The organism is Vibrio sp. D404a (assembly GCF_030248535.1).
Lineage (GTDB): Bacteria > Pseudomonadota > Gammaproteobacteria > Enterobacterales > Vibrionaceae > Vibrio.
In genome coordinates this window covers 1-115,343 of sequence record NZ_JAHGAJ010000028.1, presented here as the reverse complement: position 1 = coordinate 115,343, position 115,343 = coordinate 1, and the positions used below count along the sequence as shown (strand labels likewise).

100 protein-coding genes, 2 tRNA genes and 5 pseudogenes (1 of these 107 running past the window's edge) are annotated in these 115,343 nt (G+C 44.3%); 50 read left to right on the top strand and 57 right to left on the bottom strand.

Annotation, left to right across the window (positions count from 1 at the left end):
- The coding region annotated (locus tag KI655_RS17605; protein WP_285407551.1) for a cadherin-like domain-containing protein crosses the window boundary (this coding region is incomplete at its 3' end): on the bottom strand, window positions 1-2,580 show 2,580 of its 3,033 nt. The annotated region extends 453 nt beyond the left edge of the window.
- 186 nt (window positions 2,581-2,766) lie between these two features.
- On the opposite strand from KI655_RS17605, the gene KI655_RS17600 reads away from it, so the two are divergent.
- From KI655_RS17600 to KI655_RS17570, 7 genes are all read left to right on the top strand, one after another.
- A complete protein-coding gene (locus KI655_RS17600) occupies window positions 2,767-3,129 on the top strand; it encodes a hypothetical protein (protein WP_285407550.1) in 363 nt (120 codons plus the stop codon).
- Between the two features lie 3 nt (window positions 3,130-3,132).
- Window positions 3,133-4,482 carry an HlyD family type I secretion periplasmic adaptor subunit gene (locus KI655_RS17595; protein WP_285407548.1) on the top strand — a complete coding sequence of 450 codons (1,350 nt, stop codon included), beginning with the start codon at window positions 3,133-3,135 and terminating at the stop codon, window positions 4,480-4,482.
- A 3-nt stretch (window positions 4,483-4,485) separates the two neighbouring features.
- Window positions 4,486-6,717 carry a response regulator gene (locus KI655_RS17590; RefSeq protein ID WP_285407547.1) on the top strand — a complete coding sequence of 744 codons (2,232 nt, stop codon included), beginning with the start codon at window positions 4,486-4,488 and terminating at the stop codon, window positions 6,715-6,717.
- Window positions 6,692-8,116: a TolC family protein gene (locus KI655_RS17585; protein WP_285407546.1), complete on the top strand. Its 1,425-nt coding sequence runs from the start codon at window positions 6,692-6,694 to the stop codon at window positions 8,114-8,116. Before KI655_RS17590 ends, KI655_RS17585 begins: the two co-directional genes overlap by 26 nt.
- The gene (locus KI655_RS17580; RefSeq protein WP_285407544.1) at window positions 8,106-9,692 is read left to right on the top strand and encodes an ABC transporter transmembrane domain-containing protein; all 1,587 of its coding nucleotides are present in this window, start codon (window positions 8,106-8,108) and stop codon (window positions 9,690-9,692) included. Before KI655_RS17585 ends, KI655_RS17580 begins: the two co-directional genes overlap by 11 nt.
- Window positions 9,689-11,827, top strand: a complete 2,139-nt coding sequence (locus KI655_RS17575; RefSeq protein WP_285407542.1) for an ATP-binding cassette domain-containing protein — start codon at window positions 9,689-9,691, stop codon at window positions 11,825-11,827. Before KI655_RS17580 ends, KI655_RS17575 begins: the two co-directional genes overlap by 4 nt.
- Before the next feature lie 108 nt (window positions 11,828-11,935).
- A complete protein-coding gene (locus KI655_RS17570; protein ID WP_285407541.1) occupies window positions 11,936-12,304 on the top strand; it encodes a hypothetical protein in 369 nt (122 codons plus the stop codon).
- 133 nt (window positions 12,305-12,437) lie between these two features.
- Here KI655_RS17570 and KI655_RS17565 read toward each other — a convergent pair whose 3' ends face one another.
- Window positions 12,438-14,630 (bottom strand): immunoglobulin-like domain-containing protein, encoded by a 2,193-nt coding sequence (locus tag KI655_RS17565; protein WP_285407539.1) that lies wholly within the window; start codon window positions 14,628-14,630, stop codon window positions 12,438-12,440.
- 569 nt (window positions 14,631-15,199) lie between these two features.
- On the opposite strand from KI655_RS17565, the gene KI655_RS17560 reads away from it, so the two are divergent.
- On the top strand, window positions 15,200-16,762 hold the full coding sequence (locus KI655_RS17560; RefSeq protein WP_285407538.1) for an EAL domain-containing protein: 1,563 nt from the start codon (window positions 15,200-15,202) through the stop codon (window positions 16,760-16,762).
- Window positions 16,763-16,854: 92 nt separating this feature from the next.
- Here KI655_RS17560 and KI655_RS17555 read toward each other — a convergent pair.
- The 3 genes from KI655_RS17555 to KI655_RS17545 all read right to left on the bottom strand — a co-directional run bounded on the left by KI655_RS17555 (window position 16,855) and on the right by KI655_RS17545 (window position 17,906).
- A tRNA-Val gene (locus KI655_RS17555) sits at window positions 16,855-16,931 on the bottom strand.
- Between the two features lie 75 nt (window positions 16,932-17,006).
- Window positions 17,007-17,083, bottom strand: a tRNA-Val gene (locus KI655_RS17550).
- Window positions 17,084-17,243: 160 nt separating this feature from the next.
- Window positions 17,244-17,906: a DUF2726 domain-containing protein gene (locus tag KI655_RS17545; RefSeq protein WP_285407537.1), complete on the bottom strand. Its 663-nt coding sequence runs from the start codon at window positions 17,904-17,906 to the stop codon at window positions 17,244-17,246.
- A 251-nt stretch (window positions 17,907-18,157) separates the two neighbouring features.
- Here KI655_RS17545 and KI655_RS17540 point away from each other — a divergent pair, with 251 nt between their 5' ends.
- The 4 genes from KI655_RS17540 (at window position 18,158) to KI655_RS17525 (ending at window position 21,765) form a co-directional block, all read left to right on the top strand.
- Entirely contained in the window at window positions 18,158-18,343 is a 186-nt protein-coding gene (locus KI655_RS17540) for a hypothetical protein (RefSeq protein ID WP_285407536.1), read from the top strand.
- A gap of 270 nt (window positions 18,344-18,613) precedes the next feature.
- Entirely contained in the window at window positions 18,614-19,813 is a 1,200-nt protein-coding gene (locus KI655_RS17535) for a GGDEF domain-containing protein (RefSeq protein ID WP_285407534.1), read from the top strand.
- 171 nt (window positions 19,814-19,984) lie between these two features.
- Window positions 19,985-20,449: a TetR/AcrR family transcriptional regulator gene (locus KI655_RS17530; protein WP_285352404.1), complete on the top strand. Its 465-nt coding sequence runs from the start codon at window positions 19,985-19,987 to the stop codon at window positions 20,447-20,449.
- Window positions 20,450-20,658: 209 nt separating this feature from the next.
- Window positions 20,659-21,765 carry a M20/M25/M40 family metallo-hydrolase gene (locus tag KI655_RS17525; RefSeq protein WP_285407532.1) on the top strand — a complete coding sequence of 369 codons (1,107 nt, stop codon included), beginning with the start codon at window positions 20,659-20,661 and terminating at the stop codon, window positions 21,763-21,765.
- Between the two features lie 70 nt (window positions 21,766-21,835).
- On the opposite strand, the gene KI655_RS17520 is transcribed toward KI655_RS17525, so the two are convergent.
- The 3 genes from KI655_RS17520 to KI655_RS17510 form a co-directional block, all read right to left on the bottom strand.
- Entirely contained in the window at window positions 21,836-22,087 is a 252-nt protein-coding gene (locus KI655_RS17520; RefSeq protein WP_285407531.1) for a hypothetical protein, read from the bottom strand.
- A gap of 665 nt (window positions 22,088-22,752) precedes the next feature.
- On the bottom strand, window positions 22,753-23,175 hold the full coding sequence (locus KI655_RS17515) for a DUF3859 domain-containing protein (protein ID WP_285407530.1): 423 nt from the start codon (window positions 23,173-23,175) through the stop codon (window positions 22,753-22,755).
- An 81-nt stretch (window positions 23,176-23,256) separates the two neighbouring features.
- Window positions 23,257-23,628 (bottom strand): ATP-binding protein, encoded by a 372-nt coding sequence (locus KI655_RS17510; RefSeq protein ID WP_285407529.1) that lies wholly within the window; start codon window positions 23,626-23,628, stop codon window positions 23,257-23,259.
- 285 nt (window positions 23,629-23,913) lie between these two features.
- Between KI655_RS17510 and metA the strand changes: the two genes are divergently transcribed.
- Both metA and pilW read left to right on the top strand, forming a co-directional pair.
- A complete protein-coding gene (metA, locus tag KI655_RS17505) occupies window positions 23,914-24,855 on the top strand; it encodes a homoserine O-succinyltransferase (RefSeq protein WP_285407528.1) in 942 nt (313 codons plus the stop codon).
- A 175-nt stretch (window positions 24,856-25,030) separates the two neighbouring features.
- A complete protein-coding gene (gene pilW / locus KI655_RS17500; protein ID WP_285407526.1) occupies window positions 25,031-25,765 on the top strand; it encodes a type IV pilus biogenesis/stability protein PilW in 735 nt (244 codons plus the stop codon).
- A 95-nt stretch (window positions 25,766-25,860) separates the two neighbouring features.
- Here the strand turns inward: pilW and rlmF are convergent, their stop codons facing one another.
- Window positions 25,861-27,105: a 23S rRNA (adenine(1618)-N(6))-methyltransferase RlmF gene (gene rlmF / locus KI655_RS17495; protein ID WP_285407525.1), complete on the bottom strand. Its 1,245-nt coding sequence runs from the start codon at window positions 27,103-27,105 to the stop codon at window positions 25,861-25,863.
- A gap of 4 nt (window positions 27,106-27,109) precedes the next feature.
- Entirely contained in the window at window positions 27,110-27,607 is a 498-nt protein-coding gene (locus KI655_RS17490; RefSeq protein WP_285407523.1) for a M48 family metallopeptidase, read from the bottom strand.
- A gap of 137 nt (window positions 27,608-27,744) precedes the next feature.
- On the opposite strand from KI655_RS17490, the pseudogene KI655_RS24190 reads away from it, so the two are divergent.
- A pseudogene (locus tag KI655_RS24190) lies at window positions 27,745-28,107 on the top strand (glutaredoxin domain-containing protein).
- Window positions 28,108-28,149: 42 nt separating this feature from the next.
- Here the strand turns inward: KI655_RS24190 and KI655_RS17475 are convergent.
- Window positions 28,150-29,454, bottom strand: a complete 1,305-nt coding sequence (locus tag KI655_RS17475; protein ID WP_285407520.1) for a hypothetical protein — start codon at window positions 29,452-29,454, stop codon at window positions 28,150-28,152.
- A gap of 646 nt (window positions 29,455-30,100) precedes the next feature.
- Window positions 30,101-30,973: a LysR family transcriptional regulator gene (locus KI655_RS17470; RefSeq protein WP_285407518.1), complete on the bottom strand. Its 873-nt coding sequence runs from the start codon at window positions 30,971-30,973 to the stop codon at window positions 30,101-30,103.
- A gap of 108 nt (window positions 30,974-31,081) precedes the next feature.
- On the opposite strand from KI655_RS17470, the gene KI655_RS17465 reads away from it, so the two are divergent.
- Window positions 31,082-32,287 carry an MFS transporter gene (locus KI655_RS17465; RefSeq protein ID WP_285407516.1) on the top strand — a complete coding sequence of 402 codons (1,206 nt, stop codon included), beginning with the start codon at window positions 31,082-31,084 and terminating at the stop codon, window positions 32,285-32,287.
- Window positions 32,288-32,414: 127 nt separating this feature from the next.
- Window positions 32,415-32,987, top strand: a complete 573-nt coding sequence (locus KI655_RS17460) for a DUF1415 domain-containing protein (protein WP_285407514.1) — start codon at window positions 32,415-32,417, stop codon at window positions 32,985-32,987.
- Here KI655_RS17460 and KI655_RS17455 read toward each other — a convergent pair.
- A complete protein-coding gene (locus tag KI655_RS17455; RefSeq protein ID WP_285407512.1) occupies window positions 32,980-34,059 on the bottom strand; it encodes a diguanylate cyclase domain-containing protein in 1,080 nt (359 codons plus the stop codon). The genes KI655_RS17460 and KI655_RS17455 overlap by 8 nt on opposite strands.
- A 209-nt stretch (window positions 34,060-34,268) precedes the next feature.
- Here KI655_RS17455 and KI655_RS17450 point away from each other — a divergent pair, with 209 nt between their 5' ends.
- Complete coding sequence (locus tag KI655_RS17450; RefSeq protein ID WP_285407510.1) at window positions 34,269-34,844, top strand: nucleoside triphosphate pyrophosphohydrolase family protein; 576 nt, start codon at window positions 34,269-34,271, stop codon at window positions 34,842-34,844.
- A gap of 139 nt (window positions 34,845-34,983) precedes the next feature.
- Here the strand turns inward: KI655_RS17450 and KI655_RS17445 are convergent, their stop codons facing one another.
- The 10 genes from KI655_RS17445 to KI655_RS17400 all read right to left on the bottom strand — a co-directional run bounded on the left by KI655_RS17445 (window position 34,984) and on the right by KI655_RS17400 (window position 44,523).
- On the bottom strand, window positions 34,984-35,478 hold the full coding sequence (locus KI655_RS17445) for a GNAT family N-acetyltransferase (RefSeq protein ID WP_285407509.1): 495 nt from the start codon (window positions 35,476-35,478) through the stop codon (window positions 34,984-34,986).
- Between the two features lie 203 nt (window positions 35,479-35,681).
- Entirely contained in the window at window positions 35,682-36,455 is a 774-nt protein-coding gene (btuD, locus tag KI655_RS17440; RefSeq protein WP_285407508.1) for a vitamin B12 ABC transporter ATP-binding protein BtuD, read from the bottom strand.
- Complete coding sequence (btuC, locus tag KI655_RS17435; protein ID WP_285407507.1) at window positions 36,442-37,437, bottom strand: vitamin B12 ABC transporter permease BtuC; 996 nt, start codon at window positions 37,435-37,437, stop codon at window positions 36,442-36,444. The genes btuD and btuC overlap by 14 nt, the downstream gene beginning before the upstream one ends.
- Before the next feature lie 118 nt (window positions 37,438-37,555).
- Window positions 37,556-38,584 carry a succinylglutamate desuccinylase gene (locus KI655_RS17430; protein ID WP_285407505.1) on the bottom strand — a complete coding sequence of 343 codons (1,029 nt, stop codon included), beginning with the start codon at window positions 38,582-38,584 and terminating at the stop codon, window positions 37,556-37,558.
- Window positions 38,585-38,824: 240 nt separating this feature from the next.
- Window positions 38,825-40,621: a M3 family oligoendopeptidase gene (locus KI655_RS17425; protein ID WP_285407503.1), complete on the bottom strand. Its 1,797-nt coding sequence runs from the start codon at window positions 40,619-40,621 to the stop codon at window positions 38,825-38,827.
- A gap of 64 nt (window positions 40,622-40,685) precedes the next feature.
- The gene (locus KI655_RS17420) at window positions 40,686-41,324 is read right to left on the bottom strand and encodes a histidine phosphatase family protein (RefSeq protein WP_285407502.1); all 639 of its coding nucleotides are present in this window, start codon (window positions 41,322-41,324) and stop codon (window positions 40,686-40,688) included.
- Window positions 41,325-41,340: 16 nt separating this feature from the next.
- Complete coding sequence (gene cobU / locus KI655_RS17415; RefSeq protein WP_285407500.1) at window positions 41,341-41,892, bottom strand: bifunctional adenosylcobinamide kinase/adenosylcobinamide-phosphate guanylyltransferase; 552 nt, start codon at window positions 41,890-41,892, stop codon at window positions 41,341-41,343.
- A 7-nt stretch (window positions 41,893-41,899) separates the two neighbouring features.
- Window positions 41,900-42,709 (bottom strand): adenosylcobinamide-GDP ribazoletransferase, encoded by an 810-nt coding sequence (locus KI655_RS17410; RefSeq protein ID WP_285407498.1) that lies wholly within the window; start codon window positions 42,707-42,709, stop codon window positions 41,900-41,902.
- Window positions 42,709-43,755 carry a nicotinate-nucleotide--dimethylbenzimidazole phosphoribosyltransferase gene (cobT, locus tag KI655_RS17405; protein ID WP_285407497.1) on the bottom strand — a complete coding sequence of 349 codons (1,047 nt, stop codon included), beginning with the start codon at window positions 43,753-43,755 and terminating at the stop codon, window positions 42,709-42,711. Before cobT ends, KI655_RS17410 begins: the two co-directional genes overlap by 1 nt.
- 156 nt (window positions 43,756-43,911) lie before the next feature.
- A complete protein-coding gene (locus KI655_RS17400; RefSeq protein ID WP_285407495.1) occupies window positions 43,912-44,523 on the bottom strand; it encodes a flavin reductase family protein in 612 nt (203 codons plus the stop codon).
- Window positions 44,524-45,158: 635 nt separating this feature from the next.
- Here KI655_RS17400 and KI655_RS17395 point away from each other — a divergent pair.
- Entirely contained in the window at window positions 45,159-45,854 is a 696-nt protein-coding gene (locus KI655_RS17395) for an NAD(P)H-binding protein (protein ID WP_285407494.1), read from the top strand.
- Between the two features lie 185 nt (window positions 45,855-46,039).
- On the top strand, window positions 46,040-47,413 hold the full coding sequence (locus KI655_RS17390; RefSeq protein WP_285407493.1) for an L-cystine transporter: 1,374 nt from the start codon (window positions 46,040-46,042) through the stop codon (window positions 47,411-47,413).
- A 105-nt stretch (window positions 47,414-47,518) separates the two neighbouring features.
- On the opposite strand, the gene KI655_RS17385 is transcribed toward KI655_RS17390, so the two are convergent.
- Together KI655_RS17385 and KI655_RS17380 are read right to left on the bottom strand one after the other, a co-directional pair.
- Window positions 47,519-47,914, bottom strand: coding sequence for a heme-binding protein (locus KI655_RS17385; RefSeq protein WP_285407491.1), 396 nt, complete (start codon window positions 47,912-47,914; stop codon window positions 47,519-47,521).
- Between the two features lie 9 nt (window positions 47,915-47,923).
- A complete protein-coding gene (locus tag KI655_RS17380; RefSeq protein ID WP_285407490.1) occupies window positions 47,924-48,898 on the bottom strand; it encodes an aldo/keto reductase family oxidoreductase in 975 nt (324 codons plus the stop codon).
- Window positions 48,899-49,018: 120 nt separating this feature from the next.
- Here KI655_RS17380 and KI655_RS17375 point away from each other — a divergent pair, with 120 nt between their 5' ends.
- Both KI655_RS17375 and KI655_RS17370 read left to right on the top strand, forming a co-directional pair.
- On the top strand, window positions 49,019-49,909 hold the full coding sequence (locus KI655_RS17375) for a LysR family transcriptional regulator (RefSeq protein ID WP_285407489.1): 891 nt from the start codon (window positions 49,019-49,021) through the stop codon (window positions 49,907-49,909).
- 261 nt (window positions 49,910-50,170) lie between these two features.
- Window positions 50,171-50,359 (top strand): hypothetical protein, encoded by a 189-nt coding sequence (locus KI655_RS17370; protein ID WP_285407487.1) that lies wholly within the window; start codon window positions 50,171-50,173, stop codon window positions 50,357-50,359.
- Between the two features lie 217 nt (window positions 50,360-50,576).
- Here the strand turns inward: KI655_RS17370 and KI655_RS17365 are convergent, their stop codons facing one another.
- The 3 genes from KI655_RS17365 to KI655_RS17355 form a co-directional block, all read right to left on the bottom strand.
- A complete protein-coding gene (locus KI655_RS17365; RefSeq protein ID WP_285407486.1) occupies window positions 50,577-52,181 on the bottom strand; it encodes a BCCT family transporter in 1,605 nt (534 codons plus the stop codon).
- Window positions 52,182-52,617: 436 nt separating this feature from the next.
- On the bottom strand, window positions 52,618-53,139 hold the full coding sequence (locus KI655_RS17360) for a DUF2058 domain-containing protein (protein ID WP_285407485.1): 522 nt from the start codon (window positions 53,137-53,139) through the stop codon (window positions 52,618-52,620).
- Window positions 53,140-53,251: 112 nt separating this feature from the next.
- Window positions 53,252-54,331, bottom strand: coding sequence for an AraC family transcriptional regulator (locus KI655_RS17355; RefSeq protein WP_285407483.1), 1,080 nt, complete (start codon window positions 54,329-54,331; stop codon window positions 53,252-53,254).
- Window positions 54,332-54,491: 160 nt separating this feature from the next.
- Here KI655_RS17355 and KI655_RS17350 point away from each other — a divergent pair, with 160 nt between their 5' ends.
- The 7 genes from KI655_RS17350 (at window position 54,492) to purT (ending at window position 61,776) form a co-directional block, all read left to right on the top strand.
- The gene (locus KI655_RS17350) at window positions 54,492-55,529 is read left to right on the top strand and encodes a DUF2804 domain-containing protein (RefSeq protein ID WP_285407482.1); all 1,038 of its coding nucleotides are present in this window, start codon (window positions 54,492-54,494) and stop codon (window positions 55,527-55,529) included.
- A gap of 86 nt (window positions 55,530-55,615) precedes the next feature.
- The gene (locus KI655_RS17345; protein ID WP_285407481.1) at window positions 55,616-56,464 is read left to right on the top strand and encodes a sterol desaturase family protein; all 849 of its coding nucleotides are present in this window, start codon (window positions 55,616-55,618) and stop codon (window positions 56,462-56,464) included.
- Between the two features lie 198 nt (window positions 56,465-56,662).
- A complete protein-coding gene (sbcB, locus tag KI655_RS17340; protein WP_285407480.1) occupies window positions 56,663-58,087 on the top strand; it encodes an exodeoxyribonuclease I in 1,425 nt (474 codons plus the stop codon).
- Window positions 58,088-58,133: 46 nt separating this feature from the next.
- Entirely contained in the window at window positions 58,134-58,505 is a 372-nt protein-coding gene (locus KI655_RS17335) for a CidA/LrgA family protein (protein WP_285407478.1), read from the top strand.
- A gap of 1 nt (window position 58,506) precedes the next feature.
- Window positions 58,507-59,184, top strand: a complete 678-nt coding sequence (locus KI655_RS17330) for a CidB/LrgB family autolysis modulator (RefSeq protein ID WP_285407477.1) — start codon at window positions 58,507-58,509, stop codon at window positions 59,182-59,184.
- Window positions 59,185-59,544: 360 nt separating this feature from the next.
- Complete coding sequence (gene cdd / locus KI655_RS17325) at window positions 59,545-60,432, top strand: cytidine deaminase (protein ID WP_285407476.1); 888 nt, start codon at window positions 59,545-59,547, stop codon at window positions 60,430-60,432.
- 168 nt (window positions 60,433-60,600) lie between these two features.
- Window positions 60,601-61,776, top strand: a complete 1,176-nt coding sequence (gene purT, locus KI655_RS17320) for a formate-dependent phosphoribosylglycinamide formyltransferase (protein ID WP_285407475.1) — start codon at window positions 60,601-60,603, stop codon at window positions 61,774-61,776.
- A 139-nt stretch (window positions 61,777-61,915) separates the two neighbouring features.
- Here the strand turns inward: purT and KI655_RS17315 are convergent, their stop codons facing one another.
- On the bottom strand, window positions 61,916-62,569 hold the full coding sequence (locus KI655_RS17315) for a thiopurine S-methyltransferase (RefSeq protein WP_285407474.1): 654 nt from the start codon (window positions 62,567-62,569) through the stop codon (window positions 61,916-61,918).
- A gap of 281 nt (window positions 62,570-62,850) precedes the next feature.
- Here KI655_RS17315 and KI655_RS17310 point away from each other — a divergent pair, with 281 nt between their 5' ends.
- Together KI655_RS17310 and KI655_RS17305 are read left to right on the top strand one after the other, a co-directional pair.
- Window positions 62,851-63,624: a RelA/SpoT domain-containing protein gene (locus KI655_RS17310; RefSeq protein ID WP_285407472.1), complete on the top strand. Its 774-nt coding sequence runs from the start codon at window positions 62,851-62,853 to the stop codon at window positions 63,622-63,624.
- Between the two features lie 183 nt (window positions 63,625-63,807).
- Window positions 63,808-64,797, top strand: a complete 990-nt coding sequence (locus KI655_RS17305; RefSeq protein WP_285407470.1) for an ABC transporter substrate-binding protein — start codon at window positions 63,808-63,810, stop codon at window positions 64,795-64,797.
- Between the two features lie 150 nt (window positions 64,798-64,947).
- Here the strand turns inward: KI655_RS17305 and ihfA are convergent, their stop codons facing one another.
- Complete coding sequence (ihfA, locus tag KI655_RS17300; RefSeq protein WP_004734853.1) at window positions 64,948-65,244, bottom strand: integration host factor subunit alpha; 297 nt, start codon at window positions 65,242-65,244, stop codon at window positions 64,948-64,950.
- 409 nt (window positions 65,245-65,653) lie between these two features.
- Window positions 65,654-67,795 (bottom strand): diguanylate cyclase domain-containing protein, encoded by a 2,142-nt coding sequence (locus KI655_RS17295; RefSeq protein WP_285407430.1) that lies wholly within the window; start codon window positions 67,793-67,795, stop codon window positions 65,654-65,656.
- A gap of 355 nt (window positions 67,796-68,150) precedes the next feature.
- Here KI655_RS17295 and KI655_RS17290 point away from each other — a divergent pair, with 355 nt between their 5' ends.
- Window positions 68,151-68,351 (top strand): hypothetical protein, encoded by a 201-nt coding sequence (locus tag KI655_RS17290; RefSeq protein ID WP_285407429.1) that lies wholly within the window; start codon window positions 68,151-68,153, stop codon window positions 68,349-68,351.
- 98 nt (window positions 68,352-68,449) lie between these two features.
- On the opposite strand, the gene KI655_RS17285 is transcribed toward KI655_RS17290, so the two are convergent.
- Together KI655_RS17285 and KI655_RS17280 are read right to left on the bottom strand one after the other, a co-directional pair.
- On the bottom strand, window positions 68,450-69,862 hold the full coding sequence (locus tag KI655_RS17285) for a HAMP domain-containing sensor histidine kinase (protein ID WP_285407427.1): 1,413 nt from the start codon (window positions 69,860-69,862) through the stop codon (window positions 68,450-68,452).
- Window positions 69,846-70,520 carry a response regulator transcription factor gene (locus KI655_RS17280; RefSeq protein ID WP_285407425.1) on the bottom strand — a complete coding sequence of 225 codons (675 nt, stop codon included), beginning with the start codon at window positions 70,518-70,520 and terminating at the stop codon, window positions 69,846-69,848. The genes KI655_RS17285 and KI655_RS17280 overlap by 17 nt, the downstream gene beginning before the upstream one ends.
- A gap of 209 nt (window positions 70,521-70,729) precedes the next feature.
- On the opposite strand from KI655_RS17280, the gene KI655_RS17275 reads away from it, so the two are divergent.
- On the top strand, window positions 70,730-71,227 hold the full coding sequence (locus KI655_RS17275) for a heme-binding protein (RefSeq protein WP_285407424.1): 498 nt from the start codon (window positions 70,730-70,732) through the stop codon (window positions 71,225-71,227).
- 86 nt (window positions 71,228-71,313) lie between these two features.
- On the opposite strand, the gene KI655_RS17270 is transcribed toward KI655_RS17275, so the two are convergent.
- From KI655_RS17270 to KI655_RS17250, 5 genes are all read right to left on the bottom strand, one after another.
- Window positions 71,314-72,156, bottom strand: coding sequence for a metal ABC transporter permease (locus KI655_RS17270; RefSeq protein ID WP_285407423.1), 843 nt, complete (start codon window positions 72,154-72,156; stop codon window positions 71,314-71,316).
- A 1-nt stretch (window position 72,157) separates the two neighbouring features.
- Window positions 72,158-73,093 (bottom strand): metal ABC transporter permease, encoded by a 936-nt coding sequence (locus KI655_RS17265; RefSeq protein ID WP_285407556.1) that lies wholly within the window; start codon window positions 73,091-73,093, stop codon window positions 72,158-72,160.
- Complete coding sequence (locus KI655_RS17260) at window positions 73,093-73,974, bottom strand: manganese/iron ABC transporter ATP-binding protein (RefSeq protein WP_285407422.1); 882 nt, start codon at window positions 73,972-73,974, stop codon at window positions 73,093-73,095. Before KI655_RS17260 ends, KI655_RS17265 begins: the two co-directional genes overlap by 1 nt.
- Before the next feature lie 64 nt (window positions 73,975-74,038).
- Window positions 74,039-74,932, bottom strand: coding sequence for a metal ABC transporter substrate-binding protein (locus tag KI655_RS17255; RefSeq protein ID WP_285407421.1), 894 nt, complete (start codon window positions 74,930-74,932; stop codon window positions 74,039-74,041).
- Between the two features lie 289 nt (window positions 74,933-75,221).
- On the bottom strand, window positions 75,222-77,138 hold the full coding sequence (locus KI655_RS17250; protein WP_285407419.1) for a methyl-accepting chemotaxis protein: 1,917 nt from the start codon (window positions 77,136-77,138) through the stop codon (window positions 75,222-75,224).
- A gap of 330 nt (window positions 77,139-77,468) precedes the next feature.
- On the opposite strand from KI655_RS17250, the gene KI655_RS17245 reads away from it, so the two are divergent.
- Both KI655_RS17245 and KI655_RS17240 read left to right on the top strand, forming a co-directional pair.
- Entirely contained in the window at window positions 77,469-77,906 is a 438-nt protein-coding gene (locus KI655_RS17245) for a hypothetical protein (protein ID WP_285407418.1), read from the top strand.
- Window position 77,907: 1 nt separating this feature from the next.
- Window positions 77,908-78,084, top strand: a complete 177-nt coding sequence (locus KI655_RS17240) for a DUF1289 domain-containing protein (protein WP_285407416.1) — start codon at window positions 77,908-77,910, stop codon at window positions 78,082-78,084.
- Between the two features lie 7 nt (window positions 78,085-78,091).
- Here the strand turns inward: KI655_RS17240 and rcnR are convergent, their stop codons facing one another.
- Complete coding sequence (rcnR, locus tag KI655_RS17235; protein WP_285407414.1) at window positions 78,092-78,367, bottom strand: Ni(II)/Co(II)-binding transcriptional repressor RcnR; 276 nt, start codon at window positions 78,365-78,367, stop codon at window positions 78,092-78,094.
- A 244-nt stretch (window positions 78,368-78,611) separates the two neighbouring features.
- On the opposite strand from rcnR, the gene KI655_RS17230 reads away from it, so the two are divergent.
- Together KI655_RS17230 and KI655_RS17225 are read left to right on the top strand one after the other, a co-directional pair.
- Window positions 78,612-79,106, top strand: coding sequence for a YcxB family protein (locus tag KI655_RS17230; RefSeq protein ID WP_285407555.1), 495 nt, complete (start codon window positions 78,612-78,614; stop codon window positions 79,104-79,106).
- 67 nt (window positions 79,107-79,173) lie between these two features.
- Entirely contained in the window at window positions 79,174-79,899 is a 726-nt protein-coding gene (locus tag KI655_RS17225) for a metallophosphoesterase (RefSeq protein WP_285407412.1), read from the top strand.
- Here KI655_RS17225 and KI655_RS17220 read toward each other — a convergent pair.
- Window positions 79,890-79,985, bottom strand: a pseudogene (locus tag KI655_RS17220) (LysR family transcriptional regulator); the annotation flags it as partial. The gene KI655_RS17225 and the pseudogene KI655_RS17220 overlap by 10 nt on opposite strands.
- On the opposite strand from KI655_RS17220, the pseudogene KI655_RS17215 reads away from it, so the two are divergent.
- Window positions 79,978-80,385: pseudogene (locus tag KI655_RS17215) on the top strand (carboxyl transferase domain-containing protein); the annotation flags it as partial. The pseudogenes KI655_RS17220 and KI655_RS17215 overlap by 8 nt on opposite strands.
- Window positions 80,386-80,483: 98 nt before the next feature.
- On the opposite strand, the gene KI655_RS17210 reads toward KI655_RS17215, so the two are convergent.
- Window positions 80,484-81,920, bottom strand: a complete 1,437-nt coding sequence (locus KI655_RS17210; protein WP_285407410.1) for an amidohydrolase family protein — start codon at window positions 81,918-81,920, stop codon at window positions 80,484-80,486.
- Between the two features lie 356 nt (window positions 81,921-82,276).
- Here KI655_RS17210 and KI655_RS17205 point away from each other — a divergent pair, with 356 nt between their 5' ends.
- Both KI655_RS17205 and KI655_RS17200 read left to right on the top strand, forming a co-directional pair.
- On the top strand, window positions 82,277-82,657 hold the full coding sequence (locus KI655_RS17205) for a hypothetical protein (protein ID WP_285407409.1): 381 nt from the start codon (window positions 82,277-82,279) through the stop codon (window positions 82,655-82,657).
- A 6-nt stretch (window positions 82,658-82,663) separates the two neighbouring features.
- Window positions 82,664-83,338, top strand: a complete 675-nt coding sequence (locus KI655_RS17200) for an NERD domain-containing protein (RefSeq protein WP_373417309.1) — start codon at window positions 82,664-82,666, stop codon at window positions 83,336-83,338.
- A 71-nt stretch (window positions 83,339-83,409) separates the two neighbouring features.
- Here the strand turns inward: KI655_RS17200 and KI655_RS17195 are convergent, their stop codons facing one another.
- Window positions 83,410-84,027, bottom strand: coding sequence for a LysE family translocator (locus tag KI655_RS17195; protein ID WP_285407408.1), 618 nt, complete (start codon window positions 84,025-84,027; stop codon window positions 83,410-83,412).
- A 114-nt stretch (window positions 84,028-84,141) separates the two neighbouring features.
- Here KI655_RS17195 and KI655_RS17190 point away from each other — a divergent pair, with 114 nt between their 5' ends.
- Together KI655_RS17190 and KI655_RS17185 are read left to right on the top strand one after the other, a co-directional pair.
- Window positions 84,142-84,999 (top strand): AraC family transcriptional regulator, encoded by an 858-nt coding sequence (locus tag KI655_RS17190; RefSeq protein WP_285407407.1) that lies wholly within the window; start codon window positions 84,142-84,144, stop codon window positions 84,997-84,999.
- Window positions 84,932-85,129: a helix-turn-helix domain-containing protein gene (locus tag KI655_RS17185; RefSeq protein ID WP_285407406.1), complete on the top strand. Its 198-nt coding sequence runs from the start codon at window positions 84,932-84,934 to the stop codon at window positions 85,127-85,129. Before KI655_RS17190 ends, KI655_RS17185 begins: the two co-directional genes overlap by 68 nt.
- 80 nt (window positions 85,130-85,209) lie before the next feature.
- Here KI655_RS17185 and KI655_RS17180 read toward each other — a convergent pair whose 3' ends face one another.
- Window positions 85,210-87,021, bottom strand: coding sequence for a PLP-dependent aspartate aminotransferase family protein (locus KI655_RS17180; protein WP_285407405.1), 1,812 nt, complete (start codon window positions 87,019-87,021; stop codon window positions 85,210-85,212).
- A 142-nt stretch (window positions 87,022-87,163) separates the two neighbouring features.
- On the opposite strand from KI655_RS17180, the gene KI655_RS17175 reads away from it, so the two are divergent.
- Window positions 87,164-87,619, top strand: coding sequence for an Lrp/AsnC family transcriptional regulator (locus tag KI655_RS17175; RefSeq protein ID WP_012604166.1), 456 nt, complete (start codon window positions 87,164-87,166; stop codon window positions 87,617-87,619).
- A gap of 286 nt (window positions 87,620-87,905) precedes the next feature.
- The gene (locus KI655_RS17170; RefSeq protein WP_285407396.1) at window positions 87,906-89,678 is read left to right on the top strand and encodes an ABC-F family ATP-binding cassette domain-containing protein; all 1,773 of its coding nucleotides are present in this window, start codon (window positions 87,906-87,908) and stop codon (window positions 89,676-89,678) included.
- A gap of 110 nt (window positions 89,679-89,788) precedes the next feature.
- Here the strand turns inward: KI655_RS17170 and KI655_RS17165 are convergent, their stop codons facing one another.
- From KI655_RS17165 to KI655_RS17155, 3 genes are all read right to left on the bottom strand, one after another.
- The gene (locus tag KI655_RS17165) at window positions 89,789-90,145 is read right to left on the bottom strand and encodes a hypothetical protein (protein WP_285407394.1); all 357 of its coding nucleotides are present in this window, start codon (window positions 90,143-90,145) and stop codon (window positions 89,789-89,791) included.
- Window positions 90,146-90,180: 35 nt separating this feature from the next.
- Window positions 90,181-91,053: a patatin-like phospholipase family protein gene (locus KI655_RS17160; protein ID WP_285407392.1), complete on the bottom strand. Its 873-nt coding sequence runs from the start codon at window positions 91,051-91,053 to the stop codon at window positions 90,181-90,183.
- 289 nt (window positions 91,054-91,342) lie between these two features.
- Window positions 91,343-91,897, bottom strand: a complete 555-nt coding sequence (locus KI655_RS17155; protein WP_152468861.1) for a hypothetical protein — start codon at window positions 91,895-91,897, stop codon at window positions 91,343-91,345.
- Between the two features lie 630 nt (window positions 91,898-92,527).
- On the opposite strand from KI655_RS17155, the gene KI655_RS17150 reads away from it, so the two are divergent.
- A complete protein-coding gene (locus KI655_RS17150; protein WP_285407391.1) occupies window positions 92,528-94,036 on the top strand; it encodes a DUF3360 domain-containing protein in 1,509 nt (502 codons plus the stop codon).
- 91 nt (window positions 94,037-94,127) lie between these two features.
- On the opposite strand, the gene KI655_RS17145 is transcribed toward KI655_RS17150, so the two are convergent.
- Both KI655_RS17145 and KI655_RS17140 read right to left on the bottom strand, forming a co-directional pair.
- A complete protein-coding gene (locus KI655_RS17145) occupies window positions 94,128-95,054 on the bottom strand; it encodes a hypothetical protein (RefSeq protein ID WP_285407389.1) in 927 nt (308 codons plus the stop codon).
- 295 nt (window positions 95,055-95,349) lie between these two features.
- On the bottom strand, window positions 95,350-95,688 hold the full coding sequence (locus KI655_RS17140; RefSeq protein WP_285407387.1) for a cytosolic protein: 339 nt from the start codon (window positions 95,686-95,688) through the stop codon (window positions 95,350-95,352).
- Between the two features lie 191 nt (window positions 95,689-95,879).
- Here KI655_RS17140 and KI655_RS17135 point away from each other — a divergent pair, with 191 nt between their 5' ends.
- The gene (locus KI655_RS17135; protein WP_285407386.1) at window positions 95,880-97,118 is read left to right on the top strand and encodes a ferric reductase-like transmembrane domain-containing protein; all 1,239 of its coding nucleotides are present in this window, start codon (window positions 95,880-95,882) and stop codon (window positions 97,116-97,118) included.
- A gap of 160 nt (window positions 97,119-97,278) precedes the next feature.
- Here the strand turns inward: KI655_RS17135 and KI655_RS17130 are convergent, their stop codons facing one another.
- Together KI655_RS17130 and KI655_RS17125 are read right to left on the bottom strand one after the other, a co-directional pair.
- A complete protein-coding gene (locus tag KI655_RS17130) occupies window positions 97,279-98,823 on the bottom strand; it encodes a ParB-like protein (RefSeq protein ID WP_285407384.1) in 1,545 nt (514 codons plus the stop codon).
- A 105-nt stretch (window positions 98,824-98,928) separates the two neighbouring features.
- Window positions 98,929-99,207, bottom strand: a pseudogene (locus tag KI655_RS17125) (alpha/beta fold hydrolase); the annotation flags it as partial.
- A gap of 394 nt (window positions 99,208-99,601) precedes the next feature.
- Between KI655_RS17125 and KI655_RS17120 the strand changes: the two are divergent.
- The 3 genes from KI655_RS17120 to KI655_RS17110 are packed head-to-tail and all read left to right on the top strand — an operon-like array spanning window position 99,602 to window position 104,469.
- Window positions 99,602-102,889, top strand: coding sequence for a hypothetical protein (locus KI655_RS17120; protein ID WP_285407382.1), 3,288 nt, complete (start codon window positions 99,602-99,604; stop codon window positions 102,887-102,889).
- Complete coding sequence (locus tag KI655_RS17115; RefSeq protein ID WP_285407380.1) at window positions 102,864-103,316, top strand: hypothetical protein; 453 nt, start codon at window positions 102,864-102,866, stop codon at window positions 103,314-103,316. Before KI655_RS17120 ends, KI655_RS17115 begins: the two co-directional genes overlap by 26 nt.
- On the top strand, window positions 103,309-104,469 hold the full coding sequence (locus tag KI655_RS17110) for a response regulator (protein ID WP_285407379.1): 1,161 nt from the start codon (window positions 103,309-103,311) through the stop codon (window positions 104,467-104,469). The genes KI655_RS17115 and KI655_RS17110 overlap by 8 nt, the downstream gene beginning before the upstream one ends.
- Before the next feature lie 187 nt (window positions 104,470-104,656).
- On the opposite strand, the gene tnpA is transcribed toward KI655_RS17110, so the two are convergent.
- The 7 genes from tnpA to KI655_RS17075 all read right to left on the bottom strand — a co-directional run bounded on the left by tnpA (window position 104,657) and on the right by KI655_RS17075 (window position 114,568).
- Window positions 104,657-105,094 carry an IS200/IS605 family transposase gene (gene tnpA / locus KI655_RS17105; RefSeq protein WP_285407377.1) on the bottom strand — a complete coding sequence of 146 codons (438 nt, stop codon included), beginning with the start codon at window positions 105,092-105,094 and terminating at the stop codon, window positions 104,657-104,659.
- A gap of 171 nt (window positions 105,095-105,265) precedes the next feature.
- Window positions 105,266-107,653: a phenylalanine--tRNA ligase subunit beta gene (gene pheT, locus KI655_RS17100; RefSeq protein ID WP_285407375.1), complete on the bottom strand. Its 2,388-nt coding sequence runs from the start codon at window positions 107,651-107,653 to the stop codon at window positions 105,266-105,268.
- 18 nt (window positions 107,654-107,671) lie between these two features.
- Complete coding sequence (gene pheS / locus KI655_RS17095) at window positions 107,672-108,655, bottom strand: phenylalanine--tRNA ligase subunit alpha (RefSeq protein WP_032548794.1); 984 nt, start codon at window positions 108,653-108,655, stop codon at window positions 107,672-107,674.
- Between the two features lie 439 nt (window positions 108,656-109,094).
- Complete coding sequence (locus KI655_RS17090; RefSeq protein WP_285407372.1) at window positions 109,095-110,291, bottom strand: hypothetical protein; 1,197 nt, start codon at window positions 110,289-110,291, stop codon at window positions 109,095-109,097.
- A 9-nt stretch (window positions 110,292-110,300) separates the two neighbouring features.
- Window positions 110,301-111,074: an outer membrane lipoprotein-sorting protein gene (locus KI655_RS17085; RefSeq protein ID WP_285407552.1), complete on the bottom strand. Its 774-nt coding sequence runs from the start codon at window positions 111,072-111,074 to the stop codon at window positions 110,301-110,303.
- A gap of 106 nt (window positions 111,075-111,180) precedes the next feature.
- Complete coding sequence (locus tag KI655_RS17080; protein WP_373417308.1) at window positions 111,181-113,598, bottom strand: RND family transporter; 2,418 nt, start codon at window positions 113,596-113,598, stop codon at window positions 111,181-111,183.
- A gap of 181 nt (window positions 113,599-113,779) precedes the next feature.
- Entirely contained in the window at window positions 113,780-114,568 is a 789-nt protein-coding gene (locus KI655_RS17075) for a TetR/AcrR family transcriptional regulator (RefSeq protein WP_032548792.1), read from the bottom strand.
- 452 nt (window positions 114,569-115,020) lie between these two features.
- Between KI655_RS17075 and KI655_RS17070 the strand changes: the two are divergent.
- Window positions 115,021-115,343: pseudogene (locus tag KI655_RS17070) on the top strand (hypothetical protein); the annotation flags it as partial.

Here is a 115,343-nt window from a genome sequence, read left to right as displayed (position 1 = left end):
AAAGTTCTCATCAGGTGTGATCGTGAAGCTGCCGTCATCGTTTTGAGTAACCGTCGCATCACCATCAACCGTTAGGCCGCTTGCGGTTAGGTCATCCCCCTCTACGTCAGAGGCTTGAGACAGAAGCTGCTCTTGGCTCAAGCGGATAGAACCATCTTCGTCCACTGAGTATGCTAGATCACCCGATACTGGCGCATCATCGACAGCTGTTACGCTAACATCGATGTTCGCAGAGACTGTGTCAGTGCCGTCTGAGACATCAAAGCTGAAGTTTACGTCACCATTGAAGTTCTCGTTGGGCGCAAAGGTGTAAGTACCATTACCGTTGTCAGTAAGAATACCGTCACCACCATCATAAGTGATCCCTTCAACAGTCAGGTCGTCCCCTTCAATATCTGTCGCGCCCGTAAGAAGATCTGCATCAGTGAAGATGAGTGTACCGTCTTCTTCAACAGAAAACTGTTGATCTTGAGGAACAGGTAGATCGTTAACTGGATTTACTGTTAGGTCAGCAGACGCTTGAACCGTATTCGTGCCATCGGAAATATCGAAGCTGATATCGATGTCACCATTGAAGTTCTCATCCGGTGTAATCGTGAAGCTGCCGTCATCGTTTTGTACAACTATCGCATCACCATCCACTGTTAGGCTGCTTGCGGTTAAGTCATCACCCTCTACGTCAGACGCTTGAGACAGAAGCTGCTCTTGGCTTAAGCGGATAGAGCCATCTTCATCCACTGAGTACGCGAGGTCGCCAGAGACTGGTGCATCATCAACTGCAGTAACGCTAACATCGATATTGGCAGATACTGTGTCGGTGCCGTCGGATACATCGAAGCTGAAGTTTACGTCACCATTGAAATTTTCATTAGGCGCGAAGGTGTAAGTGCCGTTACCGTTGTCGGTAAGGATACCGTCGCCACCATCGTAGGTAACACCTTCAACTGAAAGGTTATCGCCTTCAATGTCGGTAGCACCTGTTAGCAGGTCGGCATCAGTGAAGATAAGAGTGCCATCCTCTTCAACAGAGAACTGTTGATCTTGAGGAACAGGTAAATCATTAACCGGGTTAACCGTCAAATCAGCAGACGCTTGAACCGTGTTAGTGCCATCGGAGATATCAAAGCTGATATCGATGTCACCGTTAAAGTTCTCATCTGGCGTAATCGTGAAGCTGCCGTCATCGTTTTGGACAACTATCGCATCACCATCCACTGTTAGGCTGCTTGCGGTTAGGTCATCACCCTCTACATCAGAGGCTTGAGACAAAAGCTGCTCTTGGCTCAAGCGGATAGAACCATCTTCGTCTACTGAGTAAGCGAGATCACCTGATACTGGCGCATCATCCACCGCAGTAACGCTCACATCGATGTTGGCAGACACTGTGTCAGTGCCGTCTGAGACATCAAAGCTGAAGTTTACGTCACCATTGAAGTTCTCGTTGGGCGCAAAGGTGTAAGTACCATTACCGTTGTCAGTAAGAATACCGTCACCACCATCATAAGTGATCCCTTCAACAGTCAGGTCGTCCCCTTCAATATCCGTCGCACCGGCTAGCAAGTCTGCATCAGTGAAGACAAGTGTGCCATCTTCTTCGATTTCAAAAGATTTATCTTCCGGAACAGGCGCATCATTGATAGGGCGTACAGTTAGGTCGATTGAGCTACTGATCGTCTCTTGGCCATCACTAATGTCGAACGTTAGGTCAAGTTCACCGTTAAAGTCCGCAGAAGGGACAACCGTAAATGTGCCATCACCATTGTCTTGGACTGTCGCATCAGCGCCAACTTGAACGTTAGACGCAACAAGATCATCGCCATCAACATCACTTGCGTATTCGAGTAGTTGTTCTTGAGTGAATGTTATGGAGCCATCTTCGTCCATGATGTAGGCAAGATCTTGCTCAACCTCTGGAGCATCATTGACGCTTTCTACATTAACTTGGAATGTATTTGTCGTCGTTTCAGAATCGAAATCATCTTCGACTTGTGACGTTGTCTCATCGCTAGTGTCTTGAACATCCACCGCAAAGGTTTCTTCTGTCGTTTCAGAATCTAGATTATCACCGCCTTGTGAGCCCTCAGAATCTGCAGAAGCACTTGGCGCTGCTGAAGTCTGAACGGCTTGCCCTTGAGCTTCATTCCCTTCGGCATCCGCACCGCCTTCAGAGCCAGAAACATCACCGCCACCAACAGCTTGTGCCCCCGCACCTGAAGCTGCACCACCGCTTCCTGCCGCTTCTTCACCGGCACCGCCGCCAGAAGCCACACTGTCTACAACGTTTGATTGGGCAGCTTCCGAGCCGCTACCACTCTCTGTTGACTCTTCTTGTACCGCGCCGCCAGATGCTGATGCTTCCTCTTCTGTACCAGCACCACTTGGGTTGTCTTCCATCGCCTGATTCACTTCATCAGCAGCGTCAGTGTTTTCAGCACCCGTTGCTACTGTCGAAGCAATCGTATTTTGTTGATTTTGTTGGTTCTGCTGCTGGGAGGGCGTACCCGCGTCATTGGTATCCGTTTGTTCTACCGCATCATTTAGATCTTCGTTTTGGTTATTTTGATTATTTTCGCCTGCCATTACAGCCTCCGTTGCCAATAGCTAACTGATCGTGTTTAGAGGCATTAAAGGACACCATCGGAAAAAACCAAATTTTTATACAACATTTTTCATAAATTAATTTCTTTACGTAAAGAATGAAAAAAAATTTGAAAACCTACTTTAAAGATCCTTAGTTATTGTCATTAAAGCAATTAAGGCAGTGGAATGATGATAGACATGACGAATTTGTTACGTTCAATCGACAACAGCCACAAAGGCTTGCAATTGCTACTGGGTGACTTTTATCAGGACTTTTCAGATGCGGCCGTGAACATCGAAACGCTACATAAAGCCAACCGATTTGATGAACTCAATAATTACGCAAAAAAACTCAAAACAATCCTAACCCTGCTTTGCGATCAAGATTTACCACCGAAGCTAGCCAAGTTAGAGCATTTGAGTAACCACCACTTCCCTGCACCGGAAGAGCTGTTAAAGGACATACAAACTGAACTACACAACATTAATCGACAGATCAACCACTTGTTGGATATTGAAGGAGTAATAGGTGACAAGTCATCGAGGTAGATCATGAGCAACAATCAAATAGAGCATCACCTTAGAAAAGCTCTAGTATCAAACACCGAGGCGACCAAGGTGACAGCGGATGACACTATCGTACTGGCTAGTGCGATGACGAGTGTTCACAAAACCCTGCTGATCATCTTTTTGCTTGCGCTTGTTGCTATCACAGTCGCGTCTCAAGCTCGTATCGATATTGTTGTATCTGTACGAGGCGAACTGCTATTGGAATCGGATGTCGAGAAAGTTCAGCACTTAGAAGGCGGGATTTTAGAAGAACTATTGGTTAGAAAAGGTGACGTTGTTTACGAAGGTCAACCTATCGCTCGAATACGCTCTCTCGACCGAAATACGCAGCTCGATACCGTCAATACTGAAATTATCCAGTTAGAGCTCGATAAGATTCGCTACGAAAGTTTGCGTGACATGGTCGAGCCCGATTTTTCTAATTTCATCGATGATTACCCAGAACAAGTTCAGGTCAACATGAATACCTGGCAACAAGAGTTCTCTAAAAATCGTTCAAATGAAGAACTCATTACTCACGACATCAAACATAAAAATTCCTTGATAAGTTCGATGCTCAAGCGTCGTAAAAGCTCAGAGAACCAGCTCTCCCTAATTAGAAAACAACTTAACATCAAAAACACACTGTATAAGGAAGAGATGGCTTCATACGTAGACGTGCTGAATATGAAAGTACAAGAGTCGAATATGGTTCGTGAGATAGAGAACCTTGACGAGTCAGTGATGAATGAGCGCTTCCAGCTCGATAAACTCGAAAAGCAACATAGAGATTTGATAGAGAACAGAAATTCAGAGTATCAAGCACAGATCATTCAAGCGAACAAAGATTTGAAAATCAAACGCATTTCGCAACCTCAACATTCAGACAAAGTAGATCGTCTCATCGTCTATTCACCCGTTGATGGTGTGGTCGACAAACTGCATTTCAACTTTCGCTCAGCCGTTATACCACCAGGAGAAAGTATCGCAGACATCGCACCTATCAATAACTCCCTTCATGGTGAGGCTAAGATACCGCGTAAAGACATGGGGTTTGTTGAAATTGGGCAAGCCGTAAAGGTAAAAATGGATACTTACAACTTTGCTAAGTACGGTTTTGTCGAAGGAACTATCGCGTCAATCAGTCGTTCATCTTATGAAGAAGAGGATGCCGAATTCTATTTGGCGGAGATTGAAATTGACCGGAATTTCCTTGAGCGCGGAGGTACTCAATACAAGCTCTCCCCTTATATGGAATTTACTGCGGATGTTAAAACAGGTTCACGTCGTGTCATCGAATACGCTGCCAAACCTGTAATGTCAGCCATCGAAGATGCATTCGATGAGAGGTAGTAGATGAGCGGAAAGCCTTCCTACAATATTTCAGTACCCGCTCTGAGGCTTAGCATGCTATTTAGTGTGCTATTGGCTGCTCTCGCTCTTTATTTATACCTATCGTGGTCAAAAGCCGACTCGGTAGCGCAAGTTCAAAATGCACCATTGCTGATACAAGCTCAAGAACTCAATCACACGATTGAGCTAGACATTCAAACCTTACAAAACTGTTTAACAGCCAATAATTGCAATACTAGCGGCCTCAACTTTTCCACACTCAAAAGTGAAATTGATGAGTTCCGATCACTCGCTTCACTTAATAAAACTGAATTTAGCTTGGTCGGTGCGACTGAATATACTCAGCTTGAATTAGCGATCAATCGTTTTTCGGACAGTTTTAGAACTCGCAATGATGTCTTGGATTTATACCTTTCACTGACCAACAACTATCTGCTAATGGACGACAACTATCGCACTATGTTTAACAACCATGCGAGCGATCTGATGTCTGAGAAAAATCAGTTTTTCATGTGGTTATTCATGGTGGTTGTGATTCTAGCTGCTATTGCGTTGATATCTAACTCAATCGCCATACTGAAGCTTAAAAAATCAAACTCAAACGAAAGAAACATCGATGTTGAATTTGATGCTCTTCATCAAGAACTTAAACAGCTTGACTTACAAAGGCTTGAAGAGCTACTTAACGAAGTGAGTATTAACCCCAAGCAGCGTCAGATCTATTCACATCTAAAGTTGATCTTCAGTAAGCTCGAAGACCAGAAACGTAATAACGATCTGTACAAACAACTGTATGCTCTAATTGGATATGAGATACGTGGTATCACCAACACTATCAATGGTGGTGTCCAATATCTGGTACAAGAGACCGATGAGAGCGGTGTGTTAATGGCTAAAGACATTACATCGGCTTCCAATACCCTTTCCGAACTTGCAGAAAACTACAACCGTTTGATTTCTCAAGGAACAGAGAGTAAATCAAAAGAGTTCTCCTTATTAAGCGTATTGTCAGAGTTGATGATTCATATCAGCGCTAAAGTGCAGCGAAATGAAGGAGAGCTGGACTGCTTTATCTCGGACAACCTACCCAATCGCGTTGAAGGTCAATCCACCAGCTTATTCTGGATACTGTTCTTGCAGCTCTCAAATGCTATCCAGCTCAAGTCAAACAAAAAGCTATTTGTGACCATAGAATCGGGCGCGGCTTCTGACATGGAGAATACACGCCTCACTATCAACCTAAATTTCCTATCTACGCTTGATGTAGCTGTCGCCAAGCTGAACAAGCTTCATTGGAGCGATCACAAAGACCACAGTGCGAATACCGATGATTTAGCCAAAAGCGTTCTGAAAGACTACAGCTATTACGAGAGTCACTGGTTTCAATCTGGGGCTCAGGAACGTTTTCAGATTGAGTTAGACCTCAAAGCGAAAAACTTCCACACCGAGAAAACTCGTTTCGATGGTAAGCGTTTATTGCTGTGTGCTAATACCCAAGTCCGAATTGATGTAATGAAAAAGATGCTCGTTAACTTGGGGCTCGAGATCACGGAGATTCGCACCGCCAACGAACTGTTTTCTGCAGCAAAAACCTTTGGTGAATACGATGCCATTATGCTGACCGATACCTTTGAGTCTAATAAACTACCGTCATTAAGTAAGACGGTGAAATCGCAACTCAAGAATCATCCAAATACCAAACTACTGCTTTCCGTTGCCAATACACAACATGCGCAAGAGTGTCATAGTTTTGTCGACAAAATCATTAACTCACCTGCGATTCCGTATGAATTTATTCCAAATTTACTCACCATTATGGAAGCGGAAGCCTCTGAAGAGCAGATGGAGAACAGTTCATTCTTGATTGTGGAAGATGACCGAGTTCAGCAAATCTTGCTCAAACGAATTCTAACCAAACAAGAGTATGAACCAGACACTGTCGGCGATGGCGCTGATGCGGTGAAACACTTCATGAACAAACGCTCAGACATTATTTTCATGGATTGCATCATGCCCGGCATGGGCGGTATTGAAGCAACGAAACGCATTCGACAGTTTGAAAAAGAGAACGAGAAGAACCCTTGTACCATCATTGGTGCAACCGCATTGACCAGCAGTAACGAACATCAGGCTTGTATAGAAGCAGGAATGGATTACGTGATCAGTAAACCTTACAAAGGCGATGAAATCATTAAGGTGATCAACAAGTATGTGGCGGTACAGAAACTTAACTAGCAGCATCATCGCTGCACTCGCAATGAGCACGACACCTTCAGCATTGGCGACGACCTTGCTTGAAGCAGTGCAACTCGGCCTGCAAAACAGCCTCTCCCTTCGTGCCAGTGACAAAGGCGTCGAAGAGAACGAATACAATATCGGAATAAGCCGATCTAAGTTTCTTCCTTCATTAAATGGCGCGGCCGATACCACATGGAATGAAAATGAAACCTTACTGTCCGGCGTTCCCGACACTACCTCAAGCTACAACTCAAACAGCTACAGCGTTTCTCTTTCCCAGTCCATATTCAATCTAGGCGACATCTTCAAATATGGCACCGCCAAGCTCGACTTCAATATCGAAGAGATTAAGCATGAGAACAAAATTCAAAGCACAATTTCAGAGATCAGCTCTCAATACTTTGAATACCTCAAAAACAACGCACAGATAAAGGCGACCTTGGTCGAGCTTAAATCTTCTGAAACCCGCGAGCATCAAATGCGACGAAACGTAGAACTGGGGAATACCGCGGCCAGCGAGTTGTACGAAGTTATCGCTCAAAAGGAAGGCGTTGCGAACCGATTAAGAACACTGCAAAAAGACAGACGCGTGATTCTTAACGGCCTATCCATTCAAATTCAGTACCCTATCACGCCTTCACAAGACATCTATGAGAGCGTGCCGTTAAAAGAGATAAATGAAACCGAGCAACGCGAGATCATGGATCAAGCTCTGAAGCTCAATAACGATCTGCTGGTTGCCAAGAAAAACGTCGAGAGAAGTCGTCGAAGCTTGAAAGAGAGTGGTTCCAACTTCTTGCCTACCGTGTCGCTGTCAGCGAGCTATCGTCATGATGATGCGAATAACTTCGACAGAACCGATCCAACAGCAACGGGTGAGAGTAACTCCACGAGCGTTGGGTTAAATCTAGCCGTGCCACTCCTATCCGGAGGCTCTGATTACTATGGTTACAAGAAGTCATCCACAGCGGTAGAGAGAACAGAGCTGCTCTATCAAGACTCTCTGTACACCACTCGCGACAGCGTTAACACTTCAATACTCAACATCAACGACTTTTCGCAATCGATAAGTAGCTACGAAAATATCATTCGTGCTAACTACGCCTCTTACAAAGGCATCCAACGAGCCTATCAACTCGGTACTCGTACCATCACCGATCTTCTTGCCGCAGAGAGTAAGCTGTTCAGTGCGCTTCGAGACTACGAGAGCGCAAGATACGACTACATCATCGAAACCATCAATCTAGAACAGACCAAAGGCGTGCTTTCAATCCAGTCTATCGAGAGCATCATGCAATTGATGAGCGACATCGAAGGTAGAGACAATCAAGAGCTCGTGCCGAAACACCTTCTCTCGACGTCATCTTTGAGAAAAGGAGATCGCAATGCAAACTGAGCATTTTTCTCAAAAGATTAATATGGCAGATAAGTGTTATCTGACGTTTTCTACCATCATTTCGACGCTATTTGGGCTGGTCCTTCCCTTCTCTATTTTGATCATTTTCGACCGTGTGTTGCCAAACCAAGCGCAAGACACGCTCTTCTTACTGTTCGCGATCATCTTGATTTCCATCTTCCTCGATTACCATTTGAAAAATCAGGAAGAGAAGATCTCTTCTGTGATCATGAGGCACTTTGAGACCAATCTTACCAACAAAGTCTTCCAATCTATCTGCTTGGCGGAGATCTCTAAATTTCGACGTTTAGAGCCCGGCGAATATTTAGAGCGTATCGCGACCATTCCTGAGCTCAAAACCTTCTTTGGTGGTGAGTCGGTTCGCGCTCTTATTAACCTTGCCGTTAGTGTTATCACTATTCTCATCATCGGTCTCATCAACATCTGGGCAGGCATTACGCTTCTGATCGCCTCTGCGATATTGGCGATGTTCGCGTGGAGCCTTTCCAAACAGAAAATTGGCAGCCTGCAAAACAAGTCGGATATTGAAGGTTTAACTACCTCTAAAATCATTGAGATCATTTCAAGCCCGCTCGATATCAAAGCGCGAAATATGGAATACCGCGTCGAAAGTCTGATGACACAAATGGTTGAAGAGCGAGAAGTTGAGAACATCAAATATGAGCAGATTGAGTCAAACTTCAGCCTGATACTGGCGCTGATTCAACAACTCTCGATTGCTTGTGTCGTCGTGGTTTTAGCAACCGCCGTAATCAATATGGAATCAAGCCAAGGCATCATGGCAGCAATCATCATGCTCACTAACCGCTATTTTGCGCCTTACCAACAAGTGATGCGTACCGCGAGCCGTTGGGAATTAAACAAGCTCCACATTCAGCGTATTGCCGATCTGCTTGAGCTCGCTGCCTCTGTCGAACACCAACACGAAACGACGGAAGTAGAGCGTGTTTCCGTGAAGTATTCAGACAAACAACGTATTGAATTTGAACGTGGACAAGCATACCTACTGACGGGTAAAAGTGGTTCAGGTAAAACCCATCTAGCAAACTGCATTACTCGACAAAATAGCGACAGTAAACTGGATATTATGATCAACGATACGCCGCTCGAGGATTTGAACTACAACGTTTGGCGTAACAGTGTCTTAATGGTGGACAAAACCAGTTCGTTCGTCGAAGGCACCATCATAGATAACCTCACCTGCTTTCGCCCAAGCTTGAATAATACCGCGTTTGCGCTTTGTGAGACCATGAACATAAAGGCACAAATCGACGGGCTTCCTGCCGGGTTCTACACCGAGCTCAAGGGCCACATGCGCAACCCATTCTCACGCCAAGTTGGCTACGCTTTGTTGTTAGTCCGAGCCTTGCTTGCAAGTAAACGTGTATTGATATTTGATGACATTGATTGTGTCTATGATGATGACTTTGCACGGGTCGTGCTCACCAGTACCGCTTACCGAGCTAACGATAAGATCCTCATCATCGCCAGTAATAAAATGGACAAGCTTAATCACCGCCTCAAACGAGTGAAACTGACAGGAGGTGACCAATGAGCATCTTAGTTGACTTCAACAATGTTCCTCAACGAGTCATGGATTTTGAAGCGAGCGGGTATGACGAGCGCTACAGTCAATCTCCCTTGATTCGAGGTCTGGCCTACACCCTGATAGCACTTGAATGGGAAGGTACACCCGCTATCTTGAGTGATGCTTTCATTCCTAAGCCAAAAGACGGCGATAGCTTTACCGCAACCATAGAGCGCCTTGGTTATCGCTGCGATGTCACTAAACTAAAAACGCTCGAGAACATCGATAAGCACCCTCACCCGTGCTTTATTGAAATCGAAAACCTAAGCGCGATCTTTTTGGGTACCAAAGATGGCAAGTTGCTCTTGTTTGATTACACCAATAACAACACCATTGAGTACCCAATGTGTAACAAGCCCTGCTTGCTGATTTCAATCAGTGAGTATTCGCGACTGTTCCGAGAACCGCCTCCAGAATCACAAGATCGAAGCAACTGGATCAAGTACGCGTTTTATCGCTACAACAACGAACTCAAGAGTTTGATTATTCTCAGTTTCGTGATCAGCATTTTAGGCGCGTTGCAGCCCTTCTTTATCATGAGTGTTTATAACTTCGCCCTCACCTCAAGCTCGGAGGCAACCCTCTATTGGCTCACCTTGTTCGCGGTGATAGTAGGCTTCTCTGAATACTTCTTCAAAAAGATGCGGGTCAACATCATTGCGACCTCCGGTAAGGATCTCGCGGTGCATATTTCACAAGCTGTGATATCCAAGCTTCTCTGGCTGCCTTATGCGATGACATCGACTGCGGGTGTGTCTTCTCAATTGGCGCGTTTAAAAGATATTGATACGTTCCGTCGATTGGTGACCGCAGAGTCAACCTTGAGCTACTTCGACATGCCATTTGTGATCGTGTTTATTATCGCCATTGCCCTGATGTCTGGTACAGCAGCGCTTGTGGTAATGGGCGGTCTTATCTTGATGTTGGTGTTCTGTGTTTACTCGCGCTATATCTACTCCCAAGCGACATCGAAAAGCTCGCGAGCCAATGCCATGGTGTCTTACCAATGGAACGAAATCCTCCGCGGGATAAAAACCATCCAAGGTTTGCCGTTGCTTCGCGTAGTTCAATCTCGCTTTAGCGCTTCTCATCTGCAAAGTACCAGCGATGCAGAAAATGTTGCTGTCACAAACAGTAAAGTGCAAGCGGCCGGTGGTAGCTTAATTCAAGTGATTGGTACTGCGAGTATCGTCACCGCCGTTGTGGGCGTGATGGAAGGTACTTCTGATGCAGGTGCGATGCTCGCCACTGTTATACTGGTTTGGAAGGCGCTTGGCCCTATCATGGGTATCTACAACTCTATTTCTAAATTCCAATCAATCAAAGCCTCATCGGCACAGATCAATAATTTGATGTCGATGAATGATGACAAGCTAACTCTCGAAAAAAGCCCTCCGATTCGCCTATTTCAAGGCAGTATCGTCGGCAGCGGTGTCAGTCACAGATACACAGGGGCAGCAACGGGTTTAACCAACTTGGGCTTTAAAATCCCCCCAGCCGCCAAAGTCGTGGTTTGTGGTCCAACTGGCTGCGGCAAAACGACACTGATTTCGATCATTGCTGGGTTGGAAGACCGTTATCAGGGCGCGGTGTCGGTCGATGGTTACAACATTAAGCAGTTCAACAGCTATCGTTACCGCACCTCGATCAACTACATCCCGTTTAATCTGCACATTTTTGAAGGCTCTTTAGAGACCAACTTCATCCTGCACAATGGACTTATCCCTACAGAAAAGATGCAGGAAATGATCAGCTTCTTTGAGCTCGATGAATGGCTACCAGACGGTTTGGCGACACAACTCAGCGTCGACAAATGTAAGAACCTACCTAACGGAATCCAACAGAAGTTGCGTTTGGCACTGGGTTTGGGGAATTGTGAACAACCGCTCATCATCATTGATGAGCCGTTTAATGGTGCTGAGCAAGAAAACTCTCAATATTTCAACCGCCTGTTTAGCGATAAATTGCTAAACAAAACCGTGATTTTCTCAACCAATGATCCTAATTTGATCGCCACATCAAACATGAGCTTAGTTCTTGAGCCAGACGGAAATCTAAAATATTTTGGCTTAACAGACAAATACTTAAACAGCTTGAGCTAACTTTAGAGTCATTATTCGAAGCTCATCCGTTTGATAACCAAATATAATTGACAAATTCATCACAGAGCATGATGATTCGGACTAAAACAACGCATAACAAGGAAGTAAATGTATACATTCGTTGCAGACAAACTTGATATCGCGTACACGAGCGCTATTCCTGAAAATCATCAATTTCGGGAGTACGATGTACCCGAAGAAGAGATGGAACTTCGAGAGATCATCGAACTCTGGTACGAGTGTTCCTTTCTGCCCGCTTTTAATCTTCAGAAGATTGATATCGCTAACAAAGCCGAATTGACCCTCATTCAAAAACACGTCTTGAGTAACGACACAGAGACGGTTGCGTTTCTTCTCAAAAGCAAAGTCTATCGTGCTGCACTAAATCGTATCTTGGGAGTGTGGTCATTAGAACCATCAGCGAAATGTGTTCTTGAGCAGTTGTTGCTTGAAGTAAGCCACGGCCAAACTCACTAAGACCATCATTCAATTAGCCATAATCCAACCATTCTCAATCTCTTAAAGACAAAAAAGAGCGACGCCAAATGGGTCGCTCTTTCGTTTTTCAATGTGTTATATCAGTAGTACATAGCTGTTAAACAGGTCATGCTTACAACTTCGTCCATGCATCATCCCAATACAAGCTATCACCCGGTGCATAAGAAGGACTCGCACACCACGCTGTGTATGGCCAAGGCTTACATTCATAAACGCCATTATCAGCGCCTACTACGCGATCGCCTGCTTCGTAAGATGTCCCAGCGACATAATCTGGGTAATCACCCGGTGGAGGTGTTACTGCCTCATCTGTCACAGCAAAGCCTTGCTCAAACACAACCGATTCACCATCTTCAGCGATACCATTCGTCGATAGCTTGAAAGTACCCGCCTCAATATCGTTCAATACAATGCGCTGTGAAGATTGACCATTCACTTGTGATTGAGTCTGTTCTATTACTCGATCCGCTGCGTTACGCACTGTGGTCGTTACATCTAACGCTTCATTGCTGCTTAGTTGCAGCTCAATAACCACTTGACCACTATCGAGCGTATAAGATGAAGCGAGTCCTGTTACAGATAAGCTTGGATCGACATCTGGGTCTGGTGTTTCGCCGCCACATGATGAATCTGATACCTTGCTCCAGACACCCCACTCACCTGTCGTTCCCGGCTCTTCACCACGCGTCCACCAACCCGCTTGCCATGTTTGGTTTTCATGAGAGACTTTATCCCCCTCAACATACACAGTGCCTGCATCCCAAGCGTTCGCACAAGTGCTGCCATCAGTAACCGTAATCACTCGCTGTGCTTGCACAGTTTGTAGCGCACTGTCTGTTACTCGATAGGTTAATGTGTAATCGCCAAGCTTGTCTGAATCAACTGAACCTAAAACTTCAATCGCTTGAGTTAGGTCACCATCTTCAGGGTCGCTGGCAGACACACCCGCACGAGGATCGAATGATTTGCCAACCAGAATACTGGTATTCACGACACCTTCAAAAACAGGTTTCTGACTGTATACCTCTATCGTACGGACTTGCGTTGTTTCATTGCCATCACTATCTGCCACCTTATACGTCAATGCGTAAGTGCCAATTGCTGAAGTGTCAACGTAACCCTCTACAACTATGGATGACGTTAAATCGCCATCTTCCTCGTCATGTGCTGTCACGCCCGCTAACTCATCAAAGTCGCCTCGGTGTAATACTCGTGCGTTTTCTATCCCTTTTAAGACGGGTTCGCCATCATTACCCGGTGGTGGCGTCACTTGACCATGAATAAACGGGCCATAATCTTTAATGAACTGCTCGTTGTACTCTTGCCCTTGGGCGTTTGTGCCCATATCCCAGTTCACCGACCAAGTCATAACGCCACGCAAAGGCTGCCCCTGTTCAGTCAAGCGATCAAACGCTGTGTAGAGATCCTGTGGCTCTTGCACATACCCTGTGGCTGCCGCATCAATGCTAGACGGAATACCAAATACCAGCTTGTCGTGAGGAATTTTGTGGAAGCCGCGTGTGCCGTTACTCAGCGAGTCAGCGATGTAGTAGATGAACTCTTCTTTCAGTTCATCGTTGTTCTGGGCAATCCAGCCTACGCCTTCCACCCAAATACCATCCCCGCCTTGGTTATAGAACTGAGGGTTAATCCAGTCGTAATAGCCTTTAAGGTTGTCGATATAAGGAACATACTTACCGCCCGATGTTAGATATGGGAACTCAGGAGCCATAGTAATTAGGAAGTTTTTGCCTTGCTCTCGGTAATGGTCTTTTACCAATTTCAATGCATCTGGAATCACGGTTTGGTTGTTTTCCGCAGTCACTGCCGCCTGCTCTAAATCGATATCTAGGCCATCAAACCCGTATTTCTCGGTCAGGCGAATAATCTCATCAGCAAAGGCTCGCTCATCACCCGTCTTAAGTTCAACGTGTGCATCTGCGCCACCTAAAGCAAGTAACACTGAGCGACCTTGGCGGTTAAGTTCCGAAATCTGATCAATAAACTGCTGCTCTGAAAGGCCAATAGTGGGATCTAACTTAAAAGTTGGGATACGGCCATCAGCAAGGTCATACACCTTCATGAAGGAAACATTTACAATGTTGTACATCGGGTTGACCTCATCTAAGGTCACACACGGCGCATTGCCACCTTTGTAGCCCGATCCATCACACCAGTTGTGCCAATAACCCACAACCACGCCAGCATTCGGGTTAGTCATTGGGGTGCTGCTCGCGCTAGCCGCATTGGATAACGCAACCATACCGAAAGAAATTGCGAGTTGTAGTGCCGTTCGTTTCATCATAAACATCATTTCCTCGTTGAATAGCTGTTCTTATAACAGTGCCTAACAATGATTTTATGCATGAATAAAAAACGACTAATAATGTAATTTTTATAAAACAGATATCATTTATATAAGTTGTGATTTTAAGTCACAGATAGAAAAAAAATATAATCTTAGTTTTGACTATTCAAAATTATTAACCCTTCAATTTTCGACTAATTAAATAAGATTCAAATATAAACATCACAAATTCAATTAATTAAAAATATAACACCGTTAGCTAATGTAAAATGAAGACTGTCGCTAACTCCTACCTCACTTTGAATCAATAATCACTTGATTGCATACCTAAACATTATCACCTAGTAAGCAAGATAACACCTATAACCAGCAATGCACTGTACAATTAACCATCAAATAAAGAGACACTAATTCGGAGTATGTAAAGTCGTAAACTAAAAATATGAATAACAATTCACAAAGTTATGGTTTCATTCACAGTATTGATGTTTCAACTTGTTTCTATGGATATTGATTTTATAAATTGAGACACATATCCAAGTCGAACAGTAACTGTTGCTTATTCTATGATCATGAAGTACCAAAGCATTGCCAAAACGTCACTCCATTTTATCGCTTCCTTTTGTTGCGCTATGGCTCTGCTGCTCCCAATTACCCCCTTTCACTATAAGAATGTGAGTGAGAAGTCGGTAGAGCTTGCAGAAACCAAATTAAATGACATAAAGGCGAAGTTTGACTCTTTTCTAACAACGCAAAACGCTAGCCTTCCGTGTAAGGCCTTTGTTCGAGATCTGAGACAAACGGTATTTCACACTGACTGGGTCAAAGAAGCTGCTATATATAATCATCGTGATTACTTTTACTGCTCGACGACAGAAGGCGATGTTTGGTTTCCTCTATATCAAACCATCAGTAATCGAATTGAAAGCGACCCCAACCACACAACTCTTTCATACACAAACTCAGCGATATCTCAATCCAAAGCCATCATGCTGATCTTCAAAGATCAGCAAAGCCAAGAAGGTGTCAGCCTGTTGATTCCTCCTCATTACATTTCTGATATCGTTGAAGGGCAATTATCACAGTATGGATTAGAGTCGAAGGTCGAGGTCATACACCGTGATATATCAACGCCAGAGCCCGTCTCCTTCATCAAAGCTCTGAAAATTGAGTCTGATGCTTATCCCTTAACCGTCATCTCATATGCTGGCTACCGTTACTACATCAACTTCTTACTTACCTACTCTTGGTTCGGTTTTCTCTGTGCGGGTGTCGCAACCATTGTCGCTTTGAATATAAAACATAAAAATCAGGGACGAAGAAGCCTCGAATACTCCTTATCTAACGCTCTTAAAAACAAACACCTGCACGTTCACCTACAGCCCATTGTTGACCAGCGTACGACACGAATCGTCGGTTGTGAGTCGTTATTAAGATGGAATGACCCAGTAGAAGGCAATGTATCCCCCGCGATATTCATTCCATTGGCTGAAAGCCTAGGCCTGATTGGCGAGCTCACTTACTTTGTCTTAGATGAAGTCTTAGAAATCTTACAGTGGAACCCTGAGCTATTCGAAAATAGGTACATCAGCGTCAATATCAGCCGCAATGTCTTATCAAATGAAGATTTCTCAAGCAGAGTTCTTCAAATCTACAAGAAGCACCCAGAGCTGCTAAAGAAGGTTACGTTCGAAGTAACCGAAGATGGAGAGTGTTTAGAAAGAGACATGCTCAAAATCAAAGAGAACTTAGCCGAACTAGCAAGTGTTGGGGTACAAACGGCCATCGATGATTTTGGTACGGGCTACGCAGGCTTAGACTTTGTGCGTCAGTTCCCTTTTAACATCGTCAAAATTGACAGAGTCTTTGTTAAGAATATCTTAGATGAAACCAGCCTAGGCATACCACTGTTGGTCTCGATGCTACAACTTGCCGAAACTCTAGGTATGGAAGTCATCGTAGAGGGTGTAGAGAATGAATCACAGCTCTCTACCCTTGCAGCATTGGGCGTGAACTACATTCAAGGCTTTTACTTTTATAAGCCGATGCCGAAGAAACTGGCTATAGAGATATTGAAGCATCAGGAGCAAATCAACGCCAAAGATTTACAGCTAATACCAACACTATGAGGTTTGGCTCAATACGAGCCTTACAGTTAAACCACAGATACAAAAAAGCCCGCACATGTGCGGGCTTTTTGCCATACGAAGTATGAAAAATTTGGTGGGTCCGGGCGAACTCGAATCGCCGACCCCTACCATGTCAAGGTAGTACTCTAACCAACTGAGCTACGGACCCAAATTTTGTGTTCTTTGCTTTAATTATGTCTCGTGTGACCAAAGCGGTTGTTCTGACAAGGAACAACTTAAGGTATGGTGGGTCCGGGCGAACTCGAATCGCCGACCCCTACCATGTCAAGGTAGTACTCTAACCAACTGAGCTACGGACCCATTCCTTAAGAACGAGAAAGATATTAACGACAGAGCTGATGGCGTGCAAGCACAAATTTACCTTAAATCAACTGTTTGCTCTATATATCAACAAAGCGTTGTTTTTTTGGTCTCAGCAATCGACATTTGTTGAGATAGGTCACACCCGCTTTAGTATCTCTTACTCTTCGTCTGCTTCAAAAACAACATTGTAGTTTTCTGTGTAGGTACAATTTGGCTGGCGACTACACGTAAAGAATCGTCTTCCCTTGTGTTCACCCTGGCTGGCCAGTTTAATAATCATCGGAGAGCCACACTTCTTACAAAAGCGAACTTCTTTAGATGGCTCAATCAAGTCAATATGCGCGGCAAGCAACCTTTTTAAACGACTAACTTGGTAACTGTGTTTAACAGAAGCACCTATCAGCGGCAGTCCTGCTGACTTACACACATGAATCAGCAACTTCTCTCGGTCGACTTTGCCTTTATTAAGTTCTTGTCCGTTATCGAGCTCAATGATAACTCTAGGCTCTAACGTTCTTGGGTCACAAACTACAAAATCAAAATAACTGCGCGCGATCTTATTGTTCGCGATAAACCAGTTCTTCTTCGAATTAGACTTCGCCGGTGCGATTACACTCGTCATACTTACTTTAGCGAATACAGCACCATGATGTCCCACGGCAGACTTGAGTGCATTATAGAAAGCCGCTTGCTGCATATTGAGCAGTGCACCTTTCTTTTGATAAGCATGATCTTTCGTATCGTCATGCTTAACCACATATTTTTGTATGAAGTAGAAGAAAACAACCAGAAGAATTACAACAATAAAGATGTTCGTCATTTTGCCATTGCTTAACTAAAAACTAGAACCGTTAGCGTATGTATAAATGCGCTTATAGGCAAGAAAAAGCAGTGGCTAGGTGCCCTTCACACCCGCCTCACCCGTACGTTCAACAAGTCACAACTGCAATACATCACGCTTTTTGAGCATTTATCGTACACAAAACCAAACAATTATTGATTTAGATCAATTTGGCAACATATGTGATCAACTAGCATAAAAATCGTTAACCAAATGTTAAGGGCGACAATATGGAACTGAAACAAGACCCAAGATGTTATACCGATGTATGTGTTGATGGAAAATGGTTCCATTATGATCACTGCAGTACACGTGCTTACATGTTGAAAGGAGGTGCTTCTGCCGTCTATGAACTTGAAAAAGAACCATCTACTGAAACGGAGCTTGTTGAATTACTGCAAGGCATTGCTAAATAATTTTTGATTCCCCTTTTGAGCACTGACTAGCAAATCAACAACATTCATGTTTGAACTCTTAGTGACAGCAAACCCTACTTCCCCAAGTGAGGTTTGCTGTCTTTTGAATGATTTGTCCATAACATACTTGCCCCTCAATTATCTTGCATCGAACTCTGCATATTCGTCTTCTTTAATCACAAAAGTGTTAACAGGCCATTAAACAGTATTGCAAACTGATTGTAAGCATGCCTATATTAACAGTACTTCAATCTGTTTACTTTGAGCCCTGTGACTACCAAAAGCATTCCCATCCAAGTTCGGCAAAGTGCCTATAAAGCGGCGTTTAACAGCTACCCATTTATCGCGTTAAACCATGCTATCGTCGGTATTGTTTGTTACATCTTGTCTCAGGTAGTTTTCGACTCTTCGATTCGAGCATTGGTTTGGCTTAGCATCTTGCTCATAACACTCGCGTGCCGCTACGGCTACATTCGATACTTGCACAACAACCTATCGTCAATCGTGCACTGCGACAAAACCTATTGGATCTATGCGATAACAAGTGGCGCTTTAGGTGTTGTCTGGTCAGCGGGTTCAATATTGGCCATGAATACTGGTTACCCAAATATAGAGCTGCCAATCGTACTGATCGCCTCTGGTCTTGCCTTTGGTGGTGTTATATATCACATCAATTTTCGCGGCGCCTTCCATTGCTATTTCTGGTCTCTAATGGGACCTATCGCTGTTTATTTAATTTGGGTTAAGGGATATACCCTCGCTGGTGCAACTATTATTGCAACGGGAATTGTCTATCTTTGCTTTTATATAGCGAAACTGCACAAACGTTCACTGCAATGGCTATTAGAAGATGCAGAAAGGGAACGATTGATCACCGATTTATCCCGCGCTAACGAACGTATTCAAAAAATGTCAGAAACGGATGCTCTTACTGGCCTTAATAATCGAACTTACTTCAACAACACTATTCCAAACATATGGCAAACTGCATTGGAAAATAGACAAAGCCTCAGTGTTGTCTTGATCGACATCGACTTCTTCAAGCCCTACAACGACAACTACGGTCACGTCGCTGGCGATGAAGGCCTAAAACAAGTCGCACAGACGATAAAATCTGTCACTCCACCTACTGCGGAAACAATGGTGGCTCGTGTTGGAGGGGAAGAGTTTATAGCGATTATCCCGCAAGGTAACCTGGAGTCGAATGACGTGCAGTCGGTGAATCCGGAGTCGGTAGCTAAGTACGCTGAAGCACTGCGAGAAGCTGTTGAGGCAATGAAACTTCCTCACGACTTTTCAGGGTGCAGCCAATGGATAACGATAAGCCTTGGTATTGCAACGGCGAAGCCAAATAAAGATAGCAAACCGATTGAGTTGATTGATCGCGCAGATCAAGCGCTATATAAAGCAAAATCAAGAGGTCGAAATAATGTTGTAACAGAGGTGGATGAAATCAGCTCAAATTTATAGAAAGAAATTAAATATATTAATAAGTTGTTTTTTTGATTCTATGTTAATCAATTATTTAACTTTAGGTAATACACACTAAATATAATTTTGATTCCACCACTCCAATTAATGGAATAGCATACCCAAAAGGAGTATAGTCATTTCTCTTTTTGATTATTATGGTCGAATCCAATGCCGAAGCGCAGCAAAGAAGATACTCTTATCACAGTCAATTTAATTCTTGATACCGCCACACATCAATTACTGACAATGGGCTACGATAAGATGTCTTATACCACACTCAGTCAGGCGACAAAAATATCCCGAACAGGCATCAGCCATCACTTTCCTAAAAAGACAGACTTCCTACTGGCTCTTCAAGGGCGCTTTCTTACTGTCATTATCGATCAGCTCAATCTCACTAAGGGGCTAGTTGAGCTAGAAACCAGTTGGCGAAAAGCACTTTTCAACCAAGACTTTGTTGCTGTACTTCGCTTAACGTTCCATCACTCCGTAGTCCATCAAGGTGGCGAGGCGTTCTCTGGTCAACTGATGCACTCCGTTATTGCTGTGATTAACCATCGCATGAATACCGATGCCACCAAAAGCGTCGAGCGTTTGTTTGGCGTTAGCCTTATTCAAATCGCTGCGCGTTGATTTGCACAAATTCACCACAATGATGCCAACCCTTTTTGATAAAAGTGTCATAGATTAACGACTCAATTTTTTAAAACTTTTAGGCGATTCAGAGCATTTTCTTGATTTAACTCAGACAATCTACCGCCTACTTGGCGTTATATTGAATTTCCTGTTCCTACAGGCCACTATTTCAGATGAAAAAGTGGTCAATATAATGAGAGTTAACAATGACCCAAATTAATGAGCAACGTTTAGTTGAACACTTTTGTGATCTAGTAAAAATTGACAGTGAATCACGTAACGAAAAAGCAATCGCAGAAGCACTTGCTGAGCAGTTAGGCGAGCTTGGTTTTCAAGTTCACAAACTGCCTGTTCCAGAAGAAGTCTCTAACGGCTTCAACATCTATGCACGCTTAGAGGGCTCACTAGAAGGCAGCACTGTATTTAGCTGCCACATGGATACCGTAACACCGGGTATTGGTATTGAGCCTATCATCGAAGACGGCATCATCCGCTCTAAAGGTAATACAATCCTTGGTGGTGACGACAAGTCGGGTATCGCTGCGATCATGGAAGCTGTGCGCTGCATTAAAGCTGAAGGTCGTGAACACCAAACCATCGAGATTGCATTCACAGTGTATGAAGAAGGCGGTCTATTTGGTTCACTGAACTTTGACATGTCTTTCATCCAATCAGACAACGCGATTGTACTAGATACAGGCGGTCCAATTGGCACAATCGTGAATGCAGCTCCGGGCCAACAAAAGATTGTCGCTAAGATCAAAGGCCGTCCTGCGCACGCTGGTTTAGCACCAGAAGAAGGCATTAGCGCTATTCAAGTTGCGGCTGACGCAATCACTAAGATGAATTTGCTACGTATCGACGAAGAAACGACGGCAAACATCGGTATTGTTAAAGGCGGACAAGCAACAAACATCGTAATGCCTGAACTAACAGTGGTTGCAGAAGCTCGCTCATTGAACGGCGACAAACTAACTAATCAAGTTGACCACATGATCTCTACATTCGAAGAGAGTGCTAAGCAGTTCGGTGCTGAAGTTGAAATCGAATCCACTCGCGCATACGATGCCTTCGTTATTGCCGACGATCACCCGCACATTCTTTCAATCAAGTCAGCATTCGACAAGTTAGGCATTACGGCCGCGACCAAAGGTACAGGTGGCGGTAGCGACGCAAACAACTTCAATGCAAAAGGGCTAACAACAGTTAACCTTTCAACTGGCATGGCGAAAGTACATACGACTGAAGAGTACATCGCAGTTAAAGACATGGTATCAATCACTGAGTTCGTGATTACTTACGTAACGCAGTAAAATAGACCAAAATCAACAAAGCCAAGCATCGTTGCTTGGCTTTTTGCTATCTAGAAAACGTAGCGCTGAGTTATTTGGGAGAAGCTTCCACTTTTACCATAATATCAAACGCTTCTTTGATATCTTTAGCGGCTACTCGGTTCCCCTTCTCTAGCTGAGTGAAGACAACGTTCAAAAAATCATTCTGACTAAATCGTCCTTCATTGTTCGCATATCTCTTCAGGTATGAGTCTTTTAGCTGCTCTGCTTTGGTTCTATTCTTGGAGTTAGCAATAAACACAACGATCGCTATAGCGATAGCTAAGGCAAGAATATACAACATTAAATTTCCTTTCTTGGTTTGATTTCAGACTCTAAATAAACAATTGAGCATAATATCAATACTTACAGTATGGATTCTTTATAAGATGCTCGAAGTGTGCATTCGCACCAGTTTTCGAGCGTTTATGTGCTCTTAATCTTTGACCACAATCATCACAAATGAAGTGTGTCTTATGACGTACCTCTAATGCCTCATCGATGGTTATGGGTTGGTTGTCGCTAGCATTTATTGCGGTGAATATGTTCTTAGTCGTCCTTTGGGCTTTCTTACTGCTTGTACGAGAATGGTCTATCAATTGACTGCTACTGATTGTTAGGGGACCAAACAGTGCGGTTTCTATCGTTATCATATTTCACCCATAAAAAGAGGCACATAGAACCTTTAACGCTCTACTTCGGTGAAGGTGTAGTATCCATATTGCTTTCGAGACTCTCCATTATTTATAGAAAGAAAGAGACTCTTTTATATCAATGAGAGAGTAAATACAAATAAATCAACAGGTTACATTCGACTATAAAGGAGTCTAATTTAGGGAAGATATGCTCAACAAAGCAAGAAATGACAAAGCCAAGCGTAACGGCTTGGCTTTAGTATCTGAATAGAATTTTAGTATTTGAATGGAACTTTGTTATTTGGATAGAGCTTTAAGAACCTAAGACAGCAGCTTAGAAGCCTCGCCTTTTCCAAAACTGACCTTCATCTTTGGCTACGAGATCAAAGGTTTTATCTGCGATCACTTTACCCTTTAACTCGACAGTCATGCGCCACTTACCGATTTTGTTATCGATAGGCTCCCAGATTGTGTCACCAAGATAGAAGTCCCAGTCGTTACTGCCGACATACTCTTCACCATCAAAAGGTTCAAGCACCTCTCCTTTTTCGGTAGTGATATTTGGGTGATAAATACAGTAGCGAATTTTCTCACCTTTGGCTTTCTTGATGTTAAGGATATAGCCAAACTCCACATCAATCTCAGCCTCTACCCTATTGGTAAACTCCTGAATCTTTGGTAGATCTTTCGATCGCGAATCCCAAGTGGAGTAAATACCATAAGAAGTCATATCCACGACTACAGAACGCTTTGCCATTGTTCAATTAACCCTTTAACTGTTTTTGTCTATGTTCTTACAAGACGAGATTTTCGATGAGCTGGCGTGGTGCTGGCGAAATTACTGTTCTTGCCAATCTTTCCTCATTCGTTCAACAACAGACTCAGGCACCCCGTGAATGTTGCCATACTGTTCACGGCACACCTCTATCACAAGTTCTGCACCATGTTTACGTGCCATTTTTCGATACGCTTTCATTTCCCACTGTTTGACAAACGTGTTCGAGACCACCACATCAAGCCCTTGTTTTAAGGCCTCTTCCGCACGCTTTTGACACCACGCATGCGCTTGCGGAAGTAAAACCGGATCGAAACAGTAGACACCTTGGTCATTTACAAAATACATATCGGCTTCCACATGGAAAGCATCCAGAGATTTTGCTCTCGTCGATTTACCAGAACCGGGTAAGCCTCGAATTAAGATAAGTTTCAAACTTTTACTCACCCTTAGCTAAAAATAACGCGAAAGCAGAATGTTAACGTATCTGAGGCCAGAATCATAAACCTAGATCACTAAGCGCTAATTTATGTTTCAACGACCAACACATGTTTGCTCAACCGCTTCAATACTGACTCCTTAACAACAGTCCTGTTTAGGTGCTTTGTAGATTCAATAACGAAATATTTACAAAGGTGCGTTTTGTATGTCGACAAGCGTCACAATATATTATAGATTCAGAAGTATAGACGTCTAAATATCTAGCTTAGGGAGAAAGCTGTGCCTATCCGCATTCCAGACCAATTGCCAGCGAGCGATGTTCTTCGCGAAGAAAACATCTTTGTTATGCCGCTATCAAGAGCATCGACACAGGAAATCCGTCCACTTCGAGTCTTGATCCTCAACCTAATGCCAAAGAAGATTGAAACTGAAACTCAATTCTTGCGCCTACTATCGAACAGCCCACTGCAAGTCGATGTAGAACTATTACGCATTGATGACCGACCAAGTAAAAACACACCGACTGAGCACCTTGATAACTTTTATCGCCAGTTTGAGATGGTCAAGAACCGCAACTTTGATGGACTGATCATCACTGGTGCGCCGTTAGGGTTAGTGCAATTTGAAGATGTGATCTACTGGGACCACCTAAAGACCATCATGGAGTGGGCAAACAAGCACGTGACTTCTACTCTTTACGTATGTTGGGCTGCTCAAGCGGGCTTGAAACTGCTGTACGACCTACCGAAAAGAACGCGTAAAGAGAAGTTGTCTGGTGTTTACCATCATGAGATCCATAACCCATACCATCCGATCCTGCGAGGGTTTGATGATACCTTCTTGGCTCCACACTCTCGCTATGCCGACTTCTCACCGGAATACCTATCGGACCATACTGACCTTGATATTCTAGCAACGTCAGATGTTGCGGGGGTTTACCTGGCCGCGACTAAAGACAAGCGAAACGTGTTCGTTACTGGTCATCCAGAATATGATGCACATACGCTGCATAATGAATACGTACGAGACCTCGGTGAAGGTATGGAGCCCGTTATTCCAATCAACTATTACCCGAACAATAATCCAGACAACAAGCCTGTTGCGAGCTGGCGTAGCCACGGTCATCTATTGTTTTCGAACTGGCTAAACTATTGTGTTTACCAACAAACACCATACGATCTGGAACATTTCAGCGAAGAGAACTTCACCAAAGACGACTAACTCCGTTAATTCGATCTTCAAGTCACATCATTCGTGCGAGCCGTTTGTCATCACTCGATTTGGAGTCGGTAACAAATGGCTTTTTTATGGTGGGTGAGTCGCATTACCTCACCTTTTTGCCATTTAAATTAACGACTTCTCATATCATGAACAGGCATCGAGAAGGAGCCCGTTAATGCCCTCATCCAAGTTATTACATTCATTCATTACTACTCTCGCCATCTTAGTTTCGGGCTGTGTTTCCGTTACAGAGGGAGACACCAAAAAGGTCGACTCTGACCCCGTTTCAATGTCTGAATCTAGGATTGCGCTTGGCTTAGGATATATGGAACAACAAAACATGGTTCGTGCACGAGAAAACCTCGAACTCGCGATTCAACATGCACCAGACTACTACCGTGCTCGGCTCTCTATGGCCCATTATTATGAACAAGTGGGTGAAGTGGATGAAGCGAGGTCTGCGTACCGAAAAGCGCTAAGCCTAGACTCAAGAAACGGCAATGTTCTCAATAACTACGGTACGTTTTTGTGTAAGCAAGGCGAGTATGAACAGGCCGATAAGTACTTTAATCGCGCCATTGACCAGCCCTATTACTACTTAGTATCCGCCAGTTATGAGAATGCGGCTTTTTGCGCATTTAAGGCAGGTAATACTGAACGAGCCAAGTACTACTTCACGCGTGCGATTGACCATGACCCGAACCGAGTAAAGTCGATATTACAACTATCTAAAATTGAAGTAAGTGAAGCCGATTACAATGATGCGAGGCTTCGTCTGTTTAAATTCCACCAGCGATATGGTTATCAAATACCATCACTTCAAATATTAATCGACCTTGAAAGGAAAGCGGGCAATCACGCGCTTGAGAAGAAGTACCAAAGCAAATTGGATGAATTGATCTCTGCTTAACTAAATCTGATAAAAAACGGGCTTGTTGAATGAACAACAAGCCCGTTTTAATTTAAGGAAGTTAACGATACTTTCTCGTTTTGCAGTGTGAGCCGTTATTTAAGTGCGATCCACTCTTGTCTTTGCTCGTTGTCCATAAATGTCCATGCTACAAAGCGGCTCACTTTCTGGCCTTGAGACATCTCTATGACTTTCACTTGTTTCGCTTTAAGCTTTCCAAGTTCAGAGCGAAGCATATCGACGTTGTCTTTCTTTGAAATCAATGTTGTGAACCACAGTACTTGCGTAGCAAACAATTGGCTCTCACGTGCCATCTTCATGATGAATGCCGCTTCACCACCTGGACACCATAACTCCGCTTTTTGGCCACCAAAGTTTAAAGTTGGCTTATTTTGCTTGGCTTTTTTCGATTCAGGTTTGAACGTTTGACCCGCTTTCTTAGCTCGATTTGCCGCTAGGTTATCTAATTTACGCTGTGTCCCCTTTTCCGCTTCTTCTAGAGAGCTGTGGAATGGAGGGTTACAAATAGTGACATCGTAACGTTCATTATCTTTTATCACACCCTTAAAGATAGATTCAGAGTCCGCTTGCAAACGTGCTTTAACCTTACCCTTTAAATTAACGTTACTTTCAGCAATGAAATTCGCGGCTTTCACCGACACAGGGTCAACATCACTACCCGTGCAACGCCATTTGTATTCCGTGGCGCCGATAATTGGGTAGATACAGTTCGCACCAACACCGATGTCTAACGCTTTCACTGATTGATGATTATAAGGTTCGCCCTGACCATCGCTATTAAGGATGTCTGCCACTCTGTGAATGTAGTCCGCTCGACCAGGAATCGGCGGGCACAAGTATCCAGCCGGAATATCCCAGTGCTTAACACCATAGTGATGCGACAATAACGCTTTGTTCAGTAGTTTAACCGCCAATGGATCAGAGAAATTGATCGTATCTTCGCCTACTGGGTTCTTAACTAAGTGCGCTTTTAACTCTGGTAAAGCCGCGACCAATAGATCGAAGTCGTAACGCCCTGTGTGTTGGTTTCTTGGGTGTAAACCCGCTACTGGCTTTACGGTATTCTTATTGCGTTGTGTACCACCAGCACGCTTCGAGCCAGAAGACTTGTGCGAACCATTCGACCTTTTCGGTGCGTTATTAGAAGTGCCTTTTTTAAAAGGAGCTTTGCCCTTCCCGCCTTTGTTGTTGCTTGGTTTACCAGAAGCTCGCTTGGCTTTGTTCTGTCCAGCCGCTTTTGAATCCGCACTGTTACGGTTTGTATCAGAAGCACTGTTTTTTGATAGGCTTAGCGTGGTTCTTTTTTGTGATTGGCTCATTAGGCTACTTCTTTAAGTCTAGATAAATCATGAACAAACGGGCATCTAACTCTAATTGATGATATTCCGGTTCCATGTGACAGCATAGTTGGTAAAAGGCTTTGTCGTGGTCTTTCTCTTTGATGTGCGCAAGTTCATGTACCACCAACATTCTCAACAAAGGTTCTGGGGCATTACGAAACACACTGGCGATACGAATCTCGTTCTTCGATTTGATCTTACCACCGTGGTTCTTGGCGACATAAGAGTGCAAACCTAATGCATTGTTGATTAGGTGAATCTTGCCATCATAAATCACTTTACTGATGGGTGGTGTTTTCTTCATATAGCGATTTTTAATCGCGATCGCATAATCAAACAGGGCTTTCTCGCTCTTTATTTCGTGATTCTTTGGATAGCGAGATTCAAACCATGGCACCAATTTACCTGACTCAACAAGCTGAGTAACAGGATCGATAATGTGTTTAGGATAGCCTTGAATATAGCGTAATGAAGGATGCATGCTGAAAGACCGTACAGGTTGCGTCACAGCAATTCGTTGCGACGTCGAAAATTGAGCCGCATAGTGTAACTGATCACACTTTTCTAATCACCCTAGATTCGCTACACTTTGCTCAGATCCATCAAGAGAGAAGCAAAATGAAACGTGTTGTACTGTACGTAGCGGATAAATGCCCACACTGTAAAGATGCTCAACGCTACCTAGACTCAAAGAAGATCACCTACCGACTGACGAACGCGAAAGCACACATCTCGTAACGGGGGAATAAAATGAAACGACTAGTATTATATGTAAAAGACAAATGCCCTCATTGCAAAGATGCTCAACGCTACCTTGATGAGAAAGCCTACAAGTACAGGATGACAAATGCAAAAATGCAAAGAGGGAGAAAAGAACTAGACGCTATTGGTGCTAGATCACTACCAGTACTAAAAATCGGTGACCAGATAATGATCGGTTGGAACCCAAAGAATTTTGAAAAATTATATAAAGGAGGCTAAACAGCCCCTTTATATAATGAAAAAACCAAGCCTGAAACTAAATTAAAGATCAATTTTCATGCGCTGTAATCGAGCGACTGATTTTTGATTTACACGCTTCGTTGTTTCTTCGTTTGTTTCGAAATTGTAATAGTATTCATCAATCATATCGTGATTGTGGCTATCATAATCGATTACTTCAAACATGATTTCATTATCAGAAACAATTTGTGAACGTTCGAATGCTTCAAACCAATTATCTTGGTTGGTGTATTCGTGTTTAGTGAACTGTTCAATTTCAGTATCAAACTTGATTACTGTTTTACCATCTGAACAAAAGATTGCTTTTTGCCCACCAAGAACAATTGCAGCATGTTCCGAAAGTTCATAAGGAAACTCCACTTCATCAATTGAACCTAATGTGTGGCGGTAAACTTCACATGAACCACGCATTTCATAGCCGTTACGGATCAACGAGCCATCGAAATAATAATTATGAGGAATGAGTTTGTTTATTACATTACCTTGAACAACCTCACCATCAATCAATTCAAGTTCAATGAAAAGATTAGAGTTTACGTTAGAAGTTGTATCCGTTAGAACAACGGAGTCTTCGTAAATTGAGATGCTGTGTTGTTGTTCAACGTTAAATTTATGTTCAACACCATCACGAATCCAACTACTATGACCACCAAGTGCGTCAGAGTAACTAACGATGATGTCACCATTTGATAATGTCCCAACAACTCGACCCGATTCTTCAGGAAGGTGCTCTGTTACTGGTTTCAATTCAAATATTTGTGCATCTTCATTGTATACAGTCACGTGGTCAATCATCATTCCTAGGCGTGCTTCTTCATCAATTAGGGTTGATACCTCAAAGATCATACTCTCAATGCTGTTATACGAAGATGTGTATTCAACCGATGAACGAAATTGTTCTTTAGTCGGCTGGTTCTTCTCATAGTACGGCTCGCCATCCAAGTAAATTGGTGTTAGTTCACCAGTTTCTTTATTTTGGATTAACGTTGCTTCGCCAAGTGTTACTTTCTTACCATAAGCACGAACAGTAATTTTGTTAACCATGATTACTGCATACTTAGTGTTGATGTCTACCATTTCCGTAACATCAGGTGAGAGTACTGTTTGAAAGTTATCACCAGTGAACGAAATGTTTTTTTGAGCGTTATCACCACGATATACCAACTTGCTATCAATTGTTTGCATCGATTGCATACCAGCTTCAGGTGTACTCATGTGGGTTACTGCGACAGCAGAAGGGGCAGGTTCTGAAGAGGAACTACCAGAACCACCACAGCCCGCCAGAGAGGAGGATACAAGAAACAAGGTTATTAGATTACTTTTCATAATTAACGTCTTTTCCCTAACAAGAAAACAGCTAGGTGCTTTCTTTATTAGATAGTTTAATTCTAGCAACTCCATGCTTCATATTCCCAACGCCCACCATTTACAGTCATGCGTACTGAAACAGATTACAGTCATTTGTAACTGATTACAAGTGTGGGTGAAAAGTGCATATGAAATGAGACAGGGAGGAAATGCCAGTCAGCTTAACTGACTGGCATTACGCGAAATGCGGGCTTTGTTGTGCAAGTAACACAAAAATTAGAAAGTCTCAGAGTTGAATTAGCCTTTGATTTTAAAAACGGCGTTACATTTAACGCACTTGTATTTCGCTTTGATCCCCAAAACCTTATCAAAAAAAGTTCTGTGCACTCTTACAACTTGTTGTTCTTTACATTTACATTTCATAAAACTCAGAATACCATACCGTCAATAATTTGATTATACGTACCCCATACTTAAAGTAAACGCGCTTTACATTTTGTTGCATAAATACAATAGATAAAGCGAGCAAAGTCACATTAAAAATCGATATTTTTAGTGACACTCTGCCCAGTTTTTGCGATTAGATTTAAGTTAATAAGGTGAAACAACACCACATCCCGAATTTTAAAACTTAAGCTGTCTGATTATTGACACTCCCATTTAACTAAACGTATTGCTTAATAAACTCAATAAACGTTCGATCTGCCTTCGATAAATACCCTTCTTTGCGCCACGCGAGTGATAGGTTTAACTTCACTGGTTCGCTAAATGGGATACCAACGACATCCGACTCATACTCTGTGACTAAGCTGAGTAATGCGGTGATTGCAAACTCTTGTTTTACGATAGAGAGAATCATGGGTAATAGGTTTGTTTCAAACGCGATGCTCATATCAAGATCATATTGTTTGCGGACGTGATCAATAAAATCTCGATGAAAGTAGCCCGACTTAAACATTATCAAATCTTGTTCAAAGAACTGCTCAAAAGTCAGACTGCTCTGCGTTGCCAACGGGTGATCTTTACCGACCACAGCCATCATTTCCGAAGCCAACAAATGGTCAGTTTCTAAGTCATCAGGCACATTTTCATGGTTGATAACGCCAATATCGAGCTCACCATTGAGAAGCATCTCTCGAATGGAGGCTGTACCGGCATCTATTAGTGTAATTTTGAGATTAGGGAATCGGCTCTTGAATGCCATTACGACTCTTGGAAAGAAGTAACTGCCCATCATGCTCGGAGCGCCTAACCGAACCTCTCCCTTTTCCAACCCCTTGAGTTCATCCATCGCTAACTGTGCATCATCAAACTGCTGACCGATTCGCTTGGCATGCTCATAAAGCACTTTGCCCTCTTCCGTTAACGTGACCTGCTTTTCTCCCCGTCGAAACAAAGTTAGCTCAAGCATTTGTTCCAGTTTCTTGATTGAAATACTCAATGCCGGTTGCGCAATATGGAGCGAGCGAGCCGCTTGGGTAAAGTTGCCATGGTCAGCGACCGCTAAGAAATGACGCAGAGATTTTGATTCAAGCATGCGATATACAAAATATATTGAGGTGATATTTTTAATATATTTCTTTTATTAAGGTTGAGTTGCTACCTTGTTCACAAGTTGGTAAATATTTAGAACAAGGTTACGCTCATGTTTGATGCTGGTACACCGCAATACAAGAACATCACACGATCTTTGGCGATTGGCTCGTTCATTATTTTCTGCAATCTGTACGTGTTTCAGCCCATTCTTCCACATATGGCCGAGGTCTTCTCCGTAAGTGAAACCCAGGTGAACTGGTTGTTTGCTGCCACCACGCTCGGTTTATCTGTTAGCTTAGTACCTTGGGCTATCGCATCTGAAAGTTTTGGTCGTAAACCGATTATTTTGCTTAGCCTATTTCTGATCCCTCTAGTCGGGCTTTCCATGGTATACACAACCACTCTATGGCAGTTGGTCGCGGCTCGCGCTGTTATGGGAGTTGCTGTCGCTGCATTTGCAGGGGTTGCCGTCGCCTATATGGTTGAAGAACTTACCCCAAAGGCATTTGCCATCGCTATCGGTGGATACATTGCCGCTAACTCCTTAGGGGGAATTTCTGGGCGTGTAGTGGGTGGGCTTATCACCGATTATTTTGATTGGCGCGCCGCTGTCATCTTCTTTGTCGTCAGCTCTTTTATCGGTGCGCTATATATTGCTTGGAAGCTCCCTAACCAACATGGGTTCAAACCGCAAAAAGGACTCTTCTTTCACCATAATCGAGCCGTAGTGACTCATCTTAAGAACCCAACATTGTGGACAGCCATGCTCATCGGTGGTGCGAACTTCGCGTTGTTCGTTAACTTATATTCGGTTATGGGCTTCCGTTTGGTGGCGGAGCCCCACTCTCTCGCCGTTAGTTTAGCATCCTTGATCTTTCTCTGTTATCTAGCTGGGACCATCAGTTCGAAGTTTTCCAGCCGTTGGACACAACGATTCGACCCGTTAGCCGGTATTGCTCTGGGTACTTGCATCAGTTTATTGGGCATGCTCATTTCCGCCGTCGAGCAGATCCCTTTTATGATCGCTGGGCTGTTGTTAATTAGCTTTGGGGCTTTTTTCGCCCATACACTTGCGTATGCATGGGTGAGTCAGAAAGCGACCAAAGCGAAAGCCACCGCGACTGCTCTCTATTTAGTGCATTACTACATAGGTGGAAGTTTGGGTGGTTTCTTACTGCTGTACTGTTGGCAACATTTTGGTTGGAACGGTGTAATGTTAGGCGGTTCGCTGCTTTACGGTTTGATTTTTATCTGGCTATATCAACTACATCACCACCGCGAAGCCAAACCAGCGATGACTCAGGCTCAAATCTAGCCTCCAAACAAAGGAGTTTGTTCGCTAAAGAGCTATTTGTTCGCGAGAGAACTAACAGAAGGATAAATTAGGGTTTTGATTACGGGCGTTTTTGTTATGCTACGCAAAAAATTATTCGGAGCAAGTCATGTCAAACCCACCTTCAACCGATCTGCAGGTCATTCATGACCAAGTTCAGCAGTGGCTCAATGATGTTGTAATTGGACTCAATCTCTGCCCATTTGCAGCAAAACCTCAACGCAACAAACAGATTAAGATCTTCGTCAGCGAAGCGACAACCGAAGAGACGTTGTTAGAAGATATCATGACGCACTTTGTCGAGCTGGATAACACAGCGCCAGAAGAGTTAGAGACCACGCTGGTTGTCGTCCCAAACATGCTGCAAGACTTCTTTGATTACAATATGTTTATCGATTGGATTGAAGCGCTGATAAAACAGCAAGATTGGGAAGGGATCTACCAAGTTGCGACGTTCCACCCTGATTACTGCTTTGGTGGTGCAGACCCAGAAGACGATGAGAACCTAACAAACCGATCGCCTTACCCGGTCTACCACCTGATTCGTGAAGAGAGCATGGAAAAAGTGCTGAAACACTATCCAAACCCTGAGGCGATCCCAGATACGAATATCGCACGCGTAGAATCATTGACGCCAGAAGAGCGACGTAAACTGTTCCCTTATCTATTTGGTGCTAGCTAACACACGCTTTCTGTGAAGGCATGACGAATGGGCGAGATACGAATTGGTCTCGCCCATTTTCTTTTGCGATATAGAGACATTCATCTGCAACCTTAATCAAGTTGTCTAACGTCGACATCCGATTGAGTTGATTCCCTTCAGTCGCCAGTTTGAAATGGCAAACGCCTGCGGAGATAGTCACAGGCTCCCTGTCCAAAGTGATGTTTTTTACCGCTCTCAGTAATTCTGTCAGGCGGTGTTCTGCATATTCTGGGGTGACTTGTGGGTAACAGACAATAAATTCTTCTCCACCAAAACGAGCCGAAATCCCACTCTCATCGGTATTCTGTTTGAGCACATTGGCGATTTTCTTTAGTACATCATCACCGATTTGGTGTCCGTAGTTATCGTTCACTTTTTTAAAGTGGTCGATATCGATCACAGCAATACTGCCGATACCCTCACCGGCTCTTAGCTTCTCGACTTCAGCATTGAGTTTTTTAAACAGGCAGCGACGATTAGGCAATCCTGTCAATGGATCGTAAAGCGCCTGATATTCAAGCTTCTCATTTAGCTGCTGCAGGCGTTGTTCTTGAGCACGTCGCACCAACTCGACTTCAATCCAAGACGCCATCAGCTTCATGACATCGATATCCATCTCTTTGAACTTTCGATAATAAGGCTTTGGGCTAGAGAAATTTAACGTGCCGTAGATTTCATTATCAACATAAATAGGAATGCCAATATAAGACTCCAAGCCAAAGGCTTGATAAGCGGGATGGGTCGCATAGACATCGTGCGTCCCGCAATGCTCTATAGAGATAGGGCCACTGGCGCGACAAGTGATCTCACAATATGTGGCGTGATAATCGAACGAATCACCTTGCGAAAGTGGTACCCCTTCTGGAGTTACACAGTGTTGTACTGTGTATTTATCTCCCTCGACTTTAGAAAGGATGCCAATGTCTAATTCAAAACGTTGTAAGCCCATCTGTAAAAGCTGTACGATCTGCTCTTCAAATCCCTTTTTGTAGTCATTGGTGATTTGATACAAGCGTCGAATAACAATTTCGCTTTCGCTGGCTCTATTCATAAATCGATTCTCTACTCCAGTAGATGGCCTCATCTTAGCCATTCCTCATATGGATGAGTAAAAGACAAAAGCTAATAATATACAAATACTTTTATAGCATTCAGAGACATTGATACGAAGAATATAAGTTAGGCTCTCTGTGTTACGAATAGCGCCACACCCTCAGCTTTGCTAAAATACCTCCCTACCAAATACAAATGGATAGGAATATGACCCTTTCTCAACTAAACCAAACCATCTTCGATCACCTTTACCGCGATATTAAAGAGTTCCGTAGCACCTTCGACCTTCCTGTTGCTGCACCAGGAACAATGGACGACAAAGGCGACACTCTACACACTTCTCTGGCTATCGAAGAGCTGACTGAACTTGCTGAATCAGATTCAAAAACAGAACAAGCCGATGCAATCGTAGACAGCGTCTATGTATTAATGGGTCGTTTAGTCCACATGGGCCAAGACAAAGTTGAAGACAACCTAGCGATCAGCTACCTAATTGATCTTCTATTAAACGTTGCTAAGAACCGCGCAATTGAGTTCCTACCATGCTGGGACGAAGTACACTCTAGCAACATGAGCAAGGTGTGCCGCAACGAGAAAGAGTATGCGGAAACAGAAGCGTTCTACGCAGAGCAGAACATCAAATTGATGGCTGTTCAAAAAGGTGACTACATCATTGCAAAATGTGCTGAAGACTTCGTCTCAGAAGAGAAAACCATTCGCCAAGGTAAGGTTCTTAAGTCGGTTTACTACCGCCCAGCAGATCTTGCGCCACTAACGGCTTAATTACTTGTTAGATTATTAGCTTAAGCCACTTGTAAGAACAAAAATAAAAGCGCCTCAGGTTTCTAATCTGAGGCGCTTTTTTTATCGCGGACTAACTGCATTCGTTTAAGTTGATCATCAATAAAGTAGAATATTTACTTTAGCTAGTCTTAATTCTGGCCATATGATAGACCGCAACATATTCGCCATCACGAAATGCAAATGCCGCTGACTCGCCTTCAATTTGAAATCCAAACTTCTTATACAGATTGATCGCTTGTTCGTTGTCGGTATACACCGTCAATTCTAGGCGCTTAATGTTAATCCAGTTATCACAAAGATCGACGGCAGTTTGCAATAACGCGCTACCAACACCTTTACCTGCATAGTTATCCTTAACACCCATACCTAAAGAGGCAACGTGTCGACGTCTCGGGTTAACACAGACCTCTAAGCCAAGGTTTCCAATGACTTCACCTTGGTACAACGCGACGTAAGAATAGACATGCTCTGGAACATGGGTGAGACGCTTCTCCCAGAGGTCAAGCGAAGGGTGTGGGAGTTGCAGGGTGCCACGAAACGCGTTTGGGCACTCAAAGATCTCTTTAACACTTCTTGCATCACTCGGTTCTGTGCGTCTTACTTTTATTTCCATTTCATTTCCTTCTTAGTTCATGTTGTTTTATCACTCTAATTACTGTTCCTTTCACAGTAACAAAAAAGCGTTAAATAACAACAGCCCAGAAGAAAAATAATTAAATTAATAAGTTAGGCAGTAAAAGCCTCTATTTTGAGGGTTTTATCAACAAAAGAAGTTAGACGCGCCAAATAACGCGCTGTTTTAGGTAAAGAATGGCGTTATTGAAACAGTAAGTAAGTATCGTCGTCGACAGAGATGCTTTTAATCTGCGTCTTAAATACCTGCTCAAGCTGCTGCGGAACCATCACTTCTTGTGCACGACCAATATGTTGAAGTACCCCTTTGTCCAACAACAAGACTTGATCAGCGTGCCTTAACGTTCGATTCAAATCGTGGTTCGCCATCAACACGGAAATACCTTGCGCGGCCACTCGTTCAATCAACTTATAAAGCAGAGCTTCCTGTCCTATGTCGAGTGGTGCAGCAGGCTCATCCAAGATCAACAGCTTGGAGTAAGGGTTGAGCGAAGGCCAGATTTGTAAACACATTCCCGCTAATCGTACGCGTTGCCACTCACCACCAGAGAGAGTTTGAATGGAGCGATGTAGCTTGTCGCTTATCTCCAGCATATTACTGATTTCATTGAGTACCTGCGTAACCAAGCCACCGTCTTTTGCAGAACCTTGGGTCTCAGCAGAGCTTGGCAGTGACAGAGCAAGAAACTGAAACACTTCAAGATTGAAAGCTGGCCTCGCACTCTGACTCAAATAAGCGCGCTGAATGGACAAGTCTTGCAGGGTAAAGCTAGACAGCGGCTTATCACCAAGCACAACGTCTCCCGTATAGCTGTCACCAATACCAGATATCGCTTCCAACAGCGTACTTTTACCGCTGCCATTTGGGCCAATCACATGAGTGATCTGCCCCGGCTTAAGATCAAACGAGAGAGGAAGCAGCCTTGAACCAACACTTAAGCTTTTAATTTGAATCATGATTCTTCACCAACATCCAAATAAAGATTGGCGCACCAATCGTAGTTGTCATAACACCTAGCGGCAATTCAGCAGAATCAAGTAGTGTACGAGCGCAGATATCTGCAAACACCAATAGAGCAGCGCCAGATACTGCCGAGAGTGGAAGCAGATATCGGTTGTCAGTGCCTATCGCAAGGCGTAATAAGTGCGGGACAACTAAGCCGACAAAGCTGATAACCCCACCAAGAGCGACAGCACAACCGACAAGGATCGAGACAGCGAAAATCAGACGCCACCGCAGCGCGGGTACGTTGATTCCAAGCTGCGCAGCATGCACTTCCCCTATCATCAACTTATCAAGCTTCCTGCCTTGTAGGCACAGCCAGATAACGACTGGGATCATCACCAAGGTTAGCGAGTGCTGATACCACGCAACACCACCAAGACTGCCCATGAGCCAGTACATAAGCTGCCTTAGGCTAAGGTCATCACTGAAGTAGAATGCCCATGTCACCATAGCTCCGGATAAGATGCCGAGTGCCACACCAATCAACAAGAGTTTTGCGGTGGTCAAGCGCATGGCTCGCACCATACCCACCAGCAGTAAAGTAAAACAGAGCGACCCAACGATAGCTGCAATCATAAACAGCTCTGGTGTTGGTGCGAACGGTAAGAAGAACAGGACGACAACCATAGCAAGGCTAGCACCACCGGAAATACCTAAGACTCCGGGCTCAGCCAGTACGTTGCCCAAAAGTACCTGTAGGCTCGCTCCAGATACCGCTAACGCAGCGCCAATGGCAATGGCTGCCAATAGACGTGGCAATCTTAAATCGACAAGTAGCTTTTCTTCGAGTGGAGAGAGCGTATTCAACGGGGAAATAAAGAGATCGCCGACCATCAGATAGATGCCGCTAAGAACGAACAGCACGGCGATCATCAGATAAATCGCACGGGTCCAGCGTCGTTGTTTTTGTTGAATAAGGTGTTGGAAATCCATATCAAGCTACTTTAACTAAGTTCGCGTAACCTTACCTGTATCCCCAAATAAACACAAGGTTCACAATCGCTTGCGAACCTTGTTATATCAATCGGTTGACGTGAATTATCGCTGTCGATTAATCGTAAACCAGTTGTCCATGATCAAAGCGAGTTTCAACCTCACAAACCATCAATGCCGCTCGTTGCCCAATCGCCACATGACGGTTTGGGAACACCACAGCCTCATTCTCATTCTTAGCCATCAGTGGCTTATCGCCATCGTGACCAAAAACTTCACCGTGTTTAAAGGCGGTAAAGTTCTCCACCGAGTCTGAGAACATAAAATCAAAATCATCATGTAGACGCACAATGGTACGGCTCACACGATAAGTGATGGTCTTTTTCGGTAGGTGTTCAGGAATCGCTTCTGCAATCAGGTTACGCATCGCAAGATCGAATGCTGTCAGCTTATCTAACTGGTTTTCGCCAACTCGTGCTACTTGTCCCAATTCCATCGTCAAAGCTTGAGCTTCAAAGTTCTCGGCACTGTACCAACTGAAAGTGCTCGAAGGTGAGTTAGAGAGCAGCAGTGCTTCAACATGCGCACTATTGATGAACTCGATCAGCTCTTGCCCACGAACAGGGTGACGAACTTTAGGGCTCACTGCAAACGAGTAGTGTTTAGATAAACGAATAGCGCAGTGAAGGTCCAAGTGCCAACGCGTCGCTGGATCAGTGTCTTGGTAGAACTCTGTCACCAAATACTTGAGCTTTTTCGCAATCTCACTTTCGCGATTGCTTTCATACTCTTTGTCATCAAACAAACGGTTCATGTTCACGTCAAGAAAACGTGTATGAGCGTTAGTCGCTTCAGGGTGAGCGATGATGAAAAGACAACGAGCGTTTACTTTTTGGAAACCTGTTTCAATGTCTTCGACTAGCTTATCAACCAGCTCCATTGGTGCGGTTTCATCACCATGAACGCCCGTCGAGAAAATGATGTTTTTTGTCTGTTGATCGTAGTTCGCGGGAATAACTTCAAAAACACCACGTTGATGAACTTTTAGTTGTACTCCGTTACTTAGTACGGTTTGTCCTGCAAGCACTTCTTGTTCAAGATCTAGGCTGTCCAAAAGAAATGATTGGCGAAAGAGAGATTTCGTCATGCGCTACTCCTTAATTGCACGGCCGTATGTTAATAAATTGTACAAAGAAATTGTGTTGCTATGATCGCACTTATCAACAGAAACTCCGTTATCACTCACAAATACTGCCCATAAATAGTTGTATTGGCCCTGTCTATAGCAGGGAGAATTAAACCTTACGAGGTTTTTAAGCTATATCAATCAGATAAGAGCCGTGTAAGCTAACACAGCTCTTATTGAGTATGAACCGATTAAGATCAATTAATCTTCCTGATTGAGTAATCTTTCAAACTCGTCAATTTGCGCAGAAACCATGTCGATACTCTGCTGCCAGAAATCCGCTTCTTTCAGATCCATACCAAGGTGTTTAGCAACAACATCTTCTGCCATCATGCTGCCGGTGTCGCGAAGCAGCGATACATAATCACCATAGAAACTCTCGCCCTTCACATCGCGCTGTGCGTACACGCCCTTGCTGAACAGGTAACCAAACAGATATGGATAGTTGTAGAAGCTTACCTGAGCAATACTGAAGTGAAGCTTACTCGCCCAGAAGTAAGGGTCGGCTTCGCTCATTGCATCGCCGTACCACTCTTTCCAAGTTTTCTCCATTAACTCACACAGTTGCTTGGCAGTAAGTTCGCCTTTTTCGCGCTGCTCATAGAAAGATTTTTCAAACTCAAAGCGCACTGGGATATTGATCATCAGAGCCAATGAAGAAGAGAGCTCTTCCCAAAGCATTTCTAGTTTCTCGTCGCGAGTTTGTGCTTGTTGCAACAGATGGTCGCGAACAATATTCTCTGCAAAAATCGACGCCGTTTCTGCCAAGGTCATCGGGTAGCGAGTTTGACACAGTGGCATGTCACGCATTACCCAGTTGTGGAACGCATGGCCTAGCTCATGAGCCAATGTCATAAGGTCTGAACGGCTACCACTCCAAGTCATAAATACCAATGGTGAACGCGTCGCAGCAAACTTGGTACAGTAAGCACCCAGACGTTTATTTGGCGCAGGCGCAGCATCAATCCAGCCATTCTCGACCATTAGATCAACGAACTGAGCCATCTCAGGGTTCACTTCTGCAAAAGCCGTCTTAATCACATCGATGGCTTCATCAAATGGATAAACCTTAGATTCTGCCTCACCAAGCGGTGGCATTGCTGCAAGGTGGTTCCAAGGCTTCATTTCGTCGAGGCCGTGAACTCTTGCCATTAATAAGCCTGCCTTTTGCCCCACGGTGCGATTGGCTTTCGCTGTCGCCATCATGGTGTCTAAGGTCTCAGGAACGATGCGGCTGCCATGTAAGCTTGGCGCTAAAAAATGCACATCGCAGATTTTCGAGCGTTTCTTGTTCTCAGTCAGACGCCAACCTGCCAATGCGTTCAAGATCGACGCAAAGGATTCTTGATGTGTTGCCATCGCACTTTGTACCGCGCGCCATGCAGGCTCTTGTTTATCAAACTCACTGCCATAGAGAAGGCTCGCCGCTTGTGAGAAACCAAGCTCTTCGTCTTCGCCTTTCAACTTCAGCGACAGTTTCAATGAACCGGTCAAGTTGTCGTAAAGACGTCCCCAGCCGTCACGACCATCAACTTCCATCGCTGCTAGTAGCTGTTCTTCAGCAACACTCAGGCGTGTAGCCGCAAGCTTGCGAGAGCTTTCAATAGCAAAACCTTGGCCTGCAACGTCTGGGCTCGCGTGGTCTAACACCTTAGTAATAAACTCAACATCGGCATGAACCAGAGTGTCTTCATAAGGGCTAAAGGCTTGAGACATTTCAGAGTTCAATTTCGCCACTCGGCCTAATAATTGTTTCGCTTCGGTATGGGTTGCATCCACAGATGCGTGACAGTTAGCGAAAGTGTGAATGGTTCCGAGTAGCGTGCCTGCGGCTTCAGATGTTTGAATCGCATTCTGCATCGCGATGACCGTGTCACGCTTCTCTACATGCAGGTAAAGCAGTTCGATACACTGCTCGATCAATTCGATATCTTGTTCAATCTTTGAATCGTCTAATCCGCGATATGCAATGCTCAAATCCCAACTTGGCGTTGTCATGAGTTCTGTCCTTATTCTGTGCGATGTTCTATCGATAAAATGGTAAAAATTGATTTCCCAGTGCTCACTGGTTGGTGTATTTGAGGCCTAAGAGCGGCTGCCCAATCACCTTCACACTGATGTAATTATTGTCTGTTTGTGTGATTTGAATGTGTGTCAGAGACGCATTACCTATCGCTAAGTTGGAATAGAGCGTCGGCTTTTTCCAATCCATGTCGAGGCAATGCGCCAAAATCACTCGGATTACGCCACCATGCGTAACCAGCAATGTATTGTCATGGGCGCTACTGATAAGTTGCGACCAACCTTGAATAACGCGTTGGTGGAACGACTGTAAACTTTCCGCTCCAGTTAATTGGTGACTTGCCGGATCTTGCCAAAACGACTCCAAACTCTCCCACTGTTCACTGAGGAGATCGAATGGAACGCCATCGACATCACCGAAGTTCATCTCCTGCAATTCACTGATGCTGTCTAACGGCAGCAATTGTGTAGTGGCGACTCGAACGGCTAAATCATGACAGCGGCGCAGCGGTGAAGTTGCAACCGCATTAAGCCTGATCGGAAGCGCGGTGATCGACGCACAAATTTGGTCTTGAAGTGCATCGTCCACCAACACGTCAGCGTGGCCATTCAACGCTGCCTCGCCGAGTACTTTGCCGTGGCGAACGAGATAAATATGCTTGGTGCGTATCTTATTCAATGTTAATCCGCTAGCCTTAGTTTTTGAGAACCATGGGTAAGCCCGCAGCGATGAAAGTCACTTGGTTTGCCACTTTCGCGAGGGCTTGGTTCATTCTGCCAGCATTGTCGACAAATAAACGAGACACTTGCCCCATAGGAACAACCCCTAGCCCAACTTCATTGGACACCATTGTGATGTTGGCAGGGCTAGCTTCGACCGCCTCAACAAGCTCCTGAATCCACAGCTCGACTTGCTCATTGGTCGCCTGCTCACCAAGCTCATAAATAACGTTGTTGAGCCACAGTGTTAAGCAATCAACCAAGGCAACATCAGATTCGTTTAAATCACGCAGCATCTTAGCAAGTTCCAGTGGTGCTTCGTGCTCATTCCACTGTTCATCACGTCTCTGCTGATGGTGCTTGATACGTGCTTCCATCTCTGGGTCGAAACTGATTGCGGTGGCGATATAATGCAGTTTACGTTTGCTGGTATTTGCTTGTTCAATAACCTGTTTCTCAGCAAAGCTGGACTTGCCCGAGCGTGCACCGCCTAGAATCAAATGCGTTGTTTTTTCATGCTTTGTCATTCAGGACTCACCCAAGCAGGCCGTTATAGAAGGCAACAATAAAGAGTAGATAAGTCGAGAGCTCGACCAGTTGCTGTGCTGCGCCTAAGCAGTCTCCCGTGAAACCGCCAATGCGCTTGATTAACCAGCGTTTAAGTAGCGTCCTCACGATAGAGCCACTGACGAGCAAAACAAAACTCCACTCAATCCCAAACCAAAGGCTCGGAATCAAACCAACACCAATCAAAAACAGAGTTTCAGAATGTGTCTGTTTATTGGCAAGTGGCTTACTTTTACTGGTATCTGGATCACTGACATACGGCATATCGTAGATAAGTGAAGCCGCAATGGCTCGGCTAAACGCATACGCCGCGACTAAGATCATGAACAGATCACTCGCAGTGGTTTGATTGATAAGTTCGCTTAAAAAGACCCACTTCCCTAAAAGCGCCATGATCAACGCTGATGCGCCGTAAGTACCGATGCGGCTGTCTTTCATAATGGTTAGGCGTCTTTCCACCGTCATGCCGCCACCAATGCCATCAGCCATGTCTGTTAAGCCATCTTCGTGAAACGCTCCCGTTAACAATAGGCTGAATACCATCATCAGCACTAACGCAACCTCAGCGGGCAATACCCAACTCAACAGCACATACACAGACGCGCACAACAAGCCAAGCAGAATACCCACCGTGGAGAAATAGCGCCCTGCTCTATTCATACGCTCTTCAGAATATGGCGTGTCGTGTGGTACAGGTAGTCGTGAAAAAAAGCCAAGCGCCAATAGAAACAACTGCCACTGATATTTCATACCGCTGCTGGTTTCTGGTTGAGTCATTACACGGTCACCCCTGCACTCTCAAAACTGGCCATATCGTTGTAAAATTCTGCAGCTGCTCTAACCAAAGGCAGAGCAAGAGCAGCACCGGTTCCCTCCCCAAGCCTTAAACCTAAGTCGAGCATTGGTTCAGCGTTAAGCTCTCGCAACACATATTGATGCGCATACTCTTGCGATTTATGAGCAAACAACATGTAGTCGCGACACTGTGGTTCAATTAAGGTCGCAACGTAAGCGGCAACTGAGACAATAAAGCCATCGACCAGTACCGGTGTTTGCATTCTTGCTGCCCCGATAAAGCCACCAACCATTTGTACAATTTCAAATCCGCCCACTTCAGCTAAAACATCTTCAACGCTTTTGCCTTTGCAGCGGCTGACGCCATTCGCGACAACTTGTTGTTTATGCTTTAGCTGAGCGTCATCAATGCCCGTCCCTAAGCCCACACACTCCTTGCAATCTAAGCCAGTAAGCGCACTTAACAGCGCAGAAGCACTACTGGTGTTACCAATACCCATCTCACCGAACATCACAAGGTTGCTTCCTCCGGTAATTCGTTTCTCAATCAGAGATTGCCCATAACTTAACCCTTGCTTTACCTGTTCAGCCGACATCGCCGCTTGTAGGTTGAAGTTATGAGTGCCGCTGCCTAATCGTTGAGAGACAAGTCGTTCGCTGTCGATACCTTCGATTCTCTCTATATCAATAGCTTCAAGGATTCCGGTATCGACCACGGTTAAGTGGATATCATTCAAGCGACAGAAGCAGTTGATTGCGGCTCCGCCATGGACAAAGTTCAACACCATCTGTTGAGTCACCGCACTCGGTGCAATGCTCACGCCTTCATCCGCAATGCCATGGTCGCCTGCAAAAACGAACATCGATGGTTTGTTGATTGTAATTCTTTCGACGGGGCTCTCGCTCTGCTGACTTTGAATAAGAGCCAGTTGAAAAGCGGTGGTCTCTAAAAGGCCTAATGCGCCAAGTGGCTTGGTTTTTTGATCAATTCGATTTTGGATAAACGCGGTGTGCTGGGTGTCTAACATAATGATAAATTTTTTAGTGCCGATGACTTTATTATCAATAACTTATCGTAAGCCACTGCTCTTACATGCAATATAGAAAGCAAGAACAAACGATCCGGAACATTACCGATAAAAACAGGAGATAGAAGCTGAGCCAATCACCGACTCAGCCCGAGATTATTTTGGACGCGCGACCGAAAATACGTTCGAGAGTGTTGCATACTCACCACCGCCAAGACGTGACAGCGGGTTAAGTGCCAATGCGTCGATTTTCAAACGTTCACTGCTGCTATCAATCACATCCTCTGCGATATAAACCGCCTCTACCTTGGCAAACAGTAAACTCTGAGGCACATCTCCCACCTCTTTTACCTCGAATAAGGTACAACCAAATGCCACAGAGCAAGACTTAACGCGAGGCAGGTCAAAGCCTTCAAACTCAACCAGTTCAATGTCATTCGCTTGCACTTCCGATTGCTCATGCTCTAACGTCGCAGCTGTTGCTGTCATCTCTTCAGCGGATGATTCAGAAGCAATATGAATGACTAACTTACCGGTTTCTATGGCGTTTTTCGCGGTATCTTTGATTTCGCCCGTTGGTTTTTTACCAACAGAAAGCATCAACAACGGTGGCTGGCTCGACACTGGGGTGAAGTAAGAGAATGGGGCAAGGTTATATACACCACCCTTAGATTCAGTCAGCGCCCAAGCAATAGGTCGTGGCACAACCGTTTGAGTCATCAGATGGTAGATTTCATTTGGAGAGAGAGTATCGAACTTGAGGTTCATCGCACATCCTTGGCTAAGACAAAGTTCGAATTAGTGTACTTGCTATCTCGTGATCTATCTATCGATAAGTCACCTTTCAGTCAGACTTTGCTGTCGAATTGACCAAAAAAGGCTTAAAAATCTCATTTTGAATGTCAATTTGAATAAGAGCCCACCATTCCAGATCGCATTCTAATAAAATCAACAACTTAAAAGTTGGCATCAGTTATGCTTCTATTAAAGTGCTTTAAGTCACTCACTATGAAAAGCCAAGTGTACGGCCTTCAAGGAACGAAAGTTGAGGTGCACAATTAGAAATATAAGATTTAGGAGGTCTCCATGTTCGCTAACCAAAGTAGAAGAAAACCGAATAAATCTGCAAAACAAAGCAAAAAAGTGAAGAAAATCCCACTCTCCTTCACTTAGGTAAGCGTTTGTCTCCAACGCAAGCCAGAAAGCCCGCTCCCCGCGGGCTTTTGTTTTTTCACGCCAAATCACTGTAAATATGAATAATTTGTTGAAACCCTCACGGTTTTTTCTGGATCTTATGCGTAGATTGATCCAAAACTAAATATCAGACACAAGCATTTCACTGTCCACGGCTCAATGCTTCAGGGGCTAATTGAGTATCGATCATTCTTTTGTAAGGAGTACACATGTCCATTCAAGGTGACAACTCTTCTGTCATTGTTGCAGGCGCGACAGGTTTGATTGGCGGCCATGTGTTAGATCAATTGCTCAATGAACCTGCAGTGCAGACGGTTTACGCCTTATCACGTTCATCAATCAACACAGAGCCAAAACCCGCTAAGTTGGTTCAAATCATCAACGGTGATCTCAATGTGACCAATTGGGATGACAACAACCCAAGACCAACCCTTGGTGTTATTTGCCTAGGTACAACCATCAAGCAAGCAGGTTCAAAAGCGGCATTACGCAAAATCGATGTTGAATTAGTCACTCATGTGGCTCAGACCATGAAGTTCTTGGGTGTTGAACGAGTTGCTGTGGTGTCGAGCTATGGTGCATCGACCACCTCATATTCTCATTACCTAAAGTGCAAGGGGCAGATGGAGCAAAACCTTCTTCGAATGGGTTTTAAGCAGCTTTTCATAGCTCGCCCTGGGCCTCTACTTGGCACAAGAAAACAACCAAGAACCGACGAAAAGTTTCTTCAAGCCCTCTCACCAATCTTCAAACCTTTTATGGTTGGCAGTTTAAAAAACCTACGCCCAATCGACTCAAAATCCGTAGCTAAAGCGATGCTCTATAAATTATTCGAAAATAATTTCAAAAATGTCGAAATTTACAGTTCGAGTGAAATGCTTAATTTATTGGCGAAATACCGCTAAAAAGGCTACTGATTCATCACAATGTTGAATATCTCATCAATCTATTTGATGGATATTACGAATCGATCTATCAAATTACTTTTCCTTATTTTACGTTTTGTTACAGAACGTTATTTTAGCTAACAGTACTCATGCCTATATATCTAGGCATTCAATTATTTTGAAGTAATTCATAAGGAAATTAAATGTCATTCCCTGCTATCGCTGCCTTAGCGGTATTCACTGGTATTCTCTTTTTTCTCTACGGACAGCAGAAGAAAGAACACACCCTTTCACGCTTAGTATTACTTGGTCTTGTTTTCGGTAGTGGCTTTGGCTTAGGTCTGCAACTGCTGTTTGGCGAAGGCAACCCAATCATTAAAGAGACATTAGACTGGGTGAACATTGTTGGCCGCGGTTACGTTGGGCTGCTTAAAATGGTGATCATGCCATTAGTACTAGTTTCAATGATCGCAGCGGTTGTGAAACTAGAGAAAGGCGGTTCACTGGGTAAAATCTCAGGCATCACTATCTCTGTACTGCTGGCAACCACAGCTATTTCTGCGATTATCGGTATCATGGTAACGCAGGCGTTCGGTCTGTCTGCTGAAGGCCTAACTGAGGGCGCTCGTGAAACTGCACGCCTAGCGGCACTGGAAACTCGTGCTGACCGCGTGTCTGATCTAACGATTCCTCAAATGCTGGTAAGCTTTATCCCAACTAACCCATTTGCCGATCTCACTGGCGCTCGTTCAACGTCTATCATCGCGGTTGTTATCTTTGGTGTGCTAACTGGTATTGCGGCACGTAAAGTGATGGCAGAGAAAGAAGAGCTAGAGTCTCCAATTCGCACTTTCGTAGAAGCGGCTCAATCTATCGTTATGCGTCTTGTTAAGATGATCATGGCATTAACGCCTTACGGTATCGCGGCTCTTATGGCAAAAGTGGTTGCGACTTCAAGTGCATCTGACATCCTAAGCCTACTTGGCTTCATCGTTGCATCGTACGTTGCGATTCTACTGATGTTTGTCGTACACGGTGTATTGGTATCATTTGTTGGTGTTAACCCGAAAGAGTACTTTCAGAAGATTTGGCCAGTACTGACGTTCGCATTCACGTCTCGTAGTTCTGCAGCGACAATTCCACTTAACGTAGAAGCTCAAATTACTAAGCTAAATGTGCCACCAGCGATTGCAAACCTATCTGCATCATTTGGTGCGACAATCGGCCAAAACGGCTGTGCGGGCATCTACCCTGCTATGTTAGCGGTTATGGTTGCACCAACCATGGGTATCAACCCAATGGATATCAATTTCATTCTGTCGTTAATCGCAATCATCACTGTTAGCTCATTTGGTATCGCTGGTGTCGGCGGTGGCGCGACCTTCGCTGCACTTATCGTACTGCCAGCTATGGGTCTACCTGTGACTATCGCAGCACTGCTTATCTCTATCGAGCCACTTATCGATATGGCTCGTACTGCGCTTAACGTATCTGGTGCAATGACAGCTGGTACAATTACAAGCCGTATTCTGGGTAATAAAGAAGAGCAAAAAGCTCTTCAACAAGCACAAGCTTAATCTGAACAACAGAATTACCTAAAGATAAGTGACTAACACTCACTTGGGCTAAAACAAAAAAACCGATGCGTCATTGCATCGGTTTTTATTTAGAGAGCTGGAATATTAAAGGCTGAGTTCAGAGATACTCAGTTGAGCAAGCGATTCATCCTCTTCTTCACTCAATCCACTAATACCAATCGCCCCAACAACACGACCTTGAGACAAGATAGGCACACCACCTTTAAAGCCTGTAATGTTTGGGTCATTCCAGTAACTAATATCTTTGCCTGTCACTCTCGCCCACTCACCCAAGTTACCGCTTGGCTGGCGATCACGCGCTGAGGTATAAGCTTTGCTCTTTGCGAGTAAGCCCGCTTGCACACTCACCTCATCCATTTTTGCAAATGCGATTAACTCACCGTGAGTATCACACACCGCTACGGCGACTTGTTGGTTATTGTTTGTGGCTGTTTCAATCGCAGTAGTCACGGCTTGTTGTGCTTGTAATAAAGTCAGCATAATGTTCACCTATGGCAGAGCCTGACCACGAGAGTAAACAAATAAGTTGTACCACTCTTCACGGGTCAGATTAACCTGAGTCGCCGCCACACTCGCGCGGATTCTCTCTAGGTTGGTTGTGCCAATAACAGGTTGAATATTTGCAGGGTGACGTAATAAGAACGCCAGTACGATCGCTTCACTTGTCACGCCGTATTGCTCAGCCAACTGCTGCACGTACTTCGCAGTTGCGCGGACACTTTCATCCTCTGAGCTCAGACCTTGTTCAGAGAATCGGCCTTGTGCTAAACAGCCCCAAGCTTGAAGTTGCACACCCTTAGCACGACAGTACTCTAGCGTGCCCGGAGCCCAATCCGACTCATTCAAACCTTGTGAGTTAACCAGTACAACATCGTTTAGCCAATCAAGCTTTGCAAGGCTCATTTCCATTTGGTTCACAACTAATGGCTGATCCAGAGCAGATTGTAAGAACTCGATTTGATGACCACTCATATTTGAAACGCCAAAGTGCGATACTTTACCTGCCGATTGCAGATCTTGAAGCGTGCGCGCTAGCTCATCAAGCTCCATCAGAGGATCTGGACGGTGCAGTAACAGCACATCCAGCTTCTCAGTATTCAAACGTTCTAAAATGCCTTCAACGGAGTTTTGAACCCATTGCGCAGAGAAATCATAACGTCCAACGTTACCTTCACCTTGAAAACGAATGCCACATTTCGACTGTAAAAACATTTGATCGCGCAGTTCTGGCTGGCTTTTTAGTACCTGACCAAAGGCCTGCTCGGCTTTTGAAAAAGTATAGATATCAGCATGGTCAAACAGGTTAATCCCTAACGCCATCGCCGTCTCAATAATGCTCTGTGTTTGATAAACGTCATCTTGAGATACAGGGTTGTCATTCCAACCGCCGCCTAGCCCCATACAGCCGTAAGCAATCTCACTAACATTTGATAGATGTGTTGACAAAGGAAGTACGTTTTTCATTATTCATTCTCGTATTCATAAAATCAGCCCTAATCATATTGTTCTACGAGAAAAACAGAATAGCCTGAATCCGAAATGATTGTTCGCTATAATGAACAAAAGAGTTATGAAGGACGATACATGAACGAGCACAAACGGATTGAAAGGTTAATGTTGTTTGTTGAGCTTGCTCAGCAGCTTAACTTCACCAAAGCAGCAGAACGACTCGGTATTTCAAAAAGTTACCTCTCTGAGCAGATAAAGCGTTTGGAGAGCGACTTAGAATGCCCACTGCTAGTGCGCACCACACGCAGTGTTCGGCTAACACTTCAAGGCGAGCGTGCGCTTGCTCAGGGGCTGGTTATTCGTTCTCAAGTGCTAGACCTAGAACGCAGCGTGTCGGATGAACATGAAGCGATTAAAGGTGTACTTAGAATTACTGCACCTAAGATGTTCACCGAGGTTTTTCTCTCAGATTTATGCCAACGCTTCCAAGCGTTATACCCAGAGATCTATTTCGAAATCAACAGCAGTTACACCACCTACAACCTCAATCGAGAAGACATTGATATTGCCTTTCGTGCTACCAATACCCCACCAGAAAACATGGTTGCGAAAAAGCTGCTCTCCTATCAACATGACTTAGTGGCTGCGCCTAGTTACCTCGATCAATTCGGTACGCCCAGTTCATTGGATGATCTTCAAGATCACCAATGCCTCGCAACATTACATCAACATGAATGGCCATTTAAAAGTGGCAATGTGCATGTTTCAGGATGGTTATCGAGCAATGAAAACCACCTATTAAAGCAACAGGCTGTGCGTGGCAGCGGTATTATACGTATCGCCAGTTACTACGTCGCCGACGAGGTAAAACAAGGCACTCTCACACCACTACTCACTGATGAATGTATCGCTCATGGCAACTCGATTTACCTGTTTTATCCGCAAATGGTCTACCCCGCGAGAAAACACAAAGCCTTTGTTAAATTTGTTCAGAGTTACTTTGAAGAGCTTGAGTCAAACAACTAACTCAATACCTATCAGTACATTAGGTCTATGACCCCTTATCAACACTATACAGACGACACACTTTGTTACTTTTCTCGTCAAACACAAGTGATCGTCTGCGTCCTCCTTTTCGAATAATGCTCTGATAGCCAAGGTGGCGATGTACGCATTGGAATGCGCATCGCCAAATTAAGTTATGACTTAAAAATGCCATCAAATCGAAACATGGATTTGCGTTACTGACACTACCCATTAAGACAATGAGTACCATCAGGAGGATGTATGAAATACTGCCCGTTCTGCTCGACCGAGTTAATCGAAAGACACCATGTACACGTGTGCCCACGAAATGAGATTGGCGAATGCCGCTTCGATGGCTATGAACAGTACGAACAGCGTGTGTTAGCCGAACTCTCGTCTGAAAGCCTAGAAATGGATAGCAAAGTCTATAGTCGAATTCCAGAAAGGTAGTCCTCGGTAAGAGTACCCTTCCTTACTCGAACCTTTCGCAACTCACGCCTTTCGACTCTGAAACGCTTTTTAAGCCATGACTTCACTCAACAGCGAAAGTTGTCCAACAAAATATGGCTAGTAAACAAAAACGCCCTTGCATCAACAAGGGCGTTTTTCATATTTTTACTTTGCTTATCTGAGCAACGGCGACAAACATCTCGCCGTATTTAAAGCATTACTTCGTTGAATCAGCAGCGACTTTTGGTTGATCTACTTCAGTCAGTAGACCTTTAATCAGACTCACACAACCCAATAGAAGGATCAGTGTAAATGGCAGTGCCGCAATGATAGTGATTGATTGCAGCGCCTGAATTGACTGAGTACCGCCAATCCAAAGCATAACCATCGCAATCGCACCTGAGATGATAGCCCAGATAACTTTTTGACGAACTGGCACTTCAAGCTTACCACCCGCTGTCATACCGTCGATAACGATAGAGCCAGAGTCAAGAGTCGTTACAAAGAATACAATGATCAGTGCAACAGCAATAACCGACAGAATGTTACCCATTGGGTAAGCATCCAGCATGTAGAATAGGCTTAGTGATACGTCTGCGATACCTTGATCGATACCCAGTTGACCCACTTTATCGATGACTTGTTCGATCGCCACACCACCGAAAATAGACATCCAAGCGGTTGTCACAATCGTAGGGATGATAAGAACACACAACAAGAACTCACGAACCGTACGGCCTTTAGAGATTCGCGCTACGAACATACCGAAGAACGGTGCGTATGCTACCCACCATGCCCAGTAGAATACTGTCCAACCGTGTAGCCAAGTTGTATCTTCACGACCAGAGTTTTGGCTTAGAGGGATAATATTTTTCACATAGCCCGTCACTGCAGTTGCCACAGAGTCTAGTACCGTTGTGAAGTTTAGAACCGCGATGAAACCTAGAAAAACAAACGCGATAACCATGTTCAGGTTACTTAGCAGTTTTACACCACCGTCCATACCACGAAGTACAGAGATGATCGCCAACACCATGATAAGAACAATGATCAGCTGTTGTAGGAACAAGTTGTTCTCTAGACCAAATACGTGGCTGATACCACTTGCTGCTTGCGTACCACCTAGGCCAAGCGAAGTTGCTAGACCAAACAGGGTAACAAGAACGGTCATCACATCAATCACGTCGCCCGTACGACCCCAAACTTTGTCGCCAAGTAGTGGGTAGAATACCGAACGCATAGAGAGTGGCAGACCTTTATTGTAAACAAAGTAAGCCAGACACAGTGCTGCCATGCCGTAGATAGCCCAAGCATGTAGACCCCAGTGGAATACCGTTGCGCCTAATGCCGCTTCACGACCCGCTGCAGTATAAGGTTCTGCGTTAAGTGGTGTACCAAACCAGTTGGTAAAGAAGGCCGTAGGCTCTGCTACACCCCAGAAGATAAGGCCAATACCCATACCCGCTGCAAACAGCATTGCGATCCATGATGCCATTGTGTAATCCGCAGTCGCGTTTTCGCCACCCAGACGAATCTTACCTAGCGGAGAGAAAGCTAGACCAATAGCAAAGATTAGGAAAAGGTTCGCGCCCCACATGAATAGGAAATCGAAGTTCGCGAGTACCGCACCTTTCACAGCGTCGATGGCAGCTTTAGCATCGCCAGGAGCCATAGCAAGAAGGGTTACGATGAAGAGAATTGACAGGCCTGCAGAAGCAGTAAAAACCGTGTTGTGGACATCCATGCCCCATTTATTGATGTTGTCTTGACCGACTTGATAATCTGTTGAATCTATACTGTATTTTTTTGACTTAAAACTCATAAATTAAGATGCACACATATCCGAGAATCCGAATATAAGGACCAACTCCATATCCAATTAATATTTGATCAGCGCGCCATACCATATAAGGGGTAAAAATAAGTGAATCTAATCAATCACTTATGACGTCTTACTCAATCCCGAAGGCGGTATTATAACACAAAATAAAATACTTTTTTGGTAAAGCCTGCGCACTAACTCACCAAGTGCAGCATAACTATCTGATTATAAAGAACTAAACAGTGGTAACTTTTTTCAAAAAATAGTTAGAGTACAAATTAATTTTCTTGCTCAGAGTAAGGCTATTACTCATCCCAATAAACGGTTAACGATGCCATCCTATTTGCGGTGATTACCTTGCTCGAGGCATAAAAAAATGCAGTCGACTCTTACGAGTGCAACTGCATTTTTAAATCGTTTAAGGCTTAGTGCCTAATTACCACATCAAATCATCTGGTACGACAAAGTCTTTGTACGGATCATCTTCATCAACCGCTTCTTCAGAAGCCGCTTGAGTATCAACGATAGACTCTTCGTCACGCATCGCAATCTTATTCGCAACGCTGGTCGGGATGATCACATAGCCTTCACCATCACGAGCGATACTAAGAATACCTTTACTCAGTTGCTTTTGAGTCAAATCTTCAACGTAAAGATGCTTAACCAAGGTACCGTCAGTAAAGTTGTATTTGATCTCGCCGTCTTTTTGCTCGATCTTATTCATCGCAATCAACTGTTTCACCTGAGCTTTGATCTCTTTGCTCAGCTGCTTCTCTTTCATTTGTTGATTGAGTTCTTTGTCTTTCGCTTGTTGCGCTAGACGGTTCTCTTCCGCTGCAGCTTTCGCTTCGCGAGCTTGAACACGTGACTTTTTAGAGCCTTTCTTTGCTTTTTTCAGCTTTTTCTCATTAACCAAGCCAGCTTTTAGCATCTGCTCTTGGAGTGTTAACTTTGCCATGACTTTCCCAGTTCAGGATTAAAAACGGCCCTATCATACCTGTTTTTTGTCGTTCTGTTTATATCCTCGACTCGGTTTATGACAGCAATAAGTCACTAAACTGGTTAAGTTCCTAATTCAGACGACGTCGAAACTGCGCCGGGGTTTGTTTCAGCCACATTTTGAATGCGCGGCGGAAATTAGCGGGATCGCTATACCCAAGACGTTCGCCGATATCTTCGACACTCATGTCAGTATTCAGTAGCAGCTCTTTGGCAAGCTCAATACGAACCTCAGATAACAAGGATTGATAATTGGTTCCTGCTTTCGCTAGATCACGGCGTAGTGTGCGTGACGAGCAACCAAATTCATGTGCGAGTTGCTCAATCGTAGGAAACTGACCGGGTTCGCTATAAAGCATGGCTCTCACTTGATTATCGAGAACAGATGAAGAACTAAAGGACGCCATGATGTTATGACAAGATGCCAAGTAGCGCTCTAAAGTGGCGGCATCGTGATTAGGCAAACACTCAAACAGTAGCGCACTGTCAAAGCGTAACTCACAATACTCATGATCAAACTCAACATCACAATCAAAGCGATGCCGATACTTATCACCATGCTCATTTTTAGAGTAAAGCGGCTGCGCATAAGAGAGCTTGAGTGAATGAATAGACAAGCGTGACCGTGTTAATTGGTGAAACAGAGAGACTATCGAGCTGAAAAAGTACTCACAGCAAAAGGCGAGCATCTCGCCAAGCTCAAGGGTGTTTTCAATCCGAATGATGGCCTCGCTTTTGCCATCAACAGAATCAGACTCTTGAATCAGAAGAACCGAAAAGATAGGCCCATTCAACCTTAGATACTTAAAACCACTTTTTATCGCTTCCAACACATTTTCGCTGGTTGCCAATACATATCCCAGCACACCAAAATGACTTAAGGTGGCTTGCTCTCCAAGCCAAAGACCTAACCCCTCATTGGGCAACAGGCGGTTGACCGCTTTAAATACCACCAGTTTATCCGCGTAACTTAACTGGGCATTGCCATCTTGCCAATCAAGCGCGCTCAAACCCAAAGGCTCTAGAAGCGATTGGGTATCTAACCCGCGAGATTCCAAACTGGAGAGTAGCAAAGCAATATCAAGCGTTCCTAGCAACTGATGAGCATTGCTCGGTTGGTAAGCCGCTAACACTTCGCTTTTTATTGTCACTGTGATCCACACTCCTGTTTATTCGTCTTCTAGTTCTAATGCCGATTCACTTCAAGTATCAAAGCGTGATTCAAGGCTCTTAACTGTCCTTTAGTGACCTCACGATTTGCTTTCTTGCTGATTAGAATAGCAATTATGTTAATGCAATGTAACGAGAGTCATGAACAAACCTGTACTTAATCGACAAGCTCCCCTAAGTATCATTGATGCCAACGGAAAACCGGTCTTTGGTCAGTTTGATACGATACCTCGTGAGCTCAACATTGAACGGTTCGATTATCGTACCTCTATGGATAACCCTGCCAACCCGTGGCAACGACACTTTCACTACAAGCAGTTTCAGTTTGTTAGTTTAGTCACAGCCAACTATGTGGTAGGCATAGCGATCGCTGACATTCGTTATCTTGGATCTGCCTTTTGTTATGTCTACAACATCAGCGATGACTCATTCGAAGAGCAATCATGGCTTCGACCTCTCTCTGTCGGCAAGTTAACCACCCGCTCCCCTTATCAAGGTCAGACTCACATTGCCAACCGCCAAATTCAGTTCACTATCAACAAAGGTGAATGGCAAGTGGATATTGATACCGAACAGGTTAAAGCAAAGTTGCACCTGACAAGCCGCGATGAGAGCCAACCTCTTTCAATGACAACACAGACTGGCTACTCCGGTTGGACTTACACGCAAAAGCATAACGCCCTCTCAGTTAGTGGCGATCTGACTATCAACGGTGGTGAGGTTGACCTAACTCACGCTCTAGGCGGTTACGACTTTTCCGCAGGTTACATGCGTCGGGAAACCAGTTGGCGCTGGGCCAGTATCAATACTCACCTCATAGACCAACAAGCTACGCTCTACCCTTTAGGGCTCAATTTAGCCGCTGGAGTCAATGAAACCGGGACTTGTGAAAACGCGTTGTGGGTTCAAGGTACAAAGCACCCACTGCCTGCGGTCTATTTTGAGTTTGATCGAGACAACATTAGTCAACCATGGCAGATCCATTCAGAAGACCGGCGAATCGATCTCACCTTCACACCAATCAATAACCGTAGCGAGAAGCTCAACTTCATCTTGCTGAAAAGTAATTTCCGTCAGTTCATTGGCTATTTTTCTGGCTCAATAAAGGACAATGACGGGGTCGTACACTACCTCGTTCAGGTACTTGGATTAACCGAAGATCACTTCGCTCGCTGGTAAACCAACGTAAACCTGCAAATGCGCATCACACTAACCCCGTTACGAAGACACACTGAATCTGTTATTAATAGACGCTGAGGCAACCGATGAATATAGAATCGCTAATCAACAACCCAGAATGGTTACTCGTGGTATTAGCGCCACTTTTTATCGTGTGTATGTTGACTGAATATTTTGTTGGACAAAAGCAAGGGCACTTACCAGAAAATGCTCGTTATACCCTTTCAGAAGTCGCGTGTAATTTCACACTGGCTGGAATGCATCAACTCTCCGATTTGGTTACAGGGTTACTAGTAACGCACCTGTATCTGTGGCTCTTTGGTTGGCGACTCATGGACATTGAGATGGGGTTAATGGCATTTGTTGCTTTGATGGTGCTTCAAGACTTCTGTTATTACTGGTTTCATCGAGCGAGCCACAGAACGCGTTGGATGTGGGCTTCACATGTTGCCCACCATAGCTCCGAACGGATGAACTTTAGCACCGCATTTCGCCAAAGCCTAATGTACCCAATATCGGGCATGTGGGTGTTCTGGCTGCCGCTGGTGATCATCGGATTTGAACCGAAATGGGTCGTATTTGTTGTTTTGCTCAACCTAGGTTTGCAGTTCTTTGTTCACACACAATGGATACGCACGCTTGGACCTTTAGAGTGGATATTCAATACCCCTTCACACCACCGTGTTCATCATGGTAGCAACCCCCAATACATAGACAAAAACTACGCTGGGGTGCTGATCATTTGGGACAAACTGTTTGGTACTTTTGAACCAGAAGTGGAAACCGTTCGCTACGGTACCACCAAGCCCGTCAACAGCGACAATCCAATTACCGTCACCTTTCAAGAGTGGAAACTGATTTTCCATGATCTCCAAAATAGCCATTATAGCTGGCAGCAGAAACTCAAAATGATGTTCTCGCCACCATCTGATTAACCCGAATCACAGCCCGACCACACTGGGATTAGGGTGTTTAGCGTATTCAAGCCGTGGCATTTTGCTCAATTGAATAGTAATGCACCAATTTCATGAAATTTATTTCCAATGCGGCTTGCACGCCCACCGCCTCCTGTCAGATACTGAGGAAAAGTCACCTTCAGTCACGGTAGACCCTATCTACTGTCAGGATATTCAATGAGCTCAGATAATCAGCCGACCTACTTCTTCTTCGACTACGAAACTTGGGGTACGAGCCCAGCTAAAGATAGACCAAGCCAATTTGCAGGTGTTCGCACCGACCAAGATTTCAATATCATTGGTGAGCCGCTGGTCATCTATTGCCAACCACCTGCTGATTACCTTCCTGCACCTGAAGCTGCATTGATCACTCGAATCACACCACAGAAAGCGATGTCGCAAGGTTTACCGGAACCTGAATTCATTGCCAAGATTCACGCGGAGCTTGCTAAGCCGAACACCACAAGTTTGGGTTACAACAGTATTCGATTCGATGACGAAGTAACACGCTACACCTGTTACCGTAACTTCATCGACCCATATGCGTGGAGCTGGCAAAACGGCAACTCGCGTTGGGACCTATTAGACGTGATGCGCGCGGTTCATGCTCTGCGCCCTGATGGCATTGTATGGCCAGAAAACGAAGAAGGTTTCCCAAGCTTTAAGCTAGAACACCTGTCTGTGGCTAACGGTATTGAACACGAAAACGCGCACGATGCGATGGCCGACGTGATTGCGACCATTGAGCTGGCGAAAAAGATCAAAGCTGCTCAACCGAAAATGTTCGACTACCTATACAACATGCGCCACAAACGTAAGCTGAACGAGCTTGTCGACATTGTAAACATGACCCCACTGATGCACGTTTCTGGCATGCTGGGTAAAGAGTGCAACTACACTAGCTGGATTGTACCTATGGCTTGGCACCCGACTAACCAAAACGCGGTTATCGTTGTCGACCTAGCAAAAGATCCAACGCCACTGCTTGAATTGGACACAGACGCGTTGCGTGAAAGACTTTACACCAAACACAGTGAGCTCGGCCCTGATGAGCTACCAGTACCAATCAAGTTAGTGCAACTCAACAAGTGCCCAATTCTTGCGCCAGCCAAAACGCTGACTGCAGAAAACGCAGAGACGATTGGTATTGACCGTCAACAATGCTTAGCCAACTTAGCACTGCTGCGTGAGCATCCAGAAATCCGTAAAAAGCTCATTGGCCTGTATTCGGTTGAGCGTGAGTATGAGAAAGACAACGACGTCGATACTCAGCTTTATGATGGCTTCTTCTCGCCTTCTGACAAAGCTGCAATGGACATCATTCGCCAAACTGAACCTAACAACTTAGCCGCCCTTGATATCAGTTTTGCCGACGAGCGTATTGAACCTTTGCTATTTAGATACAAAGCGCGCCACTTCCCTTGGACGCTTGACGAGTCAGAACAGCAAAAATGGGCGAACCATTGTCGAGAGTTTTACGAAAGTCGACTTGAAGACTACATGCTCAACCTTGAGAATCTAGCTCATGAGCATGAAAACGATGAGAAGAAGATGGCAATACTCAAAGCCGTTTATCAATACGTAGAGAAGTTAGCCAGCTAACCCATCGACTTCACTCAATAACTTAACCTAACAGCAGAGACCCCTTTTGAAAGAGAGACTGATCCAACTCGTGTACCTGATGATCTCGTTTACCTTGATCATCGGCTCACTGACAGCAGGTAATGCCATTCAGAGCCTTCTTGATACTTCGATTCCCGGAAGTATTTTTGGCATGCTGCTGCTTTTCTTTGCGATGGTGATCGGAATCATCCCACCTCACTGGGTACAACCCGGTGCGAGCTTGATCATCCGTTTCATGATCCTTCTGTTTGTACCCATCAGTGTTGGGCTCATGGAGCATTTCGACATGTTAGTTGCCAACGCCCTGCCTATTTTAGCCAGCGCAATTGGCGGCACGCTTATCGTTCTGGTGTCGCTCTCTTGGTTCTTAGACCGAATTATTATGAAGGGTAAATAACATGTGGATTCTGTTGACCATTGTTGTATTTCTATTTGCCCGTTGGATTAGCCAAAAGGTGAATTCGCCTCTGTGTAACCCTCTGTTGATCAGTCTCGCCATTATTATTCCGATACTGACTTACTGGCGTGTGCCGTTTGAAGAGTACTACGCAGACAACACTTGGATTACCTACATGCTGCAGCCGGCCGTTGTTGCCTTAGCGTACCCTCTCTATGAGCAACTGCCACAGATCCGCGCAAACTGGCGTATCATCACTCTCGCCTGCGCGGTTGGTAGTATTATGTCGATGCTAAGCGCTGCTTTTATTGCCGCGGCTTTCCATTCCGATTTAAGTCTAATCGCGAGCTTGCTGGGTAAATCAGTCACTACACCAATCGCAATGGAAGTATCGAGCCATTTAGGTGGTGAAGCGGCTATCGCGGCGATACTGGTTCTCCTCGTTGGTCTGTTCGGTGCGATATTCGCTTACCCTATTTACAACCTGATAGGGATTAAGAGCCCGATAGCTCGCGGACTGACGATGGGTACGGTATCTCATGCCCTTGGCACAGCAACCAGCGCCGAGAAAGATCCTCGAGATGCAGCATTTAGCTCACTAGCATTGGTTTTATGCGGGGTTATCACCTCAATACTCGCACCATCGGTATTCTCTTTGGTGCTGTGGCTGTACTCTTGATCTGCTATTGCAAGCTAATGCTCAACAAGGTCGTATTCATGAACCACAAGATCGAAATAGTGAGCCACCACTGGCAATGTTAATTGTCACCACTGTTTTTCAAACGAAATCAGAGCGCTTTTCCAACAAATCTTTGGGAAATGCGCTCTTTTTTTCCACTAAACTATTTACTAATGCAATGTGATGCACCCGACAATTTGTGACATCAATTACACTTTGCAGGCTGCAAACGATTTCATTTGTGACCTCACTCTAATTGTGCAACACAATGTAACAACCAACACTCAATGGTGACATTGATCACAGAAAATTCCTGAGTATTGCATAAACTTAAAGCCTAAGGTCAATTAAGGATTCAACATGAACAGTCGTATTACCCTGGCGCTGGAAAGTGCTCCAGCTTCATTGAAAGCACTTCTAAGTGACATCGTATTAGCAGACAACTTTGACGCCACTATTTCTAAAGAGCAGTTTCAAAGCTTGCTGGATGCAAGCGGTCTTTCTGATAAAGAAGTTCGCCTAGCTTTACTGCCAATTGCAGCGGCATTTTCGTATGCCCCGCTTTCTGATTTCTACGTAGGTGCAGTGGTGCGCGGCCTTTCTGGTCACATTTACTTCGGCGCCAACATGGAAATTGCAGGCGCACAGCTTGGACAAACCGTTCACGCTGAACAAGCTGCAATCAGCCACGCTTGGATGAAGGGCGAAAAAGGACTTTCTGATATCACCATCAACTACAGCCCTTGTGGCCACTGCCGTCAGTTTATGAACGAACTGACCACAGCAAAAGAGCTTAAGATTCAACTGCCGGAGCGTGAAGAGAAATCTCTGCAAGACTACCTTCCAGACTCATTCGGCCCTTCTGATTTAGGCATTACTGAAGGCCTAATGACTGAGCTTGACCACAAATACACAACGGAAGAGACAAACCCTATCGTTGTTAAAGCACTAGAGTCGATGAACCGCAGCCATGCGCCGTACACCAAGAACCTAAGTGGTGTTTCTCTGCAGCTTGCTAATGGTGAGATCTTCACGGGTGCTTACGCCGAGAACGCAGCGTTCAACCCAAGTCTACCGCCACTACAAGTTGCAATGATTCAGGTAATGCTAGCCGGCTTTGAATTCGATCAAATCGAAAGTGCCGCACTCGTAGAAAACGCAGAAGGTAACATCAGCCACCTAGCTGACACGCAATCAACGCTAGAAGCGATTAATCCAGATATTCCGGTTACTTACTTAGCAATCTAATCGCATCTGATTAACATGCAATTCACATAAGCAGCCCTCTTTCAACGGGCTGCTTTTTTTATGCTTAAAATTCACTAAAATCATCACGCAAACGTTTGCTTTTAAGGTTGGAATAAGTATGATCACCCCGTTCTCAATTACTCGTTCAAAAGATCGGAAGGAATAACTATGTTTGGTACCGCCACTCGTGACAATGCTACTCGTGTACTTCTATTAGGCTCTGGTGAGCTAGGCAAAGAAGTTGCTATTGAGTGTCAACGTTTAGGTCTAGAAGTGATCGCATGTGATCGCTACCCAGATGCCCCTGCCATGCAAGTCGCTCATCGTAGCCATGTTTTAGACATGCTAGATGGTGATGCACTAGAAGCAATTATCGAGCTAGAAAAGCCGGATTACGTAGTACCTGAAATTGAAGCCATTGCCACCAGCAAACTGGTTGAACTAGAAGCGAAAGGCTTAAATGTCGTTCCAACCGCAAACGCAACTAAGCTAACAATGAACCGCGAAGGCATTCGTCGTCTTGCTGCTGAAGAGCTAAAGCTGATGACATCACCATACCGCTTTGCCGATACTTATGAAGATTTCGCTGCAGCGGTTGAGTTCGTCGGCACGCCGTGTGTGGTTAAGCCTGTAATGAGTTCTTCAGGCAAAGGTCAGAGTGTCATTAAAACGGAAGAAGACATTCAAAAGGCGTGGGACTATGCACAAGAAGGCGGTCGTACTGGCGCTGGACGTGTGATTGTTGAAGGCTTTATTGACTTCGATTACGAGATCACCCTACTTACCGTTCGTGCGGTTGACGGTGTTCACTTCTGTGCACCAATTGGCCATCGCCAAGAAGACGGTGACTACCGTGAATCATGGCAGCCACAAGTGATGTCAGACAACGCACTTAAAGCAGCGCAATACACAGCTGGCAAGGTAGTTGACGCACTGGGTGGTTACGGCATCTTCGGTGTTGAGTTATTCGTAAAAGGCGACCACGTTATCTTTAACGAAGTTTCACCGCGTCCACACGATACAGGCCTTGTAACCCTGCTATCTCAAGACTCGTCTGAATTCGCACTGCACGTTCGCGCCTTCACAGGAATGCCAATCAAGAGCATCACTCAGTACGGCCCATGTGCTTCAGCTGTTGTACTTGGTCAAGGCACATCAACCAACATTCGCTTTGAAGGACTACAAGACGCTCTGAACGCACCTCAAACACAGGTTCGACTGTTTGGTAAGCCTGACATCAATGGCCGTCGTCGCCTAGGTGTTGCTCTCACTCGTCGTAACAGCATTGAGTCTGCAATCGAAGACGCTGTCGAGAGCGCTTCAAAGATCAAGGTGATCTACTAATCAATAGACCTATTCTATTCGGTAGCTCAGTTTTCTGAGCACAAATAGAAAGACGTTTACTGAGCACAAATAAAAAGACGGGCTGATGTGCCCGTCTTTTCATTTCAAATCCACAACGATTTGCTATCAGCGACGTGTTTTAACCCTGACACTCGATCAGGTAAACCTCTTCACTAAAACGAGATAGACCTTTCTTGGCGATCTTAGGATGATCTTCATCTGCAATGTCTTGGTTTAGTAGCGTGATCTTATAGCCTGTGAACAGCGCCTCGACTTCCTCTCTTGGTACGCTAAATGGAGGACCGCTCATCTCTTCCTGAATATAATCCAGAGTGACTAATAGAATCTTACCGCCCGGCTTCAACAGCTGCTTCAAACGCTCGACGTACTGAACGCGCATCTCTTTTGGCAGCGCCACCAACGAAGCGCGATCGTAGATGGTATCTACTGCTTGAATTGGCGCAGTGAAGTAATCGCCCGTATAGATACTCAGTTCATCAAATTGGTATAGCTCATGTTGACCATTAATCTGCGTCACCATCGGCGTATAAAAATGTTCAGAAAAGAACGCACGGACTGCGATTTGGCTCAGCTCAACGCCCTGCACTTCCTCATGCTTAGACGCCAACCACACCAGATCTTCACTCTTGCCACAAAGCGGGACAAACACGCTCTTTTCATAGCTAGGCTCAGTGTGCTGCCAAAACTTCACGAGCAGTGGGTTCACATCTTCTAAGTGGAAACCGATTTGGTTTGCGGCCCATTTATTGTGCCAAAATTCAGGATTATTCATCTTTCGTTCATGTTGTTCAGTCAATAATGCAAGGGTACAGGATAGACAGGTAAGAGCAACCTTGGCATAGGTCAAAGTTCTTGAAAATGTGGAACTAACGCTTCTTTAATTTGTCTATATGTTCACATACTAAAACAAGAGAAAACGTTAAGGTTGGCTTCTGTTCAAACGGCCCCATATAGTATGTAGAGACACCACAGTTTGAACAACAATTTGCTCTTAGCGTTACTGGTTACCCCTTTTAGTTTCACCGTTTTGTAACCTCGTATTTTGGAGTTTGAATGAGTGTATTTCTCCGTACCACGGCACTAATGCTTCTTGTATTGAGCCGCGCGCCTGCATTCGCAGCAACTGTATCAACTAACTCAGCAGAACCAACTCGCACCCCAGCACAAAACCAAGTGTCTTCGAAAGTATTCCGTCACAGCCTAAGCGGCCTATACGGCATCAAAGCGTTTGACTCAAATCCAACTCAACCCCATGACGATTTCGACGTTCTTTACAGCAAATCTCACCAAGCTCAAGCTGAGCTAGAAACCATCTGTAAAAGTACAGCACTACTAACTAACTCTGAAGCGCTATTTGCCGGTGTAAAATCACAGGCTCGTGCTGAAGAAAAAATTGCGTTAGAGCTGAATGGTGACGTAACAAAAATCACCGACCTTGCTCGTGCAACCATCATTGCGAATGACGTAGAGAGCTTGGTTGAAGTCTATGAAGCTGTCAGCCGTGAAGCCGATGTGGTCAAAGTAAAAAACAAGTTTAAGTCACCTGCAGATTCTGGTTACCGTGACCTTAACCTGTTGGTTCGTTTGCCAAAAACCAACATCATTGCAGAAGTTCAGCTTCACCTTAAAGCCATTGCCGACGTGAAAAGTGGCCCAGAGCATGAGTTGTATGAAATCATTCAAGGCATTGAGCGTAACGCATTGGCGCAAAACCGCTCTCTGAACGATATTGAAGCGGCGCAAATCAATAACCTAAGAAGCCAATCTTTAGAACTGTATCAGCAAGCTTGGCAGCCATACATTACAACGCACATTAAAGCGGCGTAATGAAACATTAAAAACGAATCACTCACATCTAAAAGGCGGTCAACATAGACCGCCTTTTAGATGTGAGTGATTAAAACGCTCGACGAATACGTGCTGTCGATCGGCTTTCTGTTCTTTCATCCTGTGCGCTTTTCTGCTTCTATAGACCTTCAACCCGATGACATATAAAAGGAATTAAGTCACATGAAGGTTACTCCATCTATTGTTTTGCTTGCTTCGGCTCTACCCCTTTCCAGCTACGCCAATGAGTGTGGTGAATTCACTATCGCTGATATGAACTGGAACTCTGCCAGCCTAATCGCTCATGTCGACCAATTTATCCTTAATGAGGGCTATGAGTGTGATGCTCAGCTGATACCCGGTGACAGTGTTCCTACAGGCACCTCAATGATTGAAAAAGGCCAGCCTGACGTTGCTCCTGAACTGTGGACTAACGGCATTAAGGAGGCACTCGACAAAGGTGTGGCTGACAAGAGGCTGCGTTATGCGGGCAAATCTCTGACCAATGGCGGAGAGGAAGGCTTCTGGGTTCCGAGTTACCTTGTTGAGCAGTATCCAGAGCTTACAACGATTGAGGGAGTCATAAAAAACGCCAAGCTGTTTGAGCACCCAGAAGGTGACGAAAAGTTTGCCTTTTATGGTTGTCCTGCCGGCTGGACCTGTCAAATCACCTCGGGCCATCTCTTTGATGCCCTGAAACTGGAAGAGCATAACTTTGAAATGATTGATCCAGGCTCTGGCGCAGCACTCGCAGGTACAATTGCCAAAGCGTATGAGCGCAATAAAGCATGGTTTGGCTACTACTGGTCACCAACACCGGTTCTCGGCAAATACGATATGGTAAAGGTTGATTTTGGTAGCGGAACCGATATTGAAGAGTTTCGCAACTGCACCACTCAGCCAGATTGCGAATCACCAAAAGTGACTATGTTTCCGGCAGCGCCTGTGCACACCGTTACCACGGAGAGTTTTGCCACCGCACAACCTGTCGCTTACCAGTATTTCCAAAAGCGTGGCTTTACCAATGAAAAGATGAGCGAATTGCTCGCTTGGATGGAAGATAATCAAGCCGATGCCGAAGAAGCGATGTATCACTTCTTGGAGACTTCACCAGAAGTATGGACTAGTTGGGTTCCACAAGATGTAGCGAAGCGCGTTGAGCAAGCACTGTAAAAAGTGTTCGCTGCCGCTCGTTTCTAACATCATTATTTGTGAGTTAATGAAAGGTTATTTAGATAATCACGGCTATCGAGATTCAGTGCTCGATAGCCAGATAGATACAGACATAAAAAAAGACCACGCTAGGCGTGGTCTATTGCTTGGCTACTTCTCGATTTTAATATTTTCTACGCGGGCTTTTAATTTTTGACCCGGTCTGAAAGTAACAACACGTCGAGCAGAGATTGGAATGTCTTCACCAGTTTTAGGGTTACGACCTGGACGCTCGTTTTTCTCGCGAAGATCAAAATTACCAAAACCTGACAGTTTTACCTGTTCGCCATTTTCTAGTGCCTTACGAACTTCTTCGAAAAACACTTCAACCGTTTCCTTGGCATCCCGCTTGCTGTATCCGAGTGTTTCAAACAGGTTCTCAGCCAAATCGGCCTTCGTGAGTGCCATAAAACTTTCCTCAAAGCTATGTTAAACCTTGCTACTATCGTCAGTAGCGCCAAAGCATTTACCCTATTCAATCAATGAGATAAGGCTGTTTACAAGGAAAGTGTATGCCAAGCTTCTGATTTTCGCCAACTTTTTTATCTGAACTCTTTAATTATTTATGCAAATCAAGAAGATAACACTCTTAATTAAGTGGATATAAAGCTGAAAAACCTCTAACCACACAAGCTCAAACAGAACTAAAAACCATTAAATTAAAATAATTAAGAATATAAAACTTAATTGACACTTTTCACCAAAATCGAGACTTTTCTCTTATACTCAATAAAATCAGCCACTTGATTTAACATTAATCTCAACAGAGATGATAATTCATACACAGAACTTCATGCTATTTATTAATCAGCAGAATTTAATTCGTATACTCGTATCGTAACAATCGATTCCGCTGATGCTTTTTAGCCTTAATCAGTGCCCTTTCTCCTGTTAGCACCTGTTGCTCAAACGCGACGACATCCTGCATATTTGAAGAGTCAACCACGCCCACGGTGCAAGTCACAAACGTCTCAGTTTCCGCGCCATGATTTTCTATTTCACTGCGTTTTAGGTGTGCCTTAATCGCTTGTGCTATATCTATCGCTTTATCGATTTTAGGATACGGTAGCAATATGGCGAACTCATCCCCACCAATACGGAACGCTTCACCCTCTCCTTTAGAGACATAACGCAGAATATCGGCGATCGTAACCAAAAGATCATCGCCTCTGTCCATCCCATAGTGGTTGTTAAACGCCTTAAGATAATCGACATCGATCAGTACGGTTGCGATATCAAAGCCTGAGCCATAGCGAGTCGCTAATTCTTCTAAATAGGGTCTAAGGCCAAATCGATTCTTCAAACCCGTTAGATGGTCGGTACGGTAGATCTGCTCCATGTATTGGCGGTTATCTTCCAACTCTTGGCGTTGTAATTGGTTTTTCAACGACACCGCAATGTAGTTTGCTAACTGCATCACCACCTGTACATGGAAGTCTTTATAAACGTAGCTTTCGCTCTTTTGTACACTGATGACACCCAAAGTCTCACCATCGAAGACCACGGGCGTGCATATTGCCGACATACCACTCTGTGGCGGCTGTTCATCAACATTGATCCAAGTATTGTTAGCCGAGCATCCACTATCTAGATACAGCTCAAGCTCTTGGTCGCTACAAGTATCTAGCACCAAGGTTTCATTATTCTTGAGTGCATAAATCCCAATTCTCGACACACAGTCACACTCCACTTCAAAGGCAGGCTGAAACTCACCCTCATCAAGTAAGTATTTATAATCGAGTACATCACGGTCGGCGCGATACAAAGCTAGGCTAAAAGCGGAACACGGAACAATCTCACCAATATGGTCAAACAGCTTGAGTACATCGGTTTGATGATCCTCTGTGCTTGCAATCATCTGCCCCAACTCGTTTAGGTAGCTAAGGTTGCGCGTAAACAAGTCTGAGTTATTGGCTTCCGCTTGTGCGCGTGTGTGGTGCAAAATCGAGTCGATATAACTGACTTCATTATCTTTACTCTGATTAATCAGGGTCTTGTAGGTCGCACACGCCTCACGTAGCACCTCACACTCTTGGTGATGCTCACCAAGTTGTTGGTAACACTGAGCGAGTGTATTGAGTAGCGATAGCTTAATTCGAATATTATCGGTCAGCCCTTTAGCACGAAGCGCTTGTTGGCAAAATTTCACGGTAAAGTCATAGTGACCACAGCGATATAAGAACTGAGAATACTTGTCATAGAACTCGATGCTTAAATAGGTATCGGCATGCTGTTTAACCAGCTCGAAGCTCTCTTTGTAGGCGGTGTATGCTTGCTTATTTTGTCCCTTCATTGACAAAATCAGAGCGTAATAGAAACGGCTGTAGGTGTAGCCGTGCCAATTCTCATTTGTTAGTGCAAGTTGAGAGGAACGCTCAATCACCTCTAGTGCTTGGTCTAACTGTTCTGTGTGTGCCAAGGAGATGGCTTGATTGCACAGTGCTAAAGATAAGTTAACCGGGTTAGTGACGTGTTTACTGTGCTCTAGGGCATACTCACTGTGCTCAAGTGCTTTGGGATACTGTTCTAGGTCGATATAGATACCACCGAGATTGATGTTTAAAAACAGCCCTAGTTTATGATCCGAACCTCTCCGGCTCGATTCTGCGGACTTGAAGTAGTCGAGTGCACGGTAGAACTCCCCTTTCGATGCGAAGATCGTCCCAAGGTATACATTGGCGTACGCGAGCAGAATGTCGTTACCACTCTCAGACTCTAAGCGCTCTAAAAATCCGAGAAAACGCTCTACAGCTTCATCAAGTCGATCACAGCGAAACGCCTCAACCGCCCCGAGATATTGGTTGTAAATAGGGCTCAACTCAATTCCGTAGTGCTCCTCTATGCTTCCCAACTGCTCACGCGCTTTCGCTATTGCATCAACACTGCGGTCGCCACGCAGTTGGGTTAGCAAAGTAATCGCCTCTAATTCGGCACCGGTTGTATTTGGATTTTCTTGCATCAGTTTCAGTCGCTAAACAGAATTTATTAACATAGCATACCGAAAAATAATAAAAAGGACACTAACCGCATCCCATTTCGCAAGATTGTATCGATGCTATTAGCCAAAGAAATTAACTCGTCCGTGATCTTTCTGATGAACAAATATCACCAAACCATTGGCAACTATTGGTAGCCCCAAAAGTGGAATTTAAGCTTACTGGATTTTGGAAGAAATCGCGTTGACCACAGACTGAGTGAGGCGCATTCTTTTAGAGATATACAGTATAAAGAGGCGAATAGCAGCACTAATCGCGTCATGAAAAATGGCGTTAGGCTGTTGCCTTTGTCATCGTTCATCATCAAAAGGCTACCACATGAATAAAGTCATCATGTTAGTAATGGGACTGCTTTTTACCAGTCGCTTATTTGCCAGTATCGTTCCTCATGTTGGTCAACTTGAGCATGACGCGCCCATCCTGCTCCGCTCAGCGATTATCGTTGGAGCCATCAGTTATGTGGCTTGGTTAGCTATTGGTTACTTCAAAAAGCGTAATACAGAACACGATCAAAACTGAACCTGAACGAATGCAGAAAAAGGTAAACGCTTTGATCCAGTAAAAAACAAAGGCCCCGCACATCGCGAGGCCTTGGATTTACTTGCATATAAACGGAACTACAGACAAATCGTGAATGTACTTCCCTGTCCGACTTTGGACTCTACAGTTAGGTTGCCATCGAGATTATCGACCATAGCGAGTGCGAGTGAGAGACCTAGCCCATAACCTTGTACATTACTTCTGCTGCTATCGACTCGATACAAACGTTCAAAGATCAATGCTTGAAACTTAGGCTCAATACCGATACCTGTATCTTGAACAGAGATACTCACTGATTCATTGTCCGTTCGTGCAGCACTCAGTGTGACACTACCCTGCTCAGTATATTTAATCGCGTTATCAAGCAGATTAACAAGCACCTGCGTTAACTTGTCTGGGTCCGACTGAAGCCTCAATTCACTCTCTACATCGACGATCAACTCAATCTGTTTGTCTTCGGCGACATCTTCATACCAACTCGCGACATTACGGATAACCTCAGATACGTCAGTCTCGGTTTTCTGCGGTAAGCGTTTACCTGTGAGCTCATCATTGAGCTTCATCAGGGCGGTAAGCATATTACCCGCTTGTGTTGCGTGCTCTGAGCAATCGGCTAGCGCTTCTTTCATTGATTGCTGATCGCCATTGTTAATCAAAGCGGTTTGGGAAGCTAATGTGATGCGCGAGAGAGGCGTGCGAATATCGTGAGCAATCGCATCAACTGTTGTATTTAAGGTCGTTGTAACATGATGAAGTCTCGCCACCGAACTCCGGACACTTGAACTGATCACCTCTAAACCCTGTGATGGCTCTGCATGCGCATCTTTGAGCTCCAACTTTCCTTTCTGAAGCTGGTCCAGTAAATCACCAAAGGTGACAAGTGGAGACATAGCACTTTGAATAATTTTACGGGTAAAGACTGCCGTGACGACTAACAATGCCACCAGCGCGTAGAGCGTCATTAACCATTGATTGAACGCAATGTAATCCCTTGCGCGATTATCCAATACCAACCAAAAGTCGTGATCCTCACCTGTCATTTTTAGCGACATATAGGGACTAAAAACAAAGCTATCGAGCCACGTTCTTTGATCATCAACCTGATGCTCTAAAAGTAAACGAGGCAAATCAACACCACTCGCATTCGACATACTATTTGATACATTTGTGTCGCCAGCAACGAACACCGCTTCATTTGGCTTTTGATTGTTCACTGCATAAGCCGCAATATTATTGTCTATGAGACGATGCGGATTCGCCTCCAGCACATGGGTCAGTCGCTTGGAGGAGTCGTAGGTTAAAATTCGTTGATACTCAGCCGACATCGAGGTCATGATCTTCTTCTCAGTTTGATAGAGATCGAAGAAGAATATTGCCCCAACAATCAACTCTACCAGTAACAAGCAAAGCAGCAACGTCCCCATAAGGCGCAACAACAGATGATTTTTAGCTTTCGCCAGAGCCTGTTCGATATTACGACTTGAGGACATAGCCGACACCTCTCAATGTATGAATCAAAGGTGTTGAAAATCCTTTATCCACTTTGCTTCGCAAACGACACACCAGAACATCAACAACGTTCGTTTGTGGGTCGAATTGATGCCCCCATACGTGTTCTAAGATGGCGGTTTTAGACATCACCGCTTCTGGGTTCTCAAGAAGTAGCTTCATCAACATAAACTCACGCTGATTGATAGTAATCGTCTGCTGCTCGCGACATAAAGTATGTTTGATGAGGTCAAGACTAAGCGGACCATACTCTAGAGATAAAACTTGTGAGGTTGGTTGCTTTCCACGACGAGTCAGCGTCTGACAACGAGCTAAGAGCTCAGGAAAAGCAAATGGCTTTACCAAGTAATCATCAGCTCCAGATTGTAGGCCCTGAACACGCTCTTCCACTGAATGTTTAGCACTTAGAATAATGACTGGCGTTGCGTAACCTTGCCCTCTAAGCTCTGCCAATACTTCAAAGCCATCTTTCTTCGGCAACATAATATCGAGAATGATGACATCGAACTCTTCAGTTACTGCTTCATGCAGACCATCAATGCCGTCTGTCGCGTGCGTTACGCTAATCCCTTGTTGTTGAAAGCCATTCACCAAAAATTTGGCAATGTGAAGATCATCTTCAATCAATAGTATTTTCATTAACGTCCATTTATCCGTAAGCCTCGTTCTCAATACACTCTATCAACATCCTTTCGCGAATATAACCAAGATTACAACTTTGTAATGTTTCGGAAAGACTGCGGCAATTATGAGTTCGTTAGTATGGCCTTGTTGAATCAAAACACCTTGTTGTTAAACACAGGTCACTGAAACAAAACCAATCAAACATATGTCTTAACGGAGTAAACATGAAAACAATGACACGTACTTTTATCGCAGCAGCTTTCGCTTCACTTGGCTTCTCTAACTTTGCATTGGCAGCGGACACTCAAACCGTATCTGTTACACAAATTTCTTCCAAAGCTGCATTCCAGCTAGCTCAAGAAGCGGTAAATCAATGTGAGGCAGATGGTTACAAAGTTTCAGCTACCGTTGTTGACCTGTCTGGAAACGTCATTGCCCAATTACGCTCTGACGGCGCGGGTATCCACACATTAGACAGCTCTCGCAAAAAAGCCTTCACTGTTGCAAGCATGAAGCAACCTTCTGGTAACTTGATGAAACTCATCGCTGACAAACCTATCATGCAGCCTCTACAAAACATGGATGACAATTTACTGTTCTTAGCAGGTGGCGTTCCAGTGCAATTGAATAACGCTATGATTGGTGCAATCGGTGTAGGTGGCGCGCCGGGTGGACACTTAGACGTAGCTTGCGCAGACAAAGCGATTAAAAAGTTCTTTTAACCACCGCTTGCCCGCATCTCTACATAAACAGAAAGCGCTCTAGTATGAGCGCTTTTCAGGTATTCAGACGAGTAATCTCAATCAAGTCATGCCGTCGTTGTGTGCAATTTTTGCGACTGCTTCTTAGTAATAGAGATACGTCTTACAAGAGCAAGAACAAACACGAGACTTTGAGTCAAAACAATTGTTGGAGCTGGTGCACTGTCAATATGGAAACTCAAGTACGCGCCCAACATCATAGTCGTTAGGTTCACCACACTCGCAATCCACAGCATGCTTGAAAAGCGCTTAACCAACAGAAATGCTATTGCACCGGGAGCGATAAGCAAACTAATCGCCAAGATAAGCCCGATTGCGCTCAGTGTGGCTACAATCGTCAACGAGAGAAACGTCAGCAAGGTATAATGCAACACCGTCACGTTCAATCCGCTTACTTTAGCTTGAACCTCATCAAAAGAGTGCAATAGGAAATCTTTCCAGAACAATACGATACCAAGAACAACCACCGCTGAGATGATCGCTGCGGTACTTAACTCTTGCGCATCTACACCCAGCATATTACCAAATAGGATGTGATCCAAATGCGCGTGAGTATCTAACGCTACATAAAGCACGATCCCCAATGCAAACATGCCAGAGAACACAACACCCATCACCGTATCTTGTTTCACTCGGGAGTTTTCTGCTAAGAAACCCGTTAAGAAACTACACAACATCCCTGCTAAAAATGCGCCTAGCAATAGTGGCAAACCCGTTACATACGCTAGAACAATACCCGGCAGTACGGCGTGACTCACAGCATCACCCATAAGCGCCCAACCTTTCATCACCAGAAAGCAAGACAACAGTGCCGTAGGCAAAGCAACAATCAAGCAGATAAGAAAAGCGTTCTGCATGAAGGGAAATTGGAATGGCAACAACAAATCCATACTAATACTCCTTTGCCAAAGATGTGTGCTCAAGTGGCGAACCAGAACAGGCACGCTCTTCACAGCTTTCTCTCTTTGCTAGTGAGCTCTTTGCTAATGCTTTTCTCGCCCTTAAACGTGCAGCCAAATAACCATGCTTGGGAGCAAAGAAAAATGCCAAAAGGAAAATAATAGTTTGCAGGCAGATAATAATGCCCCCTGTCGCTCCATCTAAGAAGAAACTAATGTAAGCGCCAGCAAAGCTTGTTGTACTACCAATAATGACTGATACCAAAATCAGTCTAGGGAAACGGTCACAGAGCAGGTATGCCGTTGCACCCGGCGTCACCACCATAGCAATAACCAATAGCGCTCCTACCGTTTGCATCGCCGCAACAATCGATGCAGATAGAAGAGTGAAGAAAATTGCCTTTAGAACACCCGGATTAAGACCTATGGATCGCGCATGGTTTTCATCGAAGAATGTCACCATTAGGTCTTTCCACTTCGCCAACAGAACCACCAGCGTGACAACACCAATCACGACTAACTGAAGCGTATCTTCCGGTGTGATCGCGAGGATGTTACCCATGGTGATGGTTTGAACGCTAACAGAGATGGGATTGATTGAAATTAGGAAAAGACCAAGTGCAAAAAATGAAGTGAAGACTAAGCCGATGATCACATCGATTTTCAAGCCGGAACGTTCAGACAGAAACAGCATAGTGCCTGCTGCTATTCCACCAGATATGAAGGCACCAAAAGCGAATGGAAGACCAATCATATAAGCCAATGCGACACCCGGCACAACGGCATGTCCCAAAGCGTCACCAATTAAGGACCAACCTTTTAGCATGAGATACGCAGATAGAAACGCACACACGCCCCCTACTAAGGCAGACACCCACATGGCGTTATTCATATAGCCGTAGCTGAATGGTTGTAGCAACAGATCCATCATAATTGAGGCTCCGTCTTTTTGGTGGTTAACGCCTTGCCGTCATACTGAATGAATGGTCGCTCATCGTCAGTAAGAATGGTCAGTTCCCTTGTATCTTCATCGTGATGAAGTGCATTACCACCCAACTTAAAGTGTCGTAGTGAACCACCAAATACACGCTGGAGGTTTTCCTCTGTGTATGTCGTTTCAATCGGCCCTGAAGCCAGAACCGTTTTGTTGACCATAATGGTTCTATCGCAAAACTCAGGCACTGAACCAAGATTGTGCGTCGACACCAGCATTACGTGCCCTTCATCGCGAAGCGATTTAAGAAGGTCGATAATTTGATGCTCAGTTTTTACATCAACACCAGTAAAGGGTTCATCTAAAAGAATCACCTTCGCCTCTTGTGCCAATGCTCTAGCCAAGAACACGCGCTTCTTCTGTCCTCCAGACAGCTCACCGATTTGACGCTTTCTAAACTCCAGCATATTGACGCGTTCAAGCGCTAGGTCGACGGCTAAATGATCAACATCTTTCGGTCTGCGTAGCCAATTCATATGACCGTAACGCCCCATCATGACCACTTCTTCAACCAACACAGGGAAGCTCCAGTCGATCTCTTCCGACTGAGGTACATAAGAGACCATGTTACTTTTGAGCGCTTTTTTAACGCTCTCACCCAATATTTGGATTTGTCCTTTGGACATAGGAACAAAGCCCATGATGGCCTTAAAAAGAGTCGACTTCCCTGCTCCATTCACACCAACCAGTGCCGTCACTGACCCTTGCGGGACGGTAAAGTCCGCATCATAAAGGGCGGTGTAACCATTACGATAGGTAACCGTTACATCACTGACTGAAATGCCAAGGCGTTCCTCATTTTTAACATCATTCATAACAGGTGCTTTACTCCCAATATCCGTTTGAATTCATTGTGTCTAATCTTGTTGAACATATGTCTTAGTTCGTTGACGTAAGACCATTTGCTACCGTGGTCGAAGTCACTTTTAACAGATCCAGATAAGTAGGAACTGGGCCATCAGCAGTTGATAGCGAATCGACAAACAGCTCACCGCCATACTGGGCGCCGGTATCTCTTGCCACTTGTTTTGCTGGCGAGGTATTAACGGTTGATTCACAAAATACGACAGGGATATGATTTTGTTTTACGCCATCGATAACCGAACGTACCTGCTGCGGAGTACCGACTTGATCAGCGTTCATTGGCCATAGATACAATTCCCTCAAGCCAAAATCTTTTGCAAGGTAACTAAACGCCCCTTCGCATGTGACTAACCAACGATTGCTGTCAGGGATCTGAGCGATCTGGTCTTTTAGAGGTTCGATGGTTGCTCTGAGTTCGGCTTTATAAGCCGCTGCGTTCTTTACATAAATCGCTGCGTTTTCAGGATCATGCTCAGCGAATGCCTCTACGATGTTATCGATATAAATAAGCGCGTTATCTAAGCCCATCCAAGCGTGAGGGTTTGGTTTACCTTGATAAGAGCCAGAAGCGATAGGAATTGGGTTAATGCCTTTAGTTAGCGTTACCGCAGGAACGTCTTTCATGTTTGAGAGAAATTGCTCAAACCACAATTCCAGATTCATCCCGTTCCAGAGAATAAGATCAGCATCAGACGCGCGAACAATATCTTTCGGCGTTGGTTCGTAACCATGAATCTCGGCACCCGGCTTTGTGACAGACACTACTGCAGCTGCGTCTCCTGCGACATTTGAAGCCATATCAGCTAAGACAGTAAAAGTAGTCACTACCTTCATCTTATCTTCTGCAGCATTAACCAGGGGCGACATTGCCAACAGCAGCGATGAAGCAGCCAACGCGAGTTTTTTCATACCTATCTCCTTGATGATGAGAATCTTTAATATTGTGCTAACACATCTGCGAATTTTGCGAATGGTTCGTATTTACAAACCATATTAATGCGAACAATTCTCATTATCAATTTAAATTTTCGTGTTTTGGAAACTTGAATGAAGATGGAAGAAAAAGAGGATGAGCAAGGCTCGACTCTGATTAGATAGGCTATTTCAGAAGCAAAGTCATAGATCAAAAAAGCCATCACACAAATTATTGCGCGATGGCTTTGTTTAACTTCTGTTAATCGTGAGGATGGGAATTCGTTTATCGATTAGACTCTTCCACTTTGAATTTGCTCATCAAGTCATCGAGTCGGTTATTCACCTCTACCAACTTGGCTGCACCTTCATCCATCTCAATACCTGCCGCTTTCAACGCGACAACAATATCGTTGATCTGATTAGTATTGCGGCCAATTTCGTGTGTTACGCCGCTCTGCTCTTCTGCAGACGTCGCGATCTGCATACTTGCGTCGTTAATCTCAGTGATGTGCACAGACACTTCAGCAACGCTGGCCTCTAAGCCATGGGTGCTCTCTTCGGTATCATTACAACGAGCTTTGGTACTCTCCATTGCTTCGACCATGGTTTTGCTGCCAACCAAGAGTTCATTCAGCGCCTTTTCAATCTCTTCGGTACTGGTTTTGGTGCGGCCAGCAAGGTTTCTCACTTCATCGGCAACCACAGCAAAGCCTCTACCCTGTTCGCCAGCGCGCGCCGCTTCAATCGCTGCATTAAGTGCAAGTAGGTTGGTTTGTTCTGCAATATCGCTGATAACCGTCAAGATAGAATAGATGCTCTCTGACTTGAGGTTCATCTCCTGAACACGTTCCATCGCCATATCGATGTCTGATCTCAACTCGACCATACTCTCTTTAGAGCGCTCGATGGTGTCCATTGACGCATGACCAAGTGATTCCGCTTTTTGAGTCAATTGAGCCGTTTGCGAAGCACTTTGCGCAACAGCTTCTGCGGTCGAGTTCATCTCTACAATCGCAGTGGCTACTTGTTCCGTCTCTGCAGCGTGTTCCGTCAACCTTTCCGCACTCACACGAGACTGCTCTGATAGATTAGCCGTTCTGCTTTTCAGCTCTGATGAAAGTAACTTAACCTCAAGTACCATATCTTGCAGTTGAGATACGAATCCGTTTATTCCTTTAGCAATACGGCCCAAATCATCGTTCGAGGTTTCTGGCAATCGCTTAGTCAGGTCGCCATTACCTTGAGCTAACCCTTCAACCAAATCGCGCAGTGCCAACACAGGGCGATATAGATAATTAAAGACAATCGTTAGCGTCAAAACAGTAAACAAGATCACCAGCAATACACTGACAATCTTCTCTTGGCGCAAGTCGTATAGCTCTGCAAAAGCGACCGACTCATCAACACGAATCGCGAAATACCATGTTTTGTCAGCGACCTTAAACGCATTAGAGAACAAAAGTTTACCTGTACCATCAAGGTCGTACTCTTGAAGAGCAGAAGGTTGATTCACCGCATTCAGTGCAACGCTGCCAAATCCGTCTAACTCAGACGCCTTCACACCATTTTTAATTTCCGGCGAAGAAGAAGCCAGAACCGTGGTGTTTTGATCCATCATGATCGCCACTGCACCCGGGATCTCCGATACCTGTTTAACGACTTGGTTTAAGTAGTCTAGCGTCAAATCTGACGACAAAGTGCCATCAAACGCTTTCTGTACAAAGCTAATCCAGATAACACCGTCGCTTGCGATGTAGGGCTCAGTGACTGACACACCAGATTGTCTTTGGGCAAGCAGATACCACTCCCTTTTGGTTACATCACCATCGTATTTATGATTCGGCCATGTGTCTGCACTCTGGTTCCAGTAACCATCACCGTTGTCTAGAGAGAGAACGACACTGCCAATGTCCATCGCTTTGGCAAGAATTTGGGTTTGTTCTACGTAGTTTGTTGGGAAGGGTTTATCTTTATAGTGGTTGGCGATGCTTGAAACGCTGGCTGCCTTTTGAGCGAAGTATTGCTCGACGGTAAGAGACTGTTGCTTGGTGTAGTCAGTGAAGTACCTCTCCACATCTTTTATTACGAACTCTTCTGTTTGCTTATATCCATACAGCTCGCTCGCCATTAATAACACCGTCATTAACAAGGCAACGGAACCTAACAGAATCCCCTTGAAACCTAGACTTCCTTTTCTCATATACATCTCCCGACCTAGAGTACTGACGTAATTACGGCAGGTTCTATAAATTATTCACAGAACCAATACAAATTTCGTTATAACACAACAGTTACAAATAAAACTATCAGCAAGGAGGTGAAGTTTTTATGACAAGGTTCAAAAAAGAGATCTACACGACGAATCTGTGCAATTTTCAATAAATGAAGAACGCGAATCTAGGTGTTGCAGGATCGGTGTACGCCTTAATTCACCAATACCCACATATACTAGGGGGTAGTATTTTATACTGAGGGGGAGTATAGTTTTTTGAGCAATTTATCCTAAGTACCACGGAAGAAGAGTTTCTGAATGAAAGATGTTAAAGGCGTTTTCCGCAATCTAGAAAAGATGCTAAGAAATGCAAATTGGTTTGACGATGGTTGGGAAATTTACAACCGTGGAGAGTACCTACAGTTGTACAAAGAGACTTGGTTCAACCAAAGCCAGGGCGGTATTCACTTTGAAACTTTTATTGAAGGGCCTCAAATTAAGCAAAAGTCTTTCCCTGTCTGCATGCACGCCGAAGAGGACTGCCCTGCTCAAGCGGAGTTCATCCGTCAGTTTAAGGAGATGGAGAAAAGCCGAATTGAGAGCTGGAAAGGGTACAAAATTCAAGACAACAGCTACGGTATTTGTCAGCGAACTCTGCCATTAAACTTCAAGAACTTAGAACAACGTCTATTTGAAGAGTTCAACCGACTGCGCGCTCTAGAAGCCAGCGTCGATAAAGTACTAGATAGGCTATAACATGAAAAAACAGAAAAGCCCTTGTATCGATATGTGCGACTTTTCCCACAGTAAAGGCTGGTGTCTAGGTTGTGGAAGAACGCGTGAAGAGTGTAAGGCTTGGAAATCAATGAAGCCCTACGCCATCAACGTGTTAAAAAAAGAATTAGTAAAAAGAAAATCGCAAATGAGCCGATAATCACTCATTACTTAATGTAAGAGTCCAGCACTTTAAGGACCACTTCCATATCCTGTTCACGCTGCTCTTTGTCATCTTCTAGTACAACATGTTCTAGAAGGTGACCTTTAATCACTTCTCTCATCAAACCATTGACCGCCCCACGAATGGCCGCTATCTGCTGTAATACGTCTTGGCACTGCTGCTCATCATTATCCAACATCTTCTTTAGGCCATTCACCTGACCTTGTATTTTGCTTACTCGGGCTTTGAGTTTTTTCTGATCTTTGGCTGTGTGTGACATAAGGTGCTCAAGGTAATTGGTACAAGGATTTAACCGCTAATGTAGCACTTAAATTATACTGGGGGGTAGTTCTGATTTTTGATGTTTGGATGTGCGTTGCCAGTGATACGGCTCTAACGGTATTATCGATTTACAAATCAGAAGCAAAATGACTAAAGAAAGCGTTCAAGAAGCGCTACAATGCAGACACTGTGCAACAGCAGCACAAGTTCCCCATTTACACAGAACCTTAAAGTATCGATACATGTCTAAAGAACCCGGCTTCACCACAGAGTACACCCTCGAAAAAGCTTTCTTCGCAGAGTGTTATGACCAAACGAGCGTACCCGTTCAGTTTCCTAAAGCCTATTTAAAGGCCTTTCTGTTCCTTGTCTTTGGTGTAGTTGTATTAGAACTTGAACTGCTTCCGAACGGTTATGTAGGTTGGTTCTTCATTGTTCTCAGTGTGATTGAAGCTTTTAGTGTGTACTGTAAAAGAACCTGGTGGTTATGGCGTCAGAGAATCAGTTCTGGCTCGGGCACCAAGGTGGTTTTTAAAGGCGACTTGGACGGCGTGACTTACAAAAACTACAAAACCACCAACACGATCAAATGGAGCCAAATCGACGAGCTCGAGCAGACTGACCTCGGCTTTATCATCCATATTGGTAAACAGCGCCAGTACGTAAGTAAGTCCTGTTTGAATGACGAAGCGATCGCGTTCATGGTTGAACAGCACAAAGCAGCCAAAACAAACTAATCCCTATCAATGCCTGCCCCTGTGGTGAGTATTTTCTTTATCCAATTGTCATAACCGGACTACAACAATGACTATCGTATATCAAATCAGTGACTGTCACCTTTCCGATGAATCCAGTTATGAAAACCTGCGTCGAGCATTGGAATACGCTAACAGTGACGATGGCTGTAAGACGATTTTCCTAACAGGTGATATTTGTTGTAACCCAAAGCCGGGCGATTACATTGCATTAGAAGCCTTCATCAAACAACACGTTAGCAACAAGTCGATTTACGCGATTGCAGGCAACCATGATGACTCTGCATTGATGCGTGAAGAGCTAAAAGGCTCAACCATTTGTGTGACCGACAAAGCCTTCGTTTGTGAGCGAGAGTTTGTGTTTCTCGATTCAAGTTTCAAACCACTCGATAAACGTCACCCACTCGGCTCAGGTCGTATTGATAATCTGGGTATGGCACAGCTAAAAAAGCATCTTAGAAAGTCCGACAACCCAATTGTGGTTGTTCACCACCCTGTTATTCCTGTCGGTTCAGACTGGATGAAAGCGATTCGCTTGGAGAACGATACTGATGTTATGAAGGTTCTTCACAAGTATCGTGTAGGTGATGTGATTTGTGGTCACGGCCATGATGGCATAGTTGAGACACAACATGGTGTCACTCAATATATGGCCCCTTCAACCGCCTATGGATTTGACCACTCACTCGATGAATACAATCGCAGTGAGAAGATTGGGTTAAGTAAAATCACGCTGTCTGCCAATTCTATCGACTACCAAGCAATCTATTTGTAGTCGTTCTGGTTTGCGCAGCTTTGTAGATGCTCTATAAACGCAGGAACCTTCTTCGCTATATGCTTTCTTGATGCGTAAAAAGCAAATTGTGGTTTAGTCTGCTTTTCCGCATGTGGAGGCGCGCGCATGCAAGAATCACTGATGGCATTAATGCAAATGGCAAAAACCAGCGCTGCGCTAAAACGACTGTCTGACGCAAAGCTTCCCTACATTTCGGTGCTCACCGACCAAACCTTCGGCGGTGTCTCAGCAAGTTTGGCGATGCTTGGTGACATCAACATCGGTGAGCCCAAAGCTCGTATTGGTTTTGCAGGCCGTAGAGTAATCGAACAAACCGTTCGAGAAAAACTACCCGAGGATTTTCAACAAAGCGAATTTCTATTAGAGCATGGCGCACTTGACATGATAGTAGAAAGACGTGACATGCGTGAGCGAGTGGCAAGACTCATCGCGATGATGACAAATAGACAGATTCAAATTAGCTAACACACGCAATGTGGTAAGCAGTAACGCGTCGCAACACTCATATGACATACACAAAAAGTCCGGCGAATATGCCGGACTTTCTCCTATTCAATACAATCTTAAAGCGTGTTTTTGAAGATCTTACCGTCTTTCATGATGAGGTCCATTTCCGTCAAGTGAGAACCATCCTTTTTAGCATCGTTCGTTTCACCAAACCATGTATCACGACCGCCCACCAGCGTAATGTCTTCTAATGGGTTACCATCGATAAGCAGAATATCTGCGTATGCACCTACCTCAATCACACCCAGTTTTGCATCTGAATACGGGTCAATCCATGGCTGCATTAGTTCAGCAGAGATACGGCCAGATGTTGATGTCATAGCACGTAGCGCTGAGAAGTTACCGAACATATCCGCATTCAACCAAATCTCGTGAGCAATCTGCTTAGCACACGTATCCGCAACACCTACACAGTCTACGTTAAAGGCACGACGGTCAAACCCAGCATCTTCTGCCGCTTTCATCTCTTTCTGGTAGCTACCAAACGCCGCTTGTGCCGATGCAAGCTTCTTCTGAATCAAAGGATCTTGTACCACTGGAATAGTCGCAAGATCTGGCGAGAACGCGGTTAGGTTAGTTGCAATGAATGCCCCTTCTTTGTTGAACTTCTCTGCCATGTCCGCTTTAAACATAAAACCGTGTTCAAGTGTTTTCACACCCAGATCTAACGCTTGATGCATAGCTTGCTCAGAATATACGTGTGTAGCAACATAAGAGCCGTAAGATTCAGCAATCGCGACTGCAGCTTTCATCTCATCATCTAAGTACGAGTTGTACTGCCACGGGTCAAACTTCGACGACACCCCACCTGATTGGAATACCTTAGTAAATTGACCGCCTTGGCGATATTGGTAACGCGCTTGTTTCTTGATTTCATCCACGCCATTGGCATTGGTCATGATGTTGAGAATCTCCAAGTTTTGCGGTGAATCCGTTAGACGACGAGATTGCAAACCAACATCAGCGTGCGAGCCAATAGGTGCGATAGGTGCGCCCGATGCGTAGATTCGTGGTACTTCCTTCAAACGGCCGTCGCGCTCCATGTCTGTCCATGAGCCATCTGCACCACCAACATCACGGACCGTACCGAAGCCCATATCCAAATACATTTCTGCAAATTCTTGACCATGAATCGCAATCTCGGTCCAACGCATATCATCAGTGCCAAGCAGACCTTTTGGAATGGTCAAGTGCATGTGAGCGTCGATCAATGCTGGCATTAATGTTCGACCTTCCCCATCAATCACTTTGGCGTCAGTTGGAATGTCTGCATCGCCTTTGGTAATAGCCGTGATCTTGTTACCGTTCACTATCACCGAGTGGTTGTTATACAGTTTATTTTCCGTTCCGTTGAAAACATTCACATTCTTAAAGACAACCGTTTGAGGTGCCTCAATGGCAGTCGGTTCGGTTTCTACAGCCGGAGCTGGCGCGGCAATTGAGTAAGCAGCTGTCATAGCTAAAGAAGCGGCAATCAGTGTTTTCTTGAACATAAAATACTCTCTTAGTTAGTAGTGGTGCTCTGAAATCTGACGCCATATTACCCACCAGCTAACCGCGATAATGGCCATTTGATGACACGCAACTAAGACTCTTGTCCCCTGCCTAAAACATACTAGCGGCAGGAATACGAAAGCTAAATCAATACACTGTTTGAGAGTATTCATATCTAATACAGTGGGTTGGAAAGGTATTTGACAGAAAAGTCATCAATTGACATAAGAGATATTATGGTTTGAAGCGCCAAACTATGGCTGGCTATTGACGTAAGTTTTTACAATACACTTAAAAAACTTAGGGTTAATTGCGTTACGATTTAGCTACCTGATTCTAAGTAAAAACTGCTCCAATGAACTTTTTAAAAGCATTCGCTGTTTCAATAACATTCTTCTTATTCGGCTGCGCATCCGGCTCTTCAATCTTAGTTGGTGAAGCTAGGGAACCGATTAGCCCTCAACACGTGACTCTTTACCTCAAAGCTCCACTAAAGTTTGAGAAAGTTGCTTTAGTGAACGCTTCTAGCGATGCAGGCTTAACTAAGCAAGACTCCGTAAACTACGCAATTGAAGAACTGAAAAAACAGGCCGCAAAGCATGGTGCTAATGGCGTATTGCTGCAAGGTCAAGGAAGTAACAACTCTGTAATGCTCGGAGGCGTTGGTACAGATCACCAATACCTAATCCCCATTTCAGAACAGACCGTTAGCGGTATAGCCATTTATACAGAGTAATATATTGTGTTAAATAATATTCGAGGTTGGTTTGGAGAAAAGAAAGTAACCGCTACTATGTGGGTTACGCTAAGCTCTTCAACTTATCAACGCTTCCACGACTTATATATACCGACATTTGGTGGTACTGCACAGATTGATCACCTACTTATATCACCGTTTGGTATTTTTATTGTCGAGACAAAGAACCACAAAGGCTGGATATTTGGAGACCTATATTCTAAAGAGTGGACTCAATCCCTATTTGGTAAGAAATATCGCTTTCAGAACCCACTCAGGCAAACATATCGACAAAAGAAGGCGATAGCATCTTACTTTGATATCGACGAAGACCTTATTCACACTGTTGTATTTTTCTCAGGAGACTGCAAGTTAAAGACCGAGCTACCTAATAATATCCTCACTAGTGGGTTGGCACGTTACATTAAACGCTTCAATGAAGTCGTTTTCACTGACCGTCAGATTGATGATCTTTTGAGAAGAATACAACACCATGTTAGTACATCCACGACCACTCGACGTGAACATGTAAAAAGCCTCCGCAAACGACATAACTCTAAATCAAACTGTCCGAACTGTGGATCTTTGCTCGTTAAAAGAGTGGCACGTACAGGGTCAAACATAGGTAAAACGTTTTGGGGTTGTTCTAGCTTTCCAGAATGTAGATTCACAAGGAACTAACGCATTGGGCGACGCTTCTGATCGCTCAATGCGTATTTAGGAATTACCTTTAGTTGAGAAAGTACACCTTATCAAGACAAGCTCTTCACTATCGCCATCACACCCATTGCTAAGAAAAGTGCGCCGCAGCATCGGTTGAATATATGGCCATTCTTGAGCAGCAATGCTTTGACCTTATCGGCGACTCTCGCTACGCCAAATTCAACCGCAAACTCAATGCAAAGAAAAGTCACTGCAATCACTACGAACTGAGGGAAAAAGGCTTTGTTTGGGTCGATGAACTGAGCTAAGAACGCGGTAAAAAACAGCAGTACTTTTGGGTTGGATAACGCAGCAAAGTATCCTTGCTTAAAGAGCTGTCGTGGCAATAGTGTGACCGCTTCAGCTTCGCCTTCAACATTAACGCTCGGCGCATAGAATAGCTTCAGACCTAAGAAGCCGAGGTATAGAGCCCCTAGCCATTGAAGAACAATCATCAGCTCTGGTTCGGCCTCTAGCAAGGTGCCTAACCCAAGCATGGCGATTGTGATTAGTAGGAAGAAACCGCAAACGCCACCATAAATCGTCCACAATGTCTTTTTGTAACCAAATTGAGCACCATGGCTGAGAGCCAATAAAGAGTTAGGGCCGGGAATACACGCTAACCCAAAAGCAGACAAAATAAACAAGCACCACACTTCAAACGTCATAACTAACCTTCAACAAGATAACTGAATCTGTCGCTAGTATGCGTCGAAGAGTAAATTGATAACGGTAATATATAGACGTAAAATAGCACTTTATAGACACTTAAGGCTGCTGGTATGGATTACTCAAAGAACGTCAGGTTTCTATTAATCCCGTTGGACAACTTCAATATGTTCCCCTTTGGAGCGTTTCTAGACAAACTACGCTTCTCCGCCGATGACGCGGATCTTAGTCAGCAGCGTTACTGTTCGTGGCAAATCATATCTCACACTCAAAGAGTCGTGACGTCGAGCAGCAACATCCCGATCATGGTTGAGCATACTTCGGATACCATCGAACTGAAGGACGTTGATTACGTTGTCCTTTTTGGTAGCCGAACAGCTCAGGATTCACAGCAACAAGCTCCCTTATATCGTGCATTCTTTAGAAAGGTTGTATCGGCTGGCATCAAGATAGTGAGCATCGATAACGCCTGTTTTACGCTGGCAGAGTTAGGGTTGCTAAACAATCATCAGGTCGTGGTTCACTGGCGACATCATCATGAGTTTAAAGCGAACTATCCCAAGGTTGTAGTACGTGATGAACAGTTGTATCACTTCGACAAAAAACTCATTAGCTGTACCGGTGGCAGCGCGACCATCGACCTTCTTATCGCTATCTTGCAAGATCATGTAGGCCAGGTTAGAGCTGAAAAAGGGTTAGCAGATATGCTGGTCGACGAAGGCCGTGGCAATCATCACCGCTTGAAATCATCTCAGCATGGGAGCAGTCAGAACCGTCACATCGACCGCGCAGTTTCATTGATGCAAGAACATTTATCGCTGAGTACTAAAGTAGACGACATTGGAACCTTGATTGGCGTTAGCCCGTCGCCAGCTAGACCGACTATTCCAACAACAATTCGATATGTCTGCTCACCAATACTGGCAAGAGTTACGCCTACAACACCTACATTGGCGACTCTCCCATTCTAGCCATAGCTTGATACAACTGGCAGATGAAGTTGGAGTAAAAGACACCAGTTACCTGTGCAAAATCTTCCGAAAGAGATTTGGGATGACGCCAAATCAGTGTCGTCGCAATTCATTTAATCCAAACCAATAAGAACACCCTGCAGGCTCTTGAGCTTACAGGGTGCTGCTTGTGTTATGTAATAGTCTACTCGCTTAGACTACCAGCCAAATTTACTGACTCAGCTGTCCGAACTTCGGCAGACTCTTCACGAACCTCTGGTGCACATCCATATAGGTTTGCATATAGATCTCATCGATACGCTCATTACGTGGGAAGCTCGATGAGAAATCAACATGTTTGCGGTCAATCGACAATTTAGCGGCTTCAATAATATGTGCAATGAACATACGAGGATCTTCTAAACCAATCGAGATACGCATAGTCGTTGGCTTGATACCCGCCTCAGCAAGTGCCTCGTCGCTCAGCTCTGAGTGAGTGGTCAGTGCCGGACACAGCGCAACCGTGTTGGTTTGCCCAAGGCTCACTTGCATACCAATAGCGGGTTCAAGCATATCGAAGAACTGCTTAAATCCATCACGATTGATTGGCGCTCGGTCACCATTACCTTCCATATCGATTGTGAACAACGCTGCAGGTAAACCCAAATACATGTTGTTCTGACAGTGTTCGTAGTTGTCGCTGTCAGGCAAAGCGGGACAAGAGACATTGATGTCAGGATGGGCATCAAAGATCTTCGCCAGCGTTAGCGTATTAATGGTTTTCTGCACCACACGCATCTCATAGGTTTTCATGCCGTTCAGCACTTCAAACGCTTTGTCTGCATCCAAGAAGGCGCCTTTAATGTAATACACATTCCAAAACAAAGTTTCGTTCCATGGAATCGTCGCATTATCGCCATTAGGCTTAGTGAAAGTGACCTCTTCCCCTTTTGGAACAAACATGGTCTCGTTGCGGCCAATCACAACACCAGCAGTAGTGGTACCCGAACCTGCTAACTCTTTGGTGTAGGAATGAATCACATAATCCGGTCTTTCCATCACATCATCACGCTTGAGAACTGGATGAAGCAGTGGCGTGCCTACTGTTGAATCAACAATCACATCCCAACCACGAGAGTGAGCCGCCTTACTGATGTTGGCGACATCTAACACGTAGCCATGTGGGTTACACGGAGACTCAAGGTAGACGTAGATCTTCTTACCTGCAGCAAGGCGATCTGCGTACTTATCAGCAACCTCATCTAAGCGAGTCGCAAACTCATCACCTGAGTACCCATCTACCCACTCTACTGCGACATTCAAGTTCGAAGGCTTGCCAAACCAATCTTCCAACAGCTGATAAGAACCGCCGTAGATGTTACGTGAGGCCAATACAATATCTTCATGCCCTAGTAAGTGACTCAACAAGCCATCTATAGCTGCCATACCTGAGTTGAAGTTCCATGCGAGATACTCATTGGCTCTTGAGCCTGCCTCTAGGTCAACCATATGGTTCGCGAGCGAGATTGAAGTCGGATTAAGTAGTCGAGAGTAGATATCGTGCAGTGGCTCTTTGCCGTTGAACGCATCTTCAATCCATTCTGTACAGGCAAACAAATAGGTCGCCGTGCGCGTGATCACTGGGCTTGCGGAAAAGATAGCCGCTACATTATCGAAAATTGGATACGCGCCTTTTGAGGCAAAGTTACCATTGTTAGTCGCAATGGATTGGTAAGTCGCGCGCATTGGGTTTTGCAGGTTATCGAGGATCTTAGCGATCTGAAATGACAAGAAACGTTTGGCGTTAAACCAAGCGATTCGGTCACTTTTATCCAGCTCAGAAAGGCCATCAACCGTTATTGCCCAAAGGTCGTGTGTCTTATTATTCGCTTTGTACAGCGTCGTCGCCAGTTCCACCAGCGTGGTGCCGTAATCGCTATTTGGGTCGATACCGAAGTGTTTTGCTTGCTCAATAGCAAGGGCTTCTGCTTGTTCGTGTTTGGTTGTTTTACGCAGTGGGCTCAATTGAGTTGAAGTATTCATAATTCCTAAGTCATTCCATGCTTGTTGTTCCTCCTTTAATTTTAGTGTTGCACAGATGTTAAAGATTGCTATTTGCGAAGTAAGACATACACTTTGAGCAATAATATTGCCGAATTTAGTTCCTTATTAATGGAATATGCCAATGGATGAGATCGACAAGAAGATACTGGCTGAACTGCAAAGCAACGCACGACTCACCAACCAAGAGTTAGCCGACCGCGTGGCGCTTTCCCCCTCCCCTTGTTTACGCCGAGTTCGAGCATTAGAGAAACAAGGGATCATTCGTGGCTATCACGCCAGTGTCGATCAAGAAGCGTGCGGCCTACCCGTGAATGTGTTTGTGTTGGTGAAGCTTGAAAAGCCGACAGAAGAGAACATGCGCGATTTTGAGCAGCACATTGAAGTCATTGATGAAGTACTAGAGTGTTTTCTGATGACGGGGAATCACGACTACCTGCTGCATGTGGTGAGCGAATCGCTCAAAAGCTACGAGCAATTTATCCGTAAGCAATTAACCCGCCTACCCAATATCGCTTCTATTGAATCCAGTTTCGCCTTTGGGCAGGTAAAAACAAAGACCAAATTGCCTGTGAGGTGAGAATAACCATCATAGACTTTAAAAGAACTGCTGATAGAATGACCATATCCATCCACTAGACGAAATAAAAGGAGGTAACCATGAACCAGTGTGCATTATTTTTTGCATACATTTTTGCTTACGAAGTTCGCTCAAGTTTTACCAGCAACGTGCTGCGATAACCTAGCTTGAGCGAAGTAGCAAAAAAGACAGACTAACTAGAGTCTCTTCCCTCTAGCTTACGAGGTTATTGTCAGCGAACAACTGACGATAGGCGTTATTACGCCTGAAAAACTTGAGTAAGCCAATGAGCACATTATTATCTACCCAATCAGTTACATTCAACACACCTTCAACATCTCTGTTTGAAGCTATCTCTTTCACCCTTAAACAAGGTGACCGCATCGGCCTTGTCGGCTACAACGGCAGCGGAAAAAGTACCCTACTGCAACTACTCTGCGGTAACAAAGAACCTCACTCTGGTGCTATTACCATATCGAGTCACTGTTTAATCGAACAAGTTGAACAGCATTTGCCAACGAACCTAGAGCAGCTTTCTATGCTTGAGGCCGTGGTTGCAAAGCTTCCCAAAGATGAACAGTTACAAGACCAATGGCGCGCAGAGCTGATCCTTTCTGATATGGGCTTTTCATCCAGTGATTGGGGCCTAACAGCGGGTTCTCTAAGTGGTGGTCAACATACACGCCTATTACTCGCAAGGGCGCTGATCTCCGAGCCAGATCTGCTTTTACTCGATGAGCCGAGTAACCACCTCGACCTCCCTACCTTACTATGGTTAGAACGCTTTCTAATCAGCTGGAGAGGTAGCTTTGTTCTCGTGTCACATGACCGAAAACTATTGGACAAGGTCACCAACTGCACTTGGATTTTAAGAGACAAACGCCTTAATTACTTCCAACTGCCCTTCTCAAAAGCACTGGATGAACTCGCACGAGTTGATGAAGCTGCAAAACAGAGAAACATGGCAGAGCAGAAAGAGATTGATCGAGTTGAGAAAAGCGCTAAACGATTAGGGAACTGGGGACGAGTTTATGACAACGAAGATCTGGCAAGAAAAGCCAAAACCATGGAGAAAAGAGTTGAGCGATTAAAAGAGACGCAAACCGAGCTGACCTCTGGAACGCCTTGGCAGCTCTCCTTAAAAGGTGAATCTCTTAAGGCAAACCGACTGCTCGCTATCGACAAACTCGATGTGAAGCCCGCGTTTGATGCACCTGTATTACTTCAGGTGATTGAGCAACAGATCAAAAGTGGCGATCGAGTTGCGATTATCGGTAGTAATGGTAGCGGCAAGTCATCAATGTTGAAAATGCTCTGGCAGAACTATACGCAGAGTAAAAATAACATGGAGGGCATTCAGTTCCATCCACGTTGCCGACTCGGTTTTTACGACCAAAGCCTAAAGCAACTGAATGACAACGACGCATTAATTGACTCCCTTGAAGGACTAACTGACCTTTGCGAGGAGAGGCGTAAAATCGCGTTAATCAGTGCTGGTTTCGAGTACAACAGACACTCTCAAAAAGTAAGCGAATTGAGTGGTGGCGAACGTTCTCGGTTATTGATGCTCGGGCTATCACTGGCAGAGTATCACCTACTTATGCTTGATGAGCCTACAAACCACCTTGATATCGATGGCAAAGATCAACTCAGCGACACGCTTAATCAGTTCGAAGGTGGAGTGTTACTCGTAACGCACGACCGAGAGCTGATTGAAAAAAGCTGTAACCGCTATTGGTTGATTAAAGACGGCGAGCTAACAGAATGGCATGACCTTGAAAAGCTGTGTGGTGAAATTGATTCAGAAGCGAAAGCTCATGACCGTGAGTTCTCAGATATTGAGTTGTTGGAAAGTGAATCAACTGACAGTGGTTCGTCCCCAACACCTAGCCAAACAAGCGATAGTCTTGATTCTGAAGAAGCGATATTGGAAAGGCTGTATCAACTAGAAACCTTAATTGAGGATGATAAACAACGTAAGCCAAAGCATCAGAAACCAAAGATGCAGCGACAATGGCAACAAGAGTTAGAACAGATTACTCACCAACTTAACCTGTAATAACTTGGAGTGAGCAGTGTAAAGCTACCACTGAGCGTTCGTAACACATTCCACTAAAAACCAAGGCCTCGTGATTGCGAGGCCTTAATTTTATCTAAAATGACTACAAGCTAAAAACTACTAAACGACTGTGGCAGGCGCTGTACTTCATCCCAGTCCGATAGCTCAATATTGATGAGTGATTTGCGCTGCTCATTACACAGTGAAGCGATATTGATGATAGGAAGTTGGCTACGAAACTGGGCGGTGAGTATCACCTTTTTACTTTCGTTAAGGCCGCTTCGGCATTGCGCCAAAATCGAGTCTGTCTCTAGTTGGTGTGCGTTCTCGATAACCTGAATATCAGCATTTTTTTGATAGTAACTTGTGAGCCAAGATATCGCCTGCTCTTCTACGCTGGTGAGCACGATGACATCTTTTGTTGCCATCAGATCGTTGAGTTCAAGTTGTTTGAGTTCCGTTTCCATAAATACTCTCTTCGTCAAGCCTGCGGCCTATCACATTAAAGTCGGTTGCCCAGTTTAGCCTGTGCCAAATGGTAGCCTCTGTCTATCATCTCCTTTGAGCGTTCAAACTCTAGTGTGCCACAGGCATTACGTGGGACCTCAAGGGTGATATCGGCAGGATAAGCTGCCAGTTTCTGGCGGGCAATCGTCGACTGCATCGCATCAAACGCTTGGTTGGCAATATCGTAAGCTGCAAAGTTGAAGCTCATTTTACTTTTGACGTTATTACCTAGGTTATCGATAAAGTGCGCAACCTTATCGTGCAGATTACTCTCTTTTGTCGGTAGAGAAAGAGGTGTCACTTCCTGCTTAAGTGTCTCAGGTTCACCACCTAAGTTCACAGCCAGCGTCACGTCAGTGCTATCGCCGAAGGTAGGCGCAATAGGTACAGGATTAAGCACTCCCCCATCAATAAGTTCTTCGCCATTGATGACATGAGGAGTGAAGAACAGTGGCAGAGAGATAGAAGCGCGAATGGCATCAAACAAGGAGCCAGACTTCAGCCAAACCTCTTTTTCTTCAGCGACATTCGCGGCAACTGCGATATATGAGATAGGCAACTCTTCAATAGAGGTCTCGCCGATTAGCTGACGTAGCGAGTCTATGATCTTATCCCCTTTGAACATCCCGCTTGATTGCCATGAAAAGTCCAACAGCATAGTCATATCAGACTGGTCGATACTGGTGATCCACTCTTCAAATTCGTCCAACTTACCTGCCGCGTAAACACCACCGATAAGGGCACCAATTGAACAACCAGAGATCGATTTTATCTGATAGCCATGTTCAATTAACCAGCGGATAACGCCAACATGAACCAAGCCTCTGGCGCCACCACTACCAAGTACCAATGAGATTGTTTTTGCCATCGTACTAATCCTTTAAATCATCAGCTCTTCAAAGTGTTAGGCACAAATTATATCACTTCGAATAACCGCACGCAGTGTAATGCTTTGAAAACTGCTCCACCTCTGTACATTTTAATATGTTGACGGGGAAACGAGTCATTCCAGCAAGCCTAAGCGCGACTAGGAATCTGGTTTCCGCGAGCGCTGATACAAAAAAGTCGCCCACTTAAAAGCGAGCGACCTCATGTTGTTCATTCTATTTCTGTGTTCAATCTGTTAGTAAGCTCATTCTGTTTATGGAAACGGAGAGCTACAACACGCGCAAGCACTCTTCTGGCGACAAGCTCAACAGTGTATTAGCGAAGTTGATCTTCTCATCGCGCCACCTCAACGCCGCTTCTCGGCCATCTTGTGAATGTCGGTCGGCTTCAAAGTAGCTTTTGCTTGGTAGCCCGTTGGCTGGCGTCATCACCATAGATTGCTCGTTCAAGCGGATCGTAAACAAGAACTGGCCACGTTGCCCGGTTTGCGCTGCTGGGTGGTGCAGTGTGGTATCACAACAATAGCGTCTATCACGCAGCGCACGGCATGTGTACTCAAAGGCATCTTGTGCACCACGGCCAGGGAACGCGGTGTAAATGCTGATGCCATCACGTTGCAAAGACTGGTCACCCGCCGCGAGTTGCACCGCGTGTTGGATCATCCTAAAGCCCAGAACCACGCCACCAATGCTGTTCAATCCGCTGTACTGAATTGCGCCTTCTAAGCTGAGGTGAAGTTTGTCTTCCCCTTCATAGAGAAAGAGATCAGGCGATGCCCAATCACTCTTTGGAATAAGCAGTTGAGTAATATCCGAGTGTTCCATGTTGGTCTCCGCAGCAATGAGTGTGTTTGAGACCAAAAAATAACGTAATGAGAATTATTATCAATAAATTTCGTTCAAAACATTGCTATCAGACGGGTTTAAAGTTCAGCTTGAAAGGACTTAAAACAACAAGTGCCGGTCTTCCCTTTGAAATACCAAAAGTTGCCTTATAGCGTATACCTTGGTCTCAAACGTATCGCTTACTTTTCAGACAGCTTCTCCATCAAACCACACCCAAAGATGCTAGAAAGCAATATTCGATAGACTTTATTGGATGCTTTAACGCCAAGCATTTCTCATTAGATATTCGTTTATTACCCATCAAGTTCATCGTCTACAAACAAGCTGCCTCATCCAATTTACAGGCTTTCATTCTAGCACCCTCACCCTACGACTAATGTCTAACTACCTGAGTCTATTTGTTTTTTTTGGTTTGATATAAGGTACTAGCAACTGAATGTTAATGACCTTTTAAATATAAGTTGACGTATTGTTTTTATCACTAAGTGAGTCATGACGTTCTGTGTAGAAGAAAAAGATATCGCTAACTACTCCGCTCAATCTTGGTGTCGAGAGTAAATTACGTTTGTTGGAACAACACACCTTAGAGTGTGAAAGAAAGGAATCAAAATGAGCAGTACTTTAGAGTCCGTAAATATACCAAGAGAGGAGCCTCAACCCCATGAGGACGAACTCTCTTATGAACAACAACACAAACCAAGCTCAGAGTTTGAATCCCGAGAGCAGTATCTAGAGCACGAACTACAAATCATGTCGCCTAAGCGCTGGCGTCCAAATTTACCGTTTAAAGATTATAGATTTGAGATAGAAGACACCATCCCAGCCATGGCCGCGACCATTGGTAAAGTGGTGATGGTGGGCGCGATTGCAGCCACCTTCGCTGGTGCTCTCGGATTAAATGAAGACTTCATCCTAGAAAACGTTCGATACGAACTCCTTATCGCCTCTGTCTTCATCATTCTTTTCTCTGGCTTTCTACTACCAACGGCTAACCTCGCAGGTACCCACGGCCCACTAATTCCTTTGATCCCTATCGTGGTTGCTGCTGGCGGTCACCCAATGGCCTTTGGCTTGTTGATTGGCGCGTTTGGCCTGCTGTTAGCCATCAGCAAAGGCGGCAGTATGTTGGCTAACCTCACCAGTAAAGGTGTGTGTGGCGGATTGCTGCTCTACCTTGGCTTTGTGGGAACCGCTTCTCAGGTGAAAAAACTGTTCGCTTGGGCTGAAGGAATCGGCATGAGCCACATCGCTTTCGTGGTGATCTTCTGCACCATTATTCTGTATGCGCTATTGGAGCACTTCCGTAAGCGTTGGTTAGCTGTGCCTCTTAGCTGTTTGTTGGGTGGTACGATTGCATTTGCTATGGGTGCGCCATTCGCTTTCCACACAGAGCCAGGCTTACCTAACATGAACCCTATGTATTGGTGGGGAGAAGATACAGGTTGGATGCTTGGCCTGCCAACGATTGAACACTTCATGGTCGTACTACCGTTCGCGATTCTTGCGGTAGCGATGTGGTCACCAGATTTCCTAGGCCATCAAGTATTCCAAAAGATCAGCTACCCAGAGCGCACTGAAAAAGTACACATGAACATTGATGACACCATGACCACAGCGTCTATTCGTCAAACGTTCGGCTCACTACTTGGCGGCACCAACTTTACGTCCTCATGGGGTACTTACATCGTACCTGCAGCGATTGCTAAACGCCCTATTCCAGCGGGTGCTTTGCTGACGGCTCTGTTCTGTATCATTGCTGCGATTTGGGGCTACCCGATGGATTTAGCTATCTGGCAACCTGTACTTTGTGTAGCTCTGATTGTGGGTGTATTCGTTCCACTGCTAGAAGCAGGAATGGAGATGACGCGTGAAGGCAAAACCACTCAATCAGCAGCGATTGTTGTGTTCTCATCAGCGCTTGTAAACCCTGCATTTGGTTGGTCACTCACCATGCTGCTGGACAACCTAGGCTTAGTCGGCTGTAAAGAACGTAGTGGTGAACTGAGTAAGATGAGCCGTTGGGTACTACCGGGCATTATGTTTGTTGTACTAACAAGCGTAATGGCATTGGTTGGTCTTCTACCGGGTATTCCAGCAATTATCCCGAGCTTTCGCTAAGATAAACTAGCATTAGTTTGAAAGAATAAGGCCTCGCACACGCGAGGCCTTATTGTATCGGTTGTTCAACCAGAAATTAGTGAGAGCTGACTTAACTTGAAAGCCATTCATCTAGCACTGCGATGAACTTAGGGTGGATAAGATAACCTATTGACGCGTGAGGGTTACTTTTCCCGTTGCGGATATTGAGGTTATAAATTGGGTAGATGTCTTTCATTCCGCCGGGTACTAAGCCCAGTTCAAGCATCTCTTTAAAGTCGTTTTTGATTTCACTGTCGTGAGAGATGAAATCGTCTTCTGCCGAGATATTTATCCACTGTTGAATGTTCAAGGGGTACTTCTTATCACCTTTTAGGCGGCTGCCTTTCAGCCTATCTTTTACGTTTTCATCACCCAGTGGTGAACCGAGCGTAACCAATAAGTCGACCTTCTTGTCGGCGCCATAATCGTGTCTGTACTCTCCGTAATGAGATAACTTCCATAGCACGTCATAACTGATCATCGAACCAAGGCTGTGCGATACGATCATTATGTCATCTTGATTATCAAGCGCTTCCTTCAGCTCAATCATTAATCTATGCCGAACATCGCTACCAAAATAGGTATCTTCATTCCAATAGTGAGCCATATCTGGCGCGACCATTGTAATTAGCGTTTCTGCTGCACCTAGTCGCCCCAATATCGCGGAGAAAGTATCTGCCAAGGCCTCTTTAAGAAAGCCCATTTTAGATACATCATCATACGTTGCTTCGTCGAACTGATGAGTTTGGTATTCTTTTAGCTTCGCCAATGCCCGCTGCCGACTTGCAGGGTCTTCGGTTGGCTTTTTTAGCAATGTGTTTGAAAGCTCGCCGTAGTAGACAAACCGCTTATCGACATTTCTAAAAACTTGTAATGCGTTTGAGTTTCCACAGTCTCGATGCAAGCCATGCTCTATCGCATCGTACCAGAGCGCTTGAAGTGGTGCTTTATCGGGCTTTTGATCGCGACCGTGAATGAATATGATTTTCTTAGCCATAGAGGGACGTCCTAAATTACACAGTTAACGTTATTATTTTCAATAACAAACACCCGTTAGGTTCGCTCAATTCTTGCCAATAGAATGCTGCTGACTCCCCATGTAGAAGTGATTGCTAATTCCTTTATATAACTATGAGACACCGGTTTTAGGCGATTAATGAGTGAAAGATTCCGTCACGACTCGCAAACTGATGACGAATGTACCGAGCAAAACCTCCTACCCACAAAAAAGCCCCGCAAACGCGAGGCTTTGGTTTTCAATCAAGGGTTACAACTGCCCTACTTCACTGTCTTTAGTCCATTCGAGTAATGAAGGTTTGCTCGTCATCAACAAAAGCCACGTAGTCGCCGTGGTAGATGAACACGCGGCCACGCCCTTCAACAATACACGCTAGCTGCGGGTTCAAGTCTTCTTCAAGATCTTTACTTTGATATGTGCCGGTATCAGTGATCACGCCGCGAAGCGTCGGCAAAAAACCATAGCAGCGCTTGGCTTGGTCAATCAGGCTCAATTCACTGTTGCTAGAAAAGTAAGATGGGATTGGACCAGCATCTTCGATAAACATCGGCTTAAGTTCTTCAAAGGCGGTAATTACCAGCCAGTCGATGCCGTTTACATGATGGATAAACATAGTGGTTCTCAATATTTCTAATGCGGGGATTCTATCATTATCAAGCTGTGAGCGTGGCAGAAATTGAGTGGTTAAAAGCAAGGTCTGACCCCGCTGTAGTTTCTCCTTAAAACATAACCGAATTATTCAGCTCGCATTCACAATTGATATTGCATTCTGATTAAAGAATCCATTGATAAGCGGCGAATAAAATGAAGCTCTCCCCCCGATTAAAGACCCTAGTATCAATCACTTTAAGCAGTGTCATTGTCTGGTTCCTTTTACCTGCTGACCTTGAATTAGCACGAAAGATCCCAGCGTTTTTTGCCACAGTATCGATGATCGCTATGGCGGGAGCCATGTTATTAAGCTGCAGACCAAAATGGATAGAGTCATTGGTGGGAGGGATGGACAGTGCATACATTTGGCATAAATGGTTAGGTATTTTCGGCCTTGTTGGTGCTTCGTTTCATTGGTTGTTAGTACCCGGCCCTGCAGGGAATGGTATCGATCCTTCATTCGCTGAATTTGGAGAAGAACTGGGGCAATGGGCAATGTATGGATTGCTGCTTCTTGGTAGTGTAAGTATGGTTAAAGCACTGCCTTACCGTCTTTGGTACTACACGCACAAACTCATGGGGCCAATATTTCTAATAGCGGTTTACCATACGTTTTTCTCGGATGTTCCTTTCGTCATCGACAGTGTCACTGGTATCTCTTTGATCGTCGTTTCGCTTGTGGGTAGTTTAAGCTGGATATACAAGACCTTCATCAAACCAACCACCTATCAAGACTATGCTGTTACTCATGTAGAGAAGCTTGACGGTGCCCTTGAGATTACACTCAATACCGATGGTAAAGGCATTCAATATCATGCGGGGCAATTCGCCTACCTCGATTTTGGATACGATAAAGTAGAACACTTTCACCCTTTTACCATCGCCTCCGCACCACATGAAAAAGAGCTGAAATTCGTTATACGCTGCCTAGGCCGTCACACAAGTGAACTGTACTCAAGAGTGAAAACTGGAGACAAGGTTAAAATTGATGGTGCATACGGTCGATTACACGCTGAAAAGGATAGTACTAAACCGCAAATTTGGATTGCTGGTGGCGTCGGGATAACTCCTTTCCTATCTTGGCTTCAAGCTGTTAAGCCATCGCACCAGCCTATTCATCTATTTTATGTCGGCAAAGGTAAGTTTTATTCGCAAATCATTAAAAAACTATCAGGGTTAATACCGAGCAAAAACGTAACGCTACATACACAGGCTGATTTTAATGGGCGTTTGAATTCGCAAGTGATCACTGAGCTTGTCGAGACGCCGGTGAAAAATCATCAGTTTTTCGCATGTGGGCCCGAGCAAATGATGAAGGACTTAAAAGAGCAACTGATCTCTGACGGAATGTGCCCAACGCAATGGCACAACGAAAATTTCTCTATGAGATAAGGCTATACCAACAGCTATGGATAAATATCGTCACCACCTGTCGCCATGAAGATATTATCCCCTCTTTGGACGTTAAAGGCCTCGCACACGCGAGGCCTTAGTTTTATCTATAGAGTGATTACTTTCCAATAATCCAATAATCCAATAATCCAACCGCAGTTTAATTCACAGCGTAGTGTTTTCTTGCTGCCTCAAGGATCTTGTTGGCTTCCACATCATCGCCCCAGCCTTGCAGTTCCATGCCACCGTCTGGGCCTTTGTAGTTTTCAAACCAAAGGCCAACGATGTCTTGAACACCTGGGTAGGTATTGTTTAGCTCGTTTAGAGAAGTAACATCTTTAAATGGTGAATCGTTAGTGAGAACGGCCACGAGTTTGTCATCTTGCTCGCCATCATCTAGCATTTTCATCACACCGATCAGACGTACAGGAACAACTTCACCACGTGGTACAGACTGACCAAGAACAATCACATCTAATGGGTCGCCATCACCACCAAACTCTTTTGGTAGTGCAGTACGCGGGATAGAGCCGTAGTTACCTGGGTAACCAAGGTAGTTAACCACGCGTGGCGCGCCTTTTTTGTGTTCCCAGATAACTTGCTTGTCATTGTCTTTGCTTAGTTCCCACTTAGCGGAAGTACCTGTCGGGATCTCTACAATCGCATTGACGATGCCATCAGCAGAAGCTGCAGGGTAATCATTAAAGCTTGAGTTTGCTTCAAGAGTAAACGCGTCTAATTGTTTTAGTGCAGGAGCTGACGCCGCTGCTAAGTCATAGCTTAAACCGTTGGCGGTCGATGTAGTTTTGTAACGAAGCATGTAGTCAACCTTGCCACGCTCTTTGAACAGTTTATCGAAGCCTTTTTGGTTGTATGCGCTAAACTGCCCCATCTGTTTAACCGAAAGATTTGAGCCACCAACGTTGTTCGTATCCATAGATAGGATATGGTTGCTGACCGCATTGACTGCCTTTGCGTAACCTTCAGTAGAATTCAGATCAAAGTCTGCTGCATCAATCGCTTTACGTACTTCTTTAGACCAGTAGAACTCTAAGAACGGGACAGGCTTACTTGGCTTGTTCCAGCCCACATCACGAGAAAAGTACATCAGTGAGCGGTATTGATCGTTAGCGAAGTTAGTTAGCCCAAGAGAGGTTGGAAGTTGTTGATAGCTAATCGCTTCACCGTTGTTATCAAACAGCCATGTATTGCCGTCTTTTGCCATTTGGTTCCAGAACGCGTCCATATTTTTGAGGTTGCGGTAATCTTTATCAAGCACCACATTCACATTGAACGATGCGCCACCTTGAGGCATGCGGTAGAACACATTGAACGTATGGTGACCGTCTGTTAGGTAGTATTCACCATTAGGTGCGACAACCACAGTCTTCATGTCTTTTTTGCGTGCGCCTGTTTCCATTTCACAGGTGAAAGTCGAAGGAATATTCGGGTGTGCTTGGTCTTTAATGCTCACTACGCCTTTTTGGCCATTGGCTTCACAGATTTCATCAAACATCTTTTCTTGGTCAAATTGATAACGACCCAACTTGTACATAATTTGATCATAACCCACAGATGGTTGAGTTGGTTTTAACTCATGGAGACCAAGATTAATAACATCGCCTTCAGAGACATTACTTGCGTGCGTTGGTAAAGCGAAGATAGCCAGAGCGCCAATCGTGGCAACAATCCCAATTTTTTTCATAAGTCCTTCTATATACGTAACAAAATTTCATACGCTAAATTAATCTGCTACCGTGACACTAATATTTCACTTTAATAAAGAAGGTGTTGCACTCGTTCTGTGGTGGTTGAACGATGAGTTACCGTGCCCTGCTAAGTCCATGATTATCAATTGGTACTGCTTTGAAAACTCACTCATTTGGTTTTGCCAAAGCCTACTGTCTAAGCTCCAACCATGAATGAAAATCAGCGCCGTCTCCCCGCCCCCACTTTTGCCCTACGCAATTTGCTCACCATCGTGAGATAACGCAATACCGCCCTTAAGCGTTGAATCATGATCCATGGCATTAAAGCTACCAAGTGCCATAAATAACAAGAGCGTGATGTTTAGAATTAAACGTTTCATAGTGTCTCTCTACTTACTTTAGAGGGAACACAGAAAGCGCCCCTCTCAATCAATATAGGCACTATAAAGTGTGAAGCTTTAGACAGGTCAAGGGTGATTTAGATGAAGAAATCTTCGCTTTGGTAAGTTTGCCAAGTCATATCTCGTCCGAGATGAGTTACGGTTCAAAGTTCAAACAGTCATGTTTAATTAAATTCGAAATACAGAAACAATAAGAAGCAAATGCGAAAACTGCGCCCCTTAAACTAATACGATTCTCACTTAAACTGCTGAAGTTGTGTGTGAGCGGTTTATCGACCAACCTTCAAACCACTGACTTATAGATAAAAAACTAGTTAGCAATGCAAAGTAAATGCTACTATAGGCATAACATGTAAAAGGCAACTCAGAATCGATGAAACGTTCAATAAATTCAGCACTCGCTAGTGTGTTTTCAGTTAAGACTAACAATGAAGCAAAAAATGACTTCATTACTTCTTCATTGATAACACAAGAAGTTACTCAGTTCAGAGGTATCGAGTTAGATCAGCTCTGTCGTAGAATCTTCAGCCACCCTAAACTTCCCACTAGCATCAGATTTCTATACAAAGATATTGACACATTTTGCGGGCTCCCCAACATATGTTTCAGTGACTCAAATTCAGAGCTAACTTGGCTGAGCCACCTTTTTCAATTTAACTCAGACGAAATATCTACATTCGTGTCGGTAAAAAACGATGTAGAGGCTTTAATATTGATGTCTCGTCACGAAGAAGCTATTTGTAAACTAGATTTTTTAAACGCTAAATGTGGCTACTCCTTTTGGGAGATAGAGATGAGAAGCTGCATTGAAAAATATATAAATAGCAAATCAAATCAAAAATATATCACTAACATAAGAAGTAAATTAAAACATAAAGTAGAAGATTTCTTCTTGCAACAAATCCTTTTCAAGCACCAAAGTAAACGGTTTGAAACATTCTCTAAAAACCTAGTTGGCATTTTAGATGAAATGAGGGACTCTTCAGGGGATACAATTGCAACTCACTATGCAGATGTGTATTCAAGCTATTTTTTACCTTTAGAGTTCGATAAAAGAGTATCGGTTGATACTAGAAGACTATGGCCAGCTACACATACATCATGCTTAGATCAATACTTGTTGTTTAAGAGCTATTTTAGCGACAAAGTGGCACACGGATCAGGCCTTACATCGAGAGAGCTTTCTGTCCTAAAAAGCATTGTAAAAGTCATAGATGATAAAGATATCCAAAACCTCATTTCGGTGTCTGAGAATAAAGATATTAGCAATAATCAAGATATATATATTTGCATTGACCGCTATACGAATGGTGATTATCAATATGTGAATAGAAAAATTATCGACCTGATAAGCAATAACGCTAGGTATATCTCTCTTATTGAAATTCTGGCGAGAAGTAATATTTATAGTGTGTATGAATCTGAGAACACATTATTGGAAAAAATTGTGCGTTGCTTTAGATCAGTATTGATGTCTGAACCTGACTCTATGACAAAAAAATTAGTAATAGAGAACATCGCTACCACGTTCAACCATTCTACCATATGTTCATCTTTACTATTTCATCTATATAACACAATTAAAAACAACGATTATAAGAGAGATATCTCTAGAAAAAATTGCTTACTTCAATTGGAATATTGCACCCCCTTAGTTATCAATGGTGTGAGAAATTATCATGGCGATTTTGATAATGCTCCCGAATATAGAAAGCTGAAACATAGAGATATATCAAATTTAGACACCCATGAGATAATAGATCATTTTCAACAATATAGTCGAAAGTGCCTAATTAAATCTGATTACATTATAGATTATTCAAATTATCTAATAGAACGTGGCGACATATTAAAATGTGCAGAATTCACTGTAGATACATATATTGAAAACAATCTGACATTTCCATTCCTACCAATAAAAGAATTGATCTTACACATTGAAGATCAAGTGTTAGAAGAAACAACTATAGATATACCGATACTCTATAGCATTTATAGTAAAAACATATCAAAGGATCGAGAGGAAGAGAAAGCTGAAGTATACGAAGACTTCATTAATGAATACGACACACACTTACCATCGACTTTATTTGAGGGCCCAGAAAATATAACTGGGAAGATAGCTTACTTCTTGAAAAATGTCTGTGTGATTTCAACCATGGACTCTTCTGAAGAGTTTGATAGCACAGAAGACATTAAAAAAGAGAGAGTGGTTATTTTAGATTTATTAAAGAACACTGATTTTTTTGATGATCTAGTCATGTCAGAAAGAAATAGCATATTAGATGAATTATCTTTTGATGGACTAAAAACAAAATTTGACACCAGTAAAATATTTGTTGATGTTGATTCTATTAAAAATGAGAAGTTTGAACGTTATAGGTTTCTATATGACCTTTATCAAGATGCGGCAATTAACGATCAGTCATTAAACACTGAAGATGAGTATACCGTAATTGACGACTATAAAAATGAGAAAACAGTTGTTCCCTCAAGTAATACTACTGATGTTTTATCTCAGATATATAGAGAAATTGTCAATGATTTTGTCTGTAATGAAAACTATGGTTTAGACAAATATTTAAGTGCCGATATAAGACATGGTATATTTATAAGCCAAATTCGGTCAGGAATTGAAAAGCACAATATTATAACTGATATCGATGAAGATGGAAATTATGAATTAAACGCGATTATCGATGAAAAATACCCACTACTAGTTCATAAGATTAAAAGTAGAATACATGATAATATTTGTTTTTTCTCTAAAAATTTCGATGATGCTTTGAACAGGGCGAATTCCATCTTTAATGTTGCTATCGATTATAATGAAAAAAATAACGGGCTTTTTGATTTTCTCCCTATGTTTGAAAATATAAGTGGTCTCCGAGAATCAATAAAAAACAGTTTAACCTTTGAAGATTTCTTTGAAGCTATTATTGAATACATGTGGAAACTGACATTAAATTCATTAGAAAATGTTAAGCGTTATATCAATGAAGATTTAAAGCTAGAGTTAACAAAAACTATAAATGATCTAGAAATTAGCTTAATCAATCATAAACGGACAGTGCCTTTGAAAGAGCTCTTCGAGGCAATTACTCACATGAAGGCGTCGGTTGTTGAAGAGTTGGATAGGGTGACATCTTGGTTGAATGTAGCAGAGATGAACGAAAGCAACATCTATGATGTAAAGTCGGTTGTCTTTGCTTGTAATCAAACCTTCGAGTCCATCTTTTCACAATATAAGATATGCTTGGATATAGACAACTATACTGAGAGCACTACCTTTACCTATAAAGATGCAAAACCACTAATGACATCAATAATTACCGCTCTTGATAATGCCAATAGCTACGGGAATGGTAAGGTCTTTCTTTCTGTAAAGAGGGTCGGTGAAGTAACTAACATTATAATCAGGAATTCTTTTACTTGTAGAAATGACAAAGGACTTAAAGGTCTCAGAGAGCTTATCTCTAATAAAATGTCTGATAATAATCCAAGCTTGGCTAAGATTGAAGGTGGGACTGGAATATATAAAGTCTACAATCTATTAAAGAACTGTCCGAATAGATTTATACTTACATGCGAAATAAGTGATGATGAAATGTTTACTTTAACTATTGGAGTAAAAGATGAAGATTTTAATAATCGAGGATAATGAGCATAAACGCGGTAAAGTGTGCTCATTTATTCGTTCTATTGATGAAAACATTGAGTTAAAAGAAGCGTTTTCATTTAATTCAGGTGTGAAATCTGTATTAAATGAACCACTTGACCTTATCATTCTCGATATGAGCCTACCAACACATGATAAGTCTGCTACAGAGTCTGGAGGAAGATTTCGCGTCTATGGTGGTAAAGATATCGTGAGGAAAATGAAACGAAAATCAATCGAGACCCCTTTTGTAATTCTTACTCAATATTCAAACTTTGGTGAGGGTGATGGAAGAAAAGACTTGATTGATATTGAGAAGGAGTTAGAAAAAACGCTCCCAACGCAGTATATTTCTACGATACATTATGAAACTTCGAGCCACTTTTGGAAAGAAAAATTACAACGGGTAATAAAAGAATTAAATGATTAAAGTTCTGATTGTAGATGATAATAAACTTCGTATTAACAAACTAAAGAAAGCTATAGGCAAATTAAGCAATCAAGAATATCTAAAAATTGATGAAGCGATGTGTGCATCTAGCGCAAAAAAGTTGATGAGAATTACGAAGTATGATCTTTTAGTTTTAGATGTTGTACTTCCAAGAAGAAAAGGAGATACACCACAAGCATCTGAAGGAATAAAAACCCTAAGAGATATCCATGATAAAGATGCATACTTCTCACCGACGAAAGTTATTGGAATCACAGCTTTTATTGCAGATATGGGTAAATTTTCTGACGAGTTCCATGATCGTACCTCCATTATTTTAGAAGCAACAGCTAACTCCTCATCGTGGGTAAGTAGGATTTCAAACAATGTAGATAGTCTGATTAAGACATTTGTGTCAGAGGCTAGATCTCATGCTAGTGTTTCTTTAATTACTATCCATGGAATACGCACAACTGGTAAATGGCAAGATACGCTAGAGAAGTTAGTAACGGAGAACTCAAGGGAGGTTGAAAATATGCCGTTAAAGTACGGATTTTTCAGTTTAATCTCATTTTTAATTCCTAGCTTACGTAACTACGTCTCAAAGAAGATAGAAACAAAAATTCACTCGGTGTTAGATCAGTCAAAACATGAAAAGGTAATCCTTGTCGCTCATAGTTTTGGAACCTATATAGCCGCGAAAGCGATACAATCTTACTCTGGGAAGTCGAAGTTAGATCTTGTTATTTTTGCTGGTTCGGTATTGAAAACAGACTACGATATAGAAGAAATTCAAAGTAAGACTTCTACTTTTATTAATGAATGTGGTGGAAAAGATAAGATTCTAATGTTTTGTAATATGTTAGTTCTTGGACTTGGAGATGCAGGAAGAACAGGCTTTATCACACCTCAAAGTAATTCATTTATAAATCGTTATTATGATGGAGGGCACTCTGTATATCTAACTGAAAATAGCATGCTTGAAAATTGGATACCTCCAATTATTTCCGAAAAAGAAATTAGTGCATTTGATAATAGGGAAAATCGCTGGTACCAGGATGTGACAGAATTTGTCATTCAGCTAGTATCTAGGTTCAAGCCCTTGATTTATATAGGCTTACTATATGCTGCTTATAGGGCAACTATAGTTTAAAACGGATTAAATTTGTCATATTCTCTTAATTGTGACGCTCTAATTACAAGCTACTATACACATGATAAATACTTTTTTTTGTCCATTTACGAATCAACCCTACTACTTTGGAACAAAAAGTAAAAATCCGCCTTCTTAGAAGGCGGATTTAGTTTTCAGCCCCCTAAAAGGGGGCGTTTCCACGCTGTTAGTTCATCTTCAACTCTAACTGCGCTTCATACTCTTGGTCTTTCTTGTCTTGATGTCTAACATAGCGCCGAATTATGGTCTCGTTCACACCTATCGTATCGACAAAGTACCCTCTCGCCCAAAAATGATTACCCCAAAGCTTCTTTCGAATGTGGGCAAACTTATTAAACAATCGAATTGCAGACCGCCCCTTTAAAATACCCATCAATGTTGAGATCGAAACTTTTGGTGGAACAATAACAACTAGATGAACGTGATCAGGCTGAATATTTAACTCCAGTACTTCACAATCCTTCATATTGCAAAGTATATAGATAGACTTATACAGTTCTCTGGCAACATTACCCTTGAGAATTTTAAACCTATACTTTGGGGTCCAAACGATATGGTATTTGCATCGCCAATAGACGTGTGATGAACTTCTATAATCGCCCATGTTATTTGTTTCCTCTTACTTGTGGTGAATAAGAGCATTACTTCTAACATGGGCGTGTTTTCGGGCAACAGCCCCTAGGAACAATCACCACCGCCAAAGGCGGTGGTTTAGGGATGACAACAAAAAGGCCTCGCAATGCGAGGCCTTTGGTTTTCTATCTATCAGAAGAGATTAGTCGCGAAGTGCTGCGCCGAATTTCTCTGAGATTGAAGCTACGATAGCATCTACTGAACCAGCGATGTCTGCGTCTTCTAGTGTGCGCTCTACAGACTGTAGAGTCAGCGCGATAGCTAGGCTCTTCTTGCCTTCTTCTACGCCCTTACCTACGTAAACGTCGAACAGTTTAGCGTCTGTTAGGAATTCGCCACCAGCTGCGATACACGCTTCTACGATGTCGCCAGAAGCTACTGCTTCGTCAACAACTACCGCGATATCACGACGGTTTGCAGGGAACTTAGATACTGCTACTGCTTCTGGAAGCACGCGAGTGTTGATAGCTGCCCATTCGATTTCGAATACGATAGTACGGCCGTTAAGACCAAACTTACGCTCTAGTTCTGGGTGAACAGTACCAATGATACCCACTTCTTTGCCGTCTACTACGATAGCCGCAGTTTGACCTGGGTGAAGTGCTGGGTGCTTAGCTGCTTTGAAGCTGTAAGCTTTTTCGTTCGCTGTTAGCTCTAGAACTGCTTCTAGATCGCCTTTCAGGTCGAAGAAGTCAACAGTGTTTGTTGCAACGTCCCAGTGCTCTTCGCCACGAGTACCAGAGATAACGCCTGCTAGCATCATTTCTTGACGCATACCGTTTTCAGCTGATGCTTCTGGGATGAAACGTAGGCCAGATTCGAATAGACGAACGCGTGGCTGTTGACGCTTCTGGTTGTGAACAACTGTGTTTAGAAGACCTTGGATTAGGCCAAGACGCATTGCTGACATGTCCGCAGAGATTGGGAATGGCAGGATTAGCGGCTCAACATCTGGAACGATCAGTTTTTGCTGCTCTGGCTCAACGAAGCTGTAAGTGATTGCTTCGTGGTAGCCACGGTCAACTAGAAGATCACGAACGCGCTTAAGCGGTTGGTCAGCTTCTTTGTGGTCGTTCATCTTAAGTGCCGCTTTAGGCGCTTGGTTTGGAATGTTATCGTAACCGTAGATACGACCTACTTCTTCAATTAGGTCTTGCTCGATTGCGATATCGAAACGCCAAGATGGAGACGTCGCCGTCCAACCAGCTTCAGTCGTTTCAACTTCACAGCCTAGACGAGTTAGGATTTCTACCACGTCTTCAGATGGGATTTCGTGGCCTAGTAGGCTGTCTAGCTTAGCGCGACGTAGAGATACTACGTTTGCTTTTGGTAGATCAGCTTCAGATTCGCTGCCGTTTACTGGCGCAACTTCACCACCACAGATTTCAACTAGAAGCTGTGTTGCACGCTCCATTGCTACTGCTTGTAGTGTTGAGTCAACACCACGCTCGAAACGTAGAGAAGAATCTGTGTGTAGGCCGTAAGCACGTGCGCGACCACGGATGTGATCCGGTGCGAAGAATGCTGCTTCTAGAAGTACGTCTGTAGTTTCAGTTGTTACACCAGACTCTTCACCACCAAAGATACCAGCGATTGCTAGTGCTTTGTTGTGGTCAGCGATAACAAGTGTGTTGCTGTTTAGTTCAGCTTCGTTGCCATCTAGAAGTGTTAGTTTTTCGCCCTGCTCTGCTAGACGAACCACGATGCCACCTTCGATCTTAGCTAGATCAAATGCGTGCATTGGTTGGCCTTGCTCTAGCATCACGTAGTTTGTGATGTCTACAACTGGGTCGATTGAACGGATACCACAACGACGCAGTTTTTCTTGCATCCAGATTGGAGTTTCCGCTTTCACGTTTACGTTCTTAACCACACGGCCAAGGTAACGTGGACAAGCATCAGTTGCTTTGATTTCAACAGATACTGTGTCTTCAATGCTTGTAGCAACAGCTTCAACTGCTGGCTCTGTAACGTCTGCGCGGTTTAGTACGCCAACTTCACGAGCAAGACCACGGATGCTGAAACAGTCAGCGCGGTTTGCTGTTAGGTCTACGTCGATCGCAACGTCTTCTAGGTCTAGAAGTTCACGAACGTCCATACCTAGAGTTGTACCTTCTGGTAGCTCAAGGATACCGTCCGACTCTACGTCGATACCTAGCTCAGAGAAAGAACAAAGCATGCCGTGCGATGGAACGCCACGTAGCTTTGCTTTCTTGATTTTGAAGTTACCAGGAAGTACTGCGCCAACTGTTGCTACTGCTACAGTTAGGCCAAGACGACAGTTAGATGCACCACAAACGATGTCTAAAAGCTCTTCTTCGCCGATATCAATTTTTGTAACTTGTAGTTTGTCTGCGTCTGGGTGCTGACCGCACTCAACCACTTTACCTACTTTAACGCCGGTGAATTCACCAGCAACAGGTTCTACATCGTCAACTTCCAAACCAGCCATAGTGATTTGGTGAGCTAGCTCTTCGCTGTTAATTGCAGGTTTAACCCACTCGCGTAGCCAAGATTCACTGAATTTCATAGTTTTGACTGCCCCGGATTACTTGAATTGTTTTAGGAAACGAAGGTCGTTCTCGAAGAACGCACGAAGGTCATTTACGCCGTAACGAAGCATTGTTAGACGCTCAACACCCATACCGAATGCGAAACCAGAGTATTTCTCAGGGTCGATGCCTACAGAGCGAAGTACGTTAGGGTGAACCATGCCACAACCTAGAACTTCTAGCCATTTGCCATCTTTACGTTTCACGTCAACTTCTGCTGAAGGCTCTGTGAATGGGAAGAATGAAGGACGGAAACGCACTTCTACTTCTTCTTCAAAGAAGTTACATAGGAAGTCGTTCAGAATACCTTTCAGCTGAGCGAAGTTTACGTTCTCATCTACCAGCATACCTTCCACTTGGTGGAACATTGGTGTGTGAGTTTGGTCGTAGTCGTTACGGTAAACACGGCCCGGAGCGATGAAACGGAAAGGAGGCTTGCCGTTTTCCATTGTACGGATTTGAACACCAGACGTGTGCGTACGTAGCATTAGGTCTGGGTTAAAGAAGAAGGTATCGTGGTCAGTACGAGCTGGATGATCTTCTGCGATGTTTAGTGCATCAAAGTTGTGGAATGCATCTTCAATCTCAGGACCAGACTCAGTGTTAAAGCCTAGCTCACCAAAGAACTGTTCAATACGCTCAACTGTGCGTGTTACTGGGTGTAGACCACCGTTCTCAATGCGACGACCTGGTAGGCTCACATCGATTGTCTCTTCAGCCAGTTTCGCTTCTAGCTCTGCACGTTGTAGTGCGTCTTTGCGAGCTGCGATCGCTTGTTGAACAGCACCTTTCGCTTTGTTGATCTCTTGACCAGCAGTGCGACGCTCTTCAGGTGGTAGTTTACCTAGGCTTTGAAGCTGTGAAGTAAGTTCACCTTTCTTACCTAAATACTGAACTCGCACTTCATCAAGTGCGACTAACGAATCAGCGCTTTCAATCGCTGTCGTTGCATTAGCAATGATCTCTTCTAGATGTTGCATCGTTTCCTCATCTACCTTCTGGTAGTGTCCGTATCGGATGATTAGTTTTTTCGATAGCTACACATAGTAATCAAACCAGCTACTAATGCCAAATTGAATTGCCAAAAGAACAAGTTATTGACTAAAAACACGACAAATTTAGCCTTCTTTAGTGTCATAGAAACCAAATACCGCTGAGTCTTGCTCAGAAACAGGCAAAAGTTGTCGTTTTCAAACATAGCTACACTGTTAACCTAGATGCTAATCAGGCTCGATGAACAACAGATGACAACCTCCTCTCCTCGAAAAAGCAAACAATGTGCCCTATGTCAGAGCCCATTGTTTGGTAGTGCAATTGCTTAATAGTGCAATTATTTAACAGCGCAATTGCTTAATCGGGTAATTGGTTAAGTACTTAAATCGTTATTTTGACGTTAGTTCTGTTAAAAACCTAAGCTTTCTAGAAATAGTATTCGATAGCCACTTCGACAAAGTCGTCCTTTCTAGCAAAGAAGAGCAAGTCTTCCGGCGTTTCGTTCTCGAACAACCAACCGTTCAATCGCCACTTAAAATGGTTGTTGATTCGGGCTGAGGCTTCTACGCGCGCACTGTAGACATCGCTGTTGTCTAAGTCTTGCGTCATGCCGACCAGAACTTCGGTGCCGTCTTCATCGTTAAGCGCAAATCGCGTTCCGACAAACACATCGTTTTGCCCCACATTTTGCGCATTGTTGCCTCGGCTGTCATACAGATATTCTGCAAGAAAACCGATGTCCCAGTACGAATCTAACGCCCCTACCCAAGTATATTCAAAGCCTGTGACTAGCCCTGTGTGGTTATCGAAACTGTCTCGATAAACGCTTTCTAACTTGAGTAGCCAGTCACCGACAATGCCTTGTACATCTAATCCGACGTGCTGCATTTGAGCGTAGTAAGGTTTGAGCTTGTTCCCTTCAAAGCGAAAGTATGGGTCGCGGTTGGTACCCGCTAGATAGCTCAAGCCAACATCCCAGTCTCCATACATTTGGCTATAACGCAGCGCGACATCGACATGCTTTTCTTCTCTCGAGGATTCATACAGCGCATCATCAGAAACTGGGATGGTTGGTCGCAATCTGCCATCTTCGCCCGCAAAGGTGCGCTCTCTGAAATACGGCAGTAGCATCGCATCTACGGTGCCCCAATCTTTAACTGAGGTGAAGTGCACCATAGGTTGGCCAAGTTTGGCTTCACCATCGACCGATTCAATGGCATCGGTCTGGTTCACTACATCCACCAAGTGCGCCGATTCTGTCACACCCCAGAACACTTTGCCGACACCAGCACGCAGCTCATAGTCGTCCCAATAAGTGAGGTACAAGGCTTCACGAACATCGCCGTGAGTTCGCTCATCGTCTTGACTGTCAAAGCGATAGAACGGGGTGAAAGTGAAGCTGCCATTGCCGTCTTGCTGCTCCCAATAGAGTTCGGGTTGCAGGACGAGCGAAGTTTGGTCTTTGCTCTGCCCTTGTAAGCCGTCACTGAAGTACTGACGATGCTCCACGTTGACTTGCCCAGCAAGCTCTACCGAATGACACATCGCAGAGACACTCATTAAGCCGAGTGTCGCAGCGATGGTCACCGCCAACTGCGAGCCGAGTAACACTTTCCTTTTCATATCACTGCCCTACTTCGCTCGCTTAAGGGTGTTCTTTTGGAAATCACGATCTTCAAGTCCGTTTTGGAACACTAAGTCTGTTGTGGTTAGGACGGTGCTTTTACCCGTTTGATGGTTCTGCATCGCCATAGTATGGGCACGCCAGTATTGGTTTAGATACTGTTTGTAATCTTGGAACGACAAGGTTTTTAGCAGTGCGCCTTTGCGGTCATAGAATTCGACTTTCATTGGGCGGTAGTGCTCTTGGTCGAGCCACACTTTCTGCTTGGTGTAACCTGAGTTTTTATCGGTTGGCACTTGCTCTAACACAAAGGTATCCAGCCCATCGAGTTTGGCGTCTTCCACATAGTTAAAGGTGTACTTTTCTAGCTCAAACGAGCTCAAGTCTTCGTACGCAAATTCACTGCCCATGAACGGGCCGGATTTGTTACGTGAAGAGATGCGTTTCACACGCTTTAGCGCTGGCAGATACAACCATTGGTCGTCCGATTTAGTAATGTGCGAGTGGTTGAGAAAAGCTGTACCTTTTACATCGCGAGGTTGGTCGAAGATGGTTAAGCCTTTATCGCCATCGTTATCGACCTCTAGAGATTTAAGGCGCATTAAGCGGGTGCTGCTCTCTCCTTGTTTGTTTTTGAGCAGCATCTCCATAGTGGCAATTGAATCACCCCAGCCTGTGTCTAGGCTTTTGCGTTTTTCAGCAATTTCTAGCCCTTTTGCAGGGTCAGCCAATGCAGGCAGAGCCGCAAATGTGCCTAGTGCTAACGCACCCATTGTTATCATTGACGTTATTAGTGTTTTCTTTGCTTTTGTTTTCTTACTGATAGAGTGTTTATAGCTTTTCATAATGTTCTCCTTGGGCAGCCCGCATCTGCAGGCTGACATTTCCTTATTTTGTCGAAGTAGATAACTCAGCCGTTGGGTTTGCATGTTTTTCAGCAGTTGAGGTTGATAGGGTCTCAGCAGTTTGCTTTTTTGCGTCGCTCACATAGTGGTTTTCTTTGTCGAAAATCATCAGCAAGATTGGCAGTAAGATGAAATCCACAACCAGTGCGATGAAGATAACAATGGCGCTCAACAAGCCCATATCGGCGTTGAGTCTGAAGCCAGATAGCGCGAGTACACTAAAGCCAGCAACAAGCACTACTGTGGTGATCCACAATGCGCGGCCAACGGTATGGAAGGCGTAACGCACTGCTTGTTCAGCCGACTGGCCTTCTTTGCGTGCACGCTGGTATTTACTTAGGAAGTGCACCGCATCATCAACCACGATACCCAAGGTAAGCGTGACAACGACTGATAAACCAAGGTTGATTTCACCCGAGATAAGCGCCCATAAACCAAAGCCAATGATCGCTGGCGCAATGTTTGGTACTAGGCTAATCACACCTAAGCGAACCGAACGCAGAGCGAAGATCATCAGCGCAGAGATCAGCACGAGCGTGATTGGCAAGGTAGAGAGCATGCTCGCCATGTTGGTTTCGCCGATGTGAGCAAACATCAGTGATGGGCTAGATGCGACCACTTCATACTGAGGCGCGTTCGCTGCGAACCACGCATAGATACGCTCTTCAAGTTCCACCAGCTCCACACTGCCAAGGTTATCGACGGTGAGTACCATTTTGATCGAGGATTTATCGACGTTGATCTGGTTGTTGAGGTCCAATCCATAAGGCAGAGACATCTCGTACAAAAGTAGATATTGCGCAGCAAGTTCACGGTTAAGCGGTAGCTTGTAGTAGCTGTCGTCGTCGCCATGCATGTTCTTATTCAAACGCTTATAAACGTCTGAGAGTGTCGCTACATGGTCGGTTTCTGGTTGAACGCGTAGCCACTCAGTGAAATCACCAATCGCTTGCAAGAACACAGGGTCAGCAATGCCTTGAGACTCGTTGGTTTTTATCGCGATACTCAGGTTGGTCATGCCACTGATGGTCTGTTCCATAAAGTCAGCGGCTTGGCGAAACTCATTGGAGGTGTCAAAGTATTTCACCGATTCGTCGTTGACTTTATTAAGTGGAATTAACGCCGCTGCAACCACTATCACTAGCGTAGAAACGGGCAGCAAGGCTTTGCGATTGTTCACTACGAAATCGCCTAGGTTGTCCATGAAGGTCACTTTTTCAGACTCACTAGTGGTTGGTGCAAGGCGTTTCACTGGCAGCAGGTTAAGTAGCGCAGGCAGCAGAGAGACGGACAGCAAGCATGCGATCATCACGCCCAGTGCAGACAAGTTACCGAAGTCACGAAGCACTGGAGAGTCCGACATGTTCATCATCAAGAAGCCAATCGCTGTGGTGACGGACGTGATTAGAATTGGGATGAAGTTAAGCTTGATGCTGTATTGAATCGCTTCGGCTTTGGTCATTCCACGCTGCATGGCTTGGCGCATGGTCACAATCACGTGCACGCAGTCTGCGACCGCTAGGGTTAACACCAGTGTTGGAACATTCACGGTTGCGGTGCTTAAAAACATACCTACCCAACCAGACAAGCCCATGGTCGCGAGAATCGAGGAGATGATTACGACAAGGGTTGCGACAACGCTAAAGAACGAGCGCAGCATAAAGGTAAGGAACACCAACACCACCAACAGCATTAACGGCACTAGCGTTGAGCTGTCCTCTTGCGCTGAAGTCATAAAGGCGTTGTTCATGGCGATGATGCCCGCTTTATGGAACTCCACATTCGGATACTGAGCTTGGTACTTACCAATCATGGCATTGATAGCCGCGATAACTTCTTGTACTTCTGCAGTTTTATCCACTTCTGGCAGTTGCACGGTCACGTTAACAATCGTTACATCACCAGACGCCGACACTAACGCATTCTTGAGTAATGGTTCGTTCAAGGCGATCTGTTTTACTTTGGCGATTCGTTCTGGCGTGTGCTCATACTCTTCATAGAGCAGGTCTTCCACCAGCAAGTCATCTTCTATCGCTTCGGTATGTTGATAGTTGGCAATGGAATCGACACGGCTTGAGTATGGGATCTGCCATGAGTCGACAGTGAGGTTTTGAATCAGAGTCAGAGTCTCTGGAGTAAAGACATTGCCATCGTCTGGGGCGATCACAATGGAGAGGTTGTCTGTTTTGGCGAAGGTGATTTGAATCTCGTCAAACGCCATCAACTGTTTGTTGGTCCCTTCAAAGAAGATGTTGTAGTCACCTCTGAAATAGAGGTTTTTGGCACCGAACGTCGCAACGGCGATCACCGCTAGCACTACGAACAGCGTTATAAACGAACGTTGGGTGGGCAAAGTATACCAAGCGTTCTGGGTTTCTGATGGTTGATTTTGGGGTTCCATCACAGCCTCCATATGTGACGATTCGTCATAAATGTATATTTAAAAACCAGCAATTCGCTGGCAAACATACAAAATGAGGTCAAAACTAAGAATTGATTCGATACAACCTAAATCAGCTCATGTTTTTGACGATTCGTCACTAATGGCGCTTAAATAACCCACCAAGGTGGGTTAAGTGTGATCAACGACCAACAGATTCCAGATAGGCTACTTCTTCACTGAACAGCTCTTGCTCTACTCGGCGCCAGGTCTTCTTGTAATCCCATTCCGAAGAGAGCGGCTTCCAGTTCAATCCATCTAAAAGCATATTAGCGTTGTGTAACACAGAATATGGGTCTTGGATTCGTTTAATACAGTGGCTATTAGATGCATTTTGGTTCAAGGCGTTAGAACCAAAAGCGATCGACCAGTTTGCAAAAACAATAGCATCAGAACCAATTCCAGAAGAGAACTTCAGGTCCCCCGCTTCAACAGCGCGGTTTACCAACTCATCGGCATGCTGAATCACCATCTCTTCGAGTTGATTAAGCTCTTGCACTCTTGTTGGCGAGGCCTTCTCTAGTATCCAAGGGCTCTTAGCCATAATTGCACAGGTTGACAGTACTGGCTCCATGCGTGCATAGATTCGGTATGCAACGTGCAGTGCCATTACTTTTTCACGGCTTGTGCCTTCAAACTCTCCAGAGCGCGCAAATAACATCGCCTCTGTTTTAAGTGAATGAATACACAGGGCTAAAACAACGTCTTCTTTACTGCAAAAATGATTGTATATCGTCCCTTTCGAGTAAGAGCTCGCAGCGGTTAACTTATCCATTGTTAAGTTACCAAAGCCCTGCTCTCTAACGATATCCCTTGCCAACAACATAAGCTCTACCTCGCGTTCTGCGATCGCTTGTTGTTTCTTAGTCATGCCCGAGATGCACCCTAGCATTCCTTTTATTTCATCTTTGCAACCTAAGCCAAACTTCATGTTTAGTCCGTACCTTAACTTAGCCTATTTACAGGCGTGGTCTGTTTTAAACCTTGTCTGTATTAAACAATACTCCTACTCAATATAATAACATGAATCCCATAATCATGTACGCTGCCATTTTGTGACGCTTCGTCATTTTTGACTTATCGTCATAATAGCCCAACTATTGATCAGATCAAGTCTCATTTATAAATTTATTCGACTCATGAATCATTTCTAACCATTGCTCAACCAAGCTCATACATTTTCAATCCCCTACGTGACGCACTGTTCATTCTGGGATCCTTATGGTTCTTAAATAGGTCGTTTTGAAATAGAGGTGGAGTGTTGAATGCTCAGCAATGCTTAATATTTGTTTAGCTGACATTGATTTAGCTTAAGTTGCTATAAATTCCGGTGTGGGTGGCTTACAATGGGAACATGAGTTGTACTTTATCAAGAGCATCATTTTGAGCGCTAAATTTACCTATCTTACTTGGAAAATTAATACCAGCAGCCCAGCTGAAAAGTTGGTGATGCTTTTACTCGCAGACAATGCCGATGATGAAGGCTACGCAACGATTGAACTTAATAAGGCTTCTACGCTGACGGCTCTATCTGTTTTTGGATTAGCGGACTGCTTAAAAGCCCTAGTCGACAATGGTTGGCTAGATAAAGTGAAAGTCGAGCGCAGAGACAACCAAGAGATTCACGTGTTTAAGATGCTGCTGGAACAAGAGCAACCTGCGCAACAGGTAAACTCCATTCCAGTTTATTCACCTGCACCTGCACC

Coding starts and splice junctions, on each gene's coding strand:
- KI655_RS17600 (WP_285407550.1), top strand. CDS start 2,767: ATGATGATAGACATGACGAATTTGTTACGTTCAATCGACAACAGCCAC.
- KI655_RS17595 (WP_285407548.1), top strand. CDS start 3,133: ATGAGCAACAATCAAATAGAGCATCACCTTAGAAAAGCTCTAGTATCA.
- KI655_RS17590 (WP_285407547.1), top strand. CDS start 4,486: ATGAGCGGAAAGCCTTCCTACAATATTTCAGTACCCGCTCTGAGGCTT.
- KI655_RS17585 (WP_285407546.1), top strand. CDS start 6,692: ATGTGGCGGTACAGAAACTTAACTAGCAGCATCATCGCTGCACTCGCA.
- KI655_RS17580 (WP_285407544.1), top strand. CDS start 8,106: ATGCAAACTGAGCATTTTTCTCAAAAGATTAATATGGCAGATAAGTGT.
- KI655_RS17575 (WP_285407542.1), top strand. CDS start 9,689: ATGAGCATCTTAGTTGACTTCAACAATGTTCCTCAACGAGTCATGGAT.
- KI655_RS17570 (WP_285407541.1), top strand. CDS start 11,936: ATGTATACATTCGTTGCAGACAAACTTGATATCGCGTACACGAGCGCT.
- KI655_RS17565 (WP_285407539.1), bottom strand. CDS start 14,630: ATGATGAAACGAACGGCACTACAACTCGCAATTTCTTTCGGTATGGTT.
- KI655_RS17560 (WP_285407538.1), top strand. CDS start 15,200: ATGATCATGAAGTACCAAAGCATTGCCAAAACGTCACTCCATTTTATC.
- KI655_RS17545 (WP_285407537.1), bottom strand. CDS start 17,906: ATGACGAACATCTTTATTGTTGTAATTCTTCTGGTTGTTTTCTTCTAC.
- KI655_RS17540 (WP_285407536.1), top strand. CDS start 18,158: ATGGAACTGAAACAAGACCCAAGATGTTATACCGATGTATGTGTTGAT.
- KI655_RS17530 (WP_285352404.1), top strand. CDS start 19,985: ATGCCGAAGCGCAGCAAAGAAGATACTCTTATCACAGTCAATTTAATT.
- KI655_RS17525 (WP_285407532.1), top strand. CDS start 20,659: ATGACCCAAATTAATGAGCAACGTTTAGTTGAACACTTTTGTGATCTA.
- KI655_RS17520 (WP_285407531.1), bottom strand. CDS start 22,087: ATGTTGTATATTCTTGCCTTAGCTATCGCTATAGCGATCGTTGTGTTT.
- KI655_RS17515 (WP_285407530.1), bottom strand. CDS start 23,175: ATGGCAAAGCGTTCTGTAGTCGTGGATATGACTTCTTATGGTATTTAC.
- pilW (WP_285407526.1), top strand. CDS start 25,031: ATGCCCTCATCCAAGTTATTACATTCATTCATTACTACTCTCGCCATC.
- rlmF (WP_285407525.1), bottom strand. CDS start 27,105: ATGAGCCAATCACAAAAAAGAACCACGCTAAGCCTATCAAAAAACAGT.
- KI655_RS17490 (WP_285407523.1), bottom strand. CDS start 27,607: ATGCATCCTTCATTACGCTATATTCAAGGCTATCCTAAACACATTATC.
- KI655_RS17475 (WP_285407520.1), bottom strand. CDS start 29,454: ATGAAAAGTAATCTAATAACCTTGTTTCTTGTATCCTCCTCTCTGGCG.
- KI655_RS17470 (WP_285407518.1), bottom strand. CDS start 30,973: ATGCTTGAATCAAAATCTCTGCGTCATTTCTTAGCGGTCGCTGACCAT.
- KI655_RS17465 (WP_285407516.1), top strand. CDS start 31,082: ATGTTTGATGCTGGTACACCGCAATACAAGAACATCACACGATCTTTG.
- KI655_RS17460 (WP_285407514.1), top strand. CDS start 32,415: ATGTCAAACCCACCTTCAACCGATCTGCAGGTCATTCATGACCAAGTT.
- KI655_RS17455 (WP_285407512.1), bottom strand. CDS start 34,059: ATGAATAGAGCCAGCGAAAGCGAAATTGTTATTCGACGCTTGTATCAA.
- KI655_RS17450 (WP_285407510.1), top strand. CDS start 34,269: ATGACCCTTTCTCAACTAAACCAAACCATCTTCGATCACCTTTACCGC.
- KI655_RS17445 (WP_285407509.1), bottom strand. CDS start 35,478: ATGGAAATAAAAGTAAGACGCACAGAACCGAGTGATGCAAGAAGTGTT.
- btuD (WP_285407508.1), bottom strand. CDS start 36,455: ATGATTCAAATTAAAAGCTTAAGTGTTGGTTCAAGGCTGCTTCCTCTC.
- btuC (WP_285407507.1), bottom strand. CDS start 37,437: ATGGATTTCCAACACCTTATTCAACAAAAACAACGACGCTGGACCCGT.
- KI655_RS17430 (WP_285407505.1), bottom strand. CDS start 38,584: ATGACGAAATCTCTCTTTCGCCAATCATTTCTTTTGGACAGCCTAGAT.
- KI655_RS17425 (WP_285407503.1), bottom strand. CDS start 40,621: ATGACAACGCCAAGTTGGGATTTGAGCATTGCATATCGCGGATTAGAC.
- cobU (WP_285407500.1), bottom strand. CDS start 41,892: ATGACAAAGCATGAAAAAACAACGCATTTGATTCTAGGCGGTGCACGC.
- KI655_RS17410 (WP_285407498.1), bottom strand. CDS start 42,709: ATGACTCAACCAGAAACCAGCAGCGGTATGAAATATCAGTGGCAGTTG.
- cobT (WP_285407497.1), bottom strand. CDS start 43,755: ATGTTAGACACCCAGCACACCGCGTTTATCCAAAATCGAATTGATCAA.
- KI655_RS17400 (WP_285407495.1), bottom strand. CDS start 44,523: ATGAACCTCAAGTTCGATACTCTCTCTCCAAATGAAATCTACCATCTG.
- KI655_RS17395 (WP_285407494.1), top strand. CDS start 45,159: ATGTCCATTCAAGGTGACAACTCTTCTGTCATTGTTGCAGGCGCGACA.
- KI655_RS17390 (WP_285407493.1), top strand. CDS start 46,040: ATGTCATTCCCTGCTATCGCTGCCTTAGCGGTATTCACTGGTATTCTC.
- KI655_RS17385 (WP_285407491.1), bottom strand. CDS start 47,914: ATGCTGACTTTATTACAAGCACAACAAGCCGTGACTACTGCGATTGAA.
- KI655_RS17380 (WP_285407490.1), bottom strand. CDS start 48,898: ATGAAAAACGTACTTCCTTTGTCAACACATCTATCAAATGTTAGTGAG.
- KI655_RS17375 (WP_285407489.1), top strand. CDS start 49,019: ATGAACGAGCACAAACGGATTGAAAGGTTAATGTTGTTTGTTGAGCTT.
- KI655_RS17370 (WP_285407487.1), top strand. CDS start 50,171: ATGAAATACTGCCCGTTCTGCTCGACCGAGTTAATCGAAAGACACCAT.
- KI655_RS17365 (WP_285407486.1), bottom strand. CDS start 52,181: ATGAGTTTTAAGTCAAAAAAATACAGTATAGATTCAACAGATTATCAA.
- KI655_RS17360 (WP_285407485.1), bottom strand. CDS start 53,139: ATGGCAAAGTTAACACTCCAAGAGCAGATGCTAAAAGCTGGCTTGGTT.
- KI655_RS17350 (WP_285407482.1), top strand. CDS start 54,492: ATGAACAAACCTGTACTTAATCGACAAGCTCCCCTAAGTATCATTGAT.
- KI655_RS17345 (WP_285407481.1), top strand. CDS start 55,616: ATGAATATAGAATCGCTAATCAACAACCCAGAATGGTTACTCGTGGTA.
- sbcB (WP_285407480.1), top strand. CDS start 56,663: ATGAGCTCAGATAATCAGCCGACCTACTTCTTCTTCGACTACGAAACT.
- KI655_RS17330 (WP_285407477.1), top strand. CDS start 58,507: ATGTGGATTCTGTTGACCATTGTTGTATTTCTATTTGCCCGTTGGATT.
- cdd (WP_285407476.1), top strand. CDS start 59,545: ATGAACAGTCGTATTACCCTGGCGCTGGAAAGTGCTCCAGCTTCATTG.
- purT (WP_285407475.1), top strand. CDS start 60,601: ATGTTTGGTACCGCCACTCGTGACAATGCTACTCGTGTACTTCTATTA.
- KI655_RS17315 (WP_285407474.1), bottom strand. CDS start 62,569: ATGAATAATCCTGAATTTTGGCACAATAAATGGGCCGCAAACCAAATC.
- KI655_RS17310 (WP_285407472.1), top strand. CDS start 62,851: ATGAGTGTATTTCTCCGTACCACGGCACTAATGCTTCTTGTATTGAGC.
- KI655_RS17305 (WP_285407470.1), top strand. CDS start 63,808: ATGAAGGTTACTCCATCTATTGTTTTGCTTGCTTCGGCTCTACCCCTT.
- ihfA (WP_004734853.1), bottom strand. CDS start 65,244: ATGGCACTCACGAAGGCCGATTTGGCTGAGAACCTGTTTGAAACACTC.
- KI655_RS17295 (WP_285407430.1), bottom strand. CDS start 67,795: ATGCAAGAAAATCCAAATACAACCGGTGCCGAATTAGAGGCGATTACT.
- KI655_RS17290 (WP_285407429.1), top strand. CDS start 68,151: ATGAATAAAGTCATCATGTTAGTAATGGGACTGCTTTTTACCAGTCGC.
- KI655_RS17285 (WP_285407427.1), bottom strand. CDS start 69,862: ATGTCCTCAAGTCGTAATATCGAACAGGCTCTGGCGAAAGCTAAAAAT.
- KI655_RS17280 (WP_285407425.1), bottom strand. CDS start 70,520: ATGAAAATACTATTGATTGAAGATGATCTTCACATTGCCAAATTTTTG.
- KI655_RS17275 (WP_285407424.1), top strand. CDS start 70,730: ATGAAAACAATGACACGTACTTTTATCGCAGCAGCTTTCGCTTCACTT.
- KI655_RS17270 (WP_285407423.1), bottom strand. CDS start 72,156: ATGGATTTGTTGTTGCCATTCCAATTTCCCTTCATGCAGAACGCTTTT.
- KI655_RS17265 (WP_285407556.1), bottom strand. CDS start 73,093: ATGGATCTGTTGCTACAACCATTCAGCTACGGCTATATGAATAACGCC.
- KI655_RS17260 (WP_285407422.1), bottom strand. CDS start 73,974: ATGAATGATGTTAAAAATGAGGAACGCCTTGGCATTTCAGTCAGTGAT.
- KI655_RS17255 (WP_285407421.1), bottom strand. CDS start 74,932: ATGAAAAAACTCGCGTTGGCTGCTTCATCGCTGCTGTTGGCAATGTCG.
- KI655_RS17250 (WP_285407419.1), bottom strand. CDS start 77,138: ATGAGAAAAGGAAGTCTAGGTTTCAAGGGGATTCTGTTAGGTTCCGTT.
- KI655_RS17245 (WP_285407418.1), top strand. CDS start 77,469: ATGAAAGATGTTAAAGGCGTTTTCCGCAATCTAGAAAAGATGCTAAGA.
- KI655_RS17240 (WP_285407416.1), top strand. CDS start 77,908: ATGAAAAAACAGAAAAGCCCTTGTATCGATATGTGCGACTTTTCCCAC.
- rcnR (WP_285407414.1), bottom strand. CDS start 78,367: ATGTCACACACAGCCAAAGATCAGAAAAAACTCAAAGCCCGAGTAAGC.
- KI655_RS17230 (WP_285407555.1), top strand. CDS start 78,612: ATGTCTAAAGAACCCGGCTTCACCACAGAGTACACCCTCGAAAAAGCT.
- KI655_RS17225 (WP_285407412.1), top strand. CDS start 79,174: ATGACTATCGTATATCAAATCAGTGACTGTCACCTTTCCGATGAATCC.
- KI655_RS17210 (WP_285407410.1), bottom strand. CDS start 81,920: ATGTTCAAGAAAACACTGATTGCCGCTTCTTTAGCTATGACAGCTGCT.
- KI655_RS17205 (WP_285407409.1), top strand. CDS start 82,277: ATGAACTTTTTAAAAGCATTCGCTGTTTCAATAACATTCTTCTTATTC.
- KI655_RS17195 (WP_285407408.1), bottom strand. CDS start 84,027: ATGACGTTTGAAGTGTGGTGCTTGTTTATTTTGTCTGCTTTTGGGTTA.
- KI655_RS17190 (WP_285407407.1), top strand. CDS start 84,142: ATGGATTACTCAAAGAACGTCAGGTTTCTATTAATCCCGTTGGACAAC.
- KI655_RS17185 (WP_285407406.1), top strand. CDS start 84,932: ATGTCTGCTCACCAATACTGGCAAGAGTTACGCCTACAACACCTACAT.
- KI655_RS17180 (WP_285407405.1), bottom strand. CDS start 87,021: ATGAATACTTCAACTCAATTGAGCCCACTGCGTAAAACAACCAAACAC.
- KI655_RS17175 (WP_012604166.1), top strand. CDS start 87,164: ATGGATGAGATCGACAAGAAGATACTGGCTGAACTGCAAAGCAACGCA.
- KI655_RS17170 (WP_285407396.1), top strand. CDS start 87,906: ATGAGCACATTATTATCTACCCAATCAGTTACATTCAACACACCTTCA.
- KI655_RS17165 (WP_285407394.1), bottom strand. CDS start 90,145: ATGGAAACGGAACTCAAACAACTTGAACTCAACGATCTGATGGCAACA.
- KI655_RS17160 (WP_285407392.1), bottom strand. CDS start 91,053: ATGGCAAAAACAATCTCATTGGTACTTGGTAGTGGTGGCGCCAGAGGC.
- KI655_RS17155 (WP_152468861.1), bottom strand. CDS start 91,897: ATGGAACACTCGGATATTACTCAACTGCTTATTCCAAAGAGTGATTGG.
- KI655_RS17150 (WP_285407391.1), top strand. CDS start 92,528: ATGAGCAGTACTTTAGAGTCCGTAAATATACCAAGAGAGGAGCCTCAA.
- KI655_RS17145 (WP_285407389.1), bottom strand. CDS start 95,054: ATGGCTAAGAAAATCATATTCATTCACGGTCGCGATCAAAAGCCCGAT.
- KI655_RS17140 (WP_285407387.1), bottom strand. CDS start 95,688: ATGTTTATCCATCATGTAAACGGCATCGACTGGCTGGTAATTACCGCC.
- KI655_RS17135 (WP_285407386.1), top strand. CDS start 95,880: ATGAAGCTCTCCCCCCGATTAAAGACCCTAGTATCAATCACTTTAAGC.
- KI655_RS17130 (WP_285407384.1), bottom strand. CDS start 98,823: ATGAAAAAAATTGGGATTGTTGCCACGATTGGCGCTCTGGCTATCTTC.
- KI655_RS17120 (WP_285407382.1), top strand. CDS start 99,602: ATGAAACGTTCAATAAATTCAGCACTCGCTAGTGTGTTTTCAGTTAAG.
- KI655_RS17115 (WP_285407380.1), top strand. CDS start 102,864: ATGAAGATTTTAATAATCGAGGATAATGAGCATAAACGCGGTAAAGTG.
- KI655_RS17110 (WP_285407379.1), top strand. CDS start 103,309: ATGATTAAAGTTCTGATTGTAGATGATAATAAACTTCGTATTAACAAA.
- tnpA (WP_285407377.1), bottom strand. CDS start 105,094: ATGGGCGATTATAGAAGTTCATCACACGTCTATTGGCGATGCAAATAC.
- pheT (WP_285407375.1), bottom strand. CDS start 107,653: ATGAAATTCAGTGAATCTTGGCTACGCGAGTGGGTTAAACCTGCAATT.
- pheS (WP_032548794.1), bottom strand. CDS start 108,655: ATGCAACATCTAGAAGAGATCATTGCTAATGCAACGACAGCGATTGAA.
- KI655_RS17090 (WP_285407372.1), bottom strand. CDS start 110,291: ATGAAAAGGAAAGTGTTACTCGGCTCGCAGTTGGCGGTGACCATCGCT.
- KI655_RS17085 (WP_285407552.1), bottom strand. CDS start 111,074: ATGATAACAATGGGTGCGTTAGCACTAGGCACATTTGCGGCTCTGCCT.
- KI655_RS17080 (WP_373417308.1), bottom strand. CDS start 113,598: ATGGAACCCCAAAATCAACCATCAGAAACCCAGAACGCTTGGTATACT.
- KI655_RS17075 (WP_032548792.1), bottom strand. CDS start 114,568: ATGAAGTTTGGCTTAGGTTGCAAAGATGAAATAAAAGGAATGCTAGGG.